This window comes from Bacillus sp. FAU18 (genome assembly GCF_056033885.1).
On the sequence record NZ_JBVYHZ010000003.1, the window covers coordinates 115,343 to 225,000 of the forward strand.

108 protein-coding genes, 1 rRNA gene and 2 pseudogenes (2 of these 111 running past the window's edge) are annotated in these 109,658 nt (G+C 45.2%); 71 read left to right on the plus strand and 40 right to left on the minus strand.

Features of this window, described 5'->3' with window-relative positions; all coding sequences use genetic code 11:
• Positions 1-360: the end of an N-acetylglucosamine-specific PTS transporter subunit IIBC gene (gene nagE, locus AC0OMU_RS00765; RefSeq protein ID WP_014479158.1), read on the plus strand. Its footprint begins 999 nt before the window's first position; the window shows 360 of its 1,359 coding nt (coding positions 1,000-1,359); the start codon falls outside the window, past its left edge; it ends in the stop codon at positions 358-360.
• A gap of 33 nt (positions 361-393) precedes the next feature.
• On the opposite strand, the gene ltaS is transcribed toward nagE, so the two are convergent.
• Positions 394-2,343 carry a lipoteichoic acid synthase gene (gene ltaS / locus AC0OMU_RS00770; protein ID WP_015383091.1) on the minus strand — a complete coding sequence of 650 codons (1,950 nt, stop codon included), beginning with the start codon at positions 2,341-2,343 and terminating at the stop codon, positions 394-396.
• A gap of 100 nt (positions 2,344-2,443) precedes the next feature.
• On the opposite strand from ltaS, the gene AC0OMU_RS00775 reads away from it, so the two are divergent.
• The 3 genes from AC0OMU_RS00775 (at position 2,444) to AC0OMU_RS00785 (ending at position 4,531) form a co-directional block, all read left to right on the plus strand.
• Positions 2,444-2,581, plus strand: coding sequence for a hypothetical protein (locus AC0OMU_RS00775; protein WP_322840064.1), 138 nt, complete (start codon positions 2,444-2,446; stop codon positions 2,579-2,581).
• Positions 2,582-2,599: 18 nt separating this feature from the next.
• Complete coding sequence (locus tag AC0OMU_RS00780) at positions 2,600-2,992, plus strand: DnaJ family domain-containing protein (RefSeq protein ID WP_003233692.1); 393 nt, start codon at positions 2,600-2,602, stop codon at positions 2,990-2,992.
• A 123-nt stretch (positions 2,993-3,115) separates the two neighbouring features.
• Positions 3,116-4,531: an alanine/glycine:cation symporter family protein gene (locus AC0OMU_RS00785; RefSeq protein WP_474240834.1), complete on the plus strand. Its 1,416-nt coding sequence runs from the start codon at positions 3,116-3,118 to the stop codon at positions 4,529-4,531.
• Here AC0OMU_RS00785 and AC0OMU_RS00790 read toward each other — a convergent pair.
• Genes AC0OMU_RS00790 through AC0OMU_RS00805 form a run of 4 tightly spaced genes read right to left on the minus strand, consistent with a single transcriptional unit; the run spans position 4,528 to position 8,520 of the window.
• Positions 4,528-5,604, minus strand: a complete 1,077-nt coding sequence (locus AC0OMU_RS00790; RefSeq protein WP_474240835.1) for an endospore germination permease — start codon at positions 5,602-5,604, stop codon at positions 4,528-4,530. The two genes, AC0OMU_RS00785 and AC0OMU_RS00790, sit on opposite strands and share 4 nt — an antisense overlap.
• Positions 5,605-5,627: 23 nt before the next feature.
• Positions 5,628-5,828 carry a hypothetical protein gene (locus AC0OMU_RS00795; RefSeq protein ID WP_003233686.1) on the minus strand — a complete coding sequence of 67 codons (201 nt, stop codon included), beginning with the start codon at positions 5,826-5,828 and terminating at the stop codon, positions 5,628-5,630.
• Positions 5,829-5,843: 15 nt separating this feature from the next.
• Positions 5,844-6,998, minus strand: coding sequence for a Ger(x)C family spore germination protein (locus AC0OMU_RS00800; RefSeq protein ID WP_474240836.1), 1,155 nt, complete (start codon positions 6,996-6,998; stop codon positions 5,844-5,846).
• A complete protein-coding gene (locus AC0OMU_RS00805) occupies positions 6,979-8,520 on the minus strand; it encodes a spore germination protein (RefSeq protein WP_474240837.1) in 1,542 nt (513 codons plus the stop codon). Before AC0OMU_RS00805 ends, AC0OMU_RS00800 begins: the two co-directional genes overlap by 20 nt.
• Positions 8,521-8,708: 188 nt before the next feature.
• On the opposite strand from AC0OMU_RS00805, the gene treP reads away from it, so the two are divergent.
• The 4 genes from treP (at position 8,709) to AC0OMU_RS00825 (ending at position 13,419) form a co-directional block, all read left to right on the plus strand.
• A complete protein-coding gene (gene treP / locus AC0OMU_RS00810; protein ID WP_003233682.1) occupies positions 8,709-10,121 on the plus strand; it encodes a PTS system trehalose-specific EIIBC component in 1,413 nt (470 codons plus the stop codon).
• Between the two features lie 70 nt (positions 10,122-10,191).
• On the plus strand, positions 10,192-11,877 hold the full coding sequence (treC, locus tag AC0OMU_RS00815; protein ID WP_367147989.1) for an alpha,alpha-phosphotrehalase: 1,686 nt from the start codon (positions 10,192-10,194) through the stop codon (positions 11,875-11,877).
• Between the two features lie 20 nt (positions 11,878-11,897).
• Positions 11,898-12,614, plus strand: coding sequence for a trehalose operon repressor (gene treR, locus AC0OMU_RS00820; RefSeq protein ID WP_003233679.1), 717 nt, complete (start codon positions 11,898-11,900; stop codon positions 12,612-12,614).
• A gap of 139 nt (positions 12,615-12,753) precedes the next feature.
• Entirely contained in the window at positions 12,754-13,419 is a 666-nt protein-coding gene (locus AC0OMU_RS00825) for an NAD(P)H-dependent oxidoreductase (protein WP_029726870.1), read from the plus strand.
• Positions 13,420-13,455: 36 nt separating this feature from the next.
• On the opposite strand, the gene AC0OMU_RS00830 is transcribed toward AC0OMU_RS00825, so the two are convergent.
• Positions 13,456-17,844 carry a multifunctional 2',3'-cyclic-nucleotide 2'-phosphodiesterase/3'-nucleotidase/5'-nucleotidase gene (locus tag AC0OMU_RS00830; RefSeq protein ID WP_474240838.1) on the minus strand — a complete coding sequence of 1,463 codons (4,389 nt, stop codon included), beginning with the start codon at positions 17,842-17,844 and terminating at the stop codon, positions 13,456-13,458.
• 242 nt (positions 17,845-18,086) lie between these two features.
• Here AC0OMU_RS00830 and yfkM point away from each other — a divergent pair, with 242 nt between their 5' ends.
• Positions 18,087-18,605, plus strand: coding sequence for a general stress protein 18 (gene yfkM, locus AC0OMU_RS00835; protein WP_047182280.1), 519 nt, complete (start codon positions 18,087-18,089; stop codon positions 18,603-18,605).
• 39 nt (positions 18,606-18,644) lie between these two features.
• Here the strand turns inward: yfkM and AC0OMU_RS00840 are convergent, their stop codons facing one another.
• Together AC0OMU_RS00840 and AC0OMU_RS00845 are read right to left on the minus strand one after the other, a co-directional pair.
• Positions 18,645-19,835, minus strand: a complete 1,191-nt coding sequence (locus tag AC0OMU_RS00840; protein WP_003243812.1) for an MFS transporter — start codon at positions 19,833-19,835, stop codon at positions 18,645-18,647.
• A gap of 109 nt (positions 19,836-19,944) precedes the next feature.
• Entirely contained in the window at positions 19,945-20,160 is a 216-nt protein-coding gene (locus AC0OMU_RS00845) for a DUF1128 domain-containing protein (protein WP_010330293.1), read from the minus strand.
• Positions 20,161-20,362: 202 nt separating this feature from the next.
• Between AC0OMU_RS00845 and yfkJ the strand changes: the two genes are divergently transcribed.
• Genes yfkJ through AC0OMU_RS00860 form a run of 3 tightly spaced genes read left to right on the plus strand, consistent with a single transcriptional unit; the run spans position 20,363 to position 22,022 of the window.
• Positions 20,363-20,833, plus strand: coding sequence for a protein-tyrosine-phosphatase (gene yfkJ / locus AC0OMU_RS00850; protein WP_015482953.1), 471 nt, complete (start codon positions 20,363-20,365; stop codon positions 20,831-20,833).
• Between the two features lie 17 nt (positions 20,834-20,850).
• Positions 20,851-21,171, plus strand: a complete 321-nt coding sequence (locus tag AC0OMU_RS00855) for a hypothetical protein (protein WP_003233665.1) — start codon at positions 20,851-20,853, stop codon at positions 21,169-21,171.
• Positions 21,172-21,194: 23 nt separating this feature from the next.
• The gene (locus AC0OMU_RS00860) at positions 21,195-22,022 is read left to right on the plus strand and encodes a YihY family inner membrane protein (protein ID WP_003242564.1); all 828 of its coding nucleotides are present in this window, start codon (positions 21,195-21,197) and stop codon (positions 22,020-22,022) included.
• Positions 22,023-22,220: 198 nt separating this feature from the next.
• On the opposite strand, the gene AC0OMU_RS00865 is transcribed toward AC0OMU_RS00860, so the two are convergent.
• Positions 22,221-23,396 carry an MFS transporter gene (locus AC0OMU_RS00865; RefSeq protein ID WP_003233661.1) on the minus strand — a complete coding sequence of 392 codons (1,176 nt, stop codon included), beginning with the start codon at positions 23,394-23,396 and terminating at the stop codon, positions 22,221-22,223.
• 167 nt (positions 23,397-23,563) lie between these two features.
• On the opposite strand from AC0OMU_RS00865, the gene cax reads away from it, so the two are divergent.
• Complete coding sequence (gene cax, locus AC0OMU_RS00870) at positions 23,564-24,619, plus strand: calcium/proton exchanger (RefSeq protein WP_003242902.1); 1,056 nt, start codon at positions 23,564-23,566, stop codon at positions 24,617-24,619.
• 70 nt (positions 24,620-24,689) lie between these two features.
• Positions 24,690-25,484, plus strand: coding sequence for a YfkD famly protein (locus tag AC0OMU_RS00875; RefSeq protein ID WP_003233657.1), 795 nt, complete (start codon positions 24,690-24,692; stop codon positions 25,482-25,484).
• 38 nt (positions 25,485-25,522) lie between these two features.
• On the opposite strand, the gene mscC is transcribed toward AC0OMU_RS00875, so the two are convergent.
• Both mscC and yfkAB read right to left on the minus strand, forming a co-directional pair.
• Entirely contained in the window at positions 25,523-26,365 is an 843-nt protein-coding gene (gene mscC / locus AC0OMU_RS00880; protein ID WP_010886444.1) for a mechanosensitive ion channel protein MscC, read from the minus strand.
• The gene (gene yfkAB / locus AC0OMU_RS00885; protein WP_003233655.1) at positions 26,366-27,487 is read right to left on the minus strand and encodes a radical SAM/CxCxxxxC motif protein YfkAB; all 1,122 of its coding nucleotides are present in this window, start codon (positions 27,485-27,487) and stop codon (positions 26,366-26,368) included.
• Between the two features lie 144 nt (positions 27,488-27,631).
• On the opposite strand from yfkAB, the gene AC0OMU_RS00890 reads away from it, so the two are divergent.
• Together AC0OMU_RS00890 and pdaA are read left to right on the plus strand one after the other, a co-directional pair.
• Positions 27,632-27,817 (plus strand): SE1561 family protein, encoded by a 186-nt coding sequence (locus AC0OMU_RS00890; RefSeq protein ID WP_003223132.1) that lies wholly within the window; start codon positions 27,632-27,634, stop codon positions 27,815-27,817.
• 100 nt (positions 27,818-27,917) lie between these two features.
• Positions 27,918-28,709 carry a delta-lactam-biosynthetic de-N-acetylase gene (gene pdaA, locus AC0OMU_RS00895; protein WP_003244439.1) on the plus strand — a complete coding sequence of 264 codons (792 nt, stop codon included), beginning with the start codon at positions 27,918-27,920 and terminating at the stop codon, positions 28,707-28,709.
• A 37-nt stretch (positions 28,710-28,746) separates the two neighbouring features.
• On the opposite strand, the gene AC0OMU_RS00900 is transcribed toward pdaA, so the two are convergent.
• Both AC0OMU_RS00900 and corA read right to left on the minus strand, forming a co-directional pair.
• Positions 28,747-29,607, minus strand: a complete 861-nt coding sequence (locus tag AC0OMU_RS00900) for an NAD(P)-dependent oxidoreductase (RefSeq protein ID WP_474240839.1) — start codon at positions 29,605-29,607, stop codon at positions 28,747-28,749.
• Between the two features lie 98 nt (positions 29,608-29,705).
• Complete coding sequence (gene corA, locus AC0OMU_RS00905; RefSeq protein ID WP_474240840.1) at positions 29,706-30,665, minus strand: magnesium/cobalt transporter CorA; 960 nt, start codon at positions 30,663-30,665, stop codon at positions 29,706-29,708.
• Positions 30,666-30,782: 117 nt separating this feature from the next.
• Here corA and AC0OMU_RS00910 point away from each other — a divergent pair, with 117 nt between their 5' ends.
• From AC0OMU_RS00910 to AC0OMU_RS00965, 12 genes are all read left to right on the plus strand, one after another.
• Positions 30,783-31,646 carry a DNA-3-methyladenine glycosylase family protein gene (locus AC0OMU_RS00910; RefSeq protein WP_181218587.1) on the plus strand — a complete coding sequence of 288 codons (864 nt, stop codon included), beginning with the start codon at positions 30,783-30,785 and terminating at the stop codon, positions 31,644-31,646.
• 113 nt (positions 31,647-31,759) lie between these two features.
• Positions 31,760-33,160, plus strand: a complete 1,401-nt coding sequence (rlmD, locus tag AC0OMU_RS00915; RefSeq protein ID WP_063335692.1) for a 23S rRNA (uracil(1939)-C(5))-methyltransferase RlmD — start codon at positions 31,760-31,762, stop codon at positions 33,158-33,160.
• Between the two features lie 604 nt (positions 33,161-33,764).
• Entirely contained in the window at positions 33,765-34,049 is a 285-nt protein-coding gene (locus tag AC0OMU_RS00920; RefSeq protein ID WP_047182286.1) for a YfzA family protein, read from the plus strand.
• A gap of 746 nt (positions 34,050-34,795) precedes the next feature.
• Positions 34,796-35,773 (plus strand): tRNA dihydrouridine synthase, encoded by a 978-nt coding sequence (locus AC0OMU_RS00925; protein WP_063335693.1) that lies wholly within the window; start codon positions 34,796-34,798, stop codon positions 35,771-35,773.
• Between the two features lie 211 nt (positions 35,774-35,984).
• Positions 35,985-36,437, plus strand: coding sequence for a DUF6884 domain-containing protein (locus AC0OMU_RS00930; RefSeq protein WP_003233638.1), 453 nt, complete (start codon positions 35,985-35,987; stop codon positions 36,435-36,437).
• Positions 36,438-36,466: 29 nt separating this feature from the next.
• Positions 36,467-37,156, plus strand: a complete 690-nt coding sequence (locus AC0OMU_RS00935; RefSeq protein ID WP_100506791.1) for a YfjL-like protein — start codon at positions 36,467-36,469, stop codon at positions 37,154-37,156.
• A 232-nt stretch (positions 37,157-37,388) separates the two neighbouring features.
• Positions 37,389-38,390, plus strand: a complete 1,002-nt coding sequence (gene acoA / locus AC0OMU_RS00940; protein WP_474240841.1) for an acetoin:2,6-dichlorophenolindophenol oxidoreductase subunit alpha — start codon at positions 37,389-37,391, stop codon at positions 38,388-38,390.
• A 3-nt stretch (positions 38,391-38,393) separates the two neighbouring features.
• Positions 38,394-39,422 carry an acetoin:2,6-dichlorophenolindophenol oxidoreductase subunit beta gene (gene acoB / locus AC0OMU_RS00945; RefSeq protein ID WP_063335697.1) on the plus strand — a complete coding sequence of 343 codons (1,029 nt, stop codon included), beginning with the start codon at positions 38,394-38,396 and terminating at the stop codon, positions 39,420-39,422.
• A 13-nt stretch (positions 39,423-39,435) separates the two neighbouring features.
• On the plus strand, positions 39,436-40,632 hold the full coding sequence (gene acoC / locus AC0OMU_RS00950) for an acetoin dehydrogenase complex dihydrolipoyllysine-residue acetyltransferase (RefSeq protein WP_474240842.1): 1,197 nt from the start codon (positions 39,436-39,438) through the stop codon (positions 40,630-40,632).
• A 20-nt stretch (positions 40,633-40,652) separates the two neighbouring features.
• Complete coding sequence (gene acoL, locus AC0OMU_RS00955) at positions 40,653-42,029, plus strand: acetoin dehydrogenase complex dihydrolipoyl dehydrogenase (protein WP_015482962.1); 1,377 nt, start codon at positions 40,653-40,655, stop codon at positions 42,027-42,029.
• Between the two features lie 115 nt (positions 42,030-42,144).
• The gene (acoR, locus tag AC0OMU_RS00960) at positions 42,145-43,962 is read left to right on the plus strand and encodes an acetoin dehydrogenase operon transcriptional activator AcoR (RefSeq protein WP_474240843.1); all 1,818 of its coding nucleotides are present in this window, start codon (positions 42,145-42,147) and stop codon (positions 43,960-43,962) included.
• A 53-nt stretch (positions 43,963-44,015) separates the two neighbouring features.
• A complete protein-coding gene (locus AC0OMU_RS00965; RefSeq protein ID WP_015383119.1) occupies positions 44,016-44,195 on the plus strand; it encodes a small acid-soluble spore protein H in 180 nt (59 codons plus the stop codon).
• A 35-nt stretch (positions 44,196-44,230) separates the two neighbouring features.
• Here AC0OMU_RS00965 and AC0OMU_RS00970 read toward each other — a convergent pair whose 3' ends face one another.
• The 6 genes from AC0OMU_RS00970 to AC0OMU_RS00995 are packed head-to-tail and all read right to left on the minus strand — an operon-like array spanning position 44,231 to position 48,073.
• On the minus strand, positions 44,231-44,560 hold the full coding sequence (locus AC0OMU_RS00970) for a YnfA family protein (protein WP_015383120.1): 330 nt from the start codon (positions 44,558-44,560) through the stop codon (positions 44,231-44,233).
• Positions 44,561-44,609: 49 nt separating this feature from the next.
• Positions 44,610-45,152 carry a YfjD family protein gene (locus tag AC0OMU_RS00975; protein WP_474240844.1) on the minus strand — a complete coding sequence of 181 codons (543 nt, stop codon included), beginning with the start codon at positions 45,150-45,152 and terminating at the stop codon, positions 44,610-44,612.
• A 9-nt stretch (positions 45,153-45,161) separates the two neighbouring features.
• Complete coding sequence (locus tag AC0OMU_RS00980; protein ID WP_474240845.1) at positions 45,162-45,719, minus strand: YfjD family protein; 558 nt, start codon at positions 45,717-45,719, stop codon at positions 45,162-45,164.
• A gap of 31 nt (positions 45,720-45,750) precedes the next feature.
• The gene (locus AC0OMU_RS00985) at positions 45,751-46,518 is read right to left on the minus strand and encodes a hypothetical protein (protein WP_474240846.1); all 768 of its coding nucleotides are present in this window, start codon (positions 46,516-46,518) and stop codon (positions 45,751-45,753) included.
• 11 nt (positions 46,519-46,529) lie between these two features.
• Positions 46,530-47,753 (minus strand): hypothetical protein, encoded by a 1,224-nt coding sequence (locus AC0OMU_RS00990; protein WP_474240847.1) that lies wholly within the window; start codon positions 47,751-47,753, stop codon positions 46,530-46,532.
• Between the two features lie 5 nt (positions 47,754-47,758).
• A complete protein-coding gene (locus tag AC0OMU_RS00995) occupies positions 47,759-48,073 on the minus strand; it encodes a WXG100 family type VII secretion target (RefSeq protein WP_003243177.1) in 315 nt (104 codons plus the stop codon).
• A 335-nt stretch (positions 48,074-48,408) separates the two neighbouring features.
• On the opposite strand from AC0OMU_RS00995, the gene glvA reads away from it, so the two are divergent.
• The 8 genes from glvA to AC0OMU_RS01035 all read left to right on the plus strand — a co-directional run bounded on the left by glvA (position 48,409) and on the right by AC0OMU_RS01035 (position 58,294).
• Positions 48,409-49,758: a maltose-6'-phosphate glucosidase gene (gene glvA / locus AC0OMU_RS01000; RefSeq protein WP_014476180.1), complete on the plus strand. Its 1,350-nt coding sequence runs from the start codon at positions 48,409-48,411 to the stop codon at positions 49,756-49,758.
• Between the two features lie 64 nt (positions 49,759-49,822).
• The gene (gene glvR, locus AC0OMU_RS01005) at positions 49,823-50,587 is read left to right on the plus strand and encodes a MurR/RpiR family transcriptional regulator GlvR (RefSeq protein WP_015482966.1); all 765 of its coding nucleotides are present in this window, start codon (positions 49,823-49,825) and stop codon (positions 50,585-50,587) included.
• A gap of 14 nt (positions 50,588-50,601) precedes the next feature.
• Positions 50,602-52,185 (plus strand): PTS maltose transporter subunit IIBC, encoded by a 1,584-nt coding sequence (malP, locus tag AC0OMU_RS01010; protein ID WP_015383124.1) that lies wholly within the window; start codon positions 50,602-50,604, stop codon positions 52,183-52,185.
• 105 nt (positions 52,186-52,290) lie between these two features.
• Complete coding sequence (locus AC0OMU_RS01015; protein ID WP_474240848.1) at positions 52,291-54,012, plus strand: ABC transporter ATP-binding protein; 1,722 nt, start codon at positions 52,291-52,293, stop codon at positions 54,010-54,012.
• Positions 54,006-55,820: an ABC transporter ATP-binding protein gene (locus tag AC0OMU_RS01020; RefSeq protein WP_042978122.1), complete on the plus strand. Its 1,815-nt coding sequence runs from the start codon at positions 54,006-54,008 to the stop codon at positions 55,818-55,820. The genes AC0OMU_RS01015 and AC0OMU_RS01020 overlap by 7 nt, the downstream gene beginning before the upstream one ends.
• Positions 55,821-55,973: 153 nt before the next feature.
• Positions 55,974-56,378, plus strand: coding sequence for a DoxX family oxidoreductase CatD (gene catD, locus AC0OMU_RS01025; RefSeq protein ID WP_251218323.1), 405 nt, complete (start codon positions 55,974-55,976; stop codon positions 56,376-56,378).
• A gap of 17 nt (positions 56,379-56,395) precedes the next feature.
• Positions 56,396-57,253 (plus strand): catechol 2,3-dioxygenase, encoded by an 858-nt coding sequence (gene catE, locus AC0OMU_RS01030; protein ID WP_273797113.1) that lies wholly within the window; start codon positions 56,396-56,398, stop codon positions 57,251-57,253.
• 96 nt (positions 57,254-57,349) lie between these two features.
• Positions 57,350-58,294, plus strand: coding sequence for an AraC family transcriptional regulator (locus AC0OMU_RS01035; RefSeq protein ID WP_474240849.1), 945 nt, complete (start codon positions 57,350-57,352; stop codon positions 58,292-58,294).
• 66 nt (positions 58,295-58,360) lie between these two features.
• Here AC0OMU_RS01035 and AC0OMU_RS01040 read toward each other — a convergent pair.
• A pseudogene (locus tag AC0OMU_RS01040) lies at positions 58,361-58,496 on the minus strand (MFS transporter); the annotation flags it as partial.
• Between the two features lie 23 nt (positions 58,497-58,519).
• Here AC0OMU_RS01040 and AC0OMU_RS01045 point away from each other — a divergent pair.
• The 8 genes and pseudogenes from AC0OMU_RS01045 to lnrN form a co-directional block, all read left to right on the plus strand.
• Positions 58,520-58,633: pseudogene (locus AC0OMU_RS01045) on the plus strand (hypothetical protein); the annotation flags it as partial.
• A gap of 27 nt (positions 58,634-58,660) precedes the next feature.
• A complete protein-coding gene (locus AC0OMU_RS01050; protein WP_474240850.1) occupies positions 58,661-59,602 on the plus strand; it encodes a sugar phosphate isomerase/epimerase family protein in 942 nt (313 codons plus the stop codon).
• 9 nt (positions 59,603-59,611) lie between these two features.
• Positions 59,612-60,793 carry a Gfo/Idh/MocA family protein gene (locus AC0OMU_RS01055; RefSeq protein ID WP_100506800.1) on the plus strand — a complete coding sequence of 394 codons (1,182 nt, stop codon included), beginning with the start codon at positions 59,612-59,614 and terminating at the stop codon, positions 60,791-60,793.
• A gap of 123 nt (positions 60,794-60,916) precedes the next feature.
• Positions 60,917-62,119, plus strand: coding sequence for a two-component system sensor histidine kinase LnrJ (gene lnrJ / locus AC0OMU_RS01060; RefSeq protein WP_251218327.1), 1,203 nt, complete (start codon positions 60,917-60,919; stop codon positions 62,117-62,119).
• A complete protein-coding gene (gene lnrK / locus AC0OMU_RS01065; RefSeq protein WP_015383129.1) occupies positions 62,116-62,778 on the plus strand; it encodes a two-component system response regulator LnrK in 663 nt (220 codons plus the stop codon). Before lnrJ ends, lnrK begins: the two co-directional genes overlap by 4 nt.
• A 143-nt stretch (positions 62,779-62,921) precedes the next feature.
• A complete protein-coding gene (gene lnrL / locus AC0OMU_RS01070) occupies positions 62,922-63,857 on the plus strand; it encodes a linearmycin resistance ATP-binding protein LnrL (RefSeq protein WP_015383130.1) in 936 nt (311 codons plus the stop codon).
• 11 nt (positions 63,858-63,868) lie between these two features.
• Positions 63,869-65,059: a linearmycin resistance permease LnrM gene (gene lnrM, locus AC0OMU_RS01075; RefSeq protein WP_251218328.1), complete on the plus strand. Its 1,191-nt coding sequence runs from the start codon at positions 63,869-63,871 to the stop codon at positions 65,057-65,059.
• 14 nt (positions 65,060-65,073) lie between these two features.
• Positions 65,074-66,231, plus strand: a complete 1,158-nt coding sequence (lnrN, locus tag AC0OMU_RS01080; RefSeq protein WP_474240851.1) for a linearmycin resistance permease LnrN — start codon at positions 65,074-65,076, stop codon at positions 66,229-66,231.
• 38 nt (positions 66,232-66,269) lie between these two features.
• Here lnrN and AC0OMU_RS01085 read toward each other — a convergent pair whose 3' ends face one another.
• Positions 66,270-66,872, minus strand: a complete 603-nt coding sequence (locus AC0OMU_RS01085; protein ID WP_015482968.1) for a GNAT family N-acetyltransferase — start codon at positions 66,870-66,872, stop codon at positions 66,270-66,272.
• Positions 66,873-66,921: 49 nt separating this feature from the next.
• Entirely contained in the window at positions 66,922-67,470 is a 549-nt protein-coding gene (padR, locus tag AC0OMU_RS01090) for a transcriptional regulator PadR (RefSeq protein ID WP_003233588.1), read from the minus strand.
• A gap of 275 nt (positions 67,471-67,745) precedes the next feature.
• Here padR and estB point away from each other — a divergent pair, with 275 nt between their 5' ends.
• On the plus strand, positions 67,746-68,378 hold the full coding sequence (estB, locus tag AC0OMU_RS01095) for an esterase EstB (protein ID WP_003243184.1): 633 nt from the start codon (positions 67,746-67,748) through the stop codon (positions 68,376-68,378).
• Between the two features lie 198 nt (positions 68,379-68,576).
• Here the strand turns inward: estB and AC0OMU_RS01100 are convergent, their stop codons facing one another.
• The 4 genes from AC0OMU_RS01100 to AC0OMU_RS01115 all read right to left on the minus strand — a co-directional run bounded on the left by AC0OMU_RS01100 (position 68,577) and on the right by AC0OMU_RS01115 (position 71,683).
• Positions 68,577-69,230, minus strand: coding sequence for a TetR/AcrR family transcriptional regulator (locus tag AC0OMU_RS01100; protein ID WP_015482970.1), 654 nt, complete (start codon positions 69,228-69,230; stop codon positions 68,577-68,579).
• 74 nt (positions 69,231-69,304) lie between these two features.
• A complete protein-coding gene (locus AC0OMU_RS01105) occupies positions 69,305-69,943 on the minus strand; it encodes an NAD(P)H-binding protein (protein WP_474240852.1) in 639 nt (212 codons plus the stop codon).
• Positions 69,944-69,959: 16 nt separating this feature from the next.
• Positions 69,960-70,967, minus strand: a complete 1,008-nt coding sequence (locus tag AC0OMU_RS01110; RefSeq protein ID WP_015383135.1) for an ABC transporter permease — start codon at positions 70,965-70,967, stop codon at positions 69,960-69,962.
• Positions 70,964-71,683, minus strand: a complete 720-nt coding sequence (locus AC0OMU_RS01115; RefSeq protein WP_015383136.1) for an ABC transporter ATP-binding protein — start codon at positions 71,681-71,683, stop codon at positions 70,964-70,966. The genes AC0OMU_RS01110 and AC0OMU_RS01115 overlap by 4 nt, the downstream gene beginning before the upstream one ends.
• Before the next feature lie 603 nt (positions 71,684-72,286).
• Between AC0OMU_RS01115 and AC0OMU_RS01120 the strand changes: the two genes are divergently transcribed.
• Positions 72,287-73,375: an acyltransferase family protein gene (locus AC0OMU_RS01120; protein WP_015383137.1), complete on the plus strand. Its 1,089-nt coding sequence runs from the start codon at positions 72,287-72,289 to the stop codon at positions 73,373-73,375.
• A 37-nt stretch (positions 73,376-73,412) separates the two neighbouring features.
• On the opposite strand, the gene AC0OMU_RS01125 is transcribed toward AC0OMU_RS01120, so the two are convergent.
• Both AC0OMU_RS01125 and AC0OMU_RS01130 read right to left on the minus strand, forming a co-directional pair.
• Complete coding sequence (locus tag AC0OMU_RS01125; RefSeq protein WP_015482971.1) at positions 73,413-74,030, minus strand: TetR/AcrR family transcriptional regulator; 618 nt, start codon at positions 74,028-74,030, stop codon at positions 73,413-73,415.
• Positions 73,996-75,249 (minus strand): MFS transporter, encoded by a 1,254-nt coding sequence (locus tag AC0OMU_RS01130; RefSeq protein WP_015383138.1) that lies wholly within the window; start codon positions 75,247-75,249, stop codon positions 73,996-73,998. Before AC0OMU_RS01130 ends, AC0OMU_RS01125 begins: the two co-directional genes overlap by 35 nt.
• 122 nt (positions 75,250-75,371) lie before the next feature.
• On the opposite strand from AC0OMU_RS01130, the gene bstA reads away from it, so the two are divergent.
• The gene (gene bstA / locus AC0OMU_RS01135) at positions 75,372-75,908 is read left to right on the plus strand and encodes a bacillithiol transferase BstA (protein WP_015383139.1); all 537 of its coding nucleotides are present in this window, start codon (positions 75,372-75,374) and stop codon (positions 75,906-75,908) included.
• Here the strand turns inward: bstA and AC0OMU_RS01140 are convergent.
• Together AC0OMU_RS01140 and AC0OMU_RS01145 are read right to left on the minus strand one after the other, a co-directional pair.
• Entirely contained in the window at positions 75,905-77,461 is a 1,557-nt protein-coding gene (locus AC0OMU_RS01140; protein ID WP_015383140.1) for an MFS transporter, read from the minus strand. The two genes, bstA and AC0OMU_RS01140, sit on opposite strands and share 4 nt — an antisense overlap.
• 111 nt (positions 77,462-77,572) lie before the next feature.
• Entirely contained in the window at positions 77,573-78,055 is a 483-nt protein-coding gene (locus AC0OMU_RS01145; RefSeq protein ID WP_014663255.1) for a MarR family transcriptional regulator, read from the minus strand.
• 171 nt (positions 78,056-78,226) lie between these two features.
• Here AC0OMU_RS01145 and mprF point away from each other — a divergent pair, with 171 nt between their 5' ends.
• On the plus strand, positions 78,227-80,797 hold the full coding sequence (gene mprF, locus AC0OMU_RS01150) for a bifunctional lysylphosphatidylglycerol flippase/synthetase MprF (protein ID WP_015482972.1): 2,571 nt from the start codon (positions 78,227-78,229) through the stop codon (positions 80,795-80,797).
• An 18-nt stretch (positions 80,798-80,815) separates the two neighbouring features.
• On the opposite strand, the gene AC0OMU_RS01155 is transcribed toward mprF, so the two are convergent.
• The gene (locus AC0OMU_RS01155; protein WP_014476203.1) at positions 80,816-81,793 is read right to left on the minus strand and encodes an ABC transporter substrate-binding protein; all 978 of its coding nucleotides are present in this window, start codon (positions 81,791-81,793) and stop codon (positions 80,816-80,818) included.
• A gap of 130 nt (positions 81,794-81,923) precedes the next feature.
• Between AC0OMU_RS01155 and AC0OMU_RS01160 the strand changes: the two genes are divergently transcribed.
• From AC0OMU_RS01160 to AC0OMU_RS01175, 4 genes are all read left to right on the plus strand, one after another.
• The gene (locus AC0OMU_RS01160; protein WP_003233570.1) at positions 81,924-82,925 is read left to right on the plus strand and encodes a FecCD family ABC transporter permease; all 1,002 of its coding nucleotides are present in this window, start codon (positions 81,924-81,926) and stop codon (positions 82,923-82,925) included.
• Positions 82,922-83,953, plus strand: coding sequence for a FecCD family ABC transporter permease (locus tag AC0OMU_RS01165; RefSeq protein ID WP_003243057.1), 1,032 nt, complete (start codon positions 82,922-82,924; stop codon positions 83,951-83,953). Before AC0OMU_RS01160 ends, AC0OMU_RS01165 begins: the two co-directional genes overlap by 4 nt.
• Before the next feature lie 114 nt (positions 83,954-84,067).
• Positions 84,068-84,949: a PhzF family phenazine biosynthesis isomerase gene (locus AC0OMU_RS01170; RefSeq protein ID WP_015383143.1), complete on the plus strand. Its 882-nt coding sequence runs from the start codon at positions 84,068-84,070 to the stop codon at positions 84,947-84,949.
• A gap of 87 nt (positions 84,950-85,036) precedes the next feature.
• Positions 85,037-85,621 carry a nitroreductase family protein gene (locus AC0OMU_RS01175; RefSeq protein WP_003243940.1) on the plus strand — a complete coding sequence of 195 codons (585 nt, stop codon included), beginning with the start codon at positions 85,037-85,039 and terminating at the stop codon, positions 85,619-85,621.
• A gap of 38 nt (positions 85,622-85,659) precedes the next feature.
• On the opposite strand, the gene AC0OMU_RS01180 is transcribed toward AC0OMU_RS01175, so the two are convergent.
• The 3 genes from AC0OMU_RS01180 to AC0OMU_RS01190 form a co-directional block, all read right to left on the minus strand.
• Positions 85,660-85,851 (minus strand): YfhD family protein, encoded by a 192-nt coding sequence (locus tag AC0OMU_RS01180; RefSeq protein WP_003233561.1) that lies wholly within the window; start codon positions 85,849-85,851, stop codon positions 85,660-85,662.
• A 66-nt stretch (positions 85,852-85,917) separates the two neighbouring features.
• Positions 85,918-86,028 carry a YfhE family protein gene (locus AC0OMU_RS01185; RefSeq protein ID WP_003223230.1) on the minus strand — a complete coding sequence of 37 codons (111 nt, stop codon included), beginning with the start codon at positions 86,026-86,028 and terminating at the stop codon, positions 85,918-85,920.
• 54 nt (positions 86,029-86,082) lie between these two features.
• Entirely contained in the window at positions 86,083-86,994 is a 912-nt protein-coding gene (locus AC0OMU_RS01190) for a TIGR01777 family oxidoreductase (protein WP_038428645.1), read from the minus strand.
• A gap of 88 nt (positions 86,995-87,082) precedes the next feature.
• Between AC0OMU_RS01190 and recX the strand changes: the two genes are divergently transcribed.
• The 3 genes from recX (at position 87,083) to AC0OMU_RS01205 (ending at position 89,533) form a co-directional block, all read left to right on the plus strand.
• Positions 87,083-87,874 (plus strand): recombination regulator RecX, encoded by a 792-nt coding sequence (gene recX, locus AC0OMU_RS01195; protein ID WP_015383146.1) that lies wholly within the window; start codon positions 87,083-87,085, stop codon positions 87,872-87,874.
• Positions 87,875-87,882: 8 nt separating this feature from the next.
• Positions 87,883-88,197, plus strand: coding sequence for a YfhH family protein (locus AC0OMU_RS01200; protein ID WP_015383147.1), 315 nt, complete (start codon positions 87,883-87,885; stop codon positions 88,195-88,197).
• Between the two features lie 142 nt (positions 88,198-88,339).
• Positions 88,340-89,533, plus strand: coding sequence for an MFS transporter (locus AC0OMU_RS01205; RefSeq protein WP_015482975.1), 1,194 nt, complete (start codon positions 88,340-88,342; stop codon positions 89,531-89,533).
• 31 nt (positions 89,534-89,564) lie between these two features.
• Here the strand turns inward: AC0OMU_RS01205 and AC0OMU_RS01210 are convergent, their stop codons facing one another.
• Positions 89,565-89,717, minus strand: coding sequence for a small, acid-soluble spore protein K (locus AC0OMU_RS01210; RefSeq protein WP_003223241.1), 153 nt, complete (start codon positions 89,715-89,717; stop codon positions 89,565-89,567).
• Positions 89,718-89,841: 124 nt separating this feature from the next.
• Here AC0OMU_RS01210 and AC0OMU_RS01215 point away from each other — a divergent pair, with 124 nt between their 5' ends.
• From AC0OMU_RS01215 to AC0OMU_RS01240, 6 genes are all read left to right on the plus strand, one after another.
• Entirely contained in the window at positions 89,842-90,111 is a 270-nt protein-coding gene (locus AC0OMU_RS01215; protein WP_003243789.1) for a YfhJ family protein, read from the plus strand.
• A 144-nt stretch (positions 90,112-90,255) separates the two neighbouring features.
• Entirely contained in the window at positions 90,256-90,774 is a 519-nt protein-coding gene (locus tag AC0OMU_RS01220) for an SH3 domain-containing protein (protein ID WP_327844189.1), read from the plus strand.
• Positions 90,775-90,858: 84 nt separating this feature from the next.
• The gene (gene spdL, locus AC0OMU_RS01225; protein WP_003242803.1) at positions 90,859-91,191 is read left to right on the plus strand and encodes an SdpC immunity protein SpdL; all 333 of its coding nucleotides are present in this window, start codon (positions 90,859-90,861) and stop codon (positions 91,189-91,191) included.
• Entirely contained in the window at positions 91,178-92,038 is an 861-nt protein-coding gene (gene ephM, locus AC0OMU_RS01230; protein WP_181218624.1) for an epoxide hydrolase EphM, read from the plus strand. Before spdL ends, ephM begins: the two co-directional genes overlap by 14 nt.
• A 231-nt stretch (positions 92,039-92,269) precedes the next feature.
• The gene (locus AC0OMU_RS01235) at positions 92,270-93,259 is read left to right on the plus strand and encodes a glycosyltransferase family 2 protein (protein ID WP_003244113.1); all 990 of its coding nucleotides are present in this window, start codon (positions 92,270-92,272) and stop codon (positions 93,257-93,259) included.
• A 70-nt stretch (positions 93,260-93,329) separates the two neighbouring features.
• On the plus strand, positions 93,330-95,915 hold the full coding sequence (locus tag AC0OMU_RS01240) for a YfhO family protein (protein WP_015383152.1): 2,586 nt from the start codon (positions 93,330-93,332) through the stop codon (positions 95,913-95,915).
• On the opposite strand, the gene AC0OMU_RS01245 is transcribed toward AC0OMU_RS01240, so the two are convergent.
• A complete protein-coding gene (locus AC0OMU_RS01245) occupies positions 95,908-96,891 on the minus strand; it encodes a metal-dependent hydrolase (protein WP_014476212.1) in 984 nt (327 codons plus the stop codon). The genes AC0OMU_RS01240 and AC0OMU_RS01245 overlap by 8 nt on opposite strands.
• A 215-nt stretch (positions 96,892-97,106) precedes the next feature.
• On the opposite strand from AC0OMU_RS01245, the gene mutY reads away from it, so the two are divergent.
• Entirely contained in the window at positions 97,107-98,216 is a 1,110-nt protein-coding gene (gene mutY, locus AC0OMU_RS01250; protein WP_015482977.1) for an A/G-specific adenine glycosylase, read from the plus strand.
• Positions 98,217-98,223: 7 nt separating this feature from the next.
• Here the strand turns inward: mutY and AC0OMU_RS01255 are convergent, their stop codons facing one another.
• Entirely contained in the window at positions 98,224-98,448 is a 225-nt protein-coding gene (locus AC0OMU_RS01255) for a hypothetical protein (protein ID WP_003233542.1), read from the minus strand.
• Positions 98,449-98,529: 81 nt separating this feature from the next.
• Between AC0OMU_RS01255 and fabL the strand changes: the two genes are divergently transcribed.
• The 5 genes from fabL to AC0OMU_RS01280 all read left to right on the plus strand — a co-directional run bounded on the left by fabL (position 98,530) and on the right by AC0OMU_RS01280 (position 102,541).
• Positions 98,530-99,282, plus strand: coding sequence for an enoyl-[acyl-carrier-protein] reductase FabL (gene fabL / locus AC0OMU_RS01260; RefSeq protein ID WP_003223262.1), 753 nt, complete (start codon positions 98,530-98,532; stop codon positions 99,280-99,282).
• Positions 99,283-99,350: 68 nt separating this feature from the next.
• Entirely contained in the window at positions 99,351-99,605 is a 255-nt protein-coding gene (gene sspE, locus AC0OMU_RS01265; RefSeq protein ID WP_014476214.1) for a gamma type acid-soluble spore protein SspE, read from the plus strand.
• A 172-nt stretch (positions 99,606-99,777) separates the two neighbouring features.
• Complete coding sequence (locus AC0OMU_RS01270) at positions 99,778-100,038, plus strand: YgaB family protein (RefSeq protein ID WP_175950717.1); 261 nt, start codon at positions 99,778-99,780, stop codon at positions 100,036-100,038.
• Between the two features lie 143 nt (positions 100,039-100,181).
• Positions 100,182-100,712 carry a nucleoside tri-diphosphate phosphatase gene (gene ntdP / locus AC0OMU_RS01275; protein ID WP_003223272.1) on the plus strand — a complete coding sequence of 177 codons (531 nt, stop codon included), beginning with the start codon at positions 100,182-100,184 and terminating at the stop codon, positions 100,710-100,712.
• Between the two features lie 86 nt (positions 100,713-100,798).
• Complete coding sequence (locus tag AC0OMU_RS01280; RefSeq protein ID WP_047182319.1) at positions 100,799-102,541, plus strand: ABC transporter ATP-binding protein; 1,743 nt, start codon at positions 100,799-100,801, stop codon at positions 102,539-102,541.
• A 76-nt stretch (positions 102,542-102,617) separates the two neighbouring features.
• Here the strand turns inward: AC0OMU_RS01280 and AC0OMU_RS01285 are convergent, their stop codons facing one another.
• Both AC0OMU_RS01285 and AC0OMU_RS01290 read right to left on the minus strand, forming a co-directional pair.
• On the minus strand, positions 102,618-103,679 hold the full coding sequence (locus tag AC0OMU_RS01285) for an aromatic acid exporter family protein (RefSeq protein WP_014663280.1): 1,062 nt from the start codon (positions 103,677-103,679) through the stop codon (positions 102,618-102,620).
• Between the two features lie 218 nt (positions 103,680-103,897).
• The gene (locus AC0OMU_RS01290; protein ID WP_015383155.1) at positions 103,898-105,187 is read right to left on the minus strand and encodes a glutamate-1-semialdehyde 2,1-aminomutase; all 1,290 of its coding nucleotides are present in this window, start codon (positions 105,185-105,187) and stop codon (positions 103,898-103,900) included.
• A 152-nt stretch (positions 105,188-105,339) separates the two neighbouring features.
• Between AC0OMU_RS01290 and bcp the strand changes: the two genes are divergently transcribed.
• Together bcp and perR are read left to right on the plus strand one after the other, a co-directional pair.
• The gene (gene bcp / locus AC0OMU_RS01295) at positions 105,340-105,813 is read left to right on the plus strand and encodes a thioredoxin-dependent thiol peroxidase (RefSeq protein WP_474240853.1); all 474 of its coding nucleotides are present in this window, start codon (positions 105,340-105,342) and stop codon (positions 105,811-105,813) included.
• A 122-nt stretch (positions 105,814-105,935) separates the two neighbouring features.
• Entirely contained in the window at positions 105,936-106,373 is a 438-nt protein-coding gene (perR, locus tag AC0OMU_RS01300; RefSeq protein ID WP_003223285.1) for a peroxide-responsive transcriptional repressor PerR, read from the plus strand.
• A 34-nt stretch (positions 106,374-106,407) separates the two neighbouring features.
• Here perR and AC0OMU_RS01305 read toward each other — a convergent pair whose 3' ends face one another.
• The gene (locus AC0OMU_RS01305; protein ID WP_014113119.1) at positions 106,408-106,761 is read right to left on the minus strand and encodes a YgzB family protein; all 354 of its coding nucleotides are present in this window, start codon (positions 106,759-106,761) and stop codon (positions 106,408-106,410) included.
• Positions 106,762-106,968: 207 nt separating this feature from the next.
• On the opposite strand from AC0OMU_RS01305, the gene AC0OMU_RS01310 reads away from it, so the two are divergent.
• Together AC0OMU_RS01310 and AC0OMU_RS01315 are read left to right on the plus strand one after the other, a co-directional pair.
• Positions 106,969-107,853 carry a nucleotidyltransferase-like protein gene (locus AC0OMU_RS01310; protein WP_003243727.1) on the plus strand — a complete coding sequence of 295 codons (885 nt, stop codon included), beginning with the start codon at positions 106,969-106,971 and terminating at the stop codon, positions 107,851-107,853.
• 295 nt (positions 107,854-108,148) lie between these two features.
• A 16S ribosomal RNA gene (locus tag AC0OMU_RS01315) occupies positions 108,149-109,658 on the plus strand (it continues 40 nt past the right edge of the window).

Consider the following 109,658-nt stretch of genomic DNA (forward strand, 5'->3'; position numbering starts at 1 on the left):
GGTATATGCTATGCGGCAGTATACTTTATCGTGTTTTATGTACTGATTAAGGCTTTGAATTTAAAAACGCCTGGACGGGAAGACGATGATGTGGATGAAGTGCTGGATGAAAATACTGTTCAGGATGTAAATGAAAACATCATGCTGAAAGGGCTCGGCGGAAAAGAAAACCTTCAAACCATTGATCATTGCGCCACAAGGCTGCGACTGACTGTGAAGGATACCGCTTTGGTGGATGAAGCGCTGCTAAAGAAAGCAGGCGCAAAAGGGGTTGTCAAATCGGGCGGGCAATCGGTTCAAGTCATTATTGGCCCGAATGTGGAATTTGCGGCGGAAGAATTGAGAGCTGCTGTCAAATAAAAAAAGCGGAGAGGGCAACCTCTCCGCTTTTTCTTATTTATCTTCGTTATCCGTTGACGTTTCGGAAGAATCTTCGCCATGTTTTGTGTAATCATAATCGGAAGGATTCACCTTCTTAAAACCTTTCGGCTCGTAGAACCGCAGCAGGTCTCCGTTTATGATTTTATCGGACATTTCAAGTTCCTTCTTGACGAGCGAGTCTTCTGACTTGTCGACTTCGGATTCATCGAGTTCTTTTCCGGTTTTCGTGTCGTAATACTTACCGGATATTTTCGTGTACTTCGGTGAAATAAAGTCTCCGTTTCGGAACGGAATCACTTCACGGTGTTCTTTCGATAAAATATCAGAACCGGACATCAGATAGTCCTTCGTATCCACTCCGAGCAGATGCAGAATGGTAGGAGCCACATCAACGTCTCCGGCATATTTATGAACTTTCTCGCCCTTCACGCCGGCAGCGTGGATAAAGAGCGGCACCCGTTGAAGCTGGGCGTTGTCGTAATCAGTGATTTCATCCTTGCCAAGCACTTTCGCCATCGCTTTATTGTGGTTTTCAGAGATGCCGTAGTGGTCTCCGTACATCACAATAATCGATTTATCATATAACCCGTCTTTTTTCAGATCATTGAAGAATTGTTCAATGGACTGATCAAGGTAATGGGCTGACTGGAAGTAGTTATCGACGACAGAGTCACCAAAGTCTCCAGCCGGGAAGTCTGTATCCCCCTCATCCATTCCGAATGGGAAGTGGTTAGACAGGGTAATGAACTTCGTATAGAACGGCTGCGGCAGGCTTTCCAGCAGCGGCATTGATTCTTTAAAGAACGGTTTGTCTTTCATGCCGTAGTTTTTCGTGTTTTCTTCGTTCATGTCATAGTAGGCAGAATCAAAGAATTTATCAATGCCTTCCGCTTTGTACATTTCGTTACGGTTCCAGAACGTCTGCGTGTTCCCGTGGAAAGTAGCAGATGTGTAATTCTTAGACTTCAGAATCGCCGGAACGGATTGCAGCGTGTTTTGCGCTTTGTTTACGAAAACTGAACCTTGAGCCAGCGGGTACAGAGAGTTTTCCATCATAAATTCAGCATCCGATGTTTTACCTTGTCCCGTTTGGTGGAAAAAGTTATCAAAGTAGAACGTTTCGTTATCATGTGCCAGTTTATTTAAGAACGGTGTCACTTCTTTGCCGTCAATTTTATAGTCGATGATAAATGACTGCAAAGATTCAAGTGAAACGTAAATGACGTTTTTTCCTTCCGCTTTGCCGAAATACACGTTATTCGGCACATCGTAATTGGCTTTCATGTAGTTTTCTACTTCCGTCACGTCGCTGGAATCGGCAAGCGCGCGCTGGCTGTTGGACTTGATATTCTGTACAGCGTCATAAATCGTGAAATTGTATGTTCCCAAGTATTTCACAAGATAGTTCCGGTCGAATGATCTTGTCAGCAATTCAGGACGGTCTGATTCCGCAACTGCCAGGTTGATCAAGAACACAAGAATTGAAGACGCAAAAATAATTCTGAACGATTTTTTGCTTGACGTTTCGGCAGGCTTGTTTACTTTGATCGCCAAGATGATCAGGATGATCGTATCGATAAAGTAAAAGGCGTCAGTCGGTCTCATCAGCGAAAATGCGCTGTCACCGAGTTGGCCGCCGTTTGTTTTAGCCTGCATAATGACCGGAATTGTAATAAAATCATTGAAAAATCTGTAGTACACAATGTTTGCGTACAGTAAAAAAGACATTAAAAAATGAATCACTATAATGGCTGTCTGCTGTAATTTTTTCTTGAACAAGAGTCCAAAGCCAAGAAAGAACAAGCTTGAGCTAAGAGGATTCACAAAAAGCAATATTTTTTGTATCGTGTTGTCTATTCCTAAGTTGAAGTTCAGGACATAACCGACATACGTTTTGATCCATAACAGGACGACCGCGATTAAGAAGAAGGCCAGTCCTCTTTCTTTTATAAATGTTTTCATTGTTACACTCCTTTTTTCCGATCCAGTTCGAGCGAAACGATAGAAAAAACGAACGTATCCAATATAACACGAATCAGCAGATTAGAAAAGTGAAAATCGTATGATGGAGAAAGTGGCGAAAAACGCCGTCGAATCAACGTTTCGCTTTGATATTACCAAATGTAAAATAAGGTATCTTTCTAGAAATAAAGGAATAAAATGGTACATTGAGAATTGTATGATAAAATATAAGGTATAGATAAAAAGAGGTGAAATGATGGATTTTTCCCATATTGTGTCTGAAGATAAAATTAAGCGCGCCATCAAAGACGGGGACTTTCAAAACCTCCCGGGAATGGGGAAGCCGCTGCCGAAGGATGACGCGGCACACTTGCCGGAATCGCTGCGCATGGGCTATCGTATTTTGAAAAACGCGGGAATGGCAGAGGACGAGGGCGCGCTCAAAAAAGAGCTTATGACCATCGACCATTTAATCGAAAAGTGCTATGACGAAAAAGAACGCGAGCAATTAATCAGAAAAAAATCTGAAAAGCAATTGCTGCTTGATAAGCTTGTCGACAAAAAAGGCATGTTTTCAAAGCCAGCATCCGCTTTTTATAAGAATAAAGTATATGACCGGCTTGGACGAAACAGACCTTCTTCCAGCTGATTTGTCTTGTCTGCAGGATGGCGATTGATAAAAGCCATCCTTTTTATGTTCCAAGTTCTATGTCAAAAGGTTTATGTTTTTCCATCTATGGGAAATGACCCATAAACGAAAAAGGGTGATGGGATGGAACGACTATTGGAATGGATAGAGCATATATCTGATTGGCTGTGGGGTCCGCCGCTAATCATCCTGCTGACGGGGACGGGGTTGTATTTCACTATTTTGCTGAAAGGTTTTCAATTTCGCTATCCTTTATACATTTTCAAACAGACAATCGGCAGCGTAGGAAAAAAGCCGAAGGGAGAGGGCACAGTCACACCGCTTCAGGCATTGACCTCAGCCCTCAGTTCAACGATCGGTGCAGCGAACATTGTCGGTGTGCCCGCCGCTATTATGTTTGGAGGACCAGGAGCGGTTTTTTGGATGTGGCTTATTGCCTTATTTGCCATGGCGATTAAGTTTTCTGAAAGTGTTCTTGCTGTTCATTACAGAGAAAAAAATGAGCAGGGTGAATACGTCGGGGGACCGATGTATTACATAACAAAAGGGCTGCGCATGAAATGGCTCGGCGTATTCTTCTCTGTTGCGCTGATTGTGGAGCTGATCCCCAGCATTATGGTTCAGGGAAATTCGGTTTCAGTCTCGCTTGCCGAGACGTTTTCTTTCAATAAAATATACGCAGGAATCGGAATTGCATTTTTGATTGGGTTAGTGGTGATAGGAGGGGTAAAGCGGATCGGAAAAGTAACAGAGTTTGTCGTGCCTCTTATGGCAGGGGCATACGCGGGTGCCGGTCTCCTGATTGTTCTCATGAATCTATCATCAGTGCCGGCGTTTTTCTCTCTCGTCTTTTCAAATGCGTTTACCTCTTCTTCAGCAGTTGGAGGGTTCGCAGGTGCTGCGTTGGCGGAAACCGTTCGCTGGGGATTCGCCCGCGGGCTTTATTCTAATGAAGCCGGAATGGGAACAGCCCCGATTGCACATGCGGCAGCAATGACTGATCATCCTGTGCGGCAAGGGTTTTGGTCTGTGATCGGCATTGTCATTGACACCTTGATCATCTGCACGACCACCGCTTTTGTCGTTCTTGCATCTGGTGTCTGGACAGGGAAGAACGCCTCAAATGACCCGGCAGCACTGACGACGGCTGCATTTCAGCATTATTTCGGTTCTGGCGGAGGGTACTTCGTTTCGGTTTCCCTAGTCTTCTTTGTCGTATCAACCATTATGGTTGTCATTTTTTACGGCGTAAAGCAAGCTGAATTTCTGTTCGGGCGGCTGGCAGGACACGTAATCAAATTCGTTTATTTAGCGGCTATTATCATTGGTGCCGCAGGCGGAGCAAAAGCCATTTGGGGCTTTTTGGACTTAGCATTGGCTTTTATTCTCGTTCCAAATGTGATTGCGCTGTTGTTATTGAGCAGAAAGGTAAAAGCGCTGTACACCGAATTCTTTACATCTGAACAGTACTACCTGAAAGATATAAGAAAAACAAAACAGAATCCTGTTTATCAAACAAAAGAAGCTAAAAATTCCTAGTGCTTTGCTTTGGCGCCGAACAACGCTTTGCTTTTTATGATCAAATAAATGAGTAAAGGCAGCAAAAGAGAAATCACTACATTAATGATTGGTTTGATTCTGTTAAAGTCGATTAGCTGATTTGTATTTAAAAAGAACCAAAAGCTGCATACGACTGAGAACATGCCGGTTGGTGTATACATGGCTTTCGGGTCGATTTTTGAGTGTAAAAACGAAAGGCCGTATACCACGATATATAGGGAACCTGCTATCTTCACCATAATGACCGGAATCCAAAAGGCCGCGATGATCAGGTCTGAGCGATCCAGAAAATCCGTAATGCGGATCTGCCTGATGACCATATAAGCAGGATCAAAGAAAGTAGATGTCAGGTTGGGACCAAAGACAGAAATTGAAGAAAATAACATCACGGCCAGCAATAAAGCGCCCAACAGTATTGCGAAAATGGTGTATTTTAGCGGGACACTCCGGTTTGAGAAGAGAAGCGGAAGGATAATCAATTCCCCCATTGTCCCAAACGCGTAATAGCCTGATTGAAGGTATGGGATTAGACCTTCAAAAACAGGCGTCAAGTTTTGAAGCTCAATTTGTGTGGCCAGCGTAAATGGAAGGAACAAGACCAGGATGCCGAATGGAAATAGGAATATCTGCGCCATTCTGGTCAATGTTTCTTTTCCCTCTCTGGCAATACAGATCGCCACAAAGATAATAACACCGCCAAGAACAGCCATTGGTGTTCTCGGGAGAAATAAAATGTTAATCAAATTGATGAAAAAACGTAAATCATGAGCATTGATTAACAGGAAATACAAAGAAAACAGTAAAATGATAATCCGGCCTGCGATTGGTGAGGAATCGCTCAGCAGCTCATAGATATTTTTATCCTGATGCTTTTTCATCAGCCTATGCATGAGCCAGAGTGCCGGAATCACGATGACAACGCCGAGGATGTAGCTGTGCCAGGCATTTTGTTTTGCTGATTCGATCATGAGAATCGGAGCATGCTTTAATCCGACCGCTAACGTATACAGAGCTCCGAAAAATAATCCTTGGTATGCAGAGGTCTTGTCCATAAAGCACATCCTTTCTGTCATGTTCAAAACGGAATATATTTAAACAGGTGCCCCAGCCGCGGAAGCAGGGGATTCACTCTCATATAAATCCATAGAAAAGCACTTCCTGCAATCAGCAGGCTGAAGGCCCATTTTGTTAGATTGTTAGCGGAACGAAAATTCTTCCATTCATATGCGTATATGGCAATGCACACAATCAATGTCTGTACGATATAGCTGATCATGCTGACGCACCTCCATTAATGGCTGATCGTTTTGTATAGGACACCGCCCTGCTCAATGGTCACAATTGGGACGACGTGAACCTCCATATCCTTATATACCTCTTCCCATTCCTTTTTCAGCAGATTCTTCGTGGTTGCCGTGCTTCTAATAGTCCGGTATTGAAAGCCGGCCGGGTCCGCCTTTAGCTTTTGCAAACGATGAACGGTGCTGGTCACGTCCTTCTTTATGGTTCTGTTTAGTGCTTTTTGAATGATGTAATACTGGTCATTTTCTCTCGTCTCATAGGTTGATTGGTTTTCCATAATAATTCCTTTAGCTCTGATCTCGATTGTCATTGACAGCTTTCCGTTTTTTTCAGCGGCATGAAAGGATGCATTGGACTTTTGAAGCTGAATGGATGCTTGCCCCATTTGATTCGGCAGGTCTACTATGAATTCTGGCTGGCGGGCTTGATTCAGCAACATCAGGGCTGCTGTCATGTGTTCATCTTTGAAAATATCCATCAATCTGTCCTTTTTAAAGATCGCAAGCCCGTCAATTTTCAAATTAGATTTGCCTTTCCCTCCAGGTTTTGTTTTAGATGCAGAGATGACCGGTGCATACGGATCACTGCCTATTTCTACTAGATCAGACATGAATCTGCTTAAAAAAACGGGGCGGCTCGTTGCGATAATGGCCAGCTCCCGAATCATTTCCGCCGGAAACTGTTCAAGCTGGACATCGGTGTTTAAAATGTCCCGCGCTTCTCCCCGGCTGACTAAAATGAGCGCCGTTAATCTGTTCTGCGGATTTCGCGTTAAAATATCAAAGACTGGGGCAACGCCGTCTCTCGCCATATCCTCTCCAATAATGACTGTACGTCTGTGGGACGTATTGATTGTCCGTGACAAGGAGGTTTGCAGCTTGTTGTTCGCTTCTCTGATCGTAGTGCCGGAAGCTGAATCAACATACCATGTTTTTGAACCGGCAGTTCCGCCGCCGCCCCCTGTTTGTCCGCCTAATTGGCCGACCAAGGGAATCTGCAAGGCTACTCGATATTGATCTTTTTTCTTATCAATGGCTGAGCTGACAACAAATGCAATGTCATTGATTTCTGTCCGGTCCCAGCACCCCGTTAGAAGGATACAAATGAGAAGCGGCACAACACACTTATATATTGTTTTCTTCATCTTTTGGGTCCTCTCTTTTCGCTCCCTTCTGTCCGTTGCCGCGCGAATACGTGCCCGGCCTTCTGGTCATCGTCCACCAAGGCGCCCTGACAAAAATATCTTTTACTTCATCTCGTTTAAACGGAGAAATGCCGGATAAATAAGGAATACCGAAAGATTGCAGCTTGCATAAATGGAGCACTAAGATAATCGTGCCGAGCATAATGCCGAAAATCCCGAAAATACTCGCCAAAAACATAAGCGGGAAACGAAGCATCCTGATGGAGATAGCTAAGTTAAATCGCGGAATTGTAAATGACGCGATCCCTGTTAACGATACGATGATCACCATGGGGGCAGACACAATTCCCGCTTCAACAGCGGCTGTCCCAATGACAAGGGCCCCGAGAATACTGACGGTCTGGCCGATGGTTTTCGGCAGGCGCACTCCCGCCTCACGGAGAGCCTCAAAAGAAATTTCCATAATCAATGCTTCTATGATGGCGGGGAAAGGAATCGGTTCACGCGCGGAGGCCACACTGAACATTAAGTTTGTCGGCATTAAGTCCTGATGGTATGTAATAACGGCAACATAAATAGCCGGCAAATATAAAGCAACGAATAAAAACATATAGCGAAGCCAGCGGATTAAGTTAGACATCAAATAACGCTCATAGTAATCTTCACTGGCCTGCATAAGCTGCCAAAACGTAATCGGGCCTGTTAAGACAAAGGGCGTATTATCTGTGAAAATGGCAAATCGGCCTTCGAGAAGCTGGGCGGCGACGGTGTCCGGCCTTTCTGTGTATTGCAGCTGGGGGAATGGTGAGTACGTGTCGTCTTCGATAAACTCTTCAATATATCCGCTTTCTAAGACAGCATCAATCTTTATCTTTTTGATTCTTTTTTTTACTTTGTCAATGACCTTTGGATCGGCAAGCCCGTCAATATAGGCCAAGACAACATCGGTTTTGGTTTTGGTACCAATTTTAAACGAGATCATTTTAAGCTGAAACGTTTTGACGCGAAAGCGCACAAGAGCGGTATTGACCCTGAGGCTTTCAGTGAAGCCCTCTCTTGACCCTCTGATGGTCGATTCTGTTATCGGCTCTTCAATGCTTCTTCTTTGTCCGCCTTTTATATTTAAGATCAGGCCTTTTGAGTGCCTGTCGGCAAATAAAACCGCGTTCCCCTCAATGATGGATGCAGCCACTTTGCTCATACTCGTTTCTATTGCAACACTTGAAATGGATAGAGTATTTTGCAGCGCAGCTTCATGTTCATCTATTTGATCCGTCAAATGCATTAAGAAAGGGCGGAGGGCGTGATCCTGAATATGTTCAGATTTTACAATTCCTTCGACATAAACAATAAATCCGCACAGCCCGTTTCCAAAGTCAAATTGTCTAAATACGATGTCTGAGCAGCCTTCTGTTAATAAGGTCAGATTATCGAGGTTTTCCTTCAAATCAGGAGAGATCGGTCTGTCCTGATTGTCTTCAAGCTCTTTGATGAGCTGAAGCGCTTTGTCGCGTTTATTCATAGAGGCTCACCCTGCTTTTTAATGTCACAATAAGTGCTTGTGACTTTTAGGGTAACCTTGTCTGTTTCATATATTCCAGACTAGGATGAAAGCGCTATAAAAAAGTGTTGACTACCTGTATATACAGGAATACAATATGATTATAAGTTGTATATACAAGTTATAAAAACGGTTACGGAGGGGTTGGCATGGGGGAACTGAACAAATCGGCACGTCAGATTGTCGAAGCAGTCGGCGGTGCTGAAAATATTGCAGCGGCAACTCATTGTGTTACACGTTTGCGTTTTGCTTTAATAGATGAAAGCAAGGTTGACCAAGAGATGCTTGATCAAATTGATGTGGTAAAGGGATCATTCTCGACAAACGGACAGTTTCAGGTCGTAATCGGCCAGGGAACTGTCAATAAAGTATACGCTGAACTGGTTAAGGAAACGGGGATTGGCGAGTCAACAAAGGATGAAGTGAAGAAGGCCTCAGAAAAAAATATGAATCCTTTGCAGCGTGCTGTGAAAACGCTTGCAGATATTTTTATTCCAATATTGCCTGCGATTGTCACGGCGGGTCTTTTAATGGGGATCAATAACATTTTAACGGCGGAAGGCATTTTCTTCAGCACAAAATCGATTGTGCAGGTTTATCCGCAGTGGGCGGATCTTGCTAATATGATTAACCTGATTGCAGGCACGGCCTTTACGTTTTTGCCTGCGTTAATCGGATGGTCTGCCGTCAAGCGGTTCGGCGGCAATCCGCTCCTCGGCATTGTGCTCGGGGTTATGCTCGTGCATCCTGATTTGCTGAATGCGTGGGGATATGGCGCTGCAGAACAAAGCGGAGAGATCCCGGTATGGAATCTATTCGGCCTAGAGGTGCAGAAAGTCGGCTATCAGGGCCAGGTGCTCCCAATTTTGCTTGCTTCTTATATGCTGGCGAAGATTGAGGTATTTTTAACAAAACGCACACCTGAGGGCATACAGCTGCTCGTTGTCGCACCAATTACGCTTCTCTTAACAGGATTTGCCTCTTTTATCATTATCGGCCCGATTACATTTGCGATCGGTAATGTACTGACTTCAGGGCTTATCTCGGTGTTCGGTTCTTTTGCCGCACTGGGCGGTCTGTTATATGGCGGTTTCTACTCAGCGCTCGTGATTACCGGTATGCACCACACGTTTCTTGCAGTCGACCTGCAGCTCATCGGTTCAAAGCTCGGCGGCACCTTTTTATGGCCGATGCTGGCGCTTTCTAATATCGCACAAGGTTCGGCGGCTCTGGCCATGATGTTTATCGTGAAGGATGAGAAACAAAAAGGCCTCTCCCTCACATCAGGGATTTCTGCTTATCTTGGCATTACAGAGCCTGCCATCTTTGGGGTGAATCTGCGATACAGATTCCCGTTTATCATTGCAATGGTCAGCTCTGGCCTGGCCGGAATGTATATTTCTTCTCAAGGTGTGCTGGCAAGCTCCGTCGGTGTCGGCGGTGTGCCGGGGATTTTCTCAATCATGAGCCAGTACTGGGGCGCGTTTGCAATCGGGATGGCTATTGTATTAATCGTGCCGTTTGCCGGAACATACGCGTATGCGAGATTCAAACATAAATAACAAATGGGGAGCGGGACGTGTTGAACGTTCCCTTTTCCCGTTTTCAATTTAAATATGGTGGTGGAAACAGATGAAAACAGAACAAACGCCATGGTGGAAAAAAGCTGTGGTTTATCAAATTTATCCGAAAAGCTTTAACGATACAACAGGAAACGGTGTCGGCGATCTGAACGGCATTATTGAAAAGCTTGATTACTTAAAAACACTTCAGGTGGATGTGCTTTGGCTGACGCCGATTTATGATTCTCCGCAACATGATAATGGGTACGATATTCGTGATTATTACTCGATTTATCCTGAATACGGAACGATGGAGGATTTTGAGCGGCTAGTGTCCGAAGCACATAAAAGAGACCTGAAAGTCGTCATGGATCTTGTTGTCAATCATACGTCAACAGAGCACAAATGGTTTCGCGAGGCGATCTCTTCAATAGACAGCCCGTACCGTGATTTTTATATATGGAAAGACCCGCAGGAAAACGGTTCTGTTCCGACGAACTGGGAATCGAAATTCGGCGGCTCGGCATGGGAGCTTGACGAAGCATCAGGCCAATACTATTTGCATCTGTTTGATGTGACGCAGGCTGATTTGAATTGGGAAAATGAAGAGGTCAGAAAGCATGTCTATGACATGATGCATTTTTGGTTTGAAAAGGGAATAGACGGCTTTAGGCTTGATGTCATCAACCTGATTTCTAAAGATCAGCGCTTTCCGAATGCGGAGGAAGGCGACGGCCGCTCTTTTTACACTGATGGGCCGCGGGTACACGAATTTCTGCATGAAATGAACGAAAAGGTGTTTTCGCATTACGACAGCATGACGGTCGGTGAGATGTCTTCAACAACCGTAGACCACTGTATCCGGTATACGAATCCTGACAATAAAGAACTTGATATGACATTCAGCTTCCATCATCTCAAGGTTGACTATCCTAACGGCGAAAAATGGGCCTTGGCGCCGTTTGACTTTTTGAAGCTGAAGGAGATCCTATCCGACTGGCAAACGGGGATGCACGCAGGAGGGGGATGGAACGCTCTGTTCTGGTGCAATCATGATCAGCCGCGCGTTGTATCAAGATATGGAGATGATGGCGCATATAGGGTGAAATCGGCGAAAATGCTTGCTACGGCCATTCATATGATGCAGGGCACGCCTTATATTTATCAGGGCGAGGAGCTGGGGATGACGAATCCGAAGTTCACTGACATAAGCTCCTATCGGGATGTCGAATCGCTGAACATGTATCACGCCTTTAAGGACAAAGGAATGGCTGATCAAGAGATCACAGCCATTTTACAGGCGAAATCCCGTGACAATTCCAGAACCCCCGTTCAGTGGGATGCTACGGAGAATGGCGGTTTTACAACGGGCACACCATGGATACCGGTTGCAGGAAATTACCGGGAAATCAATGCTGAAGCGGCGCTGAGGGATCAGAATTCGGTGTTTTACCATTATCAAAAATTGATTCAGATTCGCAAAATGTATGACATTGTGACAGAGGGTACGTATGAGATAATCGCAAAGGATGACCCGAACATTTTTGCGTATCTCAGACACGGCAGCAATGAAAAGCTGCTCGTGATCAATAATTTTTACGGGACAGAGGCGGCCTTTACACTGCCGGACTCTTTAGCGCCTGACGAATGGAAGGCAGAGGTGCTGTTGACGAACGATGAAGAAAGGGAAGGGCTTCAGAACATGACGCTTCGCCCGTATGAGTCCATTGTTTATCGTTTAACGAAACCGTGTTAAACTAAGCTGGGTGGTCCATAATGAAGGTGAATAAATTCATCACAATTTATAAAGACATCGCACAGCAAATTGAAGGCGGCCGATGGAAAGCGGAGGAGATTCTTCCGTCTGAACATGAGTTGACCGCACAGTACGGTACATCAAGAGAAACGGTCCGAAAGGCGCTTCATATGCTCGCGCAAAACGGTTATATCCAGAAAATCAGGGGAAAAGGATCCGTCGTGCTCAATCGTGAAAAAATGCAGTTTCCCGTTTCGGGCCTTGTCAGCTTCAAGGAGCTCGCGCAAACGCTTGGCAAAGAAACGAAAACAACTGTACACAAATTCGGGCTGGAGCCTCCGTCAGAGCTGATCCAAAAACAGCTCCGGGCCAATCTGGATGACGACATTTGGGAAGTCATCAGGTCTAGAAAGATTGACGGGGAACATGTGATTTTGGACAAGGATTACTTTTTCAGAAAGCATGTCCCTCACTTGACGAAAGAAATTTGTGAAAACTCCATATATGAATATATAGAAGGAGAGCTCGGTCTTTCGATCAGTTACGCCCAAAAAGAAATTGTCGCCGAGCCGTGTACGGACGAGGACAGAGAGCTGCTCGATTTACGCGGCTATGACCATATGGTCGTGGTGAGAAACTACGTCTTTTTGGAGGATACCAGTTTGTTTCAATATACGGAAAGCAGACACCGTCTCGACAAATTCCGATTTGTTGATTTTGCGCGGCGGGGGAAATGAGAGAGGCGCCTGCCTGCGGCAGCGCGCTTTTTTGTTTGGTATCAAAATTGATACTATCCAACAAAAATGTGCGTACTTTTACTTTTTATCATAATGGCTACAATAGAGATGAGAGTAACCTAAAGGAGAGGTGTTTTACATGGCAGATCTAAAGAAACAAATTCTGGATGCATACAATTTCAGGCATGCGACTAAGGAATTTGACCCGAATAAAAAAGTGTCAGACAGCGATTTTGAATTTATTTTAGAAACAGGAAGACTGTCTCCGAGCTCACTCGGCCTTGAGCCTTGGAAATTTGTCGTCGTCCAAAATCCGGATTTCCGCGAGAAGCTTCGTGAATACACATGGGGCGCGCAAAAGCAGCTGCCGACCGCAAGCCATTTCGTCCTGATTCTTGCGCGTACAGCGAAGGATATCAAATATAATGCGGACTACATCAAACGTCATTTAAAAGAAGTAAAACAAATGCCTCAAGACGTATACGAAGGCTATTTAAGCAAAACAGAAGAATTCCAGAAAAACGATTTGCATTTGCTTGAAAGTGACAGAACATTGTTTGACTGGGCATCAAAACAAACCTATATCGCGCTTGGCAACATGATGACTGCCGCTGCGCAAATCGGTGTTGATTCCTGCCCGATCGAAGGCTTCCAGTACGATCACATTCACCGTATTCTTGAAGAAGAAGGCCTTCTGGAAAACGGAAGCTTTGATATTTCTGTGATGGTGGCATTTGGCTACCGAGTGAGAGACCCTCGTCCGAAAACAAGATCTGCTGTTGAAGATGTTGTGAAGTGGGTTTAAATAAAGAAAGCTGCTCGCTAAGCGAGCAGCTCTTTTTTATGCCTGATTCGCTCTATTCTGTTTTCTCCTCTGATGTAAGTACATTGCGGTGCCGAGTGCGCTGATCAGAAATCCGGCCAACAGGATCGAGTACATGGATGTGGCTGTGTCCGGAAGCAGGCCGCCAGCCGGACCGTCTGTTCCTGATCCGCCCGAACCGTTTCCTCCAGAGCCGTTAGTCGGTTGAGTGCCGGGAGGCGTATCATTTCCTCCGTTTCCGTCAGTTGGCTGTTTTCCGCCTGGTTTGTCGGGGCCGCCGCCATGATTGCCGTCATCACCGCCTGTCGGTTGATCTGACGGGAATGCAGGCGGTTTGTTGTTCTCTCCGGAATTTAAGATCGTGTATTCGCTGAAGTGGTTTGTATATCCTGTCACCATATCATCGTCAACTGATCCGTGATCTGTCTTTATGAAAGCTTTCTTTTTCCTGTCGACATGATAAATGGCAGGGTTATGGGCTTCTTCAATATCAAACATGCGAAGCGAAAGCTGAACGGGCTCCTTGAATGATTTTATTTCTTTTCCTTTTTGCTTCACTGTAAAGTCATATACATCTGCCAGTGACACATCCAATTCTCCCGTCGACTTGATTCCGATTGCAGTGTCTGCTGATTTAAGGTTCGCCATTGGCATCTTCATGCTGTACCAGTAGTTGAACACTGTCAATGAAGGATCTGATTCTCTTTCTTTCAAAAGTTTGACCTGATCTTTTTTCATTTTAAGATTGATAGGCTTCTCTTGAGATCCTTCATGTGTTCCATAATAGACAAACGGCGTGTTGGCATTTTTAGCGTAAATCGCAAATTTGTCTTCATCAAGTGTCCAGCTGCCGTCCTCCTGCTTTGTCGGCAGGAATACTTCTTTGATCCGTCCTTCAAGCTTAGGAGAGACCTTGTTTCCTAGTTTTTTCAGCTGTTCGGTGAAAATCTCATAATCAACGTAGCCAAGGTCTTCACCATGGGAGGCTTCTGTAAAGACAGAATATCCGTCTCCTCCGGCACCGACAAAATTATTTGTTGCCACGCGGTAGGTATCATCCGTATTTATAGCAACTTTGTCTCCGTTAGGCGATTCAATTTTCACTTCTAACACACGGTGTCCAGGTTTGTTGTTTAATGTAAAGGTATATTCGATTCCGGCCACCTGAGGGAAAGCGCCGCCTCCATTTTCCACATTGCTTAGGCCTTGTTCAAGGGCTTCTTTAATTTGTTTTCCGGTTAAATCGGCCACGTAAAGCGTATTGCCGAACGGCATCACGTTGAGCACATCGCCGAGTGTGATATCCCCTTTGTCAATGCCGGCTCTGATGCCGCCGCCATTTGTTATCGCTATTCTGGCGCCGGCTGCTTCTTTCGCTTTTGCCAGCATACCGTCCGCAATGAAGTTTCCGAGATTTGTTTCCTTCGTGCGCACATGCTCACGCTGGCCGTCAAGCGCCACATCCGTATAGCCGACTTTTTCATTTTTCACGTCTTCTAATTCACTTTTGAACTGATCAAGCTCTTGTTTTGCTTCTGCGTTTTCTTCTGTATGCTCATCAATTGGCAGCACGCTCAGATTTGATTTGTCTGTTTGCACAACGCCATTTTCATCAAACGCGACATCAACGCGCCCCAAGAATTGGCCGTATTCTTTTGCCTGCGCCACGATCGTCGGTTCTTCGTTGTTTACGACCTCCATTTTGTCAACGAGGGTGTGAGTGTGTCCGCCGATGATCAAGTCAATGCCTTTTACTTTTTTGGCTAGCTCAAGATCACGGTTATGACCGATATGGGTTAAAGCAATAATTTTATTTACCTGTCCTTCTTCCTGAATCGCTTTGACGGTGTTTTGTGCTGTTTCAAAGGCATCATTGAATACGATGCTTTTGCCCGGGCTTGATGTGGTGGCCGTATCTTCCGTTGTCAGGCCGAATACGGCGACTTTCTCCCCGTCAACGTCTAACAGAATGTAAGGATGGATGCCGGCCTCTTTCTTTTCACCTGCGGTAAAGGTTTGCGGTTTTTTGACAAATGATTTCAGTTTGGGCTCATTTGACACATCTACGTTTGCGCTGACAATCGGAAATTCCGGCGCTTCAAAGTGATAGCGGTTCGCCGGATCAACGGTCGCGCTGTTTCCGCTTAGAAAATCAGAAAGCACTGTCGGGCCTTTGTCAAATTCATGGTTCCCGAAGGTCATGGCGTCATAGCCCATCATGTTCATCATTTTCAGATCGGCCAATCCGTTCCATTTTGTAAAATACAGATCGCCGGAAAACACATCTCCCGCATCAAGGAGAATGTTGTGATTTGTTTCGCTGCGTACTTCGTTGATTTTCGTCATTCGTCTCGCTGCATCATCGAGATGTGCGTGCGTATCATTGGTGTGCATGACGGTCAGATCCCACAGTCCGTCTTTAGGAGGATCTGGATTTGAATCATCATCGAATTGCAGCTTATACACACCATAGCCTTCATTCGCAGACTTGCCTACAAAAGCGACGTCGTCTGCTTTATCGGCAAATGGCTTGGCCAAAAGCGATGATTCAAACGTCAGATTCGTGCCGGAAACAGGCGCGATTGACCAGTTGTTGTCTGCTTTTGGATTGACTGTTTTTTGTTCAATAATGTAATCCATCAGCACCTGCCTGTTTTCAACCGCAGAGCCGTGGACAATTTTATCGCTCGTCAAATGAGGGAAACCGCCGCCTCCGGACGCACGATAGTTATTGGTGACCACGAGAAATTCCTGGCTTGGGTTGATCGGCTTGCCTTCATAGGAAAGGTTGATGATCCGGGATGAATCCGCATTGATCACTTTTCCGTTCTCATTGTATTTAGCCGGTTTTGTCACATCGACCTGATATGTGACACCGTCAATCACGTCAAAATTATAGGAGCGGAAATTCTCGTTCAGCAAGGCCTGATCGCCGCCTTTGGCTGGATCAATTTGATTGAATTGGCCTGCTGACATCTCCAGCCAGTCCTTGACCTCGCTGCCTGTCAGCTTGACGATTTGAACAGTATTATCGTAAAGATACAAGTCACCGACATTTTTAATCGCAAGATCTCCGGCTGGAATGTTTGTATAGTAATTGGCTCCGTTTCTGCCGCCTGCTTTAAACGGCGCTCCAGCGGATAAAATCGGCAGGTTCTTGTACTCGGTATCCTTCATTTCTTTTTCGGCATACCATTTTTGCGCGTCAGTCACGATCTGAATGGAAGGATCATCTTTGACCTGTGCAAAGAAGCTGTTAATATCTGCTTCGGTTTTGCCGACTGGCTTTCGGACATACTCCAGTGTGTTTTGGTGTGTTTGCTGAATGGTGTTTGTAACGGTTTCGTTTCTTGATGTGACGTTGCCGGCAATGGATTCAATACTTCCTTTGGAATCTGCTACCTTCCATGAGCCGTCCGCCTTTTCAAGCTTGAGGTCAATCACGCCTAAATATTTGCCCCAGCTGCTTGGCATGACGACAGGAATGCCGTTAATTGTTCCCTTTTCCACATCGAACTGAGCAACACCCGCATACTCGGCGGAAGGAAAGAGTCCGTGCTGATGGCCCGAGATAATCGCGTCAATGCCTTTCGTTTTGGTGGCAAGGTCAAACACGGCGTTTTCTGCACCTGTTGATTGTGACTGCTTTTCAATGCCGGTGTGGGCGAGGGCAATAATGACATCTGCGCCTTCCGCCTTCATTTTCGGGATCGTTTCATTGGCGGATTCTACGATATCCTGCACCTGCACCTGCCCCTTGAGATTCTTTTTGTCCCATGTCATGATTTGCGGCGGGACAAAGCCTATGTAGCCGACTTTTACTTTTTGCTCATTACCGTTTTCATCAATGAGGGTTTTTTCATTAATCACATACGGCGTATAACGGTTTTCACCGCTAGTTGTTTTGACGTTGGCATTTACAATCGGGAAATCGGCTCCTTTGATTGTGCCGTCGAGAAAGTCGAGCCCGTAGTTGAATTCATGATTGCCAAGCGTTCCGGCGTCGTATTTCAGCGCATTCATGACGCTGATAATCGGATGGGTTTTCGTGCCGGAGATAATGTCGTCTTTTTGATATTTCACCGCGTATTCACCCAGCGGATTCCCTTGAATCAAGTCGCCGTTATCCACAAGCAGGGTGTTAGGGTTTTGCTCGCGGTGCTTTTGGATCAATTGCGCTGTTCTCGCCAGACCGAAATCCGCCGTTTCTTTGTCGCTGTAGTAATCGTAATCCATCATGTTGGCATGAATATCAGTCGTAGCCAAAATATTCAGATGCACCTGAGGAGCCGCGCTTTCTTCTGCATGAATGGGTGGTGTTGGGAGGATTAGGCTAAGTATCATAATTGGGGGCAAAAGAATACGGAGAATGTTTTCGACGTGTGTTCGTCTTTTCTGTATTCTCACCAGTTCTCCACCTTTCAACGAAATTTGTATTACAGCTCCTATTGTAAGAATATTTTGTAACTATTTGTAGGTGTTTCTTTATGATTATTGTAAAAGGGAGAAAAATGAGTATTATGTAGCAGTATCAAACGACAAATACTGGGTACTTATGCTTATCGTTTGTCACAATCGCGGAATGTTTATTTTAGTGTGGCTGGGGTAGAGTGTTTTATGTAGACATATAAAGCGGGAGGTTATGAATCATGGGGAAAAAAATTGCAGTTGTTTTGACAGATTATTTTGAGGACAGCGAGTACACTGAGCCTGCGAAAGCCTTTAAAGAAGCGGGACATGAACTGACTGTCATTGAAAATGAGAAAGGAAAAACAGTAAAAGGCAAGCAGGGAAATGCTGAAGTGACGGTTGACGCGTCCATTGACGACGTAAACCCTTCAGACTTTGATGCGCTTTTGATTCCCGGAGGATTTTCACCAGACCAGCTTCGCGCTGACGATCGTTTCGTCCAATTTGCAAAAGCGTTTATGACTGACAAAAAGCCGGTATTCGCTATTTGCCATGGCCCGCAGCTTTTAATCAATGCGAAAGCGCTCGACGGCCGAAAAGCGACAGGCTATACGTCCATTCGTGTTGACATGGAAAACGCCGGTGCCGACGTTGTGGACAAGGAAGTGGTTGTTTGCCAAGATCAATTGGTCACTAGCCGCACACCGGACGATATACCGGCATTTAACCGCGAGTCATTGGCATTGCTTGAGAAATAAGAAAAAACGGACGCTCTTGGGCGTCCGTTTTTTTGTTGCTTAGGCTTGAGCACCTGTCAGTTTCTTGTACCTGTAATACAAGAAAGCAGCTGCAGCCGTTCCGATGACCGCAATGCCGAAGTCGAATATGAAAATATGGGCGATGCCCCCCGCTTTTGCGATAAGCCCTGTTGCAATCGGCAGCAGAATCGATGCAAGGCTTGAAGCGGTCGCTACAATTCCGGTAACGGTTCCTTTTCGCTTCCAGAAAAGCTCTGTCATTAACGTAATGGTAATTTGAAACACACCCGCAGTTGAAAAGCCTAAGAAAAAGGCAGTGATGTCCAGCACAACTGGGATATGAACGGTCAGCATGACTGCGAGCGTACATAAAGTAATAATAGGATATAAGAGCGTTATGAAGACAGGTTTGACCCATCTGTTCAGCAAAACGGCTAATAATAAAACAGATGCCAGAGATCCTATACTATAATAGCTCAGCAATTGTACGGATGCTGATTCAGCTAAACCGGCTGCCTTTTGCGCGTAGCTCGGGAGCCAGATTTGAGAAACCGTAAATAAAGCCGTGGATGTAAAACCGATGATAATCAGTGCGGTGCCTTCTTTCTGAAAAACGGGTTCAGACAAGAAAACGGGAGATTCCTGTTGGCCGCTATTCGTTGGTTTCTTATGTTTTTTAGGAAACGAAAGCGTTGATAAATAAATAATATTCAGGAGATAGACCGCTGCCGGCAGATAAAAAGCAAATCCGTAAAACATGCTGTGGTCTGCTAAAAATGTGATCAAAAGCGGCAAAAGTGCGGCCCCGACAGACATAAAGGCTTTGACCAAGACATTCGCCGAACCGGAAGCAGACGGAAAGAGCTCGGTTAGGGCCGGATATGTTCCGGCATCCATCGCTGAATTTGCGACTCCGGCTAATAAGGCGAACACAAACGCCAGCTCATAGCTTGGTGATAAAGGAATACCGACTAAAAAGACGGCCATAATTCCCGCAGAAGCGACAACAAGCGGCTTTCTGCCGATTTTATCTGATAGAACTCCGGAAATGCCGTATGTCAGCAGTTTGCCAAACCCGATAGCGGCAATGACATAACTGATGCCGGTCGGATCGGTATTCCACTGTTTTGTTAATGAGGACATATTGGATGCGAGAATGATGTTGACCATCCCCAGAAAGAAGTAGTTGATATACATTCCGGATGCTGTTTTAATAGATGTCGTTTGCATGCTTGTACTCCTTCAAATCTTATTCGAACACTTTACTGTTTACTGTTCTAAGGAAAATTGGTTTGGGGAAATGATAAAAAAGACTCGCCGAGTTTCCGGCCAGTCTCCATTATTTACGAAGCGAGGCTAATTCTTGAGCAATCGCCTGCATTTCACTTGGGCTGAATGATTCTTTTTTCATCACCATGCTGTGAAGGTACGTGAGGTCTTCAATCTTCTCATCACTGAAATCCTCCGCTTTGATTACGCCGACGTTCAGCATGTTCAGCTTTTGGGAAATTTCTTCAATCATTTGAGTTAATGTTTCTGTATTTGGGCTGGACAAATGGTTCCATCCTTTCTATGCGCAATATAGGTATGTTTTATTCTAACAGAATTCCATCAGAAAAAAACCCTATTCTAAAAGGAGGCTTTTAATTCCAAAAAAGTGAAGACATCAGTTGAAAAGGAAATGAACATCCTACTAAGATATTCATGAAGGTTTCTTTTTAGAGAAATAGGGGCAAAGAATAGGGAGGTTGGACAACATGATAAGCGTGTTATTTGTTTGTTTAGGAAACATTTGCCGATCTCCGATGGCGGAAGCGATTTTTCGTGACCTGACAGCCAAAAAAGGATTAGAGGGGAAAATTAAGGCGGACTCAGCGGGAATCGGCGGCTGGCACGTCGGCAATCCGCCGCATGAGGGAACGCAGGAGATATTGCGCAGAGAAGGAATCAGCTTTGATGGCATGCTGGCGCGTCAAGTCAGCGAACAGGATCTGGACGATTTTGATTACATCATTGCAATGGATGCAGAAAATATCGGAAGTCTCAGAAGCATGGCGGGATTTAAAAACACCTCGCATATCAAAAGGCTTTTGGACTATGTAGAAGATTCAGATCTTGCCGACGTTCCCGATCCTTACTACACAGGGAATTTTGAAGAAGTCTGCCAATTAATCAAATCGGGCTGTGAACATCTGCTTGCGTCTATTCAAAAAGAAAAACAATTGTGAGTGAAAGGAGAATTTGCATGAACAACGAACGTTTAATGCTGAAAGGGATATTTCTCGGAGCTGCGGCAGGCGCGGCATTATCACTGCTCCATAAACCGACAAGACAGGCGTGCGGCATGAGATGGCTGACATGCAAGCATAAACTTTCACTGTACAAAAGCAACCCAGAGCTGTTAAAAAACACTGTCATCACAAAAGTGGATGAGGCCAAGAAGCTCGCCCAAACGCTTTCAAAGGAAGTCGACTTTGTGAATCAGCAGGTGAAAGAGCTGAAGAAAACAACACCGCAAGTGATGGAACTTGTGCAAGAAACGAAAGAGCATTTTTCAAAAAAATGATCAAACATGCGAGGTGAGACGACATGAGTTTTTTGAAAGAGCTTTTCAGCAGATACACCCTTCATGAAGGACAAAGTAAATCAGCGGAGCTGGCGTATTTTTTTCTATTGTCACTGTTTCCGTTTTTGATTTTTATGCTGACGCTCACCGCGTATCTTCCGCTTTCTACCGATGATGTTTTAGGAGTCATAGAACAATATGCTCCCGCCAGTGCGATGTCACTCGTTGAATCCATTACCCATCAAACCTTAAATAATCGAAATGGCGGTTTGCTGTCATTCGGGATTATCGCCGCATTATGGTCTGCGTCTAATGGTATGAACGCGATCGTCCGGTCGCTAAACCACGCGTATGATGTGGAAGAAAACCGCTCTTTTATCATTGTTCGTCTTACCTCGATTTTTTTGACGATTGCCATGGTATTTACGATTTTAGTGGCTTTGCTTCTGCCGGTATTTGGCCGGGAGATTGGAAGGCTCGCTTCTGACTTTGTCGGCGCGTCGGATCTGTTTTTATCCGTCTGGGCCGCCATTCGCTGGGGTGTCAGCCCGCTTGTGCTGTTGATTGTTTTTTCCGCGCTGTATGTGATTGCGCCGAACAAAAAGCTGTCTCTCCGGTTTGTCATGCCGGGTGCGGTCTTTGCGACCATCGGCTGGATCATTGTCAGCACATTGTTTTCATTTTACGTCAGCACGTTTGCGAACTATAGCGCCACTTACGGGAGCATCGGGGGAATCATCGTTCTGATGATTTGGTTTTACTTGAGCGGCATTTTAATTATCCTAGGCGGAGAAATCAACGCTCTTTTACATAAACGTAAAAAGCTTCCTGATGAAAATCCCTACCATTAGCGCACCCTATAAACGAACTTCGGTTCAAAAAGAAGTCGGGGGGATATCGTGATGACCAAGCATACGAAAAAAGGCGGAAGCCATAACAAACAAAATTCGAAAAGCAAATCGAGCCATAAAACAAGCGGAAGCGCCAACGGACAAAACGGCTACCATTAGCATAAAAGCCTCCTGACATGATGTCAGGAGGCTTTTTGATTAAGAAGATGAAGAATAGGTTTCAGCCGGTGACCAGCTTTTCGGTTTTCCCAGCACAAGGGCCAGCCACACAGCGCTAAGCGTGAGAGTAATGAAGTAGAACAAGTTTGCGCTTTCAAATGTCTGCATATACCAGCCGCCGGCAACCGGGCCGAGGATGCTGCCGAGACTGAATGTAATGCCGCAAAGCAGGTTTCCTGCCGGCAGGAGATGAGGCGGAAGAAGATCTGTCATATAGCTGATGCCAAGTGTAAAGGTTGATCCGACTGCCATTCCTGCAATAAAAAAGCAGCCGCCGATCACGTAGGGCGAAGGAAATACACCGGCGATGAAAAAGCAAAGAGCCCCAGTCAGTAAAATCACCAGCAGCACATTCCGCCTGCCGTATCTATCGCTGAGGATGCCGAGCGGAAACTGAAAGATAATGCTTCCAATCGCAAATGCGGGAAGGATGATCGCTACTGCGTCTACTGATATCCCCAAACGGAGCGCGTACACCGGAAAGCTTCCGTTCAGCGCCGTTTCCAGAAAGCCATAGCCAAATGTAGGCATAAAGGCAACCCATCCAAACAGCATGGCCTGATAAAATCGCCTGAAACTATTGTCTGATTTGGTTTCATGAGGACTGGTTTCCGGGTATGCATTTTGTAGAAAGAAAACAAAAAGCCACGCAAACAGACTGATGCAGCCGGATACGATAAAAGGAAGCGACGGACTCAGTTTGACAAGCGGCACCATGAACGGGCCTGCGGCAAAGCCAAGGCCAAAGGAAAGCCCATAAATAGACAGGTTTCTTCCGCGATTTTGTTTTGATGACATGGAGGTCACCCACGTTTGCGTAGAAAAGTGAAGCATGTGGTCGCCGATTCCAATGAACAGGCGAAGCAGGAACCAGACCCAAACTGACTGAAGCCAAATAAATCCGAATAAGCTTAAAATGACAATGCTTCCGCCCATGACGATCAGCGGCTTGAACCCGAGCTTTCTGAGCGGCGCTTCCATAAACGGCGAAGCCAAAAGCACACCGATATACAGCCCGGTCGCGTGCAGGCCGTTGATAGCAGCGGATTCTCCATTTGTTTCAAAAATGATTGAAATGACAGGCAGCAGCATGCCTTGTGAAAACCCGGAAATGGATACGAGCAAGACAAGGATAAAGAAATGAAATCGTGACATCGTGTCAGTTCTCCTTATGTAGAATCTATGTTGATCGTACAATGTTTTCCAAAAGCAGGCAACCTGAAAAAAGCCTATATCAAGCTAAACATTTGCCCTCGTGTAATCATGAAGGTTTTTGTGAAGAATAAAAATAAAACAAGTCATAAAAAAGGAGCTATTTCACCATGAATCGTATCTTTTTTATTTTAGTGGCGGCCGGTGTTCCGCTTTCTGTGATTGGCAGTTTGATGCATTGGCCTTCCGCGGTTCTATTTGCCGTTTATTGCGTGACGATTATCGCGCTTGCAAGCTATATGGGGAGGGCGACAGAATCACTGTCCATCATTGCAGGACCGCGTATCGGCGGATTGTTGAATGCAACCTTCGGGAATGCGGTGGAGCTGATTATTTCCCTTTTTGCATTAAAAGAAGGCCTGACAGGAATCGTGCTTGCCTCTTTAACCGGTTCAGTGCTGGGAAACCTGTTGCTGGTAGCGGGCCTATCGTTTTTTGTCGGCGGTTTAAAATATAAGCGGCAGGAATTTAATATCCATGATGCCCGCCATAACTCCGGGCTTCTGATTTTTGCCATCATTGTCGCCTTTGTGATTCCGGAGGTATTCTCTGTTGGTATGGGAAACGCCAGCAAGCTCAATTTAAGCATCGGCATCAGCATCATTATGATTCTGTTGTATGTGGCGGCGCTGTACTTTAAACTTGTCACGCATCGGGGCGTTTATCAGCCGAATAATGCCGCTCAGACTGAAGAAGAGGAAGAGCCGGAATGGTCAGGGAAGGTTGCGACGATTGTCTTGTTTGCGGCAACGATTGTGGTTGCATACATATCCGAAAACCTGGTCCATACCTTTCACTCGGTGGCTGAACAGTTCGGGTGGAGCGAGCTGTTTATCGGGGTCATCATCGTGGCGATTGTAGGAAATGCGGCGGAGCACGCGTCAGCGATTATTATGGCCTTCAAAAATAAAATGGACATTGCGGTTGAAATTGCAGTCGGCTCTACGCTGCAGATCGCTATGTTTGTCGCACCGGTTCTCGTCATCTGTTCTATCTTTTTTCCGACAAGCATGCCGCTTGTATTTACATTGCCTGAGCTCGTCGCGATGGTATCAGCGGTTCTCTTGATGATCGCGATTTCGAATGACGGGGATTCCAACTGGTTTGAAGGGGCGACACTGCTTGCTGCATATGTCATTATGGCGATCGGCTTTTTCCTTCTTTAACCTGAAAAAATGATGGATAACAACAAAGCGGGATGAAAAGACTAAGGGAAAATGCCATAGAAAGAGTGATATGATGAAAAAGCTATTTCATTCCACACTTATCGTGTTGTTATTCTTTAGTTTTTTCGGCGTTCAGCCCATCCACGCGAAAAAGCAGTTTAAGGTTCCTAATTCTGTCGCAAGCATTTCAAAGGAAAACACGTATCCGAATGCTTCACAGGATCAGCCAATGCTTCAGCCGAGCAAGCTGGCAAAGGAATTGCTCGATCATTCTGAGGTGAAGATTGAAAATCCGCATCTCATCAAAATGCTGAATGAATCCAACATATCCGGCACACCGCTTGCAGTAGGGTACCGGGCGACAATATTTCTCGGGAAATGGGCGCTCGGCTATGAATCAAATGAAACAGTCGCAAACTGGGAATATAAAAAAATCAATACAAACCGTGCGGATAACCGCGGCGGGAAAGAAACGGCTGAAATGCATTATGCCCAGGAACAGCAGTACAGAGTGAAGGGCGGCCTGACAGCTAAAGTTCCAAATGCGGAAGATGTCAAAAGCATGATGATGCAAAAAGCAATGAAGAAAACGAACCTTCCGCTTGCATTTGAGACGGTCATTGGGGCTGGCACAAAACGGGATCAGATTTATAAAGTTGCTCCTAAAAAAATCGGTTATTTACATGCATATGCACCGGCTGTGAATGAAAAAGGAAAAGTGACTTACGGAGAAGTGTACTTAGTGCTGAAAGGAAATAAACGAAAACTCGTCGTGAAAAATGTCACGTCACAGGGCATCGGCGCGTGGATTCCGGTTCAAGATCATGTCACATTTGGCTTTCAGCTTTCCTCACTGCCAAGATAAATAAAAAACTGATTCCAACTCGGAATCAGTTTTTTTGTTTATTGGGTTCTCTCGATTCGGACCGCTTCCTCAAGCATTTGCACATTGTTTTGGTAGAGCTGGCGAACGAGAACCCGCCTGACTGCAAGGCTGGCACTGAAATAATCATCATCTTTCACCATGCCTTTAACCGTAAATTCGACACCGCGATTGATTTTATTCAATGCGGTGATGCCGTGGATTTGAAACGGTTCTGTCGGATTGCCGAATTCATCCCGCTTCAATGAATCACGAAGCTCTTCATTCAGCATGTCACATGCCTCTTCCAACACGCTGTACACGCGGTCCGGATCTTCTTTAAAGCTGATAAGAAAGGATTCGGTAATCCGCATAAAATCAATATTATAGTTCTCTATTTGTCTGACCTCGCCGTTGCTGATGGTGAGCAGCTTCCCGCTCCATTCCCGGATTTGCAGCGAGCGGAGGCCGATTTCCTCCACTGTCCCGTTGAACAAGTTGTTGACGGTGACATAATCGCCTTTGTGCAGCTGGCGTTCATATATTAAGAACACACCAGCCAGCACATCTTTGATCAGCGATTGGGCGCCAAAACCGATCACGATACCTGCTACGCCCGCCCCGGCCAATATCTTGCCGAAATCATGCACAAATAAAGAAATAACGTAAAAGATAAAACCAATTGTCGCCGTATACTGGGTGACAGAACGGACAAGGCTTTCAATCGTTTTTTCCTTTTTTTCTTCAATAAAATCCGTCCGTTTAAAAAATAGCTGTACCAGCCGGTTGATGATAAAGACACCGATCCAAAGGATAACGGCAACGAGGAGAATATCGACGATTTTATTTTGAAAAATCTCCGTAAGTGTTTCTTTCATCCGCATCTAACTCCTGGCTTGACGTTTTGTGAAGTCTGTATCCTGATAATAACTGTTTTTGACAAGAACATTCGGTCCGAGGCACCGGACATTCGGGCAGTGGCAACTTAGTTCTTTCGCAAGCTTGGTCTCTCTCCACTTTTCATAGGCGGAAGGGAGGCTGTCCGTCTGAATGTTGCCAAGCGGCGGGGTATCACCGAAATCGGTCACGATAATGTTTCCGTCGAAAATGTTCACATTCAGGCGGGACCGGCCGTCAGGGTCATTTCGCACTGTGACGTTTTTCGCCGCGCGAAGCCGGCGAAGCAGCTTTTGGTCGTCTTCGTCCGGACTGCAGGCATAAAACGGCAGCGTTCCGAACAGCATCCACGTATTTTCATCACGAATATCCAGCAAGCGGTGAATGGCCTGTCTCATCTCTTTCAGGCTGAGGGATTCAAGAGCGCTTGCGAAATCGCTTGGATACATTGGGTGGACCTCGTGACGCTGACATTTCATATCTTCTGTGATTTGGCGGTGAATATGCTCAATATGCGGAAGTGTTCGTTTGTTCAGCATCGTTTCCGCAGATACCATTACTCCGGCATCCACGAGCGTGCGGCTGTTTTCGATCATTTTTTCAAAATAGCGCGCACGCTGTTCGAAGGTCGGTTTTCTGTCCATCATGGCAAAGCCGATTTCAGCAAAATCTTCAACTGTACCCCAGTTATGAGAAATATGTAGCACATCGAGATACGGAATGATCCATTCGTACCGCTCGATGTCGAGGGTCAGATTTGAATTAATTTGTGTCCGCACACCCCGTTCATGGGCATATTTCAATAAAGGAACAACATATTCTTTTACTGATTTCAACGAAAGCATCGGCTCTCCGCCTGTGATGCTGATGGATCTGAGGCGCGGGATTTCCTCCAGCCGTTTTAACAGAAGATCTATTGGCAGAGCATTCGGGTCTTTAGGCTGCAATGTATAGCCTACAGCACAATGCTCGCATCTCATATTGCACAGTGTCGTCGTTGTGAATTCAACGTTTGTCAGCTGCATGTCTCCGTATTGGTCAACATCCATATAGGCTTCCCAAGGGTCAAACTCGGGCGTAATCGGACGCAGCTTCGTGTTTTGTGTCATGACTATCTAACTCCTTTATAAATGGGCATACTAACGCTGCCAACAGTTAATTTTAGACCTGATTTGCCAAGATCGCAAGTAGCGCGGCGATTGAAAAACGGCAAAAAATGAGCTACCATAATAAAAAATGAATGGAGGAACAGAATGGGGAACGCCGTAAACAATAAAGATCAGCAGATTGATTATTTAAAGAACAGACTTGACATGTTTATGAACGTCATCGATTCATTAGACCCTGAAGCAACCGACGTTGAAGATATAGACAGGCTTATCAGCATGCTTGATGACCTGGAAGCCAAATACGAACGTTTTAAAAAAGATTGGGAATAAAACCGCGCGCCCGCCGCGGTTTTTTTATTGGCATAAAGCAACAGTATAAAACAAAGTCTCTATCTGTAAAATAAGAAAAAATGCAGAAGGAGCGCTGGCCATGAAGTGGATGTGTTCAATATGCTGCGCCGCCGTATTGCTTGCCGGAGGTGCAGCACAGGCGGAAGCGGTGCCGAATGAGCCGATTAATTGGGGTTTTAAACGAAGTGTCAATCATCAGCCGCCAGATGCCGGGAAGCAGCTGAACAGTTTAATTGAAAAATATGACGCGTTTTATTTAGGGAATACAAAGGAAAAAACGATTTACTTAACGTTTGATAACGGATATGAAAATGGCTATACGCCAAAAGTGCTTGATGTCTTAAAAAAACATCGCGTAACAGGAACGTTTTTTGTCACCGGGCATTTCGTAAAGGACCAGCCTCAGCTGATCAAACGAATGTCAGATGAGGGCCATATTATCGGCAACCATTCCTTTCACCATCCGGATTTAACGACAAAAACAGCTGATCAGATTCAGGATGAACTTGATTCAGTCAACGAAGAGGTTTATAAAATTACGGGAAAGCAGGACAATCTGTACTTGCGTCCGCCGCGCGGCGTGTTCAGTGAGTATGTACTGAAAGAAACGAAACGCCTCGGCTATCAAACCGTTTTCTGGTCGGTCGCTTTTGTTGATTGGAAAATCAACAACCAAAAGGGAAAGAAATATGCCTACGATCATATGATCAAACAGGCGCACCCGGGAGCCATTTACCTGCTTCACACCGTATCGAGGGACAATGCTGAAGCGCTGGATGACGCGATTACAGATCTGAAAAAACAGGGCTACACATTTAAAAGCATTGATGATCTGATGTTTGAGAAAGAAATGAGGCTGCCGTCTTTGTAAAAAAGAAAAACCTCTCCTTAAACGGAGAGGCTTTTCTTTATTTTATACATTTAATCAGTGCGGCCCAGTCCAGATCCCCGAAGCCTTTCTCAATCCCGCTTTCAAAATGGCTCTTGGCCAGCTCGGCAAGAGGAAGATTAGCAGAAACCCGTTTTGCGGCGGCGAGTGCCAGGTTGGTATCCTTCAGCCCTAAAGACATTTTGAAGCCGGCCGGCTCAAATTTCTGCTCGGCCATAATGGTTCCGTAATTTTGATAGACTGGAGAACCAAAGAGCGCGCTGGCGATTTCTAAAAATTGTTTTTGTTCTAAGTCGTATTTCTCCATCATTAAAAAGGATTCAGATAACGCCTCCAGCATGGACACAAGCAAGAAATTGATGCTGATTTTGGCTGCATTTGCCGTCTTGCTTTCTTCGCCGACGTCAAATACCTGCTGGCTCAGGCTGTCGAGCAGAGGCTTGGCAGCTTGCTTTGCTTCTGCCGGTCCGGCTGTTATGATACGGAGCGCGGCTTTGGCTGCGGCATCCGGTCTGCCAAGAACAGGAGCGGCGAGAAAAAATTGTCCTTTCTCTGCATGAGCTGCTGCGAGCTTTTCTGAAAACTCAACACTGATTGTGCTCATCGAGATGTGAATGCCGTTCTCTGCTAATCCTTCAAGCAGCCCGTCTTCTCCGAATGTCACGGCGTTGACAGAATCATCATCTGCAAGCATTGTGATGACAATATCAGCGGACTTTGCCGCCAGCCGCGGCGTATCAGCTGCCTGTGCGCCTTCTGTGACAAGGTCTTCCGTCTTTTGTTTCGTCCGGTTATAGACAGTCAATTCGTAGCCTGCTTGAAGAACATTTCGAGCAATGGGCTGTCCCATATTGCCGAGTCCGATGACAGCAATTTTCAATCTGATCACTCCCTGAATATTTTTTCCATTATAAACAATATGAACAGAATATGCATAGCGATCGGCTTACAACAAAAAAGAACAGCTGCTCGCTGTCCTCATTTAAAAATATTGAACCATCCTTTATGTACAAACCAAATCAGCATTCCAATCACAAGTGCGGCCATCAGGCCAAGTACAGCGAAATATCCGTATTTCCAATGCAGCTCCGGCATAAAGTCGAAGTTCATACCGTATACACCGGCAATAAAGGTGAGCGGGATGAAAATGGTTGATACGATCGTCAGTGTCATCATAATCGCATTCATCCGGTTTGAGTTTAGCGTCACGTAGCTGTCACGCAAGTCGGACGTCATGTCACGGTTGGATTCCACAATTTCAGACAACTTTAACAAATGATCATATATGTCGCTGAAATAGGCTTTCGTTTCCCGCTGCTCTTTCACATGGTCAAGGCTTAAAATCCGATAGAGCAAATCACGCATCGGGATAATTGTCCGTCTCAAATGCAATAGGTCTGTTCTGAGATCAAACACCTCGTTCATCAGCGTCCCATACGTTTTGTGGGGACGGCTTTCTTCAATTTCATTCAGCCGGTCTTCAATTTTATACACGAGAGGAAAATATTCATCAACAAGCTGATCCATGATCATATAAGAAATATGCCCGGGCCCTTTTGTCAATATGTCCGGTGAAGCATACAAACGCTCCCGGACTTTAGCGATACCGGGCGTTTCGTGTAAATGAAAGGTGACGACAAATTTTTCACCTTGAAAGATATCGACTTCCTCCATCTCAAGTGTTTCCTTATTCAGCGCATGAATCACGTAAAAACGATAGCCGTCATAATGGTCAAGCTTGGGCCGCTGCATATGCTGGAAGCAATCCTCAATGGCAAGCGGGTGAAAATGAAAAAAATCTCTCAATAACGCCGTTTCCGTATCCTCCGGGCCGTAAAAATCAACCCAGTACCATGCAATATCAAGCTGTTCCACTCGTTCGATCGGTATATTTTTCAGCAGCTGATGCTCTGTTGTGATTGCGGTAATGTTGATCATAAACAACCCTCCACCTGCCATTATATCATGCGGTCTTTATGAGAAAAGTATACGGTACTCTCTGCCTAATTCCAATGGCATGTTATACTGAACAAAAACGGAAAAAGGGTGGATCTCATGTGGAAGGAAAAAGTATCTGTCACGCCTCCGTATCATTTTGACCGCGTGCTGGACAGGCTGTCTTTAGACCCCCTCAATGCTGTTGATCGAGAGGCGAGGGAAGTCCGTGTGCCAATCAGAAATCAAGCGGGGGACGTATGTATTGTAAAGGTACAAGCGTTAGGACATGCAGGCGATCCTGAGTTCCTCGTCAGCGGGGAAACGGATCAGGGAGAAATGATGAAGGAAATCAAGCGGATTTTTCAATGGGAAAATCATTTGCAGCACGTTCTGGATCACTTTTCAAAAACGAGCCTGTCCGCTATTTTTGAAGAGCATGCAGGGACTCCGCTTGTTCTGGACTACAGCGTGTACAACTGCATGATGAAATGCATTATCCACCAGCAGCTCAATCTTTCCTTCGCTTACACGCTAACAGAACGGTTTGTTCATGCGTTTGGCGAGCAGAAGGATGGCGTGTGGTGCTATCCAAAGCCGGAAACGATTGCGGAACTCGATTATCAGAATCTGCGTGATCTGCAATTCAGCATGAGAAAAGCGGAATACACCATTGATACATCAAGGATGATCGCAGAAGGCACACTCAGCTTGTCAGAGCTGCCGCATATGGCGGATGAAGACATTATGAAGAAACTGATCAAAATCAGGGGTATCGGCCCGTGGACCGTGCAAAACGTCCTCATGTTCGGACTTGGCCGTCCCAATTTATTCCCGCTTGCCGATATCGGCCTCCAGAATGCCATCAAACGCCACTTTCAGCTGGACGATAAGCCGGCAAAGGATGTCATGCTGGCGATGAGCAAGGAGTGGGAGCCTTATTTAAGCTATGCGTCTTTGTATTTGTGGAGGAGTATAGAATAATTCATCTGACAATGAAGGAAATTCTGCAAACGTGTTATACTAGAAAGATGTGAAAAAAACATTTCACTTTCTGCCTTCTGCAGAAAGCTTCATATAGAAACGGAGAGAACAACGTGAACCAACAAAAGAAACAGGCGCCCGTCGAACTGAAGGTCGGACAAACCTTTCCGCTGACGATTAAGCGTCTCGGCATTAACGGAGAAGGTGTCGGCTATTTTAAGAAAAAAGTCGTCTTCGTGCCCGGCGCGCTTCCTGGCGAAGAAGTTGTTGTGCAGGCCACAAAGGTCCAGCCGAAGTTTTCGGAGGGCCGCATTAAGAAAATTCGCAAGGCGTCTGAGCACCGGGTGGCACCGCCTTGCCCTGTTTATGAACAATGCGGCGGCTGTCAGCTTCAGCACCTTGCATACAGCCAGCAGCTTCGGGAAAAACGCGATATCGTCATTCAGTCTCTTGAACGCCATACGAAGTTTAAAGTTGAAAACATGGAAATCAAAGAAACGATTGGCATGGACAATCCGTGGAATTACCGCAATAAAAGCCAATTCCAGATCGGGCGCTCGCAAAGCGGCAGCATCATCGCCGGCTTATACGGCCTTGATTCTCATGACATCGTTCCGATTAAAGACTGTATCGTTCAGCATCCGGCAACGAACAAAACAACAGGCATCGTCCGCCGCATTTTAGAGGACTTCAATGTGTCTGTTTATAATGAAAGAAAACGAAAAGGCGACGTTCGCACGATCGTGACGAGAGTCGGCTTTGAAACAGGTGAAGTGCAGGTCGTGCTTGTAACCGCAAAAGAAACGCTTCCGCACAAGGAAGAAATCGTCAAAGCGATTCAAAAGCGATTGCCAGAGGTCACATCCATTATTCAGAATGTAAACGGGGCGAAAACCTCAGTGATTTTTGGTGAGAAAACAAAACAGCTCGCCGGAAAAACAGTAATTCAAGAAGTGCTCGGCGACGTATCTTTTGAATTGAGCGCCCGCGCTTTCTTCCAGCTTAATCCGGAACAGACCGTCAAGCTGTATGATGAAGTGAAAAAAGCGGCGCAGCTGACCGGAAAAGAAAAAGTCGTTGATGCGTATTGCGGCGTCGGCACTATCGGCATGTGGGTGGCGGACGGAGCGAAGGAAGTCCGCGGCATGGACGTCATCAAGGAATCAATTGACGATGCCAAGAAAAACGCCAAAAAACACGGCATGGCAAATGCCACATACGTAACAGGAACAGCCGAGCACTGGCTCCCGAAATGGACGAAAGAAGGCTTCCGCCCGGACGTCGTCATCGTAGACCCGCCAAGAACGGGCTGTGACAGCACGTTCCTGGACACGATCAAAAAAGTCAAACCGAAACGCTTCGTCTACGTTTCCTGCAATCCATCCACGCTTGCGAAGGATTTGCAGACGCTGTCGAAGGACTATCGCGTGGACTATATTCAGCCTGTCGATATGTTTCCGCAGACGGCGCATGTTGAAGCAGTGGCGAGACTTGTATTGAAATCGTCTAACTAAAATAAGAAATACCTAATCAGACCTGGATTTCGGTAAAATAAACAATTCCGATTTCCGGGTCTTTTTCATGTGCAGCCCTTGTCCTGACTGTCTTTTCCCAATTTTATCTTCCTTCTATTCGCGGAGATCTTTATTTTAACTAGCGAAAAGAGTTGAAAAAACGTGTTGAAAAGCGGGTGAAAAACAGCGTTATTTAACCGGAAAAATTTCCTTCCAGTATGATTAAAATACATGAGTAGAATGATGTAAAATCATAGATATTTTTTCATAATTTGTAAAATTATATATTGACTTGCAGTTATGACGTGTGAAATATTGATTATAGGAATATAAGGAAAGGTATGGCGTATATCATTTCAAGAGTCATTCGATTTAAAAAGTTGAAACATTGTAATAAACGAAAGAGGTGAAAATGATGGCCAACCCCATTTTAAAATGAATAACGTATGAGCACTACAACAAATAAATAATAGTGCCGAGACGATAACAACTATTACAGTAATACCTACAATGGTTATATCCTTGCGACAATCATGCTTCATAATATAAATTTTAGATTGACACTTGGCTAAAAAGTATTGCAGAGAAGGAAATGGATAACTAAATGGATAAAGTATATAAAAAACGACCGTTATATAAAAGAAGTTGGTTTCAAACATTTTTGGCATTTTTAGTATCTCAGCTTTATTTTAATTTTGTAGAATTAACGGGATGGGGTCCTAATTATAGAGAAATGAATGGGTTCCCAGCAAACATAGTTGAACTGGATTTCTATCAAACATATCTTTCATTCTATGATAATCCATGGTTTAATATTATTACTGTTTTCTTGGGAGTTTTCACTATTATACAAATAATTACAGGTATAACAAAGGATATTCGAAATTAAAGCAATAACTTCTGATGACTTATTAATGATGAAAGAAAATGAACGCTTTCTTAATTATCTTATGAGTGAAGACTGCGACACTTAGTCAGCAGTCTATTTTATTGGTTCTGGATCAGGATTACCGAATTATAACCCTATACAAATATATAGTAGGTTGCCACTTGCTGCGTTGGTTATTTTCTAAATCATGAGCAAATCCCAAATGATTCAGATTGAAGTTCTTGAATTCTTTTAAATAAGGGTTTATTTTCTCTTCTCATCCTCTTTACTCCATGTGATTCACAAGTGGTAGCAGCTTAAGTAGGTTTTTTCATTCTCTCGAGTACTCAGTTATACCACCCCCAACTCAATTTGCTTAATCAAAGTTTATCTCTTGAAATTAGTTTTTCCGCAAATATGATATAGAGTTACGGATATGGTGTAGTGTTAAATATCTTATCTTCAATAACAGGGCAATTATTTTGCGTTGGTAATATGGAGAACTCATATGATATTCTATTTAGGTTGGAATTCTTTTTATCCAAAAAGTTCAAAAGTAAGGCCACTAAGAAAGACGAAGGTCAGCGCCAGTGTTAACCACAATATATGGTGTAGATAATCATCCCACGTGAAATGTTCAAAATTTACTATAGATTGATAAGAAATGCTTTCGCATGCGATAAGTGTAAAAAGAAAGCATTGTCAGTTTTTTAATATTGAGTTACAGGTATAGCCGTACCCCCTAATGAAAGGATTTGATTTTTGTTATGAAAGAAAATTTCTGGCGTGAACTACCACGGCCATTTTTTGTACTGGCACCAATGGAAGATGTGACAGATGTTGTTTTCCGGCATGTAGTAAGTGAAGCAGGCAGACCGGATGTATTTTTTACAGAGTTCACAAACTCAGAGAGCTATTGCCACCCGGATGGGAAAGATAGCGTGCGCGGCCGTTTGACTTTTACAGAGGATGAACAGCCAATTGTGGCCCATATATGGGGAGATAAGCCTGAAAACTTTCGTAAAATGAGTATTGGCATGGCAGAGTTAGGATTTAAAGGGCTAGATATCAATATGGGCTGTCCTGTGCCTAATGTGACACAGAACGGTAAGGGAAGCGGTCTTATCCGCCGGCCGGAAGTTGCAGCAGAATTAATACAAGCTGCAAAAGCAGGGGGATTGCCCGTAAGCGTAAAAACTAGACTTGGTTTCACGGATGTAGACGAATGGCGCGAGTGGCTGACACACATTTTGAAACAGGATATTGCCAATCTTTCTATTCATCTGCGTACAAGAGCAGAAATGAGCAAAGTAGATGCGCATTGGGAGCTCATCCCAGAGATTAAGAAACTTCGTGATGAGGTGGCACCAGATACACTTTTGACGATCAATGGTGATATCCCTGACCGCCAAACTGGCTTAAAACTTGCTGAACAATACGGTGTTGATGGAATTATGATTGGGCGTGGTATTTTTACAAATCCATTTGCCTTTGAAAAGGAGCCGAAAGAGCATAGCAGCAAGGAATTGCTTGATCTCTTAAGGCTGCATCTGGATCTTCATGATAAATATTCAGCATTAGAAGCCCGTCCGTACAAGCCTCTTCCTCGCTTTTTCAAAATTTATCTCCGCGGGTTCCGAGGGGCAAGTGAATTAAGAAATCAATGCATGAACACAAAGTCAACAGATGAAGTGCGTGCATTGCTCGACGACTTTGAAAGAAAGTATCTTGATGGGATAGAGTAACAGCAGTGCTTGATTCAAAAAAGGCTAACAAAATAAAGGGATTTTTACACCATTCTTGACTAAAATAAACCTGGATTTTCGGTAAAATAAACAATTCCGATTTCCGGGTCTTTTTTGTACGCAGCTTTTACTCAGCCTGTCTTTTCTCTAATTTATTGTCAGAAAATAATGGTATATTTAGTGGAGATATCTTATAAAGGGGGAGAGAAAAATGAAACGGCTATGCATCATCCCTTGCGGCAAGAAAAAAATCTGGGACGTCCAGCCTGATGCCGGGCCGGTAAGAGCAGAGGACGCTTATCTCAGCCCGTTTCATCAGGCGTGCGAGCGGTATGCGAAAACATTTTTCGATGAGTGGGTGATTTTGTCGGCGAAGCATGGCTTTCTTCGCCCTGATGATCTCGTTTCGGGAAATTACGATGTCACTTTTGGCACCGGTCATCCGGAAATCATGACAGCGGACGAGCTGCGCCGTCAATTTCACGAAAAAGGCTTTTCAGACATCGAAGAGCTTGTCATGCTTGGCGGGAAAAAATATCGAAGCGTTCTAAATGCCGTCATCGGAGAGCACCAGCATATCAGCTGGCCGCTATCATCATACAAAGGCATAGGCTATATGCTCCAAGCGCTGAACCGGGCTGTTGAAGAAAAGCATGAACTGTAGCACGTACATATGAAGAAAAGAGTGGGAACATGAAAAAACTTGTGTTTGGCTTGCTTGCCATTGCATTATTCGGATGCGGACTATATATCTATCATGTATGGTTCGGTGATCCATTTTCGAAAAATGCTGCAGAACAGAAGCTAGTCTCTTATGTGAAACAAACCTATCCTAAGAAAGAAATCAAGATCACGAATGGGGTATATAACGCTAAAACCTCTGAATATGTATTCGAAGCAACCTCCCAATCTCATCGCTACCCAATGTGTACGAAGGGATTTCTGCATCCTAAAGTAACGTGCGATGGAATTGAAGAAGCGTATACCGAATCAGTATCAAAACATGTAAATGAAGAAGCAACGAAGGCAATCGAAGCAGATCTGAAAAAAGCGGTTCCTCGACTTATAAAAGCTGATGCTGCTTTGAGTATTGAAAACGGACAGTTCACGTTAGATACAAAATGGAACAAACAGCTGGCTGAAAAAGCGCCTATGAGCATGACGATTCAGTTAGACGCCAGCGGGTTATCAAAAACAGATGCCGCAAAGATGGCGGAAAAGGTCAGAAAAACGCTTAATGAAAAGGGATATACATACTCAAACGGCACGATAGACTGTATGCAGAAGGACGGGGACGGCGGTATCGCATATGTCAAATATTCAATTGATTTTCTTTCAAAAGCAGCTATTCAGTCAAACGATGCAGAGAAACTAGGAAGTTAAAAAGATTTCCAAGGAAATAAATACGTCGATCATTGTCAAAGGCCGGGTGATATCCGGTCTTTTTTGCATGCTGTAAAACGAGACAAATGAATCAGTTTGAGACAAAACGAGACACACGTCTCAAACTGTCTCCAAAGTGAAGACGAGAAGACTGATTTTACGGGCTCAAAAGACTGGCACACTTCTTGCATTTATAATGGTGAACCCTAAATAGAAGGAGGCGCACAAAAAAATGGAATTGTTAAAACGAGAGGGCTTGTCATTAACTGAGGAAAAAGCGCTGTGGATGTACCAAAAGATGCTGGAGATCAGGGGCTTTGAAGACAAAGTGCATGAACTGTTCGCCCAGGGAGTGCTTCCCGGCTTCGTTCATTTATATGCCGGTGAGGAAGCCGTGGCTGTAGGGGTGTGCGCTCATTTACATGATGGCGACATCATTACAAGCACCCACAGGGGACATGGACATTGTATCGCCAAAGGCTGTGATCTGGACGGCATGATGGCGGAAATTTTCGGGAAAGCGACCGGATTGTGCAAAGGCAAGGGCGGTTCTATGCACATTGCGGATCTTGATAAAGGCATGTTAGGCGCAAATGGAATCGTCGGGGGCGGCTTTACGCTCGCATGCGGATCAGCGCTCACGGCTAAATATAAACAGACTAAAAATGTAAGCGTTTGCTTTTTCGGGGACGGGGCAAATAACCAAGGCACCTTCCACGAAGGGCTGAATTTAGCGGCTGTATGGAACCTTCCTGTCGTATTTGTTGCTGAAAACAACGGCTATGGCGAAGCTACCCCATTTGAGTACGCATCAGCCTGTGATTCAATCGCCGATCGGGCGGCTGCTTATAACATGCCGGGGGTGACAGTTGACGGCAAAGATATTTTAGCAGTTTACCAGGCAGCCGAGGAAGCGATAGAAAGAGCAAGAAACGGCGGCGGCCCGTCTTTGATTGAATGTATGACCTACAGAAACTACGGCCATTTCGAAGGAGATGCCCAAACCTATAAAACGAAGGATGAAAGAGTTGAGCATCTTGAAGAAAAAGATGCCATTCAAGGTTTTAAAAACTACCTTTTAAAAGAAACAGATGCTAATAAGCTGTCAGACATTGAACAGCGTGTCAGCGAATCGATTGAAAAAGCCGTCTCGTTCAGCGAAGACAGCCCATATCCAAAAGATTCGGAGCTGCTGACAGATGTGTACGTGTCATATGAAAAAGGAGGAATGTAAGAGATGGCGAGAGTCATAAGCATGTCAGACGCGATCAATGAAGCAATGAAGCTTGCGATGAGAAGAGACGAAAATGTGCTTTTGATCGGTGAGGATGTCGCCGGGGGAGCGGCGGTCGATCATTTGCAGGATGATGAAGCATGGGGCGGTGTATTAGGGGTTACAAAGGGGCTGGTACAGGAATTCGGGCGCACAAGAGTGCTGGACACTCCGATTTCTGAGGCGGGCTATATGGGTGCGGCTATGGCTGCGGCATCAACCGGTTTGAGACCGATTGCCGAGCTGATGTTTAACGATTTTATCGGCACGTGCTTTGACCAGGTGATCAACCAAGGGGCGAAATTCCGTTATATGTTTGGCGGAAAAGCGCAAGTGCCGATTACCGTCCGCACCACATACGGAGCAGGGTTCCGGGCCGCTGCCCAGCATTCACAATCGCTGTATGGCCTTTTCACGAGCATTCCTGGACTGAAGACGGTTGTTCCATCCAATCCGTATGATGCCAAAGGTCTTCTGCTTGCAGCAATAGAAGATAATGATCCGGTGTTCTTCTTTGAAGACAAAACGTCCTACAACATGAAGGGCGAGGTGCCGGAAGATTATTATACAATTCCCCTCGGAAAAGCGGATATCAAACGCGAAGGCAATGATGTCACGCTCTTTGCAGTCGGCAAGCAGGTCAATACCGCGCTTGAAGCGGCTGCACAGCTTTCAGAGAGGGGCATCGAAGCCGAGGTCCTTGATCCCCGCAGTCTGTCTCCTCTGGATGAGGATGCGATTTTCACATCGTTAGAAAAAACAAACCGGCTGATCATCATTGATGAAGCCAATCCGCGATGCAGCATTGCCACAGATATTGCTGCGCTTGTTGCTGACAAGGGCTTTGATTTGCTTGATGCGCCGATTAAACGGATTACAGCGCCGCATACACCGGTTCCGTTTTCACCAGTGCTTGAAGATCAATATTTGCCGACACCAGATAAAATTGTCAGCGTCACGCTTGAATTGCTTGGCGAGCCGGCAATGAATTAAAGGGGGGACACAAATGGCGGTAAAAGTAGTGATGCCAAAATTGGGAATGGCCATGAAACAAGGGGAAGTATCGATATGGAATAAAAAAGTAGGCGACCCGGTTGAAAAGGGAGAAAGCATTGCCAGCATTCAATCGGAGAAAATTGAAATGGAGATCGAAGCGCCTGAAAAAGGAACGCTGATCGACATCAAAGTGAAAGAGGGGGAAGAGGTTCCGCCTGGCACAGCTATCTGCTATATCGGGGACGCCAATGAGTCGGTGCAGGAAGAGGCGGGGGCGCCTGTTGCTGAAGACAATATGCCGCAAGCCGTTCAGCCCGTCAAACAAGAAAACAAACCCGCAGCCTCCAAAAAAGATCGAATGAAAATATCTCCAGTCGCCAGGAAAATAGCAGAAAAAGCAGGATTAGACCTAAAACAACTGAAAGGTACTGGACCAGGCGGAAGAATCGTGAAGGATGATGTGACAAAGGCGCTGGCTGAACAGAAAAAAGATCAGGCAAAGCCTGTTTCGGAACAGATAGCGCAGGAAATCCCGGTGACAGGCATGAGAAAGGTCATCGCTGCCCGAATGCAGGAAAGCCTGGCAAACAGCGCGCAGCTGACGATCACGATGAAAGCTGATATCACCAAGCTTGCCACTCTTCAAAAACAACTTTCACCAACTGCTGAAGAGAGATACGGCACAAAACTGACGATCACTCATTTTGTCTCAAGAGCCGCCGTTCTCGCTCTGCAAGCTCACCCTGTGCTGAACAGCTTTTATCAAAATGAGTGCATCATCACACATCCCCATGTACACCTTGGTATGGCTGTAGCCTTGGAAAATGGCTTAGTGGTGCCTGTAATCCGCCATGCTGAAAAGCTACCGCTGATAGAACTGGCTCAATCCATCTCAGAAAATGCCAAAAAAGCACGCGAGGGACGTGCGGGAAGCGAAGAACTGCAAGGCTCTACCTTCTCCATTACAAACCTTGGCTCGTTTGGAGTTGAGCATTTCACACCGATACTAAATCCGCCGGAAACAGGCATTCTCGGCATCGGAGCAAGCTATGACACGCCGGTGTATCAAGGGGAGGAGATCGTCAGAAGCACGATCCTGCCGCTCAGCCTGACATTTGATCACAGAGCGTGTGACGGCGCCCCAGCCGCTGCATTCCTGAAGGCGATTAAAACATATTTGGAAGAACCCGCAGCATTAATTTTATAGGAAAAGCAGGTGAAAACGACATGACATTAGCCATTATCGGCGGCGGACCTGCAGGCTATGCGGCTGCGGTTTCCGCGGCACAGCAGGGCAGAAACGTGCTGCTCATTGACAAAGGCAAGCTTGGGGGGACCTGCTTGAATGAAGGCTGCATCCCGACAAAGTCTTTGTTAGAAAGCGCAAACGTTCTTGATAAAATCAAGCATGCCGACAGCTTTGGAATCGAACTTCCGGCAGGTGCGATATCAGTCGATTGGAGTAAAATGCAAAGCCGAAAACAACAGGTTGTCAGTCAGCTTGTCCAAGGCGTTCAGTACCTAATGAAGAAAAATCAAATACAGGTTGTAAAGGGAACAGCCTCCTTTCTTTCTGAAAGAAAGCTTTTGATCGAAGGAGAAAACGGAAAAGAAATCAGAGAGGCGGACCAAGTATTGATTGCCTCCGGATCAGAGCCAATCGAGCTGCCATTCGCCCCGTTTGACGGCGAATGGATCATCGACAGCAAAGACGCGCTTTCTCTTTCCGAGATTCCGTCTTCACTAGTCATTGTCGGCGGCGGTGTCATCGGGTGTGAGTATGCAGGGCTGTTCGCCAGATTGGGATCGAAGGTGATCATCATTGAAACAGCGGACCAGCTGATCCCGGCTGAAGATGAAGATATTGCCCGTCTCTTTCAGGAGAAACTTGAGGAAGACGGTGTCGAAGTGCATACTTCATCCAGATTAGAGCGGGTGGATCAAACGGCCAAAACGGCAATATGGAAAAGCGGTCAGCGAGAGTTTAAAACGAAGGCCGATTATGTGCTGGTGGCGATCGGCAGAAAACCCCGTCTTGACGGATTACAGCTGGAACAGGCCGGAGTTGATTTTTCTCCAAAGGGCATTCCAGTGAATGGGCACATGCAGACGAACGTGCCTCATATTTACGCGTGCGGAGATGCTATAGGGGGCATTCAGCTGGCGCATGCCGCTTTCCATGAGGGCATCATCGCTGCTTCTCATGCTTCCGGAAGGGATGTCAAAATCAATGAGAAACATGTGCCGCGCTGCATCTATACGTCCCCGGAAATCGCGTGTATCGGAATGACAGAACGACAGGCAAGAAGCATATACGGGGATGTGAAGATCGGCGAATTTTCTTTTTCCGCAAACGGCAAGGCGCTCATTAAACAGCAAGCGGAAGGAAAGGTCAAAATCATGGCTGAACCGGAATTCGGCGAAATCGTGGGTGTCTCGATGATTGGCCCGGATGTAACCGAGCTCATCGGCCAAGCGGCAGCGATCATGAATGGTGAGATGACGGCAGATATGGCGGAGCATTTTATCGCCGCCCATCCGACTTTATCGGAAACATTGCATGAGGCGCTGTTAAGCACGATCGGCCTTGCGGTACATGCATAATAAAGGAAAAAGCAGGCGCATGGATATAAGGCGCCTGTTTTTTTATTGTTGAAAGCGCTTTATTTTTCCCCTACAATAGATGAAAACGGCGTGTAAGGGAGGAGCGATCAAGGAAATGAATTCGGTCCCAAACGATTTGCAAACCTGGAAACGTTTTGTGAAAGACGGTGTGCTTGACGAAGCCCGATTAAGAAAACGGATTGCCGAGTCATGGCATCGCTGCAAAAAAGCTGAGGTCAATCCTTATTTAGAAAAAGGCCCGAAGGTTTTACAGCAAACGGAGCTGGATCATCAGTCAAAAAAGCATTCATTCTTCTTGACGACCGCAAAGCCTTACCTCGAAAAACTGCTGCCTGCCATAAAAGAAATGGAAATGATGGCGCTGTTAATTGATTCAGACGGTGTTGTTCTGGCATTGGACGGCCATCCCCGCGCGCTCTATGAAGCCAAACGCATCAACTTTGTCGAAGGGGCATGCTGGACGGAAACGGCTGTCGGAACAAATGCGATTGGCACGGCACTCCACATCAGCGAGCCGGTTGCGATACAAGGATCAGAGCATTACTCCATTGCTTCCCATCTTTGGAACTGTTCAGCCGCTCCGATTCACCATAAGGATGGCAGCCTTGCGGGTGTGATTGACATATCGTGTCCGGCGGCAGGCGCTCATCCTCATATGCTCGGTATTGCCACTGCGATCGCCTATGCAGCTGAACGGGAACTCGCAGCTAAAAGCCGTGAGAAAGAGCTCGAGCTGATCAGCCGTTTTGGAGAGAGGGCTGCATCCAGTGTGCCGATGGTGCTATGCAATACCAAGCAGCAGATCATCAGTGCGAGCATACCGATTCAAACCTCAATGCCGGATTGGCAGGGCCGGCACCTGTATGAGTTGAAGGAACGGGGCTACTCAATCGAAAAAGCTGTCACCATAGGAGATGGCGGCACTTGTTTTTATCTTTCGGAACAAAAGAAAAAGAAGGTGTTTCGATTCAATGGAGTGATCGGGAAAAGCGGCCGATCGCAAGCGATGCTGATGAACCTTGAACGTGCAGCTGCGGCAGATGCAACGGTCTGTTTGTCGGGCGAAACTGGTACGGGAAAGGAAGTCGCGGCTCGCGCGCTTCATGAGAACAGTGAGAGACGGCACGGTCCGTTTGTTGCTGTCAATTGCGGAGCGATTCCGTCTGATTTGATTGAAAGCGAACTGTTCGGATATGCAGAGGGCGCTTTTACGGGAGCGAAACGAAATGGCTATAAAGGCGCCTTTCAAAAAGCGAATCAAGGCACATTATTTTTAGATGAAATCGGAGAAATTTCCCACTCGATGCAGGTTGCACTTTTACGGGTGCTTCAGGAACGCAAGATAACGCCAATCGGCGGGACGAAAGAAATTCCGGTTGATATCAGAGTTATTGCCGCCACACATTGTGATTTACGAGAGCTTGCCGAAAACGGAAAAATCAGAGAGGACTTGTTTTACCGTCTTCATGTCTATCCAATTGAACTCCCTCCATTACGCGATCGCACCGAGGATATCCCGGATCTCTTTGAGTACTACAAACAGAAGAATCATTGGCCAGGCGAACTTCCTTCTGATTTTTGTAATGTGCTGAAGCAATGGAAGTGGCCGGGAAATATTCGCGAGCTGTTTAATGTATTTGAACGTCTTTCTATCAGATTTCCGGACGGCCGGCTGAGGGATGAATCGCTTCCTGCTTTACTGGAAGCCGCTGGATTGCCGGCCAGCTCTGCAGAAAAAAAGCCAGCTGCTGCCGGCGTGCTTACTTTTCGTGAGCAAATCCAAAAGGATATGATGATCAAAGCGCTTGAATCTGCAAAAGGAAACGTCTCTCAAGCCGCAAAAATCAGCGGGATCCCCCGAAGCACTTTCTACAAACGCCTAAAAAAATTCAACTTGTCCGCTGAATCATAAAGCATACTTCCTTCAGGAAATGGAAACGTTATGTATTGAAGGAGGGTGTTACGATGAATATTCAAAGGGCGAAAGAAATTGTAGAATCTCCCGACATGAAGAAAGTAACATATAACGGCGTTCCTATATACATTCAGCACGTGAATGAAGAAAACGGAACAGCAAGAATTTATCCGCTTGACGAACCGCAAGAGGAGCATGAAGTGCAGCTGACTAACTTAAAAGAGGATTAAACAAAAATGGCCCGCTTCATAAGCAGGCCATTTTGTTATCCGCGCGGCGCAAATAAAATAACACAGACACCGATGAGACAAATGAATGCGCCGATCCAGTCATACAGATCAGGTGTTTTCCGGTCAACAAGCCATCCCCACAGGATCGCAAGCACGATGAATACTCCGCCATAAGCGGCGTATACACGGCCGAAGGATGGGAAGGACTGAAACGTAGGAAGAATGCCGTATACAATGAGGATCAGCGCCCCGGCGATTCCGTAGCCGGCTGGCTTTGCCTCTCTCAGCCATAGCCAAACCAGATATCCGCCGCCAATTTCGGCAAGCCCTGCCGCGAGAAATAAAAGAATGGTAATCAGCATCATGAGCACTCCTCAATTTGCATTTATCTTTCATTATAGAGGAGGAGAGCTTTTAAAGCTTCGGATGATTCTCAAATTCCTTCAAATACGCTTTTCGCTGAACCTCTGTAAATTGGCTGATCCAATTGTTTTGAGCCTCTTCATTCAAATGGGGAAGGATATAGCGTTCAACCGCTTCGAAAAACAGCGGATTCGCGATGATGTTCCATGTCGGGATGCGAACGATTTTCCCATCTGTTTTCTCGATGATAATATCCTCAAAAAAGATCCCTTTCAAACTGTATTGATGGCGTCCCATATAAAGCCGCTTCACCTCGGAAAACAGCACGCTGCGCTTTCTCGAGAAGATTTTGCCACTAGGTCCGGTCTTTATGGTGAAAATGACATTTCCACGGCTTGTGAACGCAGGAAAAGCCATAAAGAATGTGATCAATCCATAAATCATCGCCAGTAATCCGCCGCCCAAATAAAGCAGGGCATATTTAGATTCAAACGTGAGGGCTTCAGACACCAGCCAGACTCCCACAATAAAGGCGCCCCCTGTAGCGAGGAACAGCCAAGCCCTTAGAAACATCATGCTTTTTACTTCAATCATGTGCTGCCCCTAAAGCTTCGGGTGATTCTCAAATTCCTTCAAATACGCACTGCGTTGGATTTCTGTAAACTGTCCGATCCAATTGTTTTGAGCCTCTTCATTCAAATGGGGAAGGATATAGCGTTCAACCGCTTCGAAAAACAGCGGATTCGGAATGATGTTCCAAGTGGGAATGCGAATGGTCTTCTGATCAACGGTTTGGATCAATATATCTTCCTGGAAAATTCCTTTTAGACTAAATTTATGGCGGCTCATCTCAATTTTCTTGATATCAGTAAACGTAACAGACACTTTGTCAGTGAACACTTCTCCATTTTTTCCTGTCTTGATGCGGAAAATGGTATTTCCCCGCGGGGTGAAAGCCGGAAAGAAGATGATAAATAAATATAAACAAAACAAGGTGAACAGAAAGCCAGCAGGAATGGCTAATAGGTAATATTTCGTTTGAAACGTAATACCCATATAAAAGAGCCACAAACATGCTAATCCCATACCGGCAGATCCGACAAAAGCCCATATTCTCAGGAACATTTTGCTTTTGACTTCAATGATTTCTTGGTTTTTCAATGCTTTTCTCCTTTTGTTAATTCAATTCTTATCATTTTGAAATGATTTGATTTACAACATCCTTATGAGCAGGGAGGATAGAAAATTCATTCTGGGTGATGCCTGTGACAAGCCAAGTATGGTGGGCCCCCGGCAGGACAAATGCCATGTCAGCCACTTCAGGAGTGTTATCTTTGCCATATGCCAGACGCATAAGTGTATCCATTTTCCCTTTCCGCAAAGCCAGATCATTTGCAAATCGGGTAACGTCCTCTTGGTGGTCATGTTTTTCAAGGAACTCTTTTAGATATGAAGGGTTGTCTGAAGCGCCCTCCAAGAGTTTTTCAAATTCATTTGATGTCAATGTCACAATCGATTCTCTTTTATCCTCTGTATCTATTATATGTAAAAACTCATCTGTCTTAGCAAGTAACCCTTCACTTGATTCCATTTTTGTAATGCGATGGACTTGTTCATCAAAAAGGAGTTCGTGAGAGTAGGTGCCGAATTTTGATATATGGCAGGACACATTCTGTTCGGCGCCTTGCCCGTTAAATTTAGAAAGCTTCACTGTATAGTCAGCGTCGTTTAATACATGGATAAACGGACAGTACTCGTCCTTTAACCGATATTGATGGTTCCGATATTCCGCTGCATCCTTAGCTAAGAGTGAGCGGCAAGCTGCTTCGAACAAAGCGCCGAGCTGTTCATCTTCTATTTCCGGAAAATAGGCCTGCTTCAAGGCCATCCCCTGTTCAAAAAACCCTTCGCTGTAAAAGCAAAACAAGAGTTCTTCTATGCTAATTGTAAACTGCTTCATTGTTTATTCTCCTATCCAAATGAAAATTTCCCTTTAAGGAAATGGGTTGCGCCGTGTATGAGCGAATCCGCTGTTTTCTTTGCTTTTTCCATTCCTTTTTTCGCGCTGTCTATCCCTTTATGTATCGATTTATTCGCCGCATCTATGCCGTCATTCACTGATTTGACGACTTTGCCGGCTGATTCCAGCCCTTTTTTGGCTGTATCAACGACAGCATGGATCGGTTCTTTCAGCTTTAAGGCTGCTTTTTCGGCAAAACCGGCTGTATATTTGGCGATTTGTTCTCCGACGACTCCGCCAATGTATGAACCTGCTGCCCCAAGAAGGACAGTACCCACAGGTCCTGCAAAGCTTCCAATTGCACCGCCGATGACAGCACCAGCTGTGGCACCGCCGGCAACAAAAATCGTATTATTCACAGCATTCCCGACAGCCTTGGCGTTTTCACGCTTGAGAACTTCGGGTTTGTCCTGGTATTTTGCATAATTTTCAGCAATTTTCACGCCTGCTCCGAATGTTTCGGTCGCACCGGTAATCAGTGTGGCGGTAATGGCATTTCCTTTCGCGAATCTCAAGCCCGTTTTTCCCACATCCTTCAAAGTGGAGCGTACGCCGGCTTCATTAAGGAATCCTTTTGTGTAGCTTCTGACGCTGTTTGAAAATTCCACCGTGTCCTGAGGGAAGTATTTTGTAAACTTTTTATGTACCAAATCTGAAAATGGACGGTTTGTCTTTTTCAACAAATATTTAGGATTCAAAAGCACTCTTGCCGCTTTTTGATAACGTGAGCTGTCAACAGCCCTGGAAATATCCAAGAGCAGTTTTGAGTGCTGGGCTGTATGCAAGCCGCTTGGCTGTTTCACAAATTTTGTAAGCCCTAACCCGTAATATTTTCCCTGTGTCAGCATAAGAGCGGTTAAGCTTGTCATCGTACCGTATTTGTCGTAGGCATTGTAGAGCTTTCGCAAAATATCATCTTGTTCCACAAATTTATCGCCCGTTTTTCTGATGAAAATCTCATTGTCACTCAGCTTAGTGACTAGCGCTTTTCCTGAGCTCCACGCATCGCCGACTCCGGAAAAACAGCTGCTGTAGCGGGGATCGCATTGCAAAATCATCTGCCCCAGCTCCACATGCAGGTCCTTATATTTGTTTTCCATATCAGTTAATTCAGTGACTACATCATTTGCAAGCTGTTCGAGCTTATCCGGATCAACTGCAATGTTTCCTGACACACCGTTCACCTCCCGAGTTTATGTCTTTCCTCTCTTGCTTTACGCTCCAGTTCTTCCATTCTGGCAATTTCAGCTTTTCGTTCTTCTATTTTGACAGCGGCAGCCTTCAGCTCTTGGCTTGTTTCAAGCAGCTCCTGTTCGAATTGATCGTAGGCGGCTTTCGTTTCCTCGAAATCCTGGTCAAATGAATCTCTTGCTTTTCCCTGCCAAGCATCTCCCAATGCAGATAACCGGGATTCAAGCAGCATTTTGGAGCTTCTGACCTCTTCTGCGGCCGCACTGTACTTGTTTGCCAGCTCAATGACTTTATATGAGTCCAACTTTTGTCCCCTGCCTTTTCTAAATTCACGCACAATTGGATGTTTTATATAAATGATTATAAATAATTCGGCATGTATCCGAATCGTACAAAAGAACCTTTTCATAAGAATTGGAAGGGCGTATATTCACTTAAAATTCACAGTTGGTGAGACTTTAAGATTACAAAAAAGGTAAAAAAAACAAATCTCTCAGACATAAGGCAAATGAGAAATTTCCCGCTCTATGGGAAAAAACACTAAAATTGATCAAATGACCTAAGTGCGCCAAACGTGTTACGGGACGGGCTATCTCATGGTATAAATGGAATTGTAAACGTTATCAAGGAGGTCGTCATATGAAGAAAAAATCATTCTCAATCGTAATAGCGGGCGGAGGGAGCACTTTCACTCCAGGGATCGTACTCATGCTCTTGGACCATTTGGAGGAGTTTCCGATCAGAAAGCTGAAGCTGTATGATAATGATAAGGAGAGACAGGATCGAATTGCAGGTGCCTGTGACGTTTTTATCAGAGAAAAAGCGCCGGATATTGAATTTGCAGCGACGACTGACCCGGAAGAAGCTTTTACAGATGTCGATTTTGTTATGGCGCACATCAGAGTAGGGAAATACGCGATGCGTGCGCTTGATGAGCAAATTCCGTTGAAGTATGGAGTTGTCGGCCAGGAGACGTGCGGGCCGGGCGGGATCGCATACGGTATGCGTTCGATCGGCGGTGTGCTTGAAATATTAGATTACATGGAAAAATACTCGCCTGATGCGTGGATGCTCAATTATTCCAATCCGGCGGCGATTGTGGCTGAAGCTACGAGACGCCTTAGACCGAATTCTAAAATTCTCAATATCTGTGATATGCCGGTTGGGATCGAAGACCGGATGGCGCAAATTCTTGGCTTATCCTCAAGAAAAGAAATGAAGGTCCGCTATTACGGATTAAATCACTTCGGCTGGTGGACATCAATTCAGGATCAAGAGGGCAACGATTTAATGCCGAAGCTGAAGGAGCATGTATCTCAATACGGCTATATTCCGAAAACAGAGGCTGAAGCGGTGGAGGCGAGCTGGAATGACACATTCGCCAAAGCGCGTGACGTGCAGGCCGCAGATCCTGACACACTGCCGAATACGTATTTGCAATATTATTTGTTCCCGGATGATATGGTGAAAAAATCAAATCCGAATCATACGCGGGCAAATGAAGTGATGGAAGGGCGCGAAGCTTTTATTTTCAGCCAATGTGACATGATTACACGTGAGCAGTCCACGGAAAACAGCGAAATCAAAATCGATGACCACGCATCATATATCGTTGATCTTGCCCGGGCGATTGCCTACAACACAGGTGAAAGAATGCTGTTGATCGTTGAAAATAACGGCGCAATTGCGAACTTTGACCCGACTGCGATGGTCGAGGTGCCATGCATTGTCGGCTCAAATGGGCCTGAACCGATTACCGTCGGCACCATTCCGCAATTCCAAAAAGGGCTTATGGAGCAGCAGGTATCCGTTGAGAAGCTGACTGTTGAAGCGTGGGCGGAGAAATCGTTCCAAAAGCTGTGGCAGGCGCTAATTTTGTCAAAAACAGTGCCGAACGCGCGTGTGGCAAGACTCATTCTCGAGGATTTAATGGAGGCCAACAAAGACTTCTGGCCTGAGCTTGATCAAAGTCCGACCCGCATATCATAACTGAAATTCCCCCATTTTCGAATCTGTAATTGTATATAATAGAAAGAAAATGGGGGGATCTGATATGCAGCTCGAAGAACTGATCAATCAGCACTACAGCAAATTGAATGACAACGATTTTCATATTTTAAAATATATATTGAATCATAAGCACACATGCTATCACCTTGGAATCGACGCGCTGGCCAAAGCTTGCAGTGTATCGCGTTCCTCAATTTTACGGCTTGCCCAAAAGCTCGGTTTCAGCGGTTACAGTGAATTTCGCGTCTTTTTAAAGTGGGAAGATCAGCCGGAAGAAGGCGAGAGTATGAGTTTTCAAAAGCTGCTTGATGATATTGAAGCAAATTTGAAGTTCTTACGGACAAAGGACATGACGGACATGTGCCAGCTGATTGATGCAGCGGACCGCATTTTCGTCTACGGTTCAGGAAATGCGCAAAAGATATGCGCCCGCGACCTGCAAAGAATGTTTATTCCGCGCCATCGCTATCTTATTTTGATTGAAGACACAAATGAATTTAATTTGATGCGCGATGATTTTAAAGTAAACGATCTGTTTATCATCATTTCTCTTTCCGGAGAAACACCGGAGCTGATTCCTCAGGCAAGAATGCTTTCTGCAAAGGGTATTCCCTTTATTTCCATTACGAATTTAAAAAACAATGTCCTCGCCCAGCTGACTCCGCATAATCTTTATGCGACAAGTAAACCTGTGACATTAAGCGATAAAACGGAAATTGTCGCTTTTGCACCGTTTTTTCTCGTTGGCGAAGCATTGTTCCGCGCATATGTTGATTACAAAGAGGCAGAAAAAAATGACAATGAGTAGCAGGGGGTTCTGGTATGATGCAAAAAATTCAGCGCTTTGGAAGCGCGATGTTTGTGCCTGTTTTATTATTCGCGTTCGCCGGCATTATCGTCGGTATCAGCACGCTCTTTAAAAATAAAACCCTCATGGGCCCGCTCGCCGATCCTGACGGTTTTTGGTATCAGTGCTGGTATATCATTGAGCAGGGCGGCTGGACTGTCTTTAACCAAATGCCGCTCTTATTCGCCATTGGCATCCCGGTTGCTTTGGCGAAGAAAGCTCAGGCACGCGCTTGTTTGGAAGCGCTTACTGTCTACCTGACATTCAACTATTTTGTCAGCGCGATATTGACGGTATGGGGAGGAGCATTTGGCGTCGACATGAACCAAGAGGTCGGCGGAACGAGCGGGTTAACGATGATTGCGGGCATTAAAACGCTCGACACCAACATTATCGGGGCCATCTTTATTTCTTCGATTGTCGTCTTTTTGCATAATCGCTATTTTGATAAAAAACTGCCCGATTTTCTCGGCATCTTTCAAGGCTCAACATATATCGTGATGATTTCCTTCTTTATTATGATTCCGATTGCCTTGGCTGTGTCTTATATTTGGCCGATGGTTCAATCGGGAATCGGCTCGCTTCAAAGCTTCCTGGTTGCTTCTGGGGCGGTGGGCGTTTGGATATACACGTTTTTGGAACGGATTTTAATTCCAACTGGCCTTCATCACTTTATTTACACGCCGTTTATTTATGGCCCGGCTGTAGCGGAAGGTGGGATCGTCACGTATTGGGCACAGCATCTTGGCGAATATTCGCAAAGCGCCAAACCGCTGAAGGAGCTCTTTCCGCAAGGCGGATTCGCGCTTCACGGCAACTCGAAAATCTTCGGTATTCCGGGTATCGCTCTGGCTTTTTATGTGACAGCCAAAAAGGAAAAGAAAAAACTCGTCGCAGGGCTGCTGATTCCTGTCACACTGACAGCGATTGTCGCCGGGATTACAGAGCCGATTGAGTTTACGTTCTTATTCATTTCACCTTTCTTATTTGCGGTTCACGCCGTGCTTGCCGCCACAATGTCGACAGTTATGTATATGGCCGGCGTCGTAGGAAATATGGGAGGCGGGCTGATTGAGGCGGTAACCTTGAACTGGATTCCGCTCTTTGGCAGCCACGGTATGACATATGTGTATCAAATTTTGATCGGGCTCTCGTTTACAGCAATTTATTTTTTCGTCTTCAGATTTTTAATCCTCAAATTCAATATCGCTACACCAGGACGGGAAAAGGATGAACAGCAGGAAACAAAGCTATATTCGAAAAAGGAATATAGAGAACGAAAAAACAAGGAGGAAACGGCCTCCGCTGCTGAAACGGCTGATGACACCGCTTTTCTGTATATTGAAGCGCTGGGCGGAAAAGACAACATCACTGAAGTCACAAACTGCGCCACCCGCCTCAGAGTCAGTGTCAAGGATGAAACAAAGGTTGAGCCCGACAGCGTATTCCGCGCGCTTGGCGCACACGGCGTTGTCAGGAACGGGAAGGCGTTTCAGGTAATTATCGGATTAAGCGTACCGCAGATGCGGGAGCGTGTGGAAAAAATATTGAATCAATAAAGACAGCCCTCCTTTTCGGGAGGGTTTTTGTTTGCCGTCAAAAAGACCGCCATAGTAAAGTAAAGAAAGAGACAATCGAGTAAAAAGGGGTTTGGAGGCTTTTACATGCAAAAGGCTTTGTCGTTTTTAAAACCATATTCATTGCTGGCGGGAATCGCTCTGATTCTTATGTTGACGGAGCTTGCAGTTGAACTGATGCAGCCTTTATTGATTGCAAAAATCATCGACGATGGGATATTGAAGCAAGATCTGCGGCATGTATGGATATGGGGCGCGGTCATGATCGGGCTGACCGTGTTATCCTTTGCGGCGGGGATGCTGAATTCCTTTTATGCCGCCCATGTCAGCCAAAGCTTTTCCTATGATACGAGAAAAGGGCTTTTTCAAAAAATCCAGTCCTTCTCCTATTCCACATTTGGACAGTTTTCGTCCTCTTCTTATATTACAAGGCTGACAAACGACGTCACACAGGTTCAAAATATGATTTTTATGAGTTTGCGGTTTATGCTGCGGGCTCCCTTAATGATTGCAGGCGGCATTGTGCTGTCGCTTGCCGTTAATGTGAAACTCGGCTTTTTTCTGCTTGTGACCATTCCGATCCTGATCTTGTTTTTGCTATGGGTATTAAGGAAAGGCGGAGCACTGTTCCGCTCAGTGCAGAAAAGGCTGGATCAAGTGAACACCATCATGCAGGAAAATTTAATCGCAATCAAGCTGATCAAAGCGCTGCTTCGCGGCAGCCACGAAGTCAAACGATTTATCAAAGCCAACACAAGGCTGATGGAAAAAACGGTTTCGGCCTTTCAGCTTGTGGAATTCACGATGCCTGTACTGATGCTGCTAATGAATCTCTGCATCCTTTTGATTTTGTGGGCGGGGTCCTACAGTATTACGAGCGGAAGCACTCAGGTCGGCGATGTTGTTGCGATTATTAACTACGCAACACGAATTACAGGCGCGCTTTCGATGTTTCCGTTTTTGATTATGATTTTCACCCGGGCGAAGGCTTCAGGGGATAGAATCGGTGAGGTGCTTGAAACAGAAGGCGACGAGCGGGAGGAAGGCATCATATCTGATCGTTTGTCAGGACGGATTGAGGTTCAGCATGTATCCTTTCGCTATCCTGAAATGGACAGAGAAGCGCTCAGGAATGTCTCATTTTCCGCAAAGCCAAGAGAAACGATCGCGATTCTCGGTGCGACGGGCTCGGGCAAGTCCACGCTTTTTCAGCTCATTCCGCGGCTTTATCAGCCGGATTCAGGCCGCATTTACATAGATGAAAAGCCGGTTCAAGATTTTCCGGCTGAAGGGCTGCGCAGGCAAATTGGATATGTACCGCAGGAAGTCCTCTTGTTTTCCGGCACAATCAAAGAAAACATCGCTTGGGGCAAAGAAAATGCTTCACTAGATGAAATAATGGATGCGGCCAAACATGCGCAAATTCATGAAACCATTTTGAAGCTCCCAAATGGATATGACACTGTTTTGGGGCAAAGAGGCGTCAACCTGTCCGGCGGCCAGAAACAGCGAATTTCCATTGCGCGGGCACTGATTCGAAAACCGGCTATCCTTCTATTAGATGACAGCACAAGCGCGCTTGACCTGCAAACGGAGGCGAAGCTGCTTGAAGCAATCAGCACATACCATTGCACAACTTTGATCATTACACAAAAAATAACCACGGCGATGAAAGCTAATCAGATTTTGCTGCTTGAGGACGGCGAACTGATTGAAAAAGGCACTCACAGTGAGCTGCTCTCTGAATCTCAGTTATACAAGCGCATTTACGAGTCACAATTCGGAAGGGAGGGGAGCGAGTCATGCTAAAAGACATCCGCAAGCCATTCCAATATCCCAAACTGCCAATTGACAAAAAAGAAGGCGCGAAAAAGCGGGCGAAAGCAAAGGATACAAAGGGCACACTGAGACGAATCTGGTCTTACTTGGCTGAACGAAAAGGACTGCTCATCCTTGTCATGCTGATGGTTGTCATCAGCGCGATATTCGGGCTCCTTGGCCCCTTTGTGATCGGAAAGGCCATCGACCATTTTATCGTCGGGAAAACGGTCAGCGGCTTGATTCCCGTTTTGCTTCTTCTGCTTGCTATCTATATCATTCAGTCCCTGTCGCTTTGGTTTCAAAACTATTGGATGATTACGATCTCGCAGGGCACGGTTTTCAGAATGAGAAGCGAATTGTTCACCCATCTGCATGAGCTGCCGATTCCATTTTTTGATAAACAGCGGCACGGCGAGCTGATGAGCCGGGTGACGAATGACATCGAAAATGTCAGTTCTACCTTAAACACGTCAGTCATTCAAATTTTGTCAAGCGTGATCACCTTTGTCGGGACGATTGCGGTGATGCTGTACATGAGCCCGCTCCTTACATTGATTACGCTGACCATTATTCCGGTGATGGCAGCGAGCCTGAAATGGATCACCAACCGAACGGGAAAGCTGTTTAAAGAACAGCAGAAAAACCTTGGTGATCTGAATGGGTATATTGAGGAATCTGTTTCAGGCGCAAAGGTCATCAAAGCATATTCACGTGAGAAGCAGATTACTGCTGAATTCCTCGAAAAAAACGCTGCACTCAAGACGTCGGGCTTTTGGGCGCAGACGATTTCCGGGTTTATCCCGAAGGTCATGAACTCTTTGAATAACTTAAGTTTTACAATGATAGCGGCAATCGGCGGTTTGTTTGCGCTGAAAGGCTGGATCTCGATCGGCTCCATCGTCGTCTTTGCCGAGTATTCAAGGCAATTTACACGCCCTTTAAACGATCTGGCCAACCAGTTTAATACGATGCTGTCCGCAATCGCCGGCGCTGAACGGGTGTTTGACGTGCTTGATGAAAAAGAAGAGCGCGAGGATGAAAAGAACGCCGTGCATCAGCCCATCCAAACAGGCAGCATTGAATTCCGGGATGTGTCCTTCGGTTACGATAAAGGGCAGCAGACACTGAAGCATTTACAGTTTACCGTGCCTGCGGGGCAGTCCATTGCGTTTGTCGGACCGACGGGGGCGGGGAAGACAACCGTCACCAACCTGCTCGCCCGTTTTTACGAGCCTAACGAAGGAAAAATTTTAATCGACGGTACAGATATTAAAACCCTTACTAGAGCGAGCCTGAGAAAAAACATGGGGTTTGTTCTTCAGGATTCTTTCTTATTTCAGGGAACGATCAGAGAAAACATTCGCTACGGCAGGCTTGATGCTTCTGATCAGGAAGTCGAAGCCGCTGCAAAAACAGCGAATGCCCATAGTTTTATTGAAAGGCTGCCAAAAGGGTATGACACCGTGCTGACGCAAAACGGTTCGGGCATCAGTCAAGGACAGAAGCAGTTGATTTCTATAGCAAGGGCGGTGCTTGCCGATCCGGTTCTTCTCATTTTGGATGAAGCGACAAGCAACATTGATACCGTTACAGAAGTCAACATTCAAGAAGCGCTCGCCCGTTTAATGGAAGGAAGAACAAGCGTCATCATTGCCCACAGGCTGAACACCATTCAAAGAGCGGACCAGATTGTGGTGCTTAAAGACGGTGAAATGATTGAAAAAGGCAGCCATGACGAGCTGATTCGGCAAAAAGGATTTTACAGTGACTTATATGAAAGCCAATTTGAGAAATAGACCTTTGTCCTGCACAGAGGTCTTTTTTGTTACAGTTTTATAGTACTTTTATTTCATTTTCGTAAAATGTAACAAAATTACTTGACGTAAACAAGTTATGTATATATACTAGCTTACATTAAGTAAGTGATAACATTTATCAAGGAGGATAAAATGAATAAATCATTTGAAATTGGCACATTACTTTTAAGGGTTATTACAGGTATTATCTTTTTTGTTCACGGTTTATCAAAGTTTCAGGGGATGGAGGGCACCATCCAATTTTTCGGCAGCATAGGCCTTCCAAGCTTTATGGCGTATGTCATCGCAGCGATTGAACTCATTGGCGGAGTGCTTGTCTTCTTCGGATTGGCTACACGTATTGTCGGTGTCCTGTTCGCTCTTACACTGATCGGCGCCATCATCACTGTTAAGCTGAAAGCGCCATTCATGGGCAATGCAGAATTTGATTACCTTCTGCTTTTGACATCCATTCACCTGGCGCTTACTGGAAGTCGATTCCTGGCGCTGGACCCATTTGTGTTTAAAGAAAAAAAGAACGAAAACGTTTCAGCATAAGAAAAGAGGCATGCAGCATGACCAGCATTCATGAGGATACACACATTGGCTATGCCAAACTCACAATTCGCAGTCTGGAGCGTTCGCTTCAGTTCTACTGTAACGTCATCGGTTTTCAAGTCTTAAAAAAGACGGATCGCCAAGCTGAATTGACGGCTGACGGAAAACGCGTCCTGCTTATTCTTGAAGAAAATCCGAGCGCTGTCGTCTTGCCTGAACGGTCTGTGACAGGCCTTTATCATTTTGCGATTCTTCTTCCGGACAGGAAAGAACTTGGGATCGCACTCGCCCGCCTGATTGAACACGGCATTGCTATCGGACATGGAGACCATGCTGTCAGCGAAGCGCTCTACCTGTCTGATCCTGACGGAAACGGCATTGAAATGTACGCTGACCGCCCCCGCAGCACGTGGCAGCGTGATCTGGAAGGAAACTACGTCATGACGACAACCGCTGTTGACATTGAGGGCCTTCTGGAAGAGGCAGGAGATGAGCGGAAAACATCGCTTCCGAACGATACAATCATCGGACACATTCATCTGCATGTCAGTGATTTGAAAGAAGCAAAGGCGTTTTATACAGATGTACTGGGCTTTGACATTGTCGGAAACTATGCGGGCATGTCCGCCCTCTTCGTTTCAGCCGGGGGGTACCACCATCATATCGGCTTAAACATTTGGGCGGGAAGAAATGCGCCGCCTAAACCGACAAATGCCAGCGGACTAGACTATTACACTGTTGTCCTGCCTCACCAAGAGGAGCTGGACTTAGTGGCAAACCGAGTCAAACATGCCGGGTATTCGATTGAAGAGACGGAAAACAGCTTTCGTGTGAAAGACCCTGTTTCCGGCGCCTATATTACATTTGTGATTTAACTGCAATCCCCTTGCCGAAAAAACGGCAGGGGGATTTTTTATTTTTGTCCGCCTTGTTATGATGAGAGAACCACCAACTTGTTAGGAGGCGTTTACATGGAACTCAACCACCTCGTCACAGGCAAAATCGCTTTAAATCAGTATGTGCATCGCTTAGAGCAAAAGGATGTTTCATTTTACGTCCATTATTGGGGAGCAATGACGAACCACTATAACACACTGCTTCATAAGCATTCCTTTTATGAAATTTGTTACGTGGTAAGAGGTGAAGGATATTACCTTGAAGGCGATCGTACATATCCGCTTCGGGAACAGACGATTTTTTTGTCAAAGCCGGATCATTTGCACCAAATCAAAAGTGAAGCAGGACTGTTCATTTTTTATGTCGCTTTTGAGTTGAGCGAGGATCAATCAAGCGCTGAATGGATCAACGTGATGGAAGAAGTGAAACAAAGTCCCCTTGTCACAGTGCAAATAAAAGATGGCGAACCTCCGGGCATTCTTTGGAAAACGTTAATGCTGCAAGCAGCTCAGCCAGTCAATGCTTTTGACAAAGAGATCCTATCCCAATTGTCGCACGCATTGATCCTGTCATTAATCCAAACCTTTCTCCCGTCCGCCCGCCGCCCGAAAAACAAGCAGTTCATTCAAAGCTCATCTGCTTTGCTGACGGAGGTCAAACTGCACATTAAAGACAATCTGTCACAGTCTTTAAAGCTGACGGATGTTGCCGGCCATTTTCATATCTCAGGCAGGCACTTATCACGTTTATTTGCAGCAGAACTGGGTGTCAGCTACTCTGAGTTTGTCCAAAATGAAAAAATCAATAAAGCCGCCGCGCTGCTGAAGTCAACGAATCTATCGATAAAGGAAATAGCAGAAGAAATAGGATTCTCTGTACATTATTTTACACGCGTATTTTCTGCCAAAATCGGCAGCTCTCCAGGGCTTTTCCGTTCCCTTTATAAAGACTCAAAAATGACCGCATTTCAAATCAATAAGCCTTTTCAAAAAATCGAACAGGCCGAGCCGCACGAATAAGATGTCCTGAAATGACAAAATAATGTCTCCATATGATAAAGACGCAAGAAATCTCGTTGTCTTATAATTTTTTAAGAAAGCGGTTTCTGTTTGAAAGCCGGCTTTTCTTAACATTTCTGTCCCATAGTACATGATCGAATTGACATCGGTAATTTGCTGTACGATGGCGGATTCCTATCCCAATGAATAGACTGCGCCTGATCTACAGCTCTTGAAAATCTTTTAAAATATGTGCCTGAAACAAAAGGGCGGTCACTTGAACAGCTTGAGCATTCATTCCGCCAGTATGGCCGCCAAGCTGATCAGGACATGCCGACTCAATCGACTCACTTATCGTAATCCGCAGAGATCAGGAGGAATCTATCTATGAAACTATCTTATGTAACAGACAGCCTAGGGCATTTGCCTTTTGAAGACATGCTCGATTTTGCTGCAGAGCTTGGGATCGATACACTTGAAATGACAACCGGGGGCTGGTCGCCTGCGCCTCACTTGAATCTTGATGAACTGCTGCAAAGCAGCGAAAAAAGAAAAGAATTTTCACAAGCGCTGGAAAAGCGGAACATGACACTTTGCGCATTAAACTGCTCGGGGAATCCTTTAGATCCAGGCGAACTGGGCAAATCGCACAGAGAAGTAACGGACAAAACGATGGAGCTGGCTGGATTATTAGGCGTCAAAAAAGTGATCATGATGAGCGGCCTGCCAGCCGGCGGCCCGGACGACAAAGTGCCGAACTGGATCACATACACAGTGAGCTGGCCTCCCGTTTTAAAAGATATCCTCAACTATCAATGGGAAGACGTTGCGATTCCGTATTGGAAGGAACTTGTCAAAAAAGCGGAAGCCTGCGGAGTTGAAAAAATCGCGCTTGAGAACTTCAGCTCTCAATTAGTCTATAATCCTGAGACTCTCTTTCGACTCAGAAAAGCGGTCGGCCCGATGGTCGGTTTGAATCTTGATCCGAGCCACTTATTATGGATGGGTGCAGACCCGATCATCGCAGCAAGGGATCTCGGCGAAGCCATTCACCATGTTCATGGAAAAGATGTCAGAATTGAAAGATATTTATCTGCGGTAAATGGGTTTTTAGAAACAAAAGAAGTGACAGATCCTGCGAACCGGGCATGGAATTACGTAGCAGTCGGCTGCGGACAGGATTTACAGTGGTGGAAGGAATTTTTTTCAGTTGTAAAAATGATGGGATATGATGATGAGGTTTCTTTAGAAATGGAGGATCTGACGATGTCACCTGAAGCGGGCATCCGCACTTCTGTAGAAGCATTAAAACAAACCATCAGCCAATAGGAGGTTTTCATGATGCTAAATGGAGAAAGAATCATCTCCAAGCCGCTGCGCTGGGCAATGGTAGGCGGCGGACGGCTTAGCCAGGTTGGGTATAAACATCGTACTGGAGCGCTGAGAGACAATACTGCTTTTCAATTAACTGCCGGCGCTTTTGATATCGATGCCGAAAGAGGAAAAGACTTCGGGATGAACCTTGGAGTGGATGCGGAACGCTGTTATCCCAACTATCAAACCATGTTTGCCGAGGAAGCGAAAAGACAGGATGGCATAGAGGTAGTATCGATTGCCACTCCGAACGGCACTCATTATGAGATTTGTAAGGCGGCGCTTGAAGCAGGACTGCATGTCATCTGTGAAAAACCGCTGTTCTTCACTTCAGCAGAGGGTTATGAAATTAAAGCGCTCGCAGAGAAAAAAGGGAAAATTGTCGGCGTGACGTATGGTTTTTCAGGCAATCAAATGCTTCTTCAAATGCGTGCGATGATTGAACAAGGAATGATCGGCGATATTCGCGTGGTTGACTTGCAGTACACACACGGTTTTTGTTCAGCAGATGAGGGCGAGAACATAAGCGCTGCACAGAAATGGCGTGTCGACCCTGCGATCGCCGGGCCAAGTTTTGTACTAGGCGATTTATCTACCCACACGTATTATATGTCACAGCTTATTCTGCCTAAGATGAAAATTAAAGAGCTGCTGTGTGATCGACAGAGCTTCGTCGGCAGCCGCGCACCGCTGGAGGATAATGCCCATGTGCTGATGCATTATGAAAATGGAGCGGTTGGAACAATGTGGACATCGTCAATCAATGCCGGATGTATGGATGGCCATAGAATCCGGATTGTCGGCTCAAAGGCAAGCATTGAGTGGTGGGACAGCATGCCAAATGAACTGACGTATGAAGTGCAGGGAGAGCCGAGCCAGACACTCGTTCGCGGCATGCCGTATTTAGATGATGTTTGCAGCGCCGATGAACGACTAGGCGCCTTACACAGCGAAGGGCTGTCTGAAGCATGGGCCAATATTTATCTTAAATTTGCCATTGCGATAGACGCCAAAAACCGTGAAGAGGAAGAAATCTTGAATAACTTGGTTTATCCTGACATTGATGCAGGGATTGAGGGCATTCGCTGGATTGAGAACTGCGTGCGCTCGGCAAACCAAGGGTCAGTTTGGGTTGAATTTAAATAAATGAGGGGATGCGCCGCATATGACATAAAGTTCATATGCGGTTTTTATTTTCCAGAAACTCCTGTCAAAAATGCCCTGAGGCAGGTATGATAAGAAGGGAATTGGGTAACGGGAGTGATGAGCGTGAAGGCTCTTTTTTTTACGAGAATGTTCACCTTGATGGTGAGCTGTTTAATGTATCTGTCCATTGTGAAAGAGGATAACTGGTTTGGATATGTATTTATAGCAGCAGGTGCTGCCATGTATGCAGCCAATCATGTTTTGCTGACAAAAGAGACAAATGCCATCTGGTTCTGCCTGATTGATATTGCAATCGGCTTTTCGTTCGGATTTATCTTTCCCGGCACAGGTTTGTTCATTATTATGCTTTGTCCGGTTGCGGTTGCCTTTTTTCTGCGGGGGTTTCCTAAAAGAACAGCATGGTCTGTCTTATGTCTTTCCTCTATTTTATTTTTGACGGTCCTCATCCGTACATATGCGATGTTCGGCAATGAATTTGTCATTGATCATTTAACTAGCATGACATTCGTTGTCTTCTGCGGTGTCGTGGGCAAATTAATCCGCAAGCTGACGGATGCGCAGGAAACGGCAAAACAGCAGTACCGGGAACTGACAGAATCCCACTTGGCGCTGTCTTCCGCACATCAGGAGCTGCATTTATATGCGAAGCAGGTTGAAGAGCTGACCGCCATTTACGAGCGGAACAGAATGGCAAGGGAAATCCATGATACAGTGGGGCATAAAATGACGGCCCTTCTCGTCCAGCTGCAGCTTTTGCGTGAATGGCAAAAAAGAGACAGCCAAAAAGCGGATGAGACAGTAGGTGTCTGTGAAACACTTGCCCGTGAAGCGCTTGATGATGTCCGCTTATCAGTACGCACTCTGCAAACTGAAAACGATCCTTCGCTAATCGAATCGCTGAAACAGCTGACAGAGGACTTTTGCAAAAATGCAGGAGTCACAACAGAATTTGCGGTCAGCGGTGATCCTGCAATTATCCCGCTGTCTCTCCATCCGACCCTGATCAGAACGGTGCAGGAAGCACTGACCAATGCCAAACGGCACGGCGGCGCCGCAGGTTGTTCGATACAGCTTGCCTGCACAACGGACAGCATCAGCCTTGTCATTAAGGATGACGGAAAAGGCAATCCCGAGGCAGCACTTGGATTTGGTCTCTTGAATATGAAAAAGCGGGCAGCGGAACATGGCGGTATGATCCGCTTTGAAAGCGAACGGGATCAAGGATTTACTGTGAATGCAGAATTTTCACTTGCCAATAAAAAATGGAGCTTCAGACCCGTGCAGCAAAAGGAGAGTTTATCATGATTAAGATCATCATTACCGACGATCAGGATATCGTCAGAGAAGGGCTGGCATCCTTGCTACAGCTCCGAGAAGAGCTCGATGTGATCGCAACGGCGCGAAACGGACAGGAAGCCTTCGAAAAGGCGAAAGAGCTGGAGCCGGATATCGTGTTAATGGACATCCGCATGCCGGTTTCCAACGGGGTGGAGGGAACAAAATTAATCACAAGCTCACTGCCCGGCGTAAAGGTTTTGATGCTGACAACCTTCAAGGACTCAGAGCTGATTGCTGAAGCGCTTGAAGAAGGAGCAAGCGGGTACCTATTGAAGGATATGTCGGCAGATACGATTGTAAAAGCGGTGATGACTGTTCATTCTGGCGGAATGGTGCTTCCTCCGGAATTGACTGCCCAAATGCTGAACGAATGGAAACGTGAAAAACAGCTGAAAGGAATAAATGAGATAGAAAAACCTAAGGAGCTGCTCGACTTGACCGAGCGCGAATTCGAAGTTCTGGCTGAGCTGGGGTACGGGCTGAATAACAAAGAAATTGCCGAAAAGCTTTACATTACAGAAGGCACAGTCAAAAATCATGTTTCAAATATCATCAGCAAGCTGGCTGTCAGGGACAGAACCCAAGCAGCCATTTACTCGGTCAGATATGGTGTATCTGTCTTTTGACATATGACGTTTTGCATATACGCTTCTCTGAAAAGGCCTTTTACAGGCCTTTTTTTCATGCCCTATGTTCTATCTGCCGCTACATGCCGCACGCCTTTCTTTCTTCTACAATGGCAATGAATCAAAAAAAGGAGTGAGACGACGTGCTGCAAGCAGAAAACATCAAAAAGGCATATGGAAAAAAAACAATCGTGAAAGGCATTTCTTTTTCCCTCCAAAAGGGGGAGTCGTTCGGTCTGCTCGGGCCAAACGGTGCGGGGAAGTCCACAACCATCTCGATGATTTCCGGCCTTGTGCCGCATGACAGCGGGAACATCACGGTGGGCGGCTATGTCATCGGAAAAGAAACGGCCAAAGCGAAACAAAAAATCGGCATTGTTCCGCAGGAAATTGCATTATATCCGACGCTGACGGCTCATGAAAATCTTATGTTTTGGGGGAAAATGTACGGACTTACGCACGGTGAGGCCAAAAAAAGATCGGCTGAGGTCCTTGAATATGTCGGTCTGGCTGAGCGGGCTAAAGATAAGATTGAAACGTTCTCCGGGGGGATGAAACGAAGAATCAACATCGGTGCGGCTTTAATGCATAAGCCCGAGCTGCTGATTATGGATGAACCGACTGTCGGTATTGACCCTCAATCGAGAAATCACATTTTAGAAACGGTCAAACAGCTCAACGAAACGGGCATGACGGTAATCTATACGAGTCATTACATGGAAGAGGTTGAGTTTTTATGCGATCGGATCGGAATTATTGATCAGGGGGAAATGATTGCAATCGGTACAAAAACTGATTTGTGCAGCCGTCTTGGGGGCGATACCATCATTCAGCTCACGGTCAGCGAGATTGATGAAACGTTTCTTTTGGCGATCCGTTCCCTGGCTCATGTCAATGATGTAACAGTCCAGGAGTCAGAGCTCAAAATTGACATTTCTGCGGCTCATCATGAGAAAGTCGTCACCAGTTTGCTTGCGGAAGCCGCTGCCCATCATACAAACCTGCTGTCTCTTCAGGTGCAGGAACCGAATCTAGAGCGCCTGTTTCTGAATCTGACCGGCCGCACGTTGCGGGATTAGGAGGGACGGCCATGAAAAAAAGCATATGGATCGCATGGAAAGATGTCAAAATCAGAATCACGGACAGAAAAGGGTTTATGATGCTTATCCTAATGCCGCTGATCCTAACCTGTATTTTAGGCGCGGCGCTCGGATCAGTTGTTGACGGAGGCAGCGGGATTGATGACATCAAAGTCGGCTACGTTCAACCAGACCAGTCAGATGCAGCGAACATGTTTACGAAAGATGTGCTTAAAAAAATAAAGTCAATAAAGGTCACAAAAGCCGGCAGCGAAGACAAGATGAAAAAACTGCTTGATGAAAAGAAAATTGATGTCGGTATCGTCATCCCGAACTATTGGGAAGCCGGCAAAACCTCAGCTGTTGTTTATGCCGCTCCTGATCAAACATTGAAAAGTTCCATCATCGAAACAGCTGCAAGCTCTTTTATAGAGCAATATAAAGCGGTAAAGGAAGCCGCGTCAGGCTCAATGGACTACATCAGCAAAACGGAAGCTGTAAAACAAGGAAAACTTGATCCTGCACAGTTTGCAGAAAAGCTGGCAAAGACGCTTGAAAAAGAAACAGGTGACAAGCTGACTATTGCAGAAAAATCTGTCGGCAGCAAGGCCGTTACCAGTTTTCAATACTATTCGGCGGCAATGCTTTGCATGTTTATGCTGTTTCATATGACAGTCGGGGCGAAATCGTTTTTACAGGAAAAGGATACGGAGACGCTTGCCAGAATGCTGATGACGCCTGCGCAAAAATCCGTCATTCTCTTCGGAAAATGGCTTGGGACGTATCTGTTTGCCATCATGCAATTTTTCATATTTCTGATCGTTACAATCAATGTTTTTGGTGTGGACTGGGGCGGCAATTTGCTGTTTGTGAGTGTACTCGGGCTTTCTTACGCCGCAGCTGTATCCGGCATTTCAATGCTGCTTGCGTCGTGCATCAGCGATATGAAATCTGCAGATGCGATAGGCGGCTTCGGCATTCAATTGCTTGCGGTTCTCGGCGGGTCCATGCTGCCGCTGTACCAATTTCCGGACGTCTTGCAGTCTATATCCAAAGCGGTGCCAAATCGCTGGGCGCTTGACGGCTTTCTTTCTTTAATGGAAGGGGGAGGCTGGGCTGACCTTCAAAAGCCTGTGCTTCTTTTTGCGGCGATTGGCCTTTGTTCACTTGTAATTGGTATCAGACGGCTTCATACAAGATAAGGAGGTACACTAGGGTGAAAAAAATCATAGCCATTTGCGGCATTGAGCTTTCTCTCATTTTTAAGAATCCGCAGAACTATTTGATCATGTTTGCTGCCCCGCTTTTGCTTACCTTTGTATTTGGGAGTATGCTCGGCGACAATGATGATAAGGTGCGGCTTGCAATCGTTGATCAGGACGATACGATTCTCTCACAGCATTATATTCGGCAGCTGAAGGCACACGATGATATGTATACATTCGAAAACGTGCCTGAAAGCAAAGCGGCAGAAAAGCTGAAACAAAAGAAAATTGCCGGGATCATCGTCATTTCCCGCTCGTTCCAGACACAGCTGGAAAAAGACAAAAATCCTGAACTGATTTTCCGTCACGGCCCTGAGCTGTCTGAAGCGCCGATGGTCAAACAATATGCAGAAAGCACATTGGCAACGCTCAATATTCAGGTGACCGCGGCGAAAACAGCATCTCAGACAGCGGGAGAGAACTGGAAGGCGGCGTATAAAACGGTTTTCGCCAAAAAACATGAAGATACAGTTCCGGCAGTAAAACGACAGACGCTCAGTGATAAAAAAGAGGGTGCGGAAGCAAGTGACACAGCCTCCAGAGCAGCAGGTTTTTCCATCCTGTTTGTCATGCTGACCATGATGGGAGCGGCTGGAACCATTTTAGAAGCAAGAAAAAACGGCATCTGGTCCAGATTGCTTACAGCCTCTGTCAGCCGAGCTGAAATCGGTGCTGGGTATGTGCTTTCCTTCTTTGTCATTGGCTGGATTCAATTTGGCATATTGCTTCTTTCAACCCATTGGCTGTTTGGCATCAACTGGGGGAATCCGGCTGCGGTTATTGTATTAGTGTCACTTTTTCTATTGACCGTTGTCGGCATTGGATTGATGATTGCGGCCAACGTCAGAACGCCAGAACAGCAGCTTGCGTTCGGCAACTTGTTTGTCATCGCAACATGTATGGTTAGCGGGATGTATTGGCCGATCGACATTGAACCGAAATTTATGCAATCCATCGCTGAATTTCTTCCGCAAAAGTGGGCGATGAGCGGGCTGACGGAGATTATCGCTAACGGTGCCAGCGTCACAGATATTCTCGGAATCTGCGGCATCTTGCTTGCTTTTGCAGCAATCACTTTCGCAGCGGGGCTTAAGGCGCTCCGAGCCTAAAAAAAATCATCTGTCCCTCGGACAGATGATTTTTGCAATTATTTTGTTTCTTTTTCTGACAGATGCAGCCTCCGTTCCAAATGCTGTTTCACGGATGGCCACTCACTGTCGATGATGCTATAAAATACCGAATTGCGGAATGTTCCGTCTTTTCTGATCATTTGGTTTCGCAATATGCCTTCTTTAATTGCCCCCAGCCGTTCAATGGCCTTTTGTGATCTGATGTTCCGCTCATCCGTTTTGAATTGCACCCGAATCGTCTTCAGCTGTTCAAAGCAATATTGTAACAGCAAATATTTGCATTCAGTGTTGACTGAGGTGCCCCACACTGAAGGGTGAAACCACGTCCAGCCGATCTCAAGGCTCCTTGAAGCGGATGACATATACAGAAAACGTGTCGTGCCGACCATTTTTCCAGTCTTACGATGAATAATCACGAATGGACATTCTGTTCCTGTTTCTTTCGTTTGCAGCGCCTCCTCAACAAAAGCCTCCGTACCACGCAGTGTTGTGATCGTTTTCGGTAAATGGGTCCAGATGTTTTCATCATTTGCCGCTTCATATAAACCTTGAATATGGCTTTTGTCCATCGGCACCACTCGAATCAGTTCCCCTGTTAATTCGTGCAATGTCACATTCATCGTTCTCCCCCCGCATTACGTATTGGAGCAGCCTGAAGGCCGCTCCCGGTTAATCCTTATCTATCATAGCTAAAATTGATTCCAGCCATGAAACGTAATTTTTCTCCCGCTCCAGCGCTTTCGTCAGCACAAGATAGTGGCCGAAGTCCGGTGAAGAAAATGACATCGGCTCTGCTGAAGCCATAAGCTTTTCATAGCTTCCCTGTAAGTCAGAAAGCTTGGCCTGGCGTTTTTGCAGCTGGTCTTTGAACAAATCAGAAGCCTCCTGGCGCGATAGACAAGAAATGAAATAAGCCTTCAGCATAAATTCATCTTTTACCGTCTCGGGTATCGGCTGGTGGCGGATCAGCCAGTCATGCAGCTCCTGCTTTCCGCTGTCTGTCAGGGTGTACATCTTTTTCTCCAGCTTTGTGCCCTGAATCGTTGTCCGAAACGTGATAAATCCTTCATCCGTCAGCTTTTTGAGCTCAGGGTAAATCTGGCTGTGCTTGGCGCTCCAAAACTGGCCGAGCTCCTCTTTAAAATAACTCGTAATATCGTATCCACTCAATTCGCCTTTTCGCAAAAGCCCTAATATGGCGTATTTTAATACTCTCATGCGATCCTCCATGTCTATGGCTGTTTCACAAAACTGATGAGCCGGTGCTCAACTGTGATTCTAACTGCCTATTCCCCTTATTATAGAAAAGGGAGGAAGGGAACACAACCGGGCCACTTTGGAAATGAAAATAAAAGGGATGTCAGAAGGTATCCGATTTATCTCCGTCAATATAAAAGAGATTTAAATTTAATTTTCAGAAAAAATAGTAACTATATTGATTTTTTATGTATAATAGGAAATTGGTGGTATCAACAATTTAAGGGGGAATAAACGTGAAAAAAGTACTTATGGCATTCATTATTTGTTTATCGCTGATTCTATCTGTTTTAGCCGCTCCGCCGTCTGGCGCAAAAGCTGAATCAGTACATAATCCTGTCGTTCTTGTTCATGGAATAAGTGGTGCATCATACAACTTTTTCGCTATTAAAAACTACTTAATTTCCCAAGGCTGGCAAAGCAACAAACTGTACGCAATTGATTTTTATGATAAAACAGGAAACAACCTAAATAACGGCCCGCAGCTTGCTTCATATGTTGACCGTGTTTTAAAAGAGACGGGGGCAAAAAAAGTAGATATTGTGGCTCATAGTATGGGAGGCGCCAATACGCTGTACTATATTAAATATTTAGGCGGGGGCAATAAGATTCAAAATGTCGTAACGCTTGGAGGGGCTAATGGTTTAGTGTCATCAACCGCGCTGCCGGGTACAGATCCTAACCAAAAGATCCTCTATACATCTATTTACAGTCTCAATGATCAAATTGTAATCAATAGCTTGTCTCGGTTACAAGGAGCAAGAAATATTCAGCTTTATGGCATCGGCCATATTGGCTTGCTTTCTAATAGCCAAGTGAACGGCTATATCAAAGAAGGATTGAATGGCGGGGGACTAAATACAAACTAATGCTTGAAAATCTACGGGTGATTTGAAACCTGCTGTTAGTTAATACAGCAGGTTTTTATTGTTTTCTGATCGATTGAAATGAGGAGGAAGATAGAACGAAAACTGAGTTGATTTTTTGCAGGCTCTTATATGAGGTAAATACCTTCTAATACTATCCTAATTGTATATCGCAATTCTCAAAAAAAGATGAGCCAGTGCTCATCTTTTTTGTGTGACCCCGTACAAAATAAATTGAATCGTCCGCTCTTTTTCAAGCTCTTCATCCATTTCCTCTCCCATCAGCAAAAACCGGGTGATGATAAGTCCGATGATAGAAGAGATCGTCGTGCGGATGATGGTATCCGCCGGAAGGTCCCGCAGTTCGCCGGTGCTTTGGAAATGCTCGATAATGTGCTTGAACTTATCGTACACATGTTCATTGAAGACCTGCTTGTACACTTTTCTGAATTCTTCCTGGTAGAAGGCTTCCTGAATAAAGATCTTCAAAACGGGGAAGTGCTTTTTAACAAATTCAAAGCGGTTGTTCAGCATTTCCCGAATGAAGACCTCATATGACGGATAATCCTGCTCAAACACTTCTTTGCTGAAATTTTTGGCGAAAGCAGGGGCAACAACCTTTGTCACCGTTGGCATCACAATTGACAGCAGCAAATCCTTTTTCGTCTTATAATGCCTGAAAATCGTCCCTTCAGCAACGCCGGCTTTTTTGGCTATTTCGCTTGTGGATGTCGAGGCAAATCCTTTTTCAGCAAACATTTCAATAGCCGCACTCAGAATGTGCCGCTGTTTTTCGCTCATTTTTATTTGTTCGCCTTCTATATGCAATAATTCTTCAAGAGATTTCGCATCCATTGTTCGTACTCCTTCTGAAAGCCTGTTCCCTTTATTATAGAAAAGGCGGACAGGGAACACAACCAATCCCGCTGTTAATTTGAGATAAAGGGTGTTTTTTGTGAAAAGGAATGACCCTCAATCTGCTGAACTAAAAATGCTGCAATATCTAAATTGGTGATTCTCATTCCCGGCGAATTGAAGAAATCAACTTTTACAGCGTCCTGAGTCTGAGCATCTGTTACAAAAGGAAGTCGGACAAGCGTCCAATCCAATCCGCTGCGTGATAATATATGAAGCTCTTTCTTTTTATCGGCAATCATTTGCGGATAGAGGAGGCGAAAGAGAAGCGCGCCTATTCTAAAAACCAATGATTTTCTGTCACCTTCAATATCTAACGAAGCGCCAGTCACTCCGATATATCTGTCTATGTTGTATTCTTTCATGACAGTAACGATGAGTTCTGTCACTGTACTGTATAACGGGACGGCTCTTTCAGGCTGTCCGAACGTATTGACGACGGCGCTGCATCCTTCCAGCAGCGTGCGGATGCTTTGCGGGTGCTGGGCATCTCCGCGAATGACATCAATTCTCTCGTCAATGTGAGGGGGCCGCTCCGGCTGCCTGACGAGCATACGGACTTGATAGCCTTTTGCAAGAGCCTGGCTGGCTATAAAACGGCCTGCTTTACCCGTCCCTCCGATAATGGCGATTTTTTTACTATGATTTGTCAATCATAAAACACCTCTTTTACAGTCTTCGATATTTTTTCAGAATGAGAATGTTTAAGAATGCGAATAAAATGGTGAAGCCCGCCAAGATAAGAAGATCATTTGCGATCTCTGACATGCCTTGGCCTTTCATCATAATCAGCTTCAAGGCGTCTGCTCCGTAGTACAGAGGCATGATCTGCTGCAGTGACTGAAGCCAGCCGGCCAGACTATCCATCGGAAAAAGACCTGAGAAAAACACCTGCGGCACAATGACGAGAGGGACAAATTGAATCAGCTGAAGCTCGTTATTGGCAAACGCTGATAAAAATGTGCCAAGCGTTAAAGCCGTCAAAGAAAGCATTACCGTTACGATTAACACAAGCCAGAACGATCCGCCCTGATACAATCCAAGAATTTGAACAGCATACCAAGTGATCAACACAGATTGGAGGGTTGTAAACAAGCCAAAGCCTAATCCGTATCCGGCGACAATTTCCCAGCGGCGCAGAGGTGTTGAGAGGATCCGGTCAAGCGTGCCGTTCGTCCGTTCTCTTAAAAAAGAAATCCCTGCGATTAAAAAAACAAAGAAGAAAATAAATAAGCCGATTAGTGTCGGACCGGTATAATCAAACGTGCTCAAATCCTCTTTGCCGTAGGCATAAGAGACCTCTGCTGGCTGTTTTTGCTGACTGCCTCCAGTTGTAATGATCTGAAGCAATTGTTTGTTCTTAGACTGGCTGCCATCAAGTGTCACTTTCATATGCTGATTTGTGAATGAAATAAATGCGTCTAGCTGTTCATCATCTATATGCTGTTTTGCATGGGTATTCGAAAATTCTGTCACTTTGATATCTTTTTTCTCCAGTTGCTGCGTCATTTCGTCCGGCAGATGATACCCTCCGACATGAAATGAGTCCTCCTTATGATCAAGGATGAGGTGAACCAAAGTCAAGACCAAAAGCGGAGCCAGCAGCATCAAAAGCAGCGTTCGTTTATCCCGGTAAAATTGCAGAATGATTTTTACGGCAAGTACAGTCACTCTCATGTTGCACTCCCTCCAGAAAGAAGAAAGACATCTTCAATAGATGCTGCTTTGTATTTATTCATCAGTTCTTTAGGCGAACCGCTGTCAATCATTCGGCCATCCCTGATCAGTCCAAGGCGGTCGCATTTTTCAGCCTCATCCATAACATGTGTCGTCACAAGAATGGCGGCTCCGTTTTCTTTCAGACGGCCGAGTTCACCCCAGATCGACCGGCGCAAAACGGGATCAATTCCGACAGTGGGCTCATCAAGAGCAAAAACGTCCGGCTCGTGAACGAGTGTTATCGCAAGGGACAGCCTTCTTTTCATCCCTCCGGAAAAAGCACTTACTTTCTTCTCGGCATGTTCAGTCAAGTCAACCAAGTGAAGAACTTGATCCATCCGTTCACGCTTTCGTTTTCCTTTCATTCCAAACAGCCCGGCAAAAAATGAAAGATTTTCCTTTGCGGTCAAGTCTTCATAAAGCGCGTCAGACTGGCCCATATAACCGATCCGATGAAACATGTTCAAATTTGGCATCGGTGTTCCGCACACAGCAACTGTGCCGGTGGATGGCTTCAGCATCCCGATCATCATTTTAATCAGTGTTGTTTTTCCTGATCCGGAGGGGCCCAGCAATCCAAAGATTTCTCCCTGATTCACAGAAAAGGTAAACGGTTCTAAAACAGTTTTGCTGCTGAATCGTTTGCTGACATCTCGCATTTCTATTACGTCCATATTGATCTGCCTCCTTATTTATTAAAGTAAGTAATCACTCATCAATAAATTACCACGAACAGGGAAGGTTGTAAAGTGAGTAATCACTCATATCGAAATGAAGAATATCGTATTTGAAAAAGCTTAAAAGGGGAAGTTCACCAAATTTCGAAAGCCAGTCAGTCATATACACTGGTGGACTCTGAGGTATGGCGGTGAGATCAGGAGGTCTGATATCAAACATGAACGAGAAACCGAGGGCTGCTTCCTAAAGGGTTATGAAAAGCAAAATCGGCTCACGTGTTTTATACGGCTGATGCGCCCGCCTGGTACATGAAACGGGTGAAACGTGATGCTGATTGGATTATGATCAAGAAAGGCATTTTGCAATTTTTGCGGGATCAAATATATGAATAGGACTTTGTTTTCACGTGTTAAACATCGCACTCTGAATGTTCGGGACAAATGGCTGGAGAATGTCTATTAAAAAAATCATGGATATGAATGGCTGCTAGTCTTTCATGCATAGAGAAAGATAAGACATCAGTCTCTTTTTTAAAATGAATCGTGTGTGTTAAGGTACAACCATCGATTTCTAAAAATTTAAATAAAAGGAGCGCTGTTATGCAAATTAAAGAAATTTTTATGATCCGCTGCATTTCGTGCTTAAGTGTCGTCTTGCTCCATATCATTTCAATGGTCCTGATGCTTCAGGCAGAAGCTCTCGCAGATATTTCTCACACCGTAGATTCTTTCCGCACACTCCTGATGTTCAGCACGCCTGCCTTCATTTTCATCTCTGAATTTTTGCTGGCCCGTTCTTATCCTGACGGGGTGCCAAACGGTTTTTTAAAGAAGCGGGGAAAAGTGATTTTCGTTCCTTTTTTATTTATCGCGGCCATCGATGCACTGCTGATGACCAGTGCGATGGGGGGAGAGATCACCTTTCTCGCGATCGTGCAAAAGTATTTGGCGAACGTATTGTTAGGAAACTTTATCGGATACTTCATTCTCGTCATCTTTCAATTTTACATGCTGCATATGATGTTTCATGAGTATTTGAAAAAAGCATCGCCGAAATGGGTGCTGTCCATCTCATTTGTGGTGACAGCCGCCTATTTAAGCTATTTTTCAGCAGTCAGCCCGGCTCCCGCTTCAGAAGAGGGCGGTGGGTTTCCGTTCTTCTGGGTTCCGTTCGCAGGCTGGCTTTTCTACTTTTGTCTTGCCTACTATTGCGGAAAGGAGTATAAGCGCTTTTTAGCCTTGCTGAACCAATACCGCTTAGTGATATACGGCGCCGCGCTAGCTTCTGCTGCGCTGGTTGTCACTGTTTCTTATGTCGGTGAAATCGGCATGATCAGCTCGAAACGGCCTGATATCATGCTGTATTCGACAAGCATGATTTTCCTGTGCTTTCACTTGTTTTCTAAAATGAAGCATGTGCCGAAAATCATTATGTTTATCAGCAACTATTCCTTTTCGATTTATCTGCTTCATGCTTATTTTATGATCATAGGCTACGTTTTGCTTTTAAATATGCCCGGGATTCCTGCCGTACCGGCTGTTCTCCTGTTGTTTGCCGTGTGCACAGCCGGCCCGATTCTGACCTCATGGGCACTGAATAAATTCAAATACGGTTATTTATTTGTGGGGAAGATTTATCAGCCAAAACAGAAGAAAGCCACATTAGAAGTGCGTGATCACGCAGGGTGAAAACAAGCGGCAGGAGAGAGGTTCCTGCCGCATTTCTTTATTTCTCATCTACTTGCAGTACCGTTTTTAAATACAGTTTTGCAGCTTCAGCAAGTCCAGATACATCAGCCTTTTCTTCATCGAAATATAGCGCGTTCTGGATGATGCCGTCATTCATATTGAGGAAAAATTTCGCGATCGTCGCCAAAGGCTGCAGAGGCTGAAATTCCCCCTGATCGATTCCTTTTTGCAATAGCTTTGAAAACCTTGCCACAAAAAGATCATACCGCTTTTCCAAATACTTCCGCCGTTCTTCATTGCGCCAAGCCGTCACTAAATATTCAAACTGCACCGGCGCCAGTGTATCCGCTGCATCACGCAGGCCTTCAGCCAGTTCATCCAAATAGCTGGAGATGGCGGCCCAAACACTTCGGTGTTCAGCTGAGTCATCAAGCTTTCGGAGCCCTTCATCTAGCCCTGCTTCAATGATTCGCCGAAACATCTCCTCGGTGCTTGAAAAATAAAGATAGACACCGCCTCGGCTGAAACCTGACTCTTCCACAACGTCCTTCATTGTCGTTAATTCGAATCCTTTTCGTTTAAAAACCGTTTTGGCAGCCTCTAAAATCTCTGCCTGCCGTTTATCCTTGTGCTCCTTTGTTACTTTCGGTGACAAGATATCGCCTGCTTTCTGCAACTTTCTTACCTACAAGTGTAATCAACCCGACCATGATCAGCAAGCAGCCACAGACAAGAAAAGCAAGTGATACACCGATCCATTCCGCCAGCACGCCCCCGCCCGCCATGCCGAGGATGGAGGCGAGGGTTGTCGCGCTCTGAATGGCGCCAAACACCCTGCCGCTGTAATCGACAGGCACTGTTGTTTGCACGAGAATTTGAAATGGAATATGGACGAGACCGAAAGCCGCTCCCATGATGAAAAAAGCGAAAATAAAAAGAGCAATGCCGGCTATTCCCATTCCGCTCAGAAATGGCATACCTCCAGTTGCTAGTCCAAGCAGAAAGGTCCCAGATGAGAAATAAAGAAAATAAGATGTGATTCGCCGTCTGCCGGCAATTGCCGCCGTAAGGAGCATGCCGGCTCCGCTTACGGCCATGCACCAGCCTGCAAGCTCAGGCGGAGCGCCTGAAAAAGAACGGATAAGAATGATAGCCTGGGAATCACCAATCTGCAAAACAAAGAGAACGACGCAAGCTGTGAGTAAGCCTGTTAAAAGAAGCGGCATCCGTTTCAAATACTGAAGGCCTTCTTTGATAGAAGCAAGTGCTGATGTTTTTTCTTGAGGTGTATTTGCTTTTTGTAAAAAAGCATCTTTGGGGAGGAAAAACAAAATGACAGCGGAAAGAAGAAAGGCGCCGGCGTTGATATAGAAAACAGAATGTATAGAGACAGCAGCGATCAGCATGCCGCCAAGGGCAGGGCCGAAGATTTTTGCGCTGTTATCAATGATGCTGCTGACGGAAACGGCCTGCTGAATGTGTGCTTCCGGAGCCAATTCCTTAAGCTTTCCGTTTTTAGCAGGTGAAAAAAGTGAAGAAAAACAGCTCTGAAGGCATAGCAATACATAAAGCTGCCAAAGCTCACTGACATAAACGCAGCTGATAACAGTGAGGGCACGGCCGATTTCAGACAGAAACATGATCGTTTTTCTGTCAAAACGGTCGGCAAGCAGACCCGATACAGGTCCGAGTACAATGACAGGCAAAGCAAACGACATCATTAAAAGCGACATATCTAATGGTGAAGCATGAAGCTGAAAAGCGGCTAATGTTAGCACGGCCAAAATGTGAAGCCAGTCTCCAAGTGAAGAAATGGTTTGTGAGGCTAACAGTGTCATCAGTCCTTTTTGATTGCGAAACAACGGTTTTTCCATGATTCATCCTCCTGATCATTAAAATGACACTTGTGTCGTTTTTATTGTATGGGAAAAAGACACAATATACAATCTTTTTCTTGTAAAATAAAGGAGAAGATTGAACAGAAGGGAGAACATACATGACAACAGCCAATCTAAGCTATCCAATAGGAGAATACCAGCCGAGGGAATCGGTATCGAAGGAGCAAAAAGATAAATGGATTCAAGTGCTTGAAGAAGTGCCGGCAAAATTGAAGCAAGCTGTAGAGGGCATGACGGACAGCCAGCTTGACACACCGTACCGGGACGGTGGATGGACCGTTCGGCAAGTTATTCATCATCTGGCTGACAGTCATATGAACAGCTATATTCGTTTTAAATTGAGCTTGACGGAAGAGACACCGGCTATCCGTCCGTATGATGAAAAAGCATGGTCGGAGCTAAAAGACTCGAAAACGGCAGATCCGAGCGGCTCACTCGCGCTTTTGCAGGAGCTTCACGGAAGATGGACGGCTCTGCTCCGCACTCTGACGGATCAGCAATTTAAGCGCGGGTTTTATCACCCTGATACAAAGGAAATCATTACCCTGGAGAACGCGCTCGGCCTGTATGTCTGGCACTCACATCACCATATCGCTCATATTACGGAGCTTTCCAGACGGATGGGGTGGTCTTAACGCTTTTGCCGGCGGAAAGCCGGAATACTGATAGCAGCAATCACCAGAAGTGAGATCACAGCAGCCGCTGCATATAAATGATCATAGCCGCTGGCGACACTCGCATGAATGGCGTCGCTTATCGCGGTTTTGACTTCAGGAACGGGAATGCGTTCGATTTGTTCTTGTAAAGAAGAAACATCAGAACTGTCGATCTCCGGAATCATCTGCATCGCCTTTTCTGAATATCCGCTGTCCGATAAGCGGCTGCTGATCTCATCACCTATTTGGTCAAACCCGGCTGTGATAAAACCTGCATAAAGAGTAGGCGCCAAGGTCAGTCCAATTTGCCTTACTAATGAAAGCGTGCCAAGAGCTGTACCCTTATTTGTTTTTGCCGCTTCTGATACAAGGACGTTCAGCGGAGCGCCTAACAGAAAGCCAAAACCGATCCCAGCTGCCACACTTGCGATCACAAACTCCCATTTTTCCGTCACCCAGAGCGGAAATAAAGCAAACCCCGCACATGAGATGATTCCCGAAAGAATAACGGTTTTTACAGGACCTTTTTTGTCGGTAAGCGCTCCGCCAAGCCAAGCGCCGATTCCGGAAGCCAACGCAAGCGGTGTCATCCAATAGCCTGCTTTTGCGGCAGGGACACCCAAATACTGTTCGACATATGACGGGATAAAAATGACTGCCGCCAAGAGCCCCCCGGATAACAAACCGATGATAAGCGTGCGCTGAAACATATGGTTTCGCAGCAGAGAATACGCCAAAATCGGATCGCCTCCTCGCATTTCAACTCTCTTTTCATACGAGATAAGCGCTGCAAAACAAAGTATGCCAAAAATAATACATCCATAAACCTCCGGATTCCCCAAGCTGTGTAAGAGATTTGCCCCATCAAGGTTCGTCATGCCGTACATCACGGCTAAAATCGACAGTGATAGAAGGAAGATTCCGGCCGCATCGAGGCGCTTAGCTTCAGGTGCTTTTGTTTCCGCGATAAAATATGCGCCGAGTACAACCAATAGCACGGCAATCGGCAAATTAATCAAAAATAGCCAATGCCAAGACCCGGTCCAATCAAGCAGAAAGCTTCCGATATTTGGCCCGAGCACAGCGGCCATCCCGTTCATTGCGCCAAGCAGCCCAAGGGCCTTCCCCTGTTTTTCCTTTGGGAGGGTCGCGAGAATGTGAGAGCTGCCGATGATGAAAATCCCGCCGCCTCCAAGCGCCTGAATCAGCCGCGATATCAGAAAGAGCGGGAAGCTTTGGCTCAAAGCAACAAGCAAAGAACCAAATCCGAACAGGCAAACCTCAATGAGAAAGAGTTTTTTTCTGCCGTAGCGGTCGGAAAGCTTTCCGACGATTGGCACACTGACGCTAAGACCTAGCGTATAAAGGGTAATGCCCCATGATCCCCAGGAAGGTGAAACGGCAAACGACTCGTTTATCGTTGTTAAAGCAGCTGAAATAATTCCGTTATCCAGCGCAGCCATAAACACACCAATCGTAAACAGGCTGATCGCCCACTTTTGGCTTTTCTGCTCTGTTAATGCTTCAGACATATTTATCAACCCCCTTTTTGTTCACTCAAAGTATATTATTCATTTTGAATGAACTAAATGTCAAATAAAAAAAGCCTGCTCCCGCAGTTTGCGGATGACAGACTTACAGATTTATTCTTTTTTTGCTTTCTCTAATGCTCTTGAAAGGATAGACAGCCCTTCGGAAACAGCCTGTTTTTCTTCAGGGGACAGCAGCTCTAATGAACGCTTCAATTTCAGGTGGCCTTTTTCATACAAACCCCGGAAAATATTTTTCGCATTCTCTGTCAACTGAACAACTACAGAGCGGCGGTCCTCTTCAGAATGTGAGCGTTTGACAAATCCTGATTTTTCAAGCCGGTCAAGCAGCCCAGTTGTATTGGACAGGGAAGCCCCCATTTTTTCAGCAATGTCGCTCACTTTTAATGTTCCATGGTTGTTTAATAGCATCAGCACCTTCATTTGCGGCATGCTCATATCCAGCTTCATCCACTCGGACACATCACCGAGCCCGGCGGAAGTTAAGACTTTCATATAGAGCACCCATATTTCCCGTTCCTCCGATGAAAGAATGTTTTCGTTTAATACTGTTGTATCGTGTAAATTATATTCCATTTCATCACTTCCTCATCATTCACTCCTCTTACCATATTACTCGATTTTCACTCCTGAAAGAAAGTGAGCAGAAACCGCATGCGGGACTTTGTTCGAAAAATAACGGTAGTGTATAATGAGTTGGAGATTATTGGGGGAGAGGATCGAACTAGAATATGATTGGAGAGACCATTGCTGATTAAAAAGAATGCTATATCAATATTAAAAATCGTTTTTCCTATTGCTGTTTTGCTATTTGTTATTTATCAATCGAAAAAAGAACTGACAAATCTGTCATTCAAACGTACGCTCATGGTCATCAACGGACTGGAACGAACGGACTTATTCATGCTTGTGTTGATTGGCTTGCTGGCTGTTGCGGCCATGTCGCTGTATGATTACGTCCTGAAATACTCACTGCGCCTATCGATCACAAATGGAAAAGTATTCAGGGTTTCCTGGATCGCCAACTCATTTAATAATGTGCTGGGATTCGGCGGTTTAGCCGGAGTCGGGTTAAGAATGATGTTCTATAAGGAGCATACGAAAGACCATAAGGCACTCGTGAAAGGAATCGCTTGGCTCACATCATCTATGCTGCTCGGATTATCTGTTTTCAGCATTTTCGTCGCTGCGAGAGTGCTGCCAGTGGATGAAGTGATTCATGAAAAGCCTTGGCTATGGGCGGTCGTTATCGGTTTTGCGCTGATATTGCCGCTGTCTTTGGCGGTGTCCAAAATAAAAGACCGCAAAGCTGGGGACGAAGAGAATGCGGATAAAGTGAAAAATCCGATTTTCGCATATATTGGAGCTTCAGTTGTTGAATGGCTCATGGCCGGGACCGTCATCTATTTTGCTTTGTTCGCTATGGGCATTCATGCAGATATCAGGTATGTGTTCGGGGTGTTCGTCATTGCGGCGATCGGAGGAATGATCAGCCTCGTGCCGGGCGGCTTCGGCTCGTTTGACCTTTTATTTTTGCTGGGGATGGAGCAGCTTGGCTATCATCAGGAGGCCATCGTTACTTCTATTGTGTTGTACAGGCTCGCCTATTCATTTATCCCATTTATCTTAGGACTGTTCTTTGCCGCAGGCGACCTGACGGAAAATACAATGAAGCGGCTCGAAACGAACCCGCGCATCGCACCGGCAATTGAGACGACAAACGTTCTGCTTGTTGTTCAGCGTGCGGTATTAGTGAGAATTTTGCAAGGCTCGCTTTCCCTTATTGTGTTCGTAGCAGGTCTGATTGTCCTGGCCTCAGTTTCCTTGCCGATTGACAGGCTGACGGTTATACCGCACATTCCGCGCCCGGCGCTTTTGCTGTTCAACGGTCTGTCCTTAAGCTCAGCGCTCATTCTGCTGATTTTGCCGATCGAGCTTTATAAACGGACAAAACGTTCCTATACGATGGCCATTACAGCGCTTGTCGGCGGCTTTGTGTTCAGCTTTTTAAAAGGGCTTAACATCAGCGCGATATTCGTACTGCCGATGATTATCGTATTGCTTGTGCTATTGAAAAAACAATTTGTCCGCGAACAGGCATCCTATACACTGGGACAATTGATATTCGCTGTGGCGCTGTTTACTGTGGCGCTCTTTAACTACAATCTGATCGCGGGCTTTATTTGGGACCGGATGAAGAAGGTGCTGCGTCACGAATATTTCGTCCACAGCACCTCGCATATTACACATGCAACCATCATGGCGATCATTATTGTGCCGCTGTTCTTCTTGATATTTACAGTGGTCTATCATAAGAGAACGAAACCGATCGGAGAGAAAGCTGACCCTGAGCGTCTTACTGCGTTTCTCAATGAAAAAGGCGGCAACGCGCTGAGCCATCTTGGTTTTCTTGGAGATAAGCGGTTTTATTTTTCTAGTGATGGGAATGCACTGCTTCTGTTTGGGAAAATCGCCAGAAGGCTGGTCGTGCTCGGCGATCCGTCTGGCCAAAGAGAATCATTCCCGCTCGTGCTGGAAGAATTTCTGAACGAAGCGCATCAGAAGGGATTCAGTGTTTTGTTCTATCAAATTGAACGAGAGGACATGGCGCTGTATCACGATTTTGGCTACAACTTCTTTAAACTTGGCGAGGAAGCATATGTAGATTTAAATACATTTACCTTGACTGGGAAGAAAAAAGCCGGCCTTCGGGCAATCAATAACCGCTTTGAGCGGGAGGAGTATACTTTCCATGTGGATCATCCCCCATTTTCTGATGCGTTTTTGGAGGAGCTGAAGCAAATCTCAGACGAATGGCTCGGCTCGAAAAAAGAGAAGGGATTCTCGCTCGGATTTTTTGATCCTTCCTATTTACAGAAAGCGCCGATCGCCTATATGAAAAATGCAGAAGGAGAGATCGTTGCATTCGCAAATGTCATGCCGATGTACCAGGAAGGAGAGATATCGGTTGATCTGATGCGCTATCGCGGCGACGCTCCAAATGGCATTATGGACGCATTGTTTATCCGTATGTTTTTATGGGCAAAGGAAGAGGGCTGCACGTCATTTAATATGGGGATGGCACCCTTGGCCAATGTCGGCACTGCCTTTACATCCTTCTGGTCCGAAAGGTTTGCTGCTGTCATTTTTAATAATGTCAGATACATGTACAGCTTCAGCGGCCTAAGAGCCTTTAAAGAAAAATACAAACCGGAGTGGCGAGGGAAATACTTGGCGTATCGGAAAAACAGATCTCTTTCTGTCACCATGTTCCTCGTTACACGTCTGATTGGCAAAAGCAAAAAAGACTCCGTCTAATAAGACGGAGTCTTTTTTTTATTTCGTTTTTAAGAAGTAGGTTTCAATATCATCAAGCAGGTAGTTTGCGGCTTTAATTCCGCCTGCGGTTGTCCACACGACGTCATCGACTTCATGTGCATTACCTGATTTCACGGCCTTTAGGTTTTTCCATAGTGAACTGCTTGTCCACTGATTGGCCCATTTTTCATTTTCCTTTGCATTATCGGCTTTATAAGTGAAATAAAACAGCACATCAGCATCCATATCAGGAATAGATTCTTTACTGTCGGTTGAGAACGTAAATTGGTCCTTTTGTTTCTTGAACAGTTCTACTTGTTTTTCAGGGCGTTTGAAGCCAAGCTGGTCTAAAATAATCCCTGAGAATGAATCGGTATAATAGATTCTTGATTCACCGGATAAAAAGCGTACGACTGAAACTGTTTTGTTAGTCTGGTCGCCCAGCTTGTTTTTTAAATCAGAAACGCGTTTATCAAAATCGGCAATGACTTCCTTGCCTTTATCCGCCTTATTCACCGCGTTGGCGTATAGAGTCAGGTTATCCTTCCAGTTCCCGGCCAAAGATTCAGCGAAAACAGTCGGCGCAATCGCATTTAACTGATCATAAATTTTTTCCTGGCGCACTTTGTTTCCAATAATCAAATCAGGCTTTAATTCTGCGATGGCTTCCACATTCGGTTCCGTTTCAAGACCGACGTTTTTAACACCTTTCATGTCATCTTTCAGATAGTCATACCACGGGTCGCCCTTCCATGACTTTACGGCTCCGACCGGCTTAATGCCAAGCGCTAAGAGCGCCTCTGTTCCTTCATTAGTTAAAACAACAATCCGTTTTGGATTGGCGGGGATGTTGTCTGATGTCCCCATTGCATGTTTGACCGTTCTTGTTTTGCTGCTTGACCCCTCGCTGTTGCTTGAACTTTCTGAACTATTACAGGCAGAAAGTACCATAACGGCCATTAAAAATACGAATAGCATGCTGATATGCTTTTTCATCTTTTTCCTCCCAATATTGAAATTCATTATCATTTAGATCATAATAAGCAGTGTTAAGAGTGTCAATCCCTAATTGAGGATTATTCTCAAAAACAAACATTACATAGTGAATAACTAGGAGAATTAGATCATGATCTGCAAAAAGGCATCTTCAAAATGGATTGTGTTAGTATGTCTGATTTTCATTTTACTGGCGGCTGTCTGCGCAAGCGTCGTGTATGGCTATACAGGTACGTCATGGAGACAGGTCTATCAGGCGTTTACTTCCTTCAACGGAACAAATGAGCATGTCATCATCAAGGATGTCAGGCTTCCGCGCGCTTTGGTTGCGACAGTCGTCGGCGCCTCGCTTGCAGCCGCAGGCGCTCTCATGCAGGCGCTCACAAAAAATCCGCTTGCGTCACCGGGGATTTTCGGGATTAACGCCGGTGCAGGTTTTTTTATTGTTGCCGGATCGTTTTTTCTGCATATTCAGTCACCTCAGGCATTAGTATGGAGCTCGTTTCTGGGGGCAGCATTTACCGCCGCGATCGTCTATGCAGCAGGCTCGCTTGGGAGGGAAGGGCTGACGCCAATCAAACTGACGCTGGCGGGAGCTGCCATGGCAGCCATGTTTTCTTCTCTGACACAGGGCTTGCTGTCTGTCAACGAACTCGAGCTTGCCCAGGTGCTTTTTTGGCTGACTGGCTCTGTGCAGGGCCGGAGTCTGGATCTGTTGATGACGATGTTTCCATATGCAGCGGCAGCGCTGGTAATCTGCTTCTTTCTCGGCCAAAAAATTAATCTCCTCGTTATGGGAGAAGATGTGGCAAAAGGACTCGGCCAAAAAACAGGCCTGTTAAAATTTGTGATGGCGCTTTGTGTTGTCATGCTTGCAGGGTCCGCTGTCGCCATTGCCGGGCCGATTTCTTTTATCGGCATCATTATTCCGCATTTTGCCCGCTTTGTCGTTGGTAATGATTATCGCTGGGTTCTGCCATTTTCCGCTGTTTTGGGTGCCATTTTGCTTGTTTGCGCGGATATCGGTGCGCGATATATCATTATGCCTCAGGAAGTTCCTGTCGGGGTCATGACCGCCATCATCGGAATGCCTGTGTTTGTGTACATAGCAAGAAGGGGGGCGAAGCTATGAAACTTCGTTTTGGCGTTACTGCGGCTGAAAAGAAAGCATGGATCGTCTTTTTGGTTTTACTGGGGTTAACAGCTGCTGTACTCATCATAAGCGCTGGTCTCGGACAAAGGTTTATTCCTCCCTGGGATGTAGCAAAAACATTCTTTGGTGCAGGTTCCAAGCTGGATGAACTGATGATCATGTCGTTCCGCATGCCAAGAATTTTGACGGCTTTATGCGCCGGTGTCTGCTTGGCAGCGGCAGGCGCGATATTGCAGGGGCTCGTCAGAAACCCTCTCGCATCTCCGGATATTATCGGAATAACAGGAGGAGCGGCAGTAGCGGTCGTGCTTTTAATGATGTTCTTCTCAGACCGCAGCAGTTCACTTACGATCAGTCTGTCATGGCTTCCAGCAGCAGCATTTATCGGCGCATCGGCTGTCGGGCTCATCGTCTATTTACTGGCATACAAAAATGGCGCCTCCACATTTCGGCTGGTGCTTATCGGAATCGGATTTTCAATGTCGGCGCAGGCGATGACTACCCTGCTGATGATCAAAGGTCCGATTTACCGGGCATCACAAGCCAATGTATATATCACTGGGTCAGTTTATGGGTCAAACTGGCAGCATGTAAAAATAGCTATTATCTTATCTGTCATTCTCTTATTCATTTGTTTTGTCGCGCTAAAAAATATGAATATACAGGTGCTGGGTGAAGATATTGCGGCGGGTGCAGGAAGCGCTGTGCAGCGAAATCGTTTTTTCTTGCTCCTTTTGAGTACGGCTCTTACTGGTTGTGCAGTTTCAGTTGCCGGCACAATCGGTTTTGTCGGGCTGATGGCGCCCCATATTGCAAGACGGCTTGTCGGCTCATCTTATGGCGCCCTGCTCCCAGCGTCGGCACTTATTGGAGCTCTGCTCGTTTTAACAGCTGATATCGTCGGCAGAACCTTATTTGCCCCGGTGGAAGTGCCGGCCGGCGTCTTTACAGCGGCTATCGGCGCACCTTATTTTATTTATTTGCTCTATAAAACAAGAAATTCTTGATCGTTACACCCATTTTCTTAAAAAAGAAAATGGGTTTTTTTGATAATGACTGAAGATTCGTAATTATTTTTGCTATACTGACAGAGACATTGATAAAGAAAGGGCGGCAGATGAATGAAAGAAGCAGAGGTATTAAAATATGAAGCATTTACAAGCAGTCCCGGCAAAGGAAACCCTGCAGGCGTCGTTTTGCAGGGAGACGATTATACGGAAGACGAGATGCAGATCATAGCTGAGCGTGCCGGGTATTCAGAAACTTCCTTTATCCGAAAAAGCGAGTCGGCCGATCTTGAACTCCGTTACTTTACACCTGGACACGAAATGAATTTGTGCGGTCATGCGACAGTTGCTTCTCTTTACGCATTATGTGAGAAAGGAATGCTGGAGAGCGGTAAAACGTACAGCATCCAAACGAAAGCGGGTATCCTGCCTGTGAAGATTTCTGAAAAAGATGGCCGTATTCATATCACGCTTGAACAGGCCTCTCCGCAATTCAAACCATTTACAGGCGATCGGAAAAAACTTGCGGACGCACTGGGTATCACCGAAGAGGATTTTCATGAAGACCTTCCGATTGTGTTTGGCAGCACTGGCATATGGACAGCCATCGTTCCGCTTAAATCATTGGAGGCTTCCAAAAAAATGGTGCCAGATAACAAACAATTTCCGGAAGTGTTAGTTGATCTGCCAAAAGCTTCAGTCCATCCGTTTACCTTTGAAACCGTCCATCCCGACAGCGACCTGCACGGACGCCACTTTTCATCCCCGTATTCGGGAACGATTGAAGACCCCGTGACTGGCACAGCATCCGGCGTGATGGGGGCTTATATGAAACAATATGGCAATGCCAAGCAGTATAAATTTATCATTGAACAAGGGCAGGAAATTGGAAAAGACGGAAAAGTGGAGATCAAAATGAACGAAGCCGGCGGCCATGTGAAAGTGAACATGACAGGAACAGCCGTTTACTCAGAAACCCGTATTCTTAAAATCTAATACGGATGATGGTTTACAAAAAGATGCACTTTCCGTTATCATTATGAAATGATAATCATTTTCAATTGCATAGGAAGGTGAGACGGTATGCCTCAAACCGAACAAATACATCAGCATTCAGTACTGCGGGACATCATACGCAGCAGAAGATCGATTCGAAAGTTTAAACAAGAGCCAGTACCTTCAGCAGTCATTCTTGACATGCTTGAAACGGCAAAATATGCGCCAAATCACAGAGTGACAGAGCCATGGAGATTTATTTACGTTTCCAGTGAGACAGGTAAAGCGAACCTCATCAATACATTTGCAGCGTTCTCTAAGAAATCCAAGCCGGATATGACAGAGGAAAAGCTTCAAAATTTCAAAAACACACTTGGGCGCGTTCCGGGATTTCTCCTCGTCGTGTTTCAGGAAGATGAAAACGAAAGAGCGCGGGACGACGATTTTGCGGCAACAAGCTCGTTGATTCAAAATCTTCAGCTTCTTGCTTGGGAAAAAGGAATCGGCATGGTTTGGAAAAGCGGAAAAATCCTTTATGACAAAGAAGTCCATCAGGCCTTTGGTTTGCAGGATAATGAGCGTTTCGCCGCCATCATACAAACAGGTTATCCTGACGAGGCGCCGGAAGTGAAAAAACGCACACCGATCCGCGACCGGTTCACTGAAATGTAAAAAGCCCCTTGTCTCAAACGGAGACAAGGGGTTTTTCATTAACGAGATTTCTTTTTCGCTCTGTTGTCGGCTGCTTTCGCACGCTCTTGCGCTTCGCGGTCATCTGCATCAGCAAGCTCGGTTGAATATTCTTCGTAAACGCCGTCAGTTTCCCTTTTTAATGCATCGGGAACTTGTGGAAGCTTTTGTTTGTTTTTATCACGGTTTTTGTGGATATGATTTCTGCCCATATCAAATTCCCCCTAAAAAGTGATATCAAACAAATATAGTATTTGGTTTTAAGGGGCTATGTATTCCTACTTCCGCTTAGCAGCTTTTTCCGCTTTTTTAAATTCGCCTGAATAAAGAACTTCCTGCATTTTTTTCAGGTTGGCGCCTTGCTGATGCTTCTCCCTCTTTTTTTCCATAAAAAGGACCTCCTTCAACCATGTTATTCTTAAGTTTGACGCTTCCTGCTGTTTTTATACAGTCTTTCGGTCCGCTATCAGCTGTGAGAGTGCAAATTCAAGATCCGAATATGTAAAACGAAATCCAGAGGTTATCGCTTTTTTAGGAAGAGCGCGCTGTCCTTTCACAATCAAAAGACTCATTTCACCCAATGCTTTTGATAAAAAGAATTCCGGGACGGGGAGCCAGTGCGGGCGGTGCTTCACCCGTGCAATCGCTTTTCCGAATTGCTTCATGTCCACAGGATTGGGCGCGGTGACATTCATTGGGCCTGAGATGCCGGCGTTTTCCACCGCATATCGGATCATCTGGGCCGCATCCTCGACATGAATCCATGACAGCCACTGCCTTCCCGTTCCGATCGTTCCGCCGGCCAGAAACTTATAGGGGAGAACCATAAGCGGTAGAGCGCCTTTTTCTCCAAGCATCACGCCAAATCTTGCATAAACCGTCCTGATGCCCATCGCTTCAATATGCTGTCCTTCCTTTTCCCACAGGTGTGCAGTATGGCTGAGAAAATCCTCATCTGACGTTGCAGAATCCTCTGTGAAAGTTTTCTCTAGGCTTGTGCCGTAAATACCCACGGCACTGGCTTGGATCAATGTCTTCGGCTTCTCCTTCTGTTTCTGAATAAGCCGCTGCACTTCACGCGTCGCATTGATACGGCTGGAGAGAATGTGCTGCTTCGTTTTTTCTGTCCAGCGGCCAAAAATCGATTTTCCCGCAAGGTTTATCCAGACATCAATATGAGGAAGTTCCTGCTCCGGGGCGGCTCCTTCCGTCAGCCATTGGACATATGTCATATTTTTTTGTTCAGTTTCCCTTGCGTTTCTTGATAAAATATAAACATGGTGTCCCTGGCGGATAAGAACGCCTGTCAGATGCTGGCCGAGAAAACCGGTTCCGCCCGTCATTGCGATATTCATGAACATCTCTCCTCATCGTTCTAATAAATATACTTTACCTCATTGTAATAAAAGAAAACGCGTTTCAGGCCAGAGAAGGGAGATTAAGATGCCGTTTATTACAAAAATATCAACGCAAAAAAAGAATACGGAACGCTTCAATATTTTTCTGGATGATAAATACGCCTTCAGCGTGGACGCGGATGTGCTCGTGAAATTTGAGCTCAAGAAGGGAAAAGAACTCGATGATCTTGACATCATTGAGATTCAATACGGCGATGAAGTGAAGAAAGGCTTCAACCGTGCGCTTGACTTTTTATCCTATCGAATGCGGTCGACGAAAGAGGTCGAGGAGCACTTAAAGAAAAAAGAAACCTCGCCCCCCGTCATTGCGGAAGTCATCCATAGGCTTAACGATTACAAGTACTTAAACGACCAGGAATTTGCCGCAGCCTATGTCAGCACTCACAAAAAAACAAACGGAAAAGGCCCTGATGTTTTGTTCAGAGAGCTAAGGGCGAAGGGAATTGATGACGATACAATTAAGGAGGCGCTAAGTTCCTTTTCCTTTGAAGATCAGACGAGGGAAGCGGTCAAGCATGTTGAAAAGCTTCTCAAAAAAGATAAAAAGCTTTCGACGAAAGAACTCAAACAGCGCGCCCAGCTGCAGCTTCAGCGCAAGGGCTTCTCATTTGATGTTATCAGCGCGGCGATGGATCAGATTGAATATGAAAATGATGAAGACACAGAGAAAGAAGCGCTGCGCCTTCACGCGGAAAAAGCGTTTAGAAAATACCGCTACGACGGCTCATATGAAAGCGCCATGAAGGTCAAACAATTTTTATTCCGCAAAGGATTCTCACTCGATTTAATCGAGCAATTTCTGCAGGAAGAGGAGTAGCTGAAAAAATGGAGAAACGATACAGTCAAATGACACCGCACGAACTCAATACCGAAATCGCATTACTTTCTGAAAAAGCAAGAAAAGCCGAACAGCATGGAATCATAAACGAACTGGCAGTGCTCGAACGGAAAATTACGATGGCAAAAGCATATTTGCTGAACCCGGAAGATTACTCACCGGGAGAAACATATCGTATAGAGGACACTGAGGACCAGTTTACTATCAGTTATTTAAATGGCGTTTTCGCATGGGGATACAGGACCTCTTCCCCTCAGCAAGAGGAAGCGCTGCCAATCTCAGTATTGAAAGAAAAAGAATAAAGCGTAACAGGAGGCTGATGATCAGCCTCTTTTTGTTTGCAGCACATTTACATGACTTCTTAAAGAAAAAATCATTGAATTCACTTGAAAAATCTTTTAAGATGAAACTCGTTGTTTTTTAAAATCAAAGGAGGCGATGACGTTGAGTATCAAAAACCCATCTGTAAAATTTATTATATTTGTTCTTATGATTTGTACATTTTCAATCGGCTATACAGAATACGCGGTGATGGGTATTTTGACGTCGATTGCCAATGACTTTCAAATACAAGTTTCATCAGCAGGGCTTCTTGTCACGGCTTATGCGGCAAGCGTTTGTTTGACAGGACCGCTCGTCACCATCATTTCCGTCAAGCTTCCGAGAAAGCCTGTGCTTCTTGGGCTGATGGCGATATTTATCCTTTCAAACCTGATGAGCGCACTGGCGCCGAATTTTACGGTATTGGCCATTTCAAGAATTTTATCTGCATCCATACACGGCGCTTTCTTCGCGATTGCCATGGTATTCGCAAGTGAAATGGTTCCGCCGGAAAAGCGTGCTGCAGCTGCTGCTTCAATGAACGGCGGACTGACAGTGGCTCTAATGCTTGGTGTTCCATTCGGCTCTTATCTTGGAGATGTCCTGAATTGGAGAGCGGTGTTTTCCATCATTACGGCACTTGGTGTCATCGGATTTTTAGGCCTTATGGCTGCAGTGCCGAACAGAAAACCAAAGGTGATCCCAATGCTTATGAATGAGTGGGGGGTTTTTAAACACAAACAAGTGCTGTTTTCCTTCGCGATTACCATTTTAGGCTATTCCGGTGTCTTTATCGCCTACACCTTTATCGAACCCATTTTGAGGCATTCAGCCGGATTCAGCACGGTTGGCATTACAGGTGCTCTCTTTGCGTATGGATTGGGAGGCGTTGCCGGGAATTTCTTTGCGGGAAAAGTACCGCTGCCTTTGCTGACTCGGACGATGATCGGCGTAATGATCGGTTTAATCGGTGTTCTGGCTGTATTTCCTTACATCACCATTTACCCGGCTGCAGCCATTGTGGCAACGTTCCTATTCGGGGCATGCGCATTCGGCACGCCGCCTCTTCTGCAAACAAAGGTCATTTCCTCATCTGAGGGCGGCACAACCATTGCCGCAGCTGTCAGCGTATCAGCATTTAACCTTGCCAATGCCCTTGGTGCATGGATCGGGGGAATGATTTTAAACGGAACAGGCTCTTATTCCTGGCTGTTTGCAGGAGGTGCGCTTATGACTGCATGCGGACTTGTGCTTTCTACCTTCGCACACTTATCAGAAAAGAAAAGCGTCTACGAATATCAAGTCAATAAAGGGTAAAAACAGCTGCAGTGTATGCAGCTGTTCTTCTTTACCGTTTGCCTGAGGCTCTCATTCTTTCTTGAGGATGCTGATTGATAGATCCGTCAGCACGCTTTGAAGCATAGTCGTCCTTTGCTCTCGGTTCACCCTGAAATTTGTTTTCGTTTTCGTAAGGAAATCCTTTTTCTTTATTTCGGACCATGTCATATCCCCCTAGGTTCGAGATCAAAAAGTTGCGTCTTTCAAGATGAAGACGTAAGGTTAGTATATGGAGAACACCACGTAATAAAGCGTTATTTTTTTCCTGAAGAAAGGAGACTGCACACATGAATATGTACATTGAGAAACTGACTAATCTGCTTCTGGAAAAGAACGAGATGATCAGCTATATACAGGCAAAAACGTGGGTGGAATTGTTATGGAGCGATTTCGAAGCAACCTATGCAAAAGCCGGACACGCCTATCAAGGTGAAAAAATGACTGAAAAAATCGTCACACAATGGATTGAAAACTATGGCGGCCAGCTCCACCTTTTTCAAAGCTCCCGTAACGACGTGAATGATTACTTAAATCAAAGCAGAGGCCTTTTGCACTAAAAACCTGCCGTTAACGACCGGCAGGTTTTTTCATTTTCTTAAAATTACCTTAAAAGGAAGAAATCATAAACAAAACATGTTTCACCAGCCTGTCAATCAGGGAATACCACTAATATCTTGTCAAAATGCGAGGAGGAGCTTTATATGAAAAAGAAACAAGTAATGCTCGCTTTAACAGCTGCCGCAGGACTGGGTTTGACAGCACTTCATTCCGCTCCCGCAGCAAAAGCTGCGCCCCTTCACGACATATCTGTCAGCATGCCATCATCCGATTCTTACATCATAAAAACAGGAAAGCTGAATGTCCGGACTGAGCCAAATCATAAAGGTGACATTCTCGGCACTGTATCATCAGAACAAAAAGTAAAAGTCTATGGATTTGTAAATGCCGATTGGGCTCAAATTCATTTCAAAGGAAAAAAAGCGTATATTTCAACCCACTTTTTAATGAAAACCGCAAGCCAAGCGAAAACAATGAATCAGACAGCCTTCTATGCACCGACGCCCGAAAATGGAAAAGCTAAACAGCTCTCATCTGGAACAGAGGTGACAATACTTGGGTGGGGATTCAGTGAAAACGGCGGATTTGACTTCACTTGGGCGTTCGTGGATTATGGCGGAGTTAAAGGCTATATTCACACAAAGGATTTACAAATGCGATAAAAAGGCAGGCCGAGGCTTGTCTTTTTGCCTATGCATGAAACATTTCTTCTTTCTGCACGTAACAATGAGAAAGGAGATGATGATATGACGGGTTTAGTCGGCGGAGGGCTTATGATCATTGCGGGCATACTGATCAAACTGTTTCCTCCCAAATCGATCAACAGTGTGTACGGATACAGAACGAGACGCTCAATGTCAGATCAAAGATTATGGAATGAAGCGAACCGTTACAGTGCATCATTAATGATCCTGTCAGGCTTGGTGATTGCGGGAATGGGTTTGCTGCTGGGATCAAACTTGTTTATTCTTCAGCTTATCCTGCTGATTGCCGCCTGTGTCATAACATTTATGCTGACGGAGAAAAGGCTGAAAATCATGACGCACAGTCAAGGAGGAGATAGAAGTGGACGGAGTTAAATGCCAGTTTGTCAATACGAACGGAATCACGCTCCACGTTGCAGCCGCAGGACCGGAAAACGGCCCGTTAATTGTCCTGCTCCATGGATTTCCTGAGTTTTGGTACGGCTGGAAAAATCAAATCAAACCGCTTGTTGATGCGGGTTACCGGGTCATTGCTCCTGATCAGCGGGGCTACAATCTCAGTGACAAACCGGAAGGAATTGATTCGTATCGGATTGATACATTAAGTGATGATATCATCGGGCTTATTACGCAATTCACTGATGAAAAAGCAATTGTCATCGGGCATGACTGGGGAGGGGCTGTTGCATGGCATTTGGCTTCCACACGCCCGGAATATCTTGAAAAACTGATCGCGATCAATATTCCGCACCCGCACGTCATGAAAACCGTAACGCCGCTTTATCCGCCGCAATGGCTGAAAAGCTCGTATATCGCATACTTCCAGCTCCCCGATATACCGGAGGCATCACTAAGGGAAAATGATTATGAAACATTAGATAAAGCGATTGGATTATCCGACCGTCCCGCGCTTTTTACATCCGAGGATGTCAGCAGGTACAAAGAAGCGTGGAAACAGCCGGGCGCGCTGACAGCTATGCTGAACTGGTACAGAGCCATCAGAAAAGGAAGCTTGGCAGAGAAACCCTCTTACGAAACAGTACCTTACCGAATGATCTGGGGAATGGAAGACCGCTTTTTGAGCAGAAAGCTTGCGAAAGAGACGGAAAGGCATTGCCCGAATGGACATCTCATCTTTGTTGATGAAGCTTCCCATTGGATTAACCACGAAAAGCCAGCCATCGTCAATCAGCTGATTTTGGAATATCTTAAGAACCAATAAGCCAAAATTTCTCTCCATCCGTCTGTCATAATGGCAGACTTTTTCTGTGCGTTTTTTTCATAGTCTGTTTTAAACATGACAAAATAACATTAAAAATCATGAATGTCACCATAAAATTGTAACAAAAAACAGGTTTAAACGACTTTAAAAAAAGGAATAGCCTTACTGAAGATTTGTGTAAAACTCCCCTAAGGCAATACTTAAAAAGAATAATAAAAAGAAGGTGCCTTAATGAAGCAAGGATTAATCTCGATTATTATCCCGTCTTACAATGAAGGGTATAATGTCAAACTCATTCATGAATCTTTAAAAAAGGAATTTAAAAACATTCATTATGACTATGAAATATTCTTCATAAACGACGGAAGTGTTGATGACACGCTTCAGCAGATCAAAGACTTGGCAGCGACGTGCAGCCGGGTAAAATATATATCTTTTTCTCGAAACTTTGGAAAAGAAGCCGCAATTTTGGCGGGCTTTGAGCATGTTCAGGGCGAGGCGGTTATTGTCATGGATGCCGATCTACAGCATCCGACATATTTGCTGAAGGAATTTATCAAAGGCTACGAAGAAGGGTATGACCAAGTCATTGCCCAAAGGAACAGAAAAGGGGACAGCTTTGTCCGCTCACTCTTATCATCTATGTATTACAAGTTCATTAATAAAGCGGTGGAAGTCGATTTGCGTGACGGTGTCGGTGACTTCAGATTGTTAAGCCGCCAAGCTGTGAATGCACTTTTGAAGCTGAGCGAAGGAAACCGCTTTTCAAAAGGGCTTTTTTGCTGGATTGGCTTTGATCAGAAAATTGTATTTTATGAAAATGTCGAACGAAAAAACGGCACCTCCAAATGGTCGTTCAGCAGTCTGTTTAACTACGGAATGGACGGCGTCGTTTCATTTAATCATAAGCCGCTGAGATTATGTTTTTATACAGGCATTTTCATCTTGCTGCTTTCCATCATTTATATCATTGCCACATTCGTTAAAATTCTGACTAACGGTATTTCTGTGCCTGGGTATTTTACCATTATCTCAGCAGTGTTATTTCTTGGCGGAGTACAGCTGTTAAGCCTCGGAATTATAGGCGAATATATCGGCCGAATCTATTATGAAACAAAAAAACGCCCGCATTATTTGATCAAAGAAGCGAATATCCCGAACAAAGACCTGCCTGAAACGAACGAATTAAAAAGCATGCGGCGTCTGACAAAAATGCACTGAAAATACCAAACGCCATTGGCAGTGCTTTTTTGCGTGTCTATTATCTTAAAAGCAAGACTGGAGAATTCATATGAAAAGAAAACATATCATGATCTATGCTGCCAGTTTGCTGGTGTCCGTTCTGGCACACGCTTTTTTTGTGAAAGAATGGGCGGAAGGCAGGTATATGACAGGTCCGGGTGACGGGCTTGCGCAAATGATCGTATTTAAAAAATTATTATTTGACCAATATACAAACGGGAATCTTTTCTACAATTATTCATTCGGACTTGGCGGCGGCACATTCAGTCAGCTCGGCTATTATTTTTCCGCGTCTTTTCTTTTTCTTGCTGCGTCCGCCGCTGTTTGGCTGCTTCAAGCCGTCCAGCTGATCGGAGAAGCGGATACGCTTTTTTGGGCTGAGTCAGCTGTTTTTATCAGTATTTTCAAATTGAGTTTGATCATCTTTACGTCCGCTTCTGTTTTTCATTATCTTCTCAAGCACAGGGCGGCATCGTTCACGGGAGCTGTGTTATACGGCGTCTCAATTATTTATTTCCGTCACGAAGCATATTGGGAATTTTTTACCGATACAATGGTTTGGCTTCCGCTGCTTGTGCTTGGCGCAGAAAAAATTATTAGAGAGCGGCGCCCGGCGTGGTTTATCGTTGCGTGTTCGCTGACGTTAATCAATAATTTTTACTTTGCATACATAAACCTTATATTCATCGGAATCTATGTGCTGTTCAGATGGCTGATCCGTTTGGAACCACATGAAGAGAAAAGATGGATTCAAATCAGATTATTTCTGGTTTCAGGCTTCATTTCTTTTGGCATCAGTGCGGCGGCGTTTGTGCCGGTGGTATACGGTTATTTAAACAACCTGCGCCCTCCATACAGCCAGAAAATAGAGTGGCTCAATTTCGATGATAATATCTTATTTTCGAGCCGGATCATCATTGTGCCGGCCGCTTTTCTGCTGTTTTTGTTTATTATTTCTTTTTACAAAAACCGTGTGTTTCGTCTCTTTGCCGGATTGAGCCTGCTGTTTATTCTTTTTCATTTCAGTCCGTATGCGGCAAGCGTCTTTAACGGCTTTTCCGCCCCGCAAAACCGGTTTGAATATGTTCTGGCCTTTACCATTGCGGGAGCAGCTGCGGCTGGTTTGTCACAGCTGTCTGATTTGAAACGGAAAGAACTGCTCCCGGCCGCAGCTGTCGTCCTGCTTCTTTACTTGTATCATATTCAAAGGTATAAGCTCGATATATGGAAGCCTGCGAATGAAAGTATTCTATTGCTCTTACTCATGACAATCGCAGCCTTGTTTGCTGCAGCTTTTGCGAAAAAACGGGCAAAAATGGCTGTGTACGGTATAATCATTCTTTCTTCACTGTTTGTCGCCAACTCCTATCAAAAATACGCACTCTCAGAAGGCGGCGATTTGGACAGTGTGACAAAAGAATATCTTACAAGTGAGGAATACAGAGGGCGGGAATCATCTGAGCTCATTAGACGTTTACAGAAGGAAGACGATGATCCGCTCATGAGAATCGACTGGATGAACGGGGTCCGCAATAATACGCCAATCATTTACGGGTTTAATGGCTTCAGCGCGTATTCCAGCATTTTAAACAAAGATCTGCTGGCCTTCTATTGGAATGATTTAAGTATCGATATGGGCAGGGAAAGCGTTAGCCGTTACGCGTCATTGGGAGACAGGGCGAATTTATACAGCCTGCTTTACGGCAAATATTATATGACCGAAAAAACAAACGAAGCCAGCGTCCCGTACGGCTTCAAAAAGCATTTAGAAACAGAGCATTATGCAGTTTATGAGAATCAGTACATGCTTCCATTCGTCAAAACAGCCGATGCCATATACAGCGAAAGTGAGCTGGACCGATTGCCCGCTCTTGCGAAAGAACAGGCGATGCTGAAAGGAATCATATTAAAAGATCCATCAGGAAAAACGGAGCAGACACCAAAACCGTCCAATTTGATCACCAAGTCGGACATTACCGCAAAACAAGCCCAGTATCAAAACGGGCTGCTAACCGTAACTGGAGAAAACGGAGGAGAGCTGATCATCACCCCGAAACAGCCATCATCCGCTCCGGGAGACTACTATGTCAGCTTTTATTTGAAAAGCAAAGCAAAAGACAAAGGATTTACGTTAAAGGTAAATGATTATGTCACAACAAGGAAATCGAACAAATCGATATATAAAACCGGAGTAAATAATATAACGGTAAGAGTGCCTAAATCAGGACATATCTCAATCCATCTTCCGAAAGGAACCTATGAGCTGAGAAACATAGCGCTCTATGAAGAAAATTACCAAACGCTGAAAAACGCTGTAATGCAAAATAAAACAGAGACAGCAGACAAACTGAATTGGAACAAAAATCGACTGACCTTTGCATATCATCTGTCAAAAGACCAGTACATCATGCTTCCGATCCCATATGAAAAAGGCTGGGAGCTGAAGATCAACGGAAAAACACAGAAGATCGAAAAAGCGGATTATGCTTTTATAGGCTTCAAGGCGCAAAAGGGAGACAATCACATTGAGCTGACTTACTATCCGCCATACTTCAAAATATCGGCGCTCATATCTCTTGTCAGTCTGCTGCTTGCTGTTTTCTATATAAGACGTAAAAAGCCCGGCTCTATATAGAGCCGAGCTTTAATTTTTTCTGAAGTTTTTCTTCGCTGAATATCCATCCCGTATAGGACGAACGAATCGTGAGATCATGGCCGATGTGAACAATTGCGACAAACGGATAATGGCCTTTGCTCCGATAGCGCAGGTCGATAAATCTCACCTCATAATGATCTTTAAACGTATCCACTTCCCACCGGTAAACCGGAGAAAAGGACAGAAACGCCGCGATGTTATCATCCTGCTTTGCCGCATGCATTACATCGGTTTCAGGAACAGGCACCCGATTAAATGTATCCAGAATCACGACATGTCCTTCCATGCTTCTTCCTACATAGAAAGCATGTGCTGTCGTCACTGCGATTCGCCATTGCCTGAATTTCATCGTTGGAGAAATAATAATGCTTTCGATCTCATCATGAATCATCTCATGAAGCTTCCGTTTAATTCTCAGCTGCATGATCAGGCGCACCAAGTAGTAGCCTGCCAATATGATATATAAGCTGAGAAACGTGATGCCGGGACTCCCGCCTGCATACCAAATCGCAATAGCTGCCAGATGGCTGATAAAAATAAACGGATCAAACGTATTAATCAGCCCGAGCGCAACCCATTTTTTCGAAAACGGACGAATGGCTTGTGTTCCATAGGCGTTGAATATATCAACAAAGACATGCAGAACGACTGCCAGCAGTGTCCACAGCCACAGGTGCAGAAAATCGGCCTGAGGATAAAATAAATACAGAATCGCCGGGATGATGACAGACCAAAACAAAACGGCGGGAATTGAATGGGTAAATCCTCTGTGATTCCTTATATAAACAGCATTGTTTTTAAGCTTTAACACAGTATCAATATCCGGAGCCTGAGAGCCCGCAAGCGTTGCGATCATAACAGCGTGAGCCATTGCCGGATCTGATCCGACAACAGGATCAAGCGTCGCAATACCGCCCAGTGCGATGCCCATAACGACATGTGTGCCCGTATCCATAGGTGACCTCCTTGCAGGATGATCCTGCACATTCACTTTGTAAGAAATTCCCCATTTTCATATACCCAATTTTTAAACTGATTCAATCGTTCTCATATGTTTCCGCTTTTTCTTTATTACTATTTAATGTAACATATTATCGTACTGTGCCCTTAGTGTACAACAAAAAACAGTCTAAAGAAAAGCGGGGCGCGAAAGACTGGGGAGAAACACATATGAACGTACTTGAAGACAAATTAAAACAAAAAGACATACAGCAATTTCGCGATGATTTAATCTCATGGTTTGAACGAGAGCAGCGCGTTTTGCCGTGGAGAGAGGACCAAGATCCTTATAAGGTGTGGGTATCTGAAGTGATGCTACAGCAAACGAGAGTAGAGACAGTGATTCCTTACTTTCTCCGGTTTGTGGAACAATTCCCGACAGTGGAAGCGCTCGCTGATGCTGATGAAGAAAAGGTGCTGAAAGCATGGGAAGGGCTCGGCTATTATTCGCGAGTCAGAAATCTGCAAAGCGCGGTAAAAGAAGTGAAACAGGAATACGGCGGCATTGTCCCTCCAGACGAGAAAGATTTTGGCGGGTTAAAAGGCGTCGGCCCTTATACAAAGGGAGCGGTGCTCAGCATTGCCTACAATAAACCCATTCCCGCGGTTGACGGAAATGTGATGCGTGTCATGTCCAGAATTCTTTCTATTTGGGATGATATTGCCAAACCAAAAACAAGAACGATCTTTGAAGACGCCATACGAGCTTTTATTTCCAAAGAAAAACCATCTGAATTTAATCAGGGCTTGATGGAGCTTGGAGCCTTGATCTGTACGCCAAAATCACCCTCATGCCTGCTATGCCCGGTTCAGCAGCATTGCTCAGCATTTGAAGAAGGCACTGAACGGGAGCTTCCGGTAAAAAGCAAAAAGAAAAAGCCCGGGATCAAAACCATGGCTGCGATCGTACTGACTGATGAAGACGGACAAGTGTATATCCACAAACGGCCGTCTAAAGGTTTGCTCGCCAACCTGTGGGAATTCCCTAATCTTGAAACACAAAAAGGGATCAAAACTGAGCGTGAACAGCTCATTGCTTTCTTAGAAAACGAATATGGAATACAAGCTGATATCAGTGATCTGCAAGGTGTAGTCGAGCATGTTTTCACCCACCTGGTATGGAATATTTCAGTGTTTTTCGGTAAAGTAAAACAAGTGTCGGATACCAGCGAGCTGAAAATAGTAACGAAAGAAGAGCTCGAACAATTTGCGTTCCCGGTGTCACATCAAAAAATCTGGAAGATGGCAGTAGAAGCAGCCGCTATCTCGGCTGCTCCGTAAACCATTCTTAATCGTAAGAGACGCGCGTGCCGTGGCTGTAGTCCGCTTCATTGCGCTTCATTCCGCCGCGCGCTTCAATTTCTTGCGTTAATTCCCGGTATTTTGATTGGCCTTCTTCGTTCAAATAAGGCATAATTTGCTGAAAGGCATGATGAAAATAAGCGAGTTCACTGTTCTTCCAATCTTTTTTGGAAACCATGTTCAATTCGCTCATATCACGTCCGACATACATAACAGAAGACCCCCTTTAAAGTTCTTGCCATTATTGTTTGTGGAAATAAAAGAACTATACGCTACAAGGAGATGAGGAAAAATGGAACAAAATAAATGTGCACTCGTAACAGGAAGCAGCCGCGGTGTCGGAAAAGCGGCCGCGATCAGACTTGCTGAGAACGGCTATAACATCGTCATTAACTATGCACGCAGCAAAAAAGCAGCATTAGAAACAGCGGAAGAAATCGAAAAACTTGGCGTTAAAGTGCTTGTCGTAAAAGCAAACGTAGGACAGCCTGCAAAAATCAAAGAAATGTTTCAGCAAATTGATGAAACGTTCGGCAGACTTGATGTTTTTGTCAATAATGCCGCTTCAGGAGTACTAAGACCTGTCATGGAATTAGAAGAAACACACTGGGACTGGACGATGAACATTAATGCGAAAGCATTGCTTTTCTGCGCTCAGGAAGCTGCAAAGCTAATGGAGAAGAACGGAGGCGGGCATATTGTCAGCATCAGTTCATTAGGCTCTATCCGCTATCTTGAAAACTACACCACGGTCGGTGTATCAAAAGCAGCGTTAGAGGCTTTAACCCGTTATCTTGCGGTTGAGCTTTCACCAAAACAAATTATCGTCAATGCTGTTTCAGGCGGAGCGATCGACACAGATGCGCTGAAACACTTCCCGAATAGAGAAGATCTGCTTGAGGATGCGCGCCAAAACACGCCGGCGGGACGCATGGTCGAAATTAAAGACATGGTTGATACTGTTGAGTTTCTAGTGTCTTCCAAGGCTGACATGATCCGCGGACAGACAATTATCGTTGACGGCGGACGCTCACTGCTGGTTTAAAAATTTTTAAAAAAGAGGAATAGCTATACGATCACCTGCACATTCTAATGACCGTGGAGGTGATAACAATGGCTAACTCAAATAACTTCAGCAAAACAAACGCTCAACAAGTTAGAAAACAAAACCAACAATCAGCTGCTGGTCAAGGTCAATTTGGCACTGAATTTGCTAGCGAAACAAACGCTCAGCAAGTCAGAAAACAAAACCAGCAATCAGCTGGACAACAAGGTCAATTCGGCACTGAATTCGCTAGTGAAACTGACGTACAGCAGGTAAGACAGCAAAACCAATCTGCTGAACAAAACAAACAACAAAACAGCTAATCACTGAAACAGAAAAAAGCACTTCATCTTCGGGTGGAAGTGCTTTTTTCTGTTTGAAAAACGACAAAACTTGTGGAAGGTCTACAGAATGAGTCAAAGGGTTTGCTTTATGGAGATCGAAATGATTAAAGGAGGAAATGTTTATACTTTCATCAGGCTGAAGGAGGAACCGATGACGGAATTTGAAAAGCTGGTAAGTGAACAGATGAAAACGATGGATAAGCTTCTCGATCTCCAATCAGAGCTCGACCGCTGCAAACAAATTGAGGCGGAACTCCGGCATTTGGAAAGGGATGCAAGGCTGTGTGGGATACAGGCTGAAATTGCGGTAAAACGGAAACACCTTGCCGATATACAGGATATGTTTCAAAAGCAGACAGAGCAGGTCATTCGTTCATATCGCAGCTCAGAAAAGCCGTCTTCCTTTGTGTAGTGCAGGAATGTGCCATTCCCCGGCCGGAATGGCTCTTTTATTTTCATTTTTCAATTTGTAACGTTATAATAGGTAAAAGACGTTGTCGGTAAGCAAATTTGGACATACTAACTGTAGGGCTTTATAGAAAGTAGGGGAGAAATATGGGCTATCCCAAGGAAGGAGAAACCATTCAAATTCACAGCTATAAGCACAACGGGCTGATTCATAGAATTTGGAATGAGACAACAATCTTAAAAAGTACAGAAATGTGTGTCATCGGAGCCAATGACCGGACGATGGTAACCGAATCAGACGGCCGGACATGGATAACCAGAGAGCCCGCAATCTGTTATTTTCACGCAAGACAATGGTTTAATGTCATCGGGATGCTGAGGGAAGACGGGGTTCATTATTATTGCAACATCAGTTCTCCGTTTGCCTATGATGGCGAAGCAATTAAATATATTGATTATGACTTAGATGTTAAGGTTTTTCCTGACATGACCTACAATATTCTCGATGAAGACGAATATGATGATCATCGGAAAGCCATGAATTATCCAAAAGAAATCGACAGTATTTTAAGAGACTACTTAAATACGCTGCTCCATTGGATTCACCAGCGTCAGGGACCGTTTGCGCCCGAGTTTGTCGATATGTGGTATGAACGGTATTTGCGCTATACAAAATAATGGTTACGTAAAAACCTGTTGCGGGGTACAACAGGTTTTTCACATGGGCTCACACACATCATGATAAAGAGAGAGGGGGAATCAACGTGGGGGTTATGAAACGCTACATGCAATTCGTCAAACCTTATAAGAAGCAAATTTTCGTTACAGTGTTAATCGGGATCGTAAAATTTTCCATTCCGCTTGCTCTCCCATTGCTTCTGAAGTACGTAGTTGACGACATTATTCAAGGAGGCGGCACGGCCAGTGACAAAACCACGTCATTGTTCACGATTATGGCGATCATGTTCGCCTTATTTTTAATTTTGCGCCCGCCTGTTGAATATTATCGGCAATATTTTGCCCAGTGGACTGCCAGCAAGGTGCTTTATGATATAAGAGCTAAGCTGTTTGACCATATACAAAAACTGAGCCTTCGTTTTTACGCGAATACAAGAACAGGGGAAGTCATTTCCCGAGTGATTAATGATGTAGAACAAACAAAGGATTTCGTCATCACAGGGCTGATGAATATATGGCTCGATATGCTGACGATTTTGATTGTAATCTCTATCATGCTCACACTGGACGTTAAATTAACGCTGATCTCTATCGTATTATTCCCATTATACGGAATCTCAGTGAAGTATTTTTACGGCCGTTTACGAAAGCTGACAAGGGAGCGCTCACAGGCTCTTGCTCAAGTGCAGGGGCATTTGCACGAACGCATTCAAGGCATGCCTGTCATCAGAAGCTTTGCGATAGAAGATCATGAACAGGCTCAATTTAATGAGAAAAACAGCCATTTCTTAGATAAAGCCATCCGCCACACGAATTGGAACGCCAAAACCTTTGCGGTCGTTAATACCATTACAGATTTGGCGCCGCTCATCGTCATAGCGTGCGCCGGGTATTTTGTCATTAATGGACCGCTGACAGTCGGAACAATGGTCGCGTTTGTCGGATATATTGACAGAATGTACAACCCTGTTAGAAGGCTGATCAATTCCTCTACAACTTTGACACAGTCAATCGCATCAATGGACAGGGTGTTTGAATTTATTGACGAGCCCTATGAACTCACTGACAAACCAAATGCGATAAAGGCCGATCAGATTCGCGGAGGAGTGGAGTTTCAAAACGTTTCGTTTCAATATGAGAAGGACAAAGAAAATATTCTTCATGATGTATCCTTAAAAGTAAATAGAGGAGAAACTGTAGCTCTCGTCGGCATGAGCGGAGGAGGAAAATCAACGCTCGTCAGCCTGATCCCAAGATTTTATGATGTAACAAGCGGCAGACTGCTGATTGATGGGACGGATATTCGCGATTATGAAGCAAGAAGCCTTCGCAACCAGGTTGGTATGGTGCTTCAGGATACCTTTTTATTTAGTGAAACGATTCGGGAAAATATCGCGATCGGCAAGCCTGATGCCACACTTGAAGAGATAATCGAAGCCGCCAAAGCTGCAAATGCCCATGAATTTATCATGAGTTTTCCAGAAGGATATGAGACCCGGGTGGGAGAACGAGGCGTTAAGCTTTCAGGCGGACAAAAGCAGCGGATCTCAATTGCGCGGGTATTCCTGAAAAATCCGCCGCTCCTCATTTTAGATGAAGCTACATCAGCTCTGGATTTGGAAAGTGAGCATTACATTCAAGAAGCGATGGACAAACTGGCGAAGGATAGAACAACTTTTGTTGTCGCCCACCGTTTATCGACAATCACCCATGCGGATAAGATTGTTGTCATGGAAAACGGCACAATCATTGAAATCGGAACCCATGATGAACTCATGGACTATGAGAGCCAGTACAAGCACTTATTTACCATTCAAAATTTGAACTAAAACATCAATCTTATATCCTTTTAACGAAGGATATAAGATTTTTTTGTATATAAAAAAACCCGGCTGTTTAACCGGGTTACTCTTCTGTTTCTATTTCGCAGTCTTTCGGATGATACGTTTGAAAACTTGTGATAAGTGTTTCCAAATGTTCAAGCTGCTCGCGATATTCTACGGCACTTGCCATAATATTAAGCATGTTGTAATCAATAAGCTCCTCATCCGTATTCTGCTGATTTTTTAAAAATGACTTTGTTAAAAGCTGCTTATATCGAATGCCTTCTTCATCTGCGTCATCATGCGGCTTGATTTTGCCGACAAACCTCATCAAAATCAGTTCATGCCAGTAAAGCAGGTAATCAAGCTCTTCAGTCAGTGTTTCCTGAAACTCTTCCGGCATATGATAGATCTCGTTTTCCAAACGATGCAGTTTCTTCAATGTATCAAGCGCCCGATTTGCAGTAATAATGGCCTGTCTGAACAAGACAAGCTTTCTTGATTTTACATAAGTCGTTTTCTTAAAGTAGCTTCTCTCTTCTTTATATAGCAGATATGTCTGATCAAGCTTGATCATTTTTTCTTTCAGTTTTTCAATATCCTCTTTCAAAATCGAATGCTCTGTTGACTGCCGCATGGACAGCCTTATCCACTTCATAATTTCTTCGGTGTTTTCGACGGTATTATGAATCAGCTTTGTTTCGTACTTAGGAGGCAAAAACACAAGGTTGACGATAAAGGAAGAAAGCACCCCTAAGATCACAGTGCTTGTTCTGATCAGCGCGAACATTAAAAAGTCGTCACCGGCGGATTCTAAAATCGCAATAACTGTTACAAGAGCAATCGAAATTGTATGTTCAATTTTAAGTTTCAGCATGATTGTAATGACAATAACTGCTGTTAACCCGATCATAATCGGGCTGGGTCCGAAAATAAGGCCGAACACTGTGGCAATCACAGCTCCGATGATATTTGCCTGAACCTGGTCAATAATAATGAGAAAAGAGCGGTAAATCGACGGCTGGATCGCAAATATCGCTGCAATCCCAGCGAAAATCGGCGCGGGAAGCCCGATCCACGAAGCCAAATAAAGGGCAAGTGTAATCGCAATCCCGGTTTTGAAAATGCGGGCACCAAGTTTCATTGGTTTGTGCGTGCATTCCTTTCTATAGTAAATTGTGTAACATAGCAAATGGCTAATCCTTAAAATTCCCGGTAAGTTTATTTGCTAAACAATTAAGTAATATACAGGGATCAACACAAATATTCAAGCTATTTTTCTAGAAAAAGACCAAAATCTTACACACTGTTTGAATCCATAAAAAAACAGGAGCTCAATGCTCCTGTCCAAGTTGTCTGATTCTAGTTTTTAAGGTGTTTAAAAGCATCCTCGACCGCTGCAAGCGTGTCTTTAATATCCTGCTCTGTATGTGCTGTTGTAATAAACCAGGCTTCATATTTAGAAGGTGCTAAATTAATTCCGCGTTCCAGCATCAGTTTGAAAAACGTCGCGAACGTTTCTCCGTCACTACGTTCAGCCTGCTCGTAATTTTCGACTTTCTCATCAGAGAAATAAACCGTGAGTGCGCCTTTTAACCGGTTGACAGTAATCGTGATGCCGTGTGTTTCTGCATGCTGTAATATGCCTTCCTCCAGCATAGCGCCAAGGTGATCAAGCTTTTCATACACGCCTTCCTCTTTGAGCACTTCCAGACAAGCGATGCCTGATAGGATGGAAGCGGGGTTCCCTGCCATTGTTCCTGCCTGATAAGCAGGCCCTAGCGGAGCTACCTGCTCCATGATTTCTTGTTTGCCGCCATAGGCGCCAATTGGAAGTCCGCCGCCGATAATTTTTCCGAGTGCTGTTAAATCCGGTTTCACCTGTAAGAGATCCTGCGCGCCGCCATACATAAAGCGGAAAGCCGTAATGACTTCATCGTAAATAACGAGAGCGCCTGCATTGTGTGTCAATTCATTTACTTTTTCTAAGAAGCCCTTTTTCGGCTCGACGATACCGAAGTTGCCGACAATCGGTTCAACGAGAACCGCCGCGATTTCACTGCCCCATTTATCAAGAGCCGCTTTATAGCTATCGATATCATTAAATGGAACTGTGATCACTTCGTTTGCAATGCTTTTCGGTACACCGGCTGAGTCTGGTGTGCCGAGAGTAGACGGGCCGGAGCCTGCGGCGACAAGCACAAGGTCCGAATGCCCGTGATAGCAGCCCGCAAATTTAATGATTTTTGTCCGGCCTGTATATGCGCGAGCCACGCGGATGGTCGTCATAACGGCTTCTGTTCCCGAATTGACGAATCTTACTTTGTCCATAGCGGGAATGGCTTCTTTGAGCATCTTTGCAAATGTAACCTCATGTTTCGTTGGTGTTCCATACAATACACCGTTCTCTGCCGCTTTTTTAATCGCTTCTGTAATATGCGGGTGGGCATGTCCTGTAATAATCGGACCGTACGCCGCTAAATAATCGATGTATTTGTTGCCGTCCACATCCCAAAAATAAGCGCCGCTTGCTTTCTCCATTGCAACAGGAGAACCGCCGCCGACTGCTTTATATGATCTAGACGGGCTGTTTACACCGCCGACAATGTGCTGTAATGCCTCATTGTGAAGTTCAATTGATTTTGTATGCAAGAATAAAAACCTCCTATATCTCCATGCGTCCTTTCTATTGTAGCATGCTTCCGAACAAGAACAATGGCTTCGGGCTTCAGATTCAGCTGAGATGGTTGTAATCTGGACAAGAATTGGATACGCTTAATAAAAAAACATCCGGAGGTAACGTAATGACTATAGAAATCGGACAAAAAGCGCCTGATCTTGAGTTAAAAGGCGATCATGGGGAAACAGTAAAATTATCGGATTATAAAGGAAAGTACATCGTGCTTTATTTTTATCCAAAAGACATGACACCGGGATGTACAACTGAAGCATGCGATTTTCGGGACAGTCACGAAAGCTTCGCCGAACTGGATGCCGTCATTATCGGCGTCAGCCCGGACAGCCAGGAAAAACACGGAAAATTTAAAGAGAAGCATAACCTTCCATTTCTGCTTCTTGTTGATGACGAGCATAAGCTGGCAGAAGCGTTTGATGTGTGGAAGCTGAAGAAAAACTTCGGAAAAGAGTATATGGGAATCGAGCGTTCCACTTTTTTAATTGATAAAGAAGGCTGGGTCATTAAAGAATGGAGAAAGGTAAAAGTAAAGGACCATGTAGCCGAAGCGCTTCAAACCCTCAAAGATATGTCGGAAAAGTAAATCTCTATGAGCCTATGCTTACTTTTACCCTGATATCAATTGACAAATTATCGTAGGAAGAGTTACACTAATTATAAACATTACAATGTAAGAATTTTTTTTAGAAGAGAGGTGCATGACGGATGGCTGCACATGAACTAAAAGAAGCCTTAGAAACGTTGAAGGAAACCGGAGTTCGCATTACTCCTCAACGTCATGCGATTCTGGAATATCTCGTTAACTCTATGGCTCATCCAACAGCGGACGATATATATAAAGCTCTGGAAGGGAAATTTCCTAACATGAGCGTAGCGACAGTATATAACAATTTGCGTGTGTTCCGGGAATCAGGTTTGGTAAAAGAGCTCACATACGGTGATGCTTCCAGCAGATTCGATTTTGTGACATCCGATCACTATCACGCGATTTGCGAAAACTGCGGTAAAATTGTGGACTTCCACTACCCGGGCCTTGATGAAGTGGAACAGCTCGCTGCCCACGTCACGGGCTTCAAGGTAAGCCACCACCGTTTAGAAATTTACGGCGTCTGCCAAGAGTGTTCGAAAAAAGAAAATCATTAAAAATAAGCTGACCGCACGAAACGGTCAGCTTATTTTATTTCGACATTTTCTTTTTATTATAAGACTCATCAAATTCTTTTCCTTCTAATCCCTTATCTAAAGTCAGCGGCTCTCGGCAATGCATGCACATATCGACTCTTCCTAAAACCTTTGTCTCTTTTTCACAGCCCGGACAAATGACGCGAACCGCTTTGGTCGAAAGCATTCCGATCCAAAAGTAAACAACCGTGCTGAGACCAATGGATAAAAGTCCAAGTATCATAAACAAACTAGATAGCAAAACTGACTCTTTAAAAAAGATCCCGATGTACATAATGATAAACCCAACGAAAACCAAACTTAACGCAAATGTTCTGATTTTATTAATTTTGCTGGAGTATTTCGCCATGTCCATCCCCCTCTGATTTAACTATAGCACAAACCCGATGGGATTTTCTTCATGTTTTCGGTTGAACTGGAATTTATATATGGAGAGTTACTGTGAAATTGTTTATAATAGTTCAATGTGTTTAGAAAAAAGGAATTTCGTTTTAACCATAGAATTGAATCAAATAGAGAATAAAAAAATTTGAACAATTGTATTGGAGGAATAGTGATGGAAAATCTTCTCCGTCCAATTTACCAAGAAAGAGCAAGTCATCCCAACACATTGGCTGTCATTATGATTGAGAGAAGAAACAAAACATCTTCCTTAACAGATAACTTTGATGCAGCTTTGCTGGTGATTGTAAAGGATGCTGATGAGCCAGTTTTTATAAAGCATTATGAATTTGATCATCAAACAGCTTCTTTGCATGTGGTAACAGATTCTCAGATTCAAGAATGGATTTTGCTCGGAACAAATAGAAGAATCATAGATTGGATTGTAAATGGCAGAGTTTTGTTTGACCGTAATGAATACGTAGTTGAACTGATTGACAGGCTGAATACATTTCCGTTTGCCGAACGTAAACTGAAGATCGGACTCGAATACGGCAAATTAATCAGAAGGTATGTTGAAGGGAAAGCTTTTTTTGAAGCCAATCAATTTTTAGATGCCTACAACGCCGTTGTTCATGCGCTGCATCATTTAGCACGTATTGAAGTAATCGACAGAGGATTCCATCCCGAAACCACTGTGTGGAGCCAAGTGCGCCAGATGGAGCCGCAAGTGTACAAGTTATATTCCGAGCTGATTGAAAGTCACGAGAGCCTGGAAAAAAGACTTGAATTATTATTCTTAGCAAATGATTTTCTCATCCATTCCAAAGCCGAGATCGGTTCGGCGCATCTTTTCGAAGTAATGAAAGAAAAAGACATTTGGCAATTCGGTGAGCTTCTTCAACATCATGACCTAAAGCACTTTACCCAAGATCTTGGCGTTATGCTTGATTACTTGACAGAAAAGGGACTTATCAACGTCTGCCAGATAGAAACTAAAGGACAGGCTGTCTATCACCGAGGATATTCTTTTAAAAAAGGTGTTGACTCTGATTCTTGACCATGTTATATTATTAAACGTCGCTGATGCGCTTCTGAGAAAACAAGCTCACAGCGGCGGGAAAATAAATCAAAAAAACATTTGACAAAAGAAAATCAAAATGTTATATTAATAAAGTCGCTTCAACAAGAAGTGAAAATGATCTTTGAAAACTAAACAAGACAAAACGTACCTGTTAATTCAGTTTTTTAAAAAAATCGCACAGCGATGTGCGTAGTCAGTCAAACTAGGGCCTGCACGACGCAGGTCACACAGGTGTCGCCGCAGGATGCGGTGAACTTAACCTGTGATCCATTTATCGGAGAGTTTGATCCTGGCTCAGGACGAACGCTGGCGGCGTGCCTAATACATGCAAGTCGAGCGAACAGATGGGAGCTTGCTCCCTGATGTTAGCGGCGGACGGGTGAGTAACACGTGGGTAACCTGCCTGTAAGACTGGGATAACTCCGGGAAACCGGGGCTAATACCGGATGGTTGTTTGAACCGCATGGTTCAAACATAAAAGGTGGCTTCGGCTACCACTTACAGATGGACCCGCGGCGCATTAGCTAGTTGGTGAGGTAACGGCTCACCAAGGCAACGATGCGTAGCCGACCTGAGAGGGTGATCGGCCACACTGGGACTGAGACACGGCCCAGACTCCTACGGGAGGCAGCAGTAGGGAATCTTCCGCAATGGACGAAAGTCTGACGGAGCAACGCCGCGTGAGTGATGAAGGTTTTCGGATCGTAAAGCTCTGTTGTTAGGGAAGAACAAGTACCGTTCGAATAGGGCGGTACCTTGACGGTACCTAACCAGAAAGCCACGGCTAACTACGTGCCAGCAGCCGCGGTAATACGTAGGTGGCAAGCGTTGTCCGGAATTATTGGGCGTAAAGGGCTCGCAGGCGGTTTCTTAAGTCTGATGTGAAAGCCCCCGGCTCAACCGGGGAGGGTCATTGGAAACTGGGGAACTTGAGTGCAGAAGAGGAGAGTGGAATTCCACGTGTAGCGGTGAAATGCGTAGAGATGTGGAGGAACACCAGTGGCGAAGGCGACTCTCTGGTCTGTAACTGACGCTGAGGAGCGAAAGCGTGGGGAGCGAACAGGATTAGATACCCTGGTAGTCCACGCCGTAAACGATGAGTGCTAAGTGTTAGGGGGTTTCCGCCCCTTAGTGCTGCAGCTAACGCATTAAGCACTCCGCCTGGGGAGTACGGTCGCAAGACTGAAACTCAAAGGAATTGACGGGGGCCCGCACAAGCGGTGGAGCATGTGGTTTAATTCGAAGCAACGCGAAGAACCTTACCAGGTCTTGACATCCTCTGACAATCCTAGAGATAGGACGTCCCCTTCGGGGGCAGAGTGACAGGTGGTGCATGGTTGTCGTCAGCTCGTGTCGTGAGATGTTGGGTTAAGTCCCGCAACGAGCGCAACCCTTGATCTTAGTTGCCAGCATTCAGTTGGGCACTCTAAGGTGACTGCCGGTGACAAACCGGAGGAAGGTGGGGATGACGTCAAATCATCATGCCCCTTATGACCTGGGCTACACACGTGCTACAATGGACAGAACAAAGGGCAGCGAAACCGCGAGGTTAAGCCAATCCCATAAATCTGTTCTCAGTTCGGATCGCAGTCTGCAACTCGACTGCGTGAAGCTGGAATCGCTAGTAATCGCGGATCAGCATGCCGCGGTGAATACGTTCCCGGGCCTTGTACACACCGCCCGTCACACCACGAGAGTTTGTAACACCCGAAGTCGGTGAGGTAACCTTTTAGGAGCCAGCCGCCGAAGGTGGGACAGATGATTGGGGTGAAGTCGTAACA

Coding starts and splice junctions, on each gene's coding strand:
- ltaS (WP_015383091.1), bottom strand. CDS start 2,343: ATGAAAACATTTATAAAAGAAAGAGGACTGGCCTTCTTCTTAATCGCG.
- AC0OMU_RS00775 (WP_322840064.1), top strand. CDS start 2,444: ATGATGGAGAAAGTGGCGAAAAACGCCGTCGAATCAACGTTTCGCTTT.
- AC0OMU_RS00780 (WP_003233692.1), top strand. CDS start 2,600: ATGGATTTTTCCCATATTGTGTCTGAAGATAAAATTAAGCGCGCCATC.
- AC0OMU_RS00785 (WP_474240834.1), top strand. CDS start 3,116: ATGGAACGACTATTGGAATGGATAGAGCATATATCTGATTGGCTGTGG.
- AC0OMU_RS00790 (WP_474240835.1), bottom strand. CDS start 5,604: ATGGACAAGACCTCTGCATACCAAGGATTATTTTTCGGAGCTCTGTAT.
- AC0OMU_RS00795 (WP_003233686.1), bottom strand. CDS start 5,828: ATGATCAGCTATATCGTACAGACATTGATTGTGTGCATTGCCATATAC.
- AC0OMU_RS00800 (WP_474240836.1), bottom strand. CDS start 6,998: ATGAAGAAAACAATATATAAGTGTGTTGTGCCGCTTCTCATTTGTATC.
- AC0OMU_RS00805 (WP_474240837.1), bottom strand. CDS start 8,520: ATGAATAAACGCGACAAAGCGCTTCAGCTCATCAAAGAGCTTGAAGAC.
- treP (WP_003233682.1), top strand. CDS start 8,709: ATGGGGGAACTGAACAAATCGGCACGTCAGATTGTCGAAGCAGTCGGC.
- treC (WP_367147989.1), top strand. CDS start 10,192: ATGAAAACAGAACAAACGCCATGGTGGAAAAAAGCTGTGGTTTATCAA.
- treR (WP_003233679.1), top strand. CDS start 11,898: ATGAAGGTGAATAAATTCATCACAATTTATAAAGACATCGCACAGCAA.
- AC0OMU_RS00825 (WP_029726870.1), top strand. CDS start 12,754: ATGGCAGATCTAAAGAAACAAATTCTGGATGCATACAATTTCAGGCAT.
- yfkM (WP_047182280.1), top strand. CDS start 18,087: ATGGGGAAAAAAATTGCAGTTGTTTTGACAGATTATTTTGAGGACAGC.
- AC0OMU_RS00840 (WP_003243812.1), bottom strand. CDS start 19,835: ATGCAAACGACATCTATTAAAACAGCATCCGGAATGTATATCAACTAC.
- yfkJ (WP_015482953.1), top strand. CDS start 20,363: ATGATAAGCGTGTTATTTGTTTGTTTAGGAAACATTTGCCGATCTCCG.
- AC0OMU_RS00855 (WP_003233665.1), top strand. CDS start 20,851: ATGAACAACGAACGTTTAATGCTGAAAGGGATATTTCTCGGAGCTGCG.
- AC0OMU_RS00860 (WP_003242564.1), top strand. CDS start 21,195: ATGAGTTTTTTGAAAGAGCTTTTCAGCAGATACACCCTTCATGAAGGA.
- AC0OMU_RS00865 (WP_003233661.1), bottom strand. CDS start 23,396: ATGTCACGATTTCATTTCTTTATCCTTGTCTTGCTCGTATCCATTTCC.
- cax (WP_003242902.1), top strand. CDS start 23,564: ATGAATCGTATCTTTTTTATTTTAGTGGCGGCCGGTGTTCCGCTTTCT.
- AC0OMU_RS00875 (WP_003233657.1), top strand. CDS start 24,690: ATGATGAAAAAGCTATTTCATTCCACACTTATCGTGTTGTTATTCTTT.
- mscC (WP_010886444.1), bottom strand. CDS start 26,365: ATGCGGATGAAAGAAACACTTACGGAGATTTTTCAAAATAAAATCGTC.
- yfkAB (WP_003233655.1), bottom strand. CDS start 27,487: ATGACACAAAACACGAAGCTGCGTCCGATTACGCCCGAGTTTGACCCT.
- AC0OMU_RS00890 (WP_003223132.1), top strand. CDS start 27,632: ATGGGGAACGCCGTAAACAATAAAGATCAGCAGATTGATTATTTAAAG.
- pdaA (WP_003244439.1), top strand. CDS start 27,918: ATGAAGTGGATGTGTTCAATATGCTGCGCCGCCGTATTGCTTGCCGGA.
- corA (WP_474240840.1), bottom strand. CDS start 30,665: ATGATCAACATTACCGCAATCACAACAGAGCATCAGCTGCTGAAAAAT.
- AC0OMU_RS00910 (WP_181218587.1), top strand. CDS start 30,783: ATGTGGAAGGAAAAAGTATCTGTCACGCCTCCGTATCATTTTGACCGC.
- AC0OMU_RS00920 (WP_047182286.1), top strand. CDS start 33,765: ATGGATAAAGTATATAAAAAACGACCGTTATATAAAAGAAGTTGGTTT.
- AC0OMU_RS00925 (WP_063335693.1), top strand. CDS start 34,796: ATGAAAGAAAATTTCTGGCGTGAACTACCACGGCCATTTTTTGTACTG.
- AC0OMU_RS00930 (WP_003233638.1), top strand. CDS start 35,985: ATGAAACGGCTATGCATCATCCCTTGCGGCAAGAAAAAAATCTGGGAC.
- AC0OMU_RS00935 (WP_100506791.1), top strand. CDS start 36,467: ATGAAAAAACTTGTGTTTGGCTTGCTTGCCATTGCATTATTCGGATGC.
- acoA (WP_474240841.1), top strand. CDS start 37,389: ATGGAATTGTTAAAACGAGAGGGCTTGTCATTAACTGAGGAAAAAGCG.
- acoB (WP_063335697.1), top strand. CDS start 38,394: ATGGCGAGAGTCATAAGCATGTCAGACGCGATCAATGAAGCAATGAAG.
- acoC (WP_474240842.1), top strand. CDS start 39,436: ATGGCGGTAAAAGTAGTGATGCCAAAATTGGGAATGGCCATGAAACAA.
- acoL (WP_015482962.1), top strand. CDS start 40,653: ATGACATTAGCCATTATCGGCGGCGGACCTGCAGGCTATGCGGCTGCG.
- acoR (WP_474240843.1), top strand. CDS start 42,145: ATGAATTCGGTCCCAAACGATTTGCAAACCTGGAAACGTTTTGTGAAA.
- AC0OMU_RS00965 (WP_015383119.1), top strand. CDS start 44,016: ATGAATATTCAAAGGGCGAAAGAAATTGTAGAATCTCCCGACATGAAG.
- AC0OMU_RS00970 (WP_015383120.1), bottom strand. CDS start 44,560: ATGATGCTGATTACCATTCTTTTATTTCTCGCGGCAGGGCTTGCCGAA.
- AC0OMU_RS00975 (WP_474240844.1), bottom strand. CDS start 45,152: ATGATTGAAGTAAAAAGCATGATGTTTCTAAGGGCTTGGCTGTTCCTC.
- AC0OMU_RS00985 (WP_474240846.1), bottom strand. CDS start 46,518: ATGAAGCAGTTTACAATTAGCATAGAAGAACTCTTGTTTTGCTTTTAC.
- glvA (WP_014476180.1), top strand. CDS start 48,409: ATGAAGAAAAAATCATTCTCAATCGTAATAGCGGGCGGAGGGAGCACT.
- glvR (WP_015482966.1), top strand. CDS start 49,823: ATGCAGCTCGAAGAACTGATCAATCAGCACTACAGCAAATTGAATGAC.
- malP (WP_015383124.1), top strand. CDS start 50,602: ATGATGCAAAAAATTCAGCGCTTTGGAAGCGCGATGTTTGTGCCTGTT.
- AC0OMU_RS01015 (WP_474240848.1), top strand. CDS start 52,291: ATGCAAAAGGCTTTGTCGTTTTTAAAACCATATTCATTGCTGGCGGGA.
- AC0OMU_RS01020 (WP_042978122.1), top strand. CDS start 54,006: ATGCTAAAAGACATCCGCAAGCCATTCCAATATCCCAAACTGCCAATT.
- catD (WP_251218323.1), top strand. CDS start 55,974: ATGAATAAATCATTTGAAATTGGCACATTACTTTTAAGGGTTATTACA.
- catE (WP_273797113.1), top strand. CDS start 56,396: ATGACCAGCATTCATGAGGATACACACATTGGCTATGCCAAACTCACA.
- AC0OMU_RS01035 (WP_474240849.1), top strand. CDS start 57,350: ATGGAACTCAACCACCTCGTCACAGGCAAAATCGCTTTAAATCAGTAT.
- AC0OMU_RS01050 (WP_474240850.1), top strand. CDS start 58,661: ATGAAACTATCTTATGTAACAGACAGCCTAGGGCATTTGCCTTTTGAA.
- AC0OMU_RS01055 (WP_100506800.1), top strand. CDS start 59,612: ATGATGCTAAATGGAGAAAGAATCATCTCCAAGCCGCTGCGCTGGGCA.
- lnrK (WP_015383129.1), top strand. CDS start 62,116: ATGATTAAGATCATCATTACCGACGATCAGGATATCGTCAGAGAAGGG.
- lnrM (WP_251218328.1), top strand. CDS start 63,869: ATGAAAAAAAGCATATGGATCGCATGGAAAGATGTCAAAATCAGAATC.
- AC0OMU_RS01085 (WP_015482968.1), bottom strand. CDS start 66,872: ATGAATGTGACATTGCACGAATTAACAGGGGAACTGATTCGAGTGGTG.
- padR (WP_003233588.1), bottom strand. CDS start 67,470: ATGAGAGTATTAAAATACGCCATATTAGGGCTTTTGCGAAAAGGCGAA.
- AC0OMU_RS01100 (WP_015482970.1), bottom strand. CDS start 69,230: ATGGATGCGAAATCTCTTGAAGAATTATTGCATATAGAAGGCGAACAA.
- AC0OMU_RS01110 (WP_015383135.1), bottom strand. CDS start 70,967: ATGAGAGTGACTGTACTTGCCGTAAAAATCATTCTGCAATTTTACCGG.
- AC0OMU_RS01115 (WP_015383136.1), bottom strand. CDS start 71,683: ATGGACGTAATAGAAATGCGAGATGTCAGCAAACGATTCAGCAGCAAA.
- AC0OMU_RS01120 (WP_015383137.1), top strand. CDS start 72,287: ATGCAAATTAAAGAAATTTTTATGATCCGCTGCATTTCGTGCTTAAGT.
- AC0OMU_RS01130 (WP_015383138.1), bottom strand. CDS start 75,249: ATGGAAAAACCGTTGTTTCGCAATCAAAAAGGACTGATGACACTGTTA.
- bstA (WP_015383139.1), top strand. CDS start 75,372: ATGACAACAGCCAATCTAAGCTATCCAATAGGAGAATACCAGCCGAGG.
- AC0OMU_RS01140 (WP_015383140.1), bottom strand. CDS start 77,461: ATGTCTGAAGCATTAACAGAGCAGAAAAGCCAAAAGTGGGCGATCAGC.
- AC0OMU_RS01145 (WP_014663255.1), bottom strand. CDS start 78,055: ATGGAATATAATTTACACGATACAACAGTATTAAACGAAAACATTCTT.
- AC0OMU_RS01155 (WP_014476203.1), bottom strand. CDS start 81,793: ATGAAAAAGCATATCAGCATGCTATTCGTATTTTTAATGGCCGTTATG.
- AC0OMU_RS01160 (WP_003233570.1), top strand. CDS start 81,924: ATGATCTGCAAAAAGGCATCTTCAAAATGGATTGTGTTAGTATGTCTG.
- AC0OMU_RS01165 (WP_003243057.1), top strand. CDS start 82,922: ATGAAACTTCGTTTTGGCGTTACTGCGGCTGAAAAGAAAGCATGGATC.
- AC0OMU_RS01170 (WP_015383143.1), top strand. CDS start 84,068: ATGAAAGAAGCAGAGGTATTAAAATATGAAGCATTTACAAGCAGTCCC.
- AC0OMU_RS01175 (WP_003243940.1), top strand. CDS start 85,037: ATGCCTCAAACCGAACAAATACATCAGCATTCAGTACTGCGGGACATC.
- AC0OMU_RS01180 (WP_003233561.1), bottom strand. CDS start 85,851: ATGGGCAGAAATCATATCCACAAAAACCGTGATAAAAACAAACAAAAG.
- AC0OMU_RS01185 (WP_003223230.1), bottom strand. CDS start 86,028: ATGGAAAAAAAGAGGGAGAAGCATCAGCAAGGCGCCAACCTGAAAAAA.
- AC0OMU_RS01190 (WP_038428645.1), bottom strand. CDS start 86,994: ATGAATATCGCAATGACGGGCGGAACCGGTTTTCTCGGCCAGCATCTG.
- recX (WP_015383146.1), top strand. CDS start 87,083: ATGCCGTTTATTACAAAAATATCAACGCAAAAAAAGAATACGGAACGC.
- AC0OMU_RS01200 (WP_015383147.1), top strand. CDS start 87,883: ATGGAGAAACGATACAGTCAAATGACACCGCACGAACTCAATACCGAA.
- AC0OMU_RS01210 (WP_003223241.1), bottom strand. CDS start 89,717: ATGGTCCGAAATAAAGAAAAAGGATTTCCTTACGAAAACGAAAACAAA.
- AC0OMU_RS01215 (WP_003243789.1), top strand. CDS start 89,842: ATGAATATGTACATTGAGAAACTGACTAATCTGCTTCTGGAAAAGAAC.
- AC0OMU_RS01220 (WP_327844189.1), top strand. CDS start 90,256: ATGAAAAAGAAACAAGTAATGCTCGCTTTAACAGCTGCCGCAGGACTG.
- spdL (WP_003242803.1), top strand. CDS start 90,859: ATGACGGGTTTAGTCGGCGGAGGGCTTATGATCATTGCGGGCATACTG.
- AC0OMU_RS01235 (WP_003244113.1), top strand. CDS start 92,270: ATGAAGCAAGGATTAATCTCGATTATTATCCCGTCTTACAATGAAGGG.
- AC0OMU_RS01240 (WP_015383152.1), top strand. CDS start 93,330: ATGAAAAGAAAACATATCATGATCTATGCTGCCAGTTTGCTGGTGTCC.
- AC0OMU_RS01245 (WP_014476212.1), bottom strand. CDS start 96,891: ATGGATACGGGCACACATGTCGTTATGGGCATCGCACTGGGCGGTATT.
- mutY (WP_015482977.1), top strand. CDS start 97,107: ATGAACGTACTTGAAGACAAATTAAAACAAAAAGACATACAGCAATTT.
- AC0OMU_RS01255 (WP_003233542.1), bottom strand. CDS start 98,448: ATGTATGTCGGACGTGATATGAGCGAATTGAACATGGTTTCCAAAAAA.
- fabL (WP_003223262.1), top strand. CDS start 98,530: ATGGAACAAAATAAATGTGCACTCGTAACAGGAAGCAGCCGCGGTGTC.
- sspE (WP_014476214.1), top strand. CDS start 99,351: ATGGCTAACTCAAATAACTTCAGCAAAACAAACGCTCAACAAGTTAGA.
- AC0OMU_RS01270 (WP_175950717.1), top strand. CDS start 99,778: ATGACGGAATTTGAAAAGCTGGTAAGTGAACAGATGAAAACGATGGAT.
- ntdP (WP_003223272.1), top strand. CDS start 100,182: ATGGGCTATCCCAAGGAAGGAGAAACCATTCAAATTCACAGCTATAAG.
- AC0OMU_RS01285 (WP_014663280.1), bottom strand. CDS start 103,679: ATGAAACTTGGTGCCCGCATTTTCAAAACCGGGATTGCGATTACACTT.
- bcp (WP_474240853.1), top strand. CDS start 105,340: ATGACTATAGAAATCGGACAAAAAGCGCCTGATCTTGAGTTAAAAGGC.
- perR (WP_003223285.1), top strand. CDS start 105,936: ATGGCTGCACATGAACTAAAAGAAGCCTTAGAAACGTTGAAGGAAACC.
- AC0OMU_RS01305 (WP_014113119.1), bottom strand. CDS start 106,761: ATGGCGAAATACTCCAGCAAAATTAATAAAATCAGAACATTTGCGTTA.
- AC0OMU_RS01310 (WP_003243727.1), top strand. CDS start 106,969: ATGGAAAATCTTCTCCGTCCAATTTACCAAGAAAGAGCAAGTCATCCC.